The following is a 115,343-nucleotide window of genomic DNA, read 5'->3' on the forward strand; positions in this document are numbered from 1 at the left end:
CGAGCCAGTGCGTAATCGGCGAGCGGCTCGAGCTCGAAGCCGAGCTTGCCCATCCACTGCGCCATCTGTGACCGGTCGATCTCGATCTGATCGCGGGCATAGATCGCTTCCTGGCGGTAGAGCGGCAGGCCATCGGCGTATTTCGAGACCGCGATCTGCGCCAGCAGCGCTTCGGTCGGAATGCCGCTTTCGATGATGCGGGCGGGCGCGGCTGCCTGGATGACGCCGTCCCAACCCTTGTAGGCATATTTGGGGCGACGCGTAACGATCACCCGGAACTTCGCCGGGGTGACATCGAGCCGTTCGGAGACGTCCTCGCCGATCAGGATCTTTTCCAGCGCTTCGCAGCCAGCAGGCGTTTCGGGCTCGATGACCACCTCGACCCGTTCGAGATGGGCCGCAAAGCCTTTGCGAGGGCGCGGGGCGCGCTTCGCTTTCGAGCCGCCCGCAGACTTCTCCATCTGCGCTTGGATGGCCGCCACGCCGGTTTCGATCTCGTCGAAGACCAGAGCGTACTGCTCCTCGCTGAGCGCACCGGCCCGCAATCTTTCGGAGCGGCTGCCGAAGCGCGACCGCTCCAGCATCTTCACCACCGCCGTCAGTCGCGCGATCGTAAGCGCCAAGCTGACCCCATCTGGCGCGGCTTGGTGCGCCACAACGGCCCCTCGATCGAGATCGATGGCGAAGCGCAAAACGACGGTCTTGCCGCGCGAAGCCGTATAGAATGTTTCGCGGTCGGCGAGCGCATCCTCGCTCGACACCATTAGAGCCACTGAGCGACTTCGAAACGGCGTAAGACCGTATGTCCGCCTCTGCCCGTGAGATGGCTCGTCCTCCTGTGATGAGGATCGGCTCGGCCCGCCCAACCCCTAGGACGTAGGTAGGGCGAGCCACTTCACGGGCAGGGGCGGACATACAGTCTTACAAAACAGCGTGCTTGGCGGGGAGATCGGCAAAAGCGATCACTTCCGCTGGCGAGCGCGATTAGTCTAGTCCTCATTTGCCAGGCCGGCGCACGTGACGGGGCGCAGCCAAGGCCCTCCGGGACGCGGGACGGATCGGAGATCAGGTTAGCCTGGACGCCCCGCAGAGACTGTTCTGAAACGACAGGCGATGCTTTTCCCAAGACCCACAACCATGCCCACACGGTGCTTACTGACGCAGAGGCGCCGGCACCGTCATTATACACCGCGGAGAGCGCCGTATTGGCAGGCAAGACGACCAGATTTGATATCCGTCATTTTATCGCGCCCATTGATGCGGCATAATCCGCAATCCGAACCTTGTTGGAGAAAAAGAGATCATGCAAAGCATCTCCCGCCGTCTATTTGCAAGGTGGGTCACGTTAGCACCATGGAGTGTTAGTTGGGGTGCTGCAGTGTCGCAAGCTTCAGCCGCGACCCCGCTGTCTGGCGATCGGGAGCCCGCCCGGATCGCATCAACCGAGAATATGAACGCAATGCTTCAACAAGTGATGGATGCGGCCGATGCTGCAATTTCGGCCAGTGGTGTTGCAGATTTTGCCAGCAAAGCCGTGGCAGAAGCCACCAGTATTCCATTGGCAAAACAGTTTCTGCGGCTAGCAGGGTACGCGCGATCCGGCGATGGCGGCGGCGCGCTCTATAGAAAAGTGCATACTGAACCAAGACATCACGGCAAAATTCAAAGCGCCGATGGCGCATGGTGGGAATTAGCGGAGGAGGTCATCACTCCGAACATGGTGGGCGGCGACTTGGCTTCAGTCATCGCGATCGGCCCGAACGGTTTTGTCCCAGCAGGTACCGTTCTCGTCGACAAAACGATCGCATATCCTACGTTGACACCCTATGGCGGCGGGGCACTGCGTGGGCAGGGAATGGAGACGTCGAATGCTTTTTCGCCCAGAGCGGCGAGTTCCAAATCGACCATAGCATGGAACGGCACCAGCGGCGGCACCCTGATGGAATTGGATGGGCAACTCGGGCTGCTCTTCGAACAACTTTCTTTCGTGGGCAAGCCTTCACTGAGGGCTCCTAGTCGCGCCGGCATATGTCATCACTGGCTCCAGACGACCAAAGCGTTCGGGTCTGGCGAAAGTCTCTATGTCGAATGCTCGTTTCAGCACTTCGGCACCGCAATTAAGTTTGCCAATAGCCGGGGCGATGCCACTTGCGCCGGTATGCATTTCCTAAAGTGCGTCGTTCAGAACCTCGACACCTTCATTCATGTCATGAATGATCAGGGCCTCAACTACGTTCTGGATCACGTCTCTTGCAATTTTATTGATCGGGTCGCCCTTTTTGAACGCGGCGGGAATCTCGATATGAGAAACGGCAATCTCGCGGGCTGTGGAACTATCAACTGGTGCTTTGAACTAGCTGCAATCGGTAGCAATCTTTATGTCAACAGCTTCCGCAATGTCCGAATCGAACAAGGCACCAAGCGACTTCTCAAAATGACCGGATCGGGGAGCGTTGTTTTTGACGGCCTCACCGAAGCACAGCCAAATCAAAGCGTCACGATGTTTGAACAGATAGGGGGGATTCTCACGGTCCGCAATGCACATCTGACCACCAACGGTGCCGCCAATCCAACCTTCGTTGTCCGCAACCAGGACGGCGGTTCTCCCGGGATTCTCTTTTTAGAGAACGTTCACTTCGCGGAGAACACGTTTGTACTAACAGACTGGGTCAGCCGACCGAGCACGAGCGCAAGCTCTATCGTGGTGATGAAGAATTGCACCCATGGGACCAATTTCCAGCCAATCCCGAATTTCTCAACCCATCTCGCATATGGCAAACCCCGCACTTGTGCTCAGACCACGACCAATTCGAGCAAGCCGCTGACAATCGAGGGTGAAGCACGAGGGCTTCATACGGTTGTCCAACTACCTACCGATACTCTAACCACGATCAACATTGTGATTGAAGGCGTGGACAGCGCCCGTAAGATTGTCTTCTCCGGGGCGCGCAGGGCAGTGTGCCTAAATAGCAGCTTTGTCTGCACTCTGGTCAGTTTACAGATAATTGGAACTGACTATAATCCTTTTGCGATGGAAGCTCCTCCCCAGGTGTTGGTTTCGCAACACCTGAATGCCATCGAGGTTACTGTCACCGGCTTGCGAGAAACTTTGATCAATTGGACAGCTATCTTTGAAGGTCAGCCACGACCAATTTAGATGTGAGCGCACCTCCGCGAGGGCTTGCATCATTGGCTTGGGCAAGCCACATAGCCTGCCCATGACTGCGAAGGCAACTGGCACAGGAACCCTTTCTCCGAGAACTCCTTTGCAAGATCGGTGCCTGAAGACGTAAAGCACTGAACGGCCAAGGCTCTGCCAAACTTGAGACCGACTTTACCGTCGCACGGCGTGCCGCTCCCCACAGGACGGCAGGTCACGACACTTTGCTCGTAACTTTTTCGAGCAGCCGCGGTTATTAAGCCCACTGGCCCCAAGCGAGGCTCAGACGAAACGCCACATAAAACCACGTGGTAACCGCCCACTCTGATATCTCTTATGGAAATGATAGACAGTCTTCCAGTAAATGGAGCAGTCGGAACATCTGCTTTTGGGACACGGGCGATCCGCTTATTAATTTCAGAGATAGAAATTATTCCAAAAACCAAAGCGAAGAGGAGCGCGACAATGAATATTACGATCCAAGCTCTTGCTGTCAACGTGAACTCCTCCGAGCCGAATGCGGTTCAAGAGCTGAATGCTCCATTGTCCAACTGGGAGATATTTGGTTTGGGGGCGATCGCTATCATACTCTTTGCCAATGGCGGAATTCTGCCCACTCGATCGAACGGACAATATCCAATCCCACCTCTTCAAGTAGCATTCCCAGTGTCTTTATGGACCAAAACTTAATATGGCCGCCGTCCCAGAGAGCCCAGAAATGGTTGTCCATCTTCCCAGTAACCGCGAGCACCAAATTTTTTACGTATCCATGATAAGGGGTTGAGGTGTTCCACGACCTCGAGGCTAAGAACGGTGTCGAACGTACCATATTTAGCGGACAGGTCATCATACGCCGACCCAATCTCGATTTTGAGGTTGGGTACGCGCGATTGGCCATTGCGACGGCGGAGGAAGAGGCATCGATGCCAACAACGGAATATTTTTCGCTTAGTTCGCTCGCAACGCTGCCATTGCCGCAGCCCAGATCAAAAATTCGCTTCGAGTTCGTCTCGGCTAAGATGCGCTTAACCGCGGGCTCTAATATTAGGTGAGAGCTATTTTTCTCTGCGGTGTCATTATTCATATTCAATGTTTCATTCGTCAGCCATGGTCGTGCTACTCCGTCTTGATAATATAAGGTACCTTCGCCTTCAAACACCCGACCGCAAATCGATCCCCGTTCTATCCTTGATAGCCTCTTCAAGTGACATATTTGTCTTTTTGGCCAGATCTATAATTTCGTCTACCTTGGCATCAACCAACGTTCTGTAAAGAAAGCCCTGCAAAAGGTGAAAATATAAACCCTGCTTTCCATCCAAAAATCCAAGCAAGATCGCGTACCTATAAAGGAAATAAGCAGACGCCCTCAATGTTGTCGGCATTTTCAGATATATTTTCTCTTTCATAAAACGCTTGACTGCCGCTGGCGCACTTAGTTTCCTATCTTTGTCGACTTTTGTATTAAACTCTTTAATATTTTTACTAAGAATATCTGCGGCCTCACGCGAGGCGTAGGAATTGTGCTTCGACATCCACCAAGTCAGCGATTTCAAATTACAATCTGACAGACTTAAGCTGGATTTCTGGACACCGCGCTCAACAATTATGTGCTCATCCATCCAGCGCTGTTCGCACTTGCCGCGTCCATTACGCCAAAGCCGAAGCTGCCAACTTGGCTCGATGCCGCCAAACCGAATCCTACGCCCTAGAAAATAGATGCGTCGCTTGATAAGTATTCCGTCACAGTCAGCGGCCGCTTTTGAAACAGTGTCAGCCAGACTATTAAGTTGTCTTGTGTTAAGGACTTCGTCAGCATCGATGCGAAGCAGCCAACCCCCCTTGTCGGACAACAAATCAATGCCAAAGTTCATTTGCGTCGCATAATTCACCCATTGATTCTCGACTACTACCGCACCCAAGGACACTGCTATCTTGCGAGTGCTGTCGCTGGATCCGCTATCAATGACCGTAATACTTGTCACTCGACCAAGAAGACTCTCGATACACCGCCCAATGTGAATCTCTTCATCCTTCGTGAGAATGAGAGCATGGATGTGAGGAGACCTATTTATTTCCCGCCTCGGAACGGTCGAGGGTTCGGCTTCAGCTGGGGCTCTCATGCTCACCGTGACCCGACCTGTCGAGCCGGATTTCCAGCCACCACGACTCCAGGCTCCAAATCCTTAACAACAACAGCACGCGCGCCTACAATTGCACCTTTCCCGATTTTCACTCCCGGCCCGACGAATGCGCCGGCCGCGACCCATGCTCCATCCTCTATTGAGATATTGCCAACGACGAGAGGAAAATTGGGATCGCGATAGTCATGGGTCGCAGAACACAAATATGCGCCCTGACTGATGGTGACGTAATCGCCGATTGCAATTTCTGCGACCGAGTAGCAAGTCGCCTCTGGACCCAGGCAACTTGCTCTTCCCATACGCAGGTTCCACGGTGCCCAAACGCGCGCCGACGGATATGGATGAGCGCCAACTTCGATTTTCGCGCCAAAGCTCCGCAGCAAAAAGCACCTCCATCGATGAAACGGCGTTGGAGACCATCCGTAAGCCGTTCTCTCAACTAATCGCCAAAGGGCACGTCTTAGCTTGTCACTTCCGCTCGGCGCCGGCACCGCTGCTAATTTGAACGACCTTTTATGTAACATCGAACTTAGTCCATTATCACGCACTTCGGTCGGTCAGCTCGCCCATCGCACCACCGGTAAACGTTCTCCATCTCAGCGCCAATACCATCCCATGAATAATCCCTTTCCATCCAAGAGCGCCCCCGTGCGCCCATCGCTTCTCGAACCTTCCTGGGCATCGACATCGCGTCATTAAGTGCTCTTACCAAAGGCTCTATGCCGTGGTCGATCCACCACCCGCAGCCCTCAATATCCAATCCGGCCCAAGGAGCCCCTTTGGTTGAAATAACAGGCACCCCGTTTGACAGGGCTTCAGCTACCACCATCCCAAAGTTCTCATCGAGCGTCGGCAACACGAAGAGATCCGCCGACCGATAGGCCATGGCTTTTTTCTCACCGTAAAGAGCGTCATCAAATGATACTCGCTCCAAACCCAGCCTTGCTGACATTGCCTTCAGTTCGGCTGGATAGCTGCCTTCTAGTGGCCCAATTACCCTAAGGCGCCAATACGGGTTCTGGCGCTCGACTTGGGCCCAAGCAGCCAGAAGGCGGTCAATTCCCTTCTTGGCATGAATTCTGCCGAGATAAAGGACCGTGTCCATTTGCTCCTGGGATTTTGGTTGATCGGCCGTGACGCTCTGGTTCCGAGCCGGCACGTCGATTCCGTTGGGTACTACTGCAACTGGCGCCTTAAATCCGAGCCTTCGAATATCATCGTACTCTTGGACGCTAGTCGCGTGAAAGCAACTCACGACTTCGACCGCGGAGCGCTGTGCGATGCGCCAGACAATCATCTTCTTGCGACGAGAAAATTCGAGAGCCGGAGAGCCAAGCATGCCCCTGGGAGAAAGAAGTAACGGCCGGCTATGCCGTCGGGCACTCCAACTCGGATACACGTTCGGCATCAGCCATAGACCGTGCGTATGCAAGATCCCGCCAGCAGTTGCGAACCGATCAATAGCAGCCCGGAGGGCTCTGGACACGTACAAGTTGGAAAGGACAGGAACAGAACCAAAATCTTGTTTGAACACACGACAATCAACGCCACCCCGCAAAGCCATGGATGAGTTTCCAACGCTAAACAGTCCCGATTGCAGCCCTCTAGCAGCCAAAGCCGATGCAAGCCGTGTGACCGAATAACTTGGGCCTGCGGCTTCAGATTCGACAGAAGCCACAATTTGAAGAATGCTCAAGCTCAATCCTTCTTTAGCAGCGCGTGGATTCAATTCACCGTTCTCGCTCTACACCTGGGTTATTTTTTTACTTTGCCCAGTATGTTCACGCGTAGCGATTCAAGCGCAGTAGTACTATTGACGATGCGCTCATACGCGGAACCAAACAAAAAAAGCGGAAGAGACCGCCTCATGTAAGACGGCTCTGGCTCGATCATGCGGAGTTCAATCCCGGAGAAACCTGCAGCCAATGTTGCCTTTTCAAGAGATTTACGCCGGTTCATCCTGTAAAAGGTAGGCCAGGGCTCATGTGCATCCATATTCATTCCACGTGCCGCGTTGGCAACACGCAAGTGAACCCAGTGAGGGGTCATTGCGGAGATCAACGTTACATAGTGAAATAAATTCGGAGTGCGAAAGTAAAACGAGGATCCGGGCTTCAACACTCGGTGCACCTCTTTCAGAAACCTTGCGGGGTTCTCCACGTGCTCTAAAACGAAGTCTGCAAAAACCAGATCAAAGTAGCCGTCTTCCTCGGGGATTTGGCCATTTACTATTGTCCCTGCCCTGTCCAACTCTTCGTTCAGCAAAACGGCTGGATCAATATCAACCCCCACGATCTCCTTGACCTCGCCCCTCAATACCCTTCGAGGATCCCGTGTCGAGGGACCTGCACCTATGTTTAATGCCTTGAAATTCGGATTTAGCTCCGCACGGATCCAGTTGTAGAACGCAGTAGTTCCATTCAACGATTGATCTCGATATAGCCGCTTATACAGTCGTTCAACCATCGGCAGACTACTGTTGGACGTGTCATTGCCCGGCATTTACGCTCCTTAATTGGCTAAAATTGAACCTTTTGTCTTCTCACCGGCTACCCAGACTTCGGGACCGTCCCAACAATCCGCGCAGGCACGCCAGCCATAATCGCGCCCTCGGGAACGTCCCTTGTAACAACAGCTCCAGCGCCAATGACTGAATGGGCACCTATCTTCTGGCAACCAGCTAGAACGATCACGCGAGCCCCTATCCAAGCCCCCCTTCCAATGCTCTTGTTCATTGCAACAGGGTCTGATCTCGGGTCAAATCCGTGATTATGTGTATACAAAACCACTCCTTCAGAAATGAAAGCTCCGTCTTCGATTGACATTCCCCCCGTGTAATCGATCCTAACCGCGCCGTTTATTACTACATCGTCGCCAACGACAAGCTGACTGCCAAGCGACTCGCTTGAGGCACCCACGCCGCATGAGATCGTGCACCGCGAGCCAAGAGTGACAGACCCAGGTCGATCAATGCGGGCGAAGCGTGCTATCGTCGTTCCTCTGCCGCATTGCCTTAGCGCGCTTCTGTAGGTGATGGTCCAAACTGAATCAAGTATTCTTCTCCAAAAGTACGCCGCCAACCGGGGGGCAATCAATATAAACGGAATCTCACGCACAGGAATTTCTCCTCATCTCATTTTTAAAAAAAGATACACAAGGGAGAATGACAACCTGGCGAAGGCACTTCCCGCGAAACTGACCGCTACAGCCAGACCGATGTTAGGGGATCCAGCGTCAAAGAGGTATTCTGGCGCAAGAAGCACGACAAATACCAGAATGCCTACTATCGGACCAGTGGTATAAACTCTTGTCGCGCCGCGAGCGACGACCGACAATCCAAGAAAACCCGATGAGTGAACGAGGATCATTGCGACAGCCGTCAAATATAGTCCCGTTCGCATCTCCACGCTGGCATTCCCAAACACCAGGGTGAGCGCTCGATCGCTTATAAATACAGAGACCATGAAAAACGCCACCCCTATGGCCAGCCCGACGGAAATACCTTTGAATATATTTATAGAGTACGCAGCTTTATTCCCACTCCGGTGAACCCTTATCGCTTCTGGCAGAAACATGAAGCCGACCGCAGTCGCCAGCATTTGGAACGGGACGAACAATGTCTGGGCCGCACCGACAAAGCCCATTATTTGTGCGGAACTTGTGAGAAAAATGCCGAACCGAAAGCAGTTCGTATGCACGCTGTCCAACGCCGGAAACATCCCTACCCAAAGGTTATCCATGACAAGACGGCGTATTCTCTTAAAGCTTGTTCGCCCAATCATATGCCATGTAGGGCCAGGTTGCATCGACATGTAGACGTCCAACAGAACAGACGTTGCAATCACGCATGCCGACGAGAGAATGGCGGCTTCGATGAAACTTCCTCTGAGATAAATTACCCCGAGAAAGGGCACCATACCTGCCACGCCCCTGCCGGCAAAAGAGAGTGCGATGCGCTCCTGTTGATTGTCGCGTTGGTATATTCCTATTATAAGGTCGCTTAGTTGGTCCCCAACCCGTCCTGCTATCAACGCGAGCGCAATCCATTTTTCAAATGATGCCGTATCTTTCAAAGAGAAAATAACCAAGGCCGTCATCGTATACGAAAAAAGCACACCAGCGACGCGCAATATCAGTGCGTCGTACACCACCGAACCGTCGACGCTTTCGAGCGACATAACGACTCTTAGATTCAGGCCGAAAAGTAGGCACAGCGGCGCAAATATCGAAAGCCCCAGCGTGTATACCCCAATAGTCGAGGCCATGTTGTGGTGAGAGAGCACGAGAATGCAAATGGCTTGGGATGCAGCCCAAACTGCCTGCCCCATTAGATTGATGGTTGTTTTCTTCAATGACTCGTTCCGGTCGGCGACGACAGCGAGGCTGCGCGGCCACGGGTGGCGACCACCACGGCTAAATAAAGGGCAACACTTGCTTGGCTGCCTTGTACAGGAGCAATACAAGAATTGCTCCAATGACTGAAGAGATCAGGTTCACAATGCGAAGATTTGACATTTCAAAATTTAGGAACAAATTGCATACAATCACAATTCCGATTATCGAATCCGGGTTCTTCATGGAATAGGCATAGCCCTTAGCTAGCAGATAGCCGACGAACCAGCCTGAGATCAGTACGCCTGCCAGTCCGGCGTTCATGTATCCAGTGCCAAGTGTCTCCCCCGGCCACGAATTATGAACGATGTCAGCGGCTGGTGTACCCGGCTCCAAGAGATATCCCAAAGTTGCTGCTCTTATGTACAGCCCGTCGTCAACAGGTGGCTTAAATTCATATAGAGAACTCGGCAAAAAGGCGGTAGTAAGATCAATAAAAGTTCTTCCGAGATAGAAATTACCCCAGTTAAAGAAGTTTGTCGCGAACAGGTAAGTATCTATGTAGCTAAGTGAAATTATTAGCGAACTATACGAATCTAGCGTCATTGACGCCAAATTTTGAAAGTTTTCTGTCAAACCATCTAACGAGTTTGCGTCCCTATAGATAAGAACAGCAAAATAATACAATATTACTGACGCATATAACACCGACAGTACCAGTATATTCTTGATACTAAATCGCATAAACTTCGGATTCGACAGAGACGCAACCATGATTATCGTTAGCAGCAGCTGGAGCGTGTCCTTTCTTCCGCCAAAAATGCTTGACGTTGCAGCTCCCGTTACAAAGGCAGAAAAAAGGAGGAGACCACTGATCACGCCCCCCTTCGTGGCCACTCTCCGAGTGGCAGCAACGTTAGCCAACAAATAAGAACTTGAGATTATAAAATTCAGCGGGCCTAAACCTGATTGCAATTCTACGCGCCGGGAGACGTTGCTCAAAAGGAACTCGAGTCCGCCCGAAGCCCTGATCTTGGCATAGAAAGCTAAGGTGCCGACTGCTACAAAAAATATGATAGAGCCGATGCTCTCGAAGTTGGTAAGATGTACCCTCGAACGCCTAAGGTTTTCTAGTGAATTGAAGCTTCCCACGCTTGAATAATAAGCTGTGTAGATTGTCAAATTCAACAGTGAGTAGCAAAATATGGTCCAAGTTAAGCTTGCTTGAAAATCTGACGCCACGACCGAGAATACACTTGGCTGAATGTATTCCGGATAATTTGAAACGATTATCATGGCAGGCACCATAATAAGTACCTGAACACACGCGTACAGCTTAATCGGCTGGAATATCTGCTTGCTACGCTCAACGACGAAGGGAACTGCGTTGCACAGAGTAAATATAGCAATTGTAACATAGGTTGCTACCATCTAACTGAAGACACTCGTTGGATATACTTCTGGCAGTGGTTTCAATTCCGTCAATTCCCTCTCCTTATCGATACCAGCTGCTTCAGCTTGCGCGCAGGTTTTGCGACAAGTGCATAGTCAACCGGACCCGATCCGAGCCAACGCCGGCGTGCCCGCAGCGCTTCGAGATTGTGGCCTATGTGAGAGGCAAGACTTCGCGTGCTGGCTCCGCCAACCATCATGTCTACCAACACGTGGCCGGTCGCAGCGGTCTGGAATCCGTGAACCTCAACGGCTCTCAACATCCAGTCATAATCCGATGCCACTTTGAGGCTGAGATCGAATGCACCGACCACGTCCGCCACCTTCCGCTTGACATAGAACGTTGGATGGGCCGGCATCCATCCGGTCCGAAAACCCTTCACGGGTCGGGCCACGGCACGCCAACGGCGTACGATCCGCTTGCTCAAATGGTCTTCGACGAAATCAAGGTCGCCATGCACGATGTCGGCATGTTCGAGTCCTGCGGAGATCCGTCCCAGCGCCGCACGATCGTGAAAGCAATCGTCTGAATTCAGCACGCCTACCGCGTCTCCGGTATAGAGGCGCAGCCCCTTGTTGAGGGCATCATACATTCCGCAGTCTGGCTCGCTGACCAGCCGGATCTGGTCCTGTGGGTAAGACCGGACAATTTCCAGCGTTTCGTCCGACGAGTTGCCGTCGATGACCACCAGCTCCTTGTCGTTATGATCCTGGGCCAGGAAGCTGTCGATCGTATGCCTGATAGTCGCCGCAGAGTTCCAACAGACGGTCAAGACGGAGATTTTCATGTCGACCCCGCCCAACGCCGCTTACTGTGCCGCAACGCGAATGCGATCCTCGTCCAGGCGCCGATGTTCGGATTCCTGTCTGACCGTTTCGAGGTCGGACTGGACCATTTCCTGGACCATCGTGGCGAGCGATGTTGTCGCCTTCCACCCAAGAACGCGCTCCGCTTTCGAGGCGTCCCCGATCAGAAGCTCCACTTCGGTCGGCCTGAAATAACGCGGATCGACCTCGACCAGAACGGCGCCTGATTTTGCATCAACGCCTTTTTCCTTAATGCCGGAACCAGTCCACCGGATCTCGATCCCGACCTCCTTAAATGCAAGCTCGACAAAGCGGCGGACCGAATTCTTTATGCCGGTTGCAAGGACATAGTCGTCGGGAACTTCATGCTGAAGAATTCGCCACATGCCTTCGACGTAATCGCGGGCGTGCCCCCAATCCCGTTCAGCCGATAGATTGCCAAGGTAGAGCTTGTCCTGAAGGCCGAGGCTGATTGCAGCAGCCGCGCGCGTGATCTTGCGGGTGACGAATGTCTCGCCGCGCATTGGGCTCTCGTGATTGAACAGGATGCCATTAGAGGCATGGATATCGTAGGCCTCTCGATAATTCACGGTGATCCAGTAGGCATAAATCTTTGCCGCGGCATAAGGCGACCGCGGATAAAAAGGCGTGGTCTCGCGTTGCGGGATCTCCTGAACCTTGCCGTAGAGCTCGGACGTCGATGCCTGATAGAAACGCGTCTTTTTTGTCAGGCCAAGCAGCCGGATCGCTTCCAGGAGACGCAATGTGCCGATCGCATCGGCATTCGCCGTATATTCCGCGGTCTCGAAGCTCACCTGGACATGCGACTGTGCCGCGAGATTGTAAATCTCGTCGGGCTGCACTTCCTGCACGATGCGGATGAGGTTGGTGGCATCGGTCATGTCACCATAGTGCAGCGAGAGCCTTACGTTCTTTTCATGTGGATCCTGATAGAGATTATCGATACGACCCGTATTGAACGACGACGACCGCCGCTTGATGCCGTGGACATCATAGCCCTTTGCCAAGAGAAGTTCCGCCAGATAGGCGCCGTCCTGGCCGGTGATGCCGGTAATGAGCGCGGTCTTCCTAGTCATTGTGCTTCTCCGAGGTCGATACGACGGTATTTTTCAACGCTGATCAGCATAACCTTAGGCATTGCAAAAAATACCATTTCAAAAAAGCTGGTGGCTATCCCCATCCTGCGAAGCTCGTGAGCGGCCGATCTTTGCCGCCTTGTCAACGCGCGCCAAATCCCGTCAGCATGGTTCGGATGGTTCGAAACACGATCAGCGCGTCGAGCCAAGGGGAGAAATTCTTGATGTAGTAGAAGTCGTAGTGAAGTTTTTCGAGAACGTCGTCCACGGCTGCAACATGGCCCTGGTTGACTTGCGCCCATCCGGTAATGCCAGGCCGCACGATGTGACGGTAGCGATAGAATGGCAGCTCCGCCTCGTACCATTTCGACAATACAAGTGCTTCCGGCCGCGGTCCGATCCAGCTCATCTCGCCGCGCAGGATGTTGAAGGCCTGCGGCAACTCGTCGATTCTGGATTTTCTCAAGAATTGCCCGAAACGGGTGATGCGTGTATCGCCAGCCTTCGTGATGGCCGCTTCCTTCTCGTCAACAGCCGTGTCGCTGAGCTTCATCGTTCGAAACTTGTAGACCTCGTAGGGATGCCCTCTGTAGCCCATTCGCTTCTGTTTGAATAGCGCCGGTCCAGGCGAATCGATCTTTACGGAAATCGCCACGAACAACAGCAATGGCGAGAAAACAACCAGCACAAATAACGCAGCAGCCCAGTCTATCCCCTGCTTAATTTTCAGGTAAGCCTGGTTTGGATTCAAGGAGCCTAGAGTGTTTTCAGAAAGATGCTCGATCTCTACCCTGCCTGTGAGCGACTCGCTTATTTGTTTGACGTGATAGACCGGTGTTCCCGAAAGCGCGCGGTCGGCAATATACCGCTCCCACTCATCTGAGAGGTCAGCTCGAAGATCGGCTACCACGCCGGTCGCATGCTCGACGACCGTGTCAGCCGAAAGAATCCTGTGCCAGTTAACGCCCGGTATGCTCTCCAGCCTGTCGACGTCTCCGCCAGGAATTATCGCCAGCCGGTGTGCATCGAGCCGCCGCGTGGCCAAGCTTAAACCAAAATACCACAATGTCGATTGAATGAAGCTCGCCGCGGCCTGGAACCGACTATAGTCGAACCTGAAGAAGAAGATCGTCGCGAACACCAGGCCGTAAGTCAGGGCGAAGGTTGGCAGGATGTAACCAGCGGCGGCCACGCCTGGGAAATTGCCGATGCGTTTGTAAAAGAAGTAGCCGGTGGTGTGCGCAATGAGCGCCGCAATTATCGTAACCTGTAAGTTTGAGTACAGGATAACGTCTTGATCGACCGACATACGGATCAGCGCGGGCAGCAGAATCGCGAATGTCAATCCGCCAAGCAGCTGAAAGCGCATCCGGAGCAGGAGATGCCGTTTGTTGGGTAAATGGACGGTGGTGGCGATCAATTTGAATCCCGCGAATCGGGCCCCATGAAAACCTGGACTTTCACTGGACAGGATGCTGCTCTCGGCCGACGCTCGAATAGGCTATGCCTTCCCTAACGACGTCCTCGCCGCGGTAGACATTTCGCAGATCAACCATCACCGGCGTCGCCATGAGTGCACGGAGCCGCTTGAGATCCAACGACCGAAACGCATTCCACTCGGTGACGATAACGATCGCATGCGAGCCGTCGGCCACCGCGTAGGCGCTTTCCCCGAATTCAATGCCTTCGATCATCTTGCGCGCCTGCTCCATGCCGACCGGATCGTAGGCCTTGATCGAAGCGCCCGCGTCCTTGAGTGCCTGAATGATGGCCAATGAGGGCGCGTCGCGCATGTCGTCGGTGTTCGGCTTGAACGTAAGGCCAAGGATGCCGATGGCCTTGCCGCGCACAGATCCGCCGCAGGCCTCGACCACCTTGCGCGCCATCGCCCGTTTGCGCTGGTCGTTTATCGAGACCGTCGTTTCAATCAGCCGCACGGGGCTTGCCGCGTCCTGCGCGGTCTTGACCAGTGCCAGCGTATCTTTCGGGAAACAGGAACCGCCATAGCCCGGCCCGGCATGAAGAAACTTTGCGCCGATGCGGTTGTCCATGCCGATGCCGCGCGCGACGTCCTGCACATCGGCCCCCAACCGCTCGCAGAGATCGGCAATTTCGTTGATGAAGGTGATCTTCATGGCCAGAAACGCGTTGCCGGCGTATTTAGTGAGCTCCGCCGTACGCCGGCTCGTATAGAATATCGGTGCGGCATTCAGCGAGAGCGGCCGATAGATCTCGCCCATGACCGCCTTGGCCCGTTCGGCATCGGTGCCGACAATAATGCGGTCGGGCCGCTTGAAGTCCTCGATCGCCGATCCTTCGCGAAGAAATTCCGGATTGGAGACCACCGCAAAATCGGCGGCCGGATTTTGCTCGCGAATGATCCGTTCCACCTCATCGCCGGTACCGACGGGGACGGTCGATTTCGTCACCACGACCGTAAATCCCTTGAGCGCGCGGCCGACTTCAGCGGCCGCGTCGTAGACGAAGGACAGATCGGCGTGCCCGTCACCACGCCGTGACGGCGTGCCCACGGCTATGAAGACCACATCCGATTGAGAAACCGCATCGGCCAGATTGTCATCGAAACGCAAGCGGCCTTGCGCGGCGTTGGTGGTGACGAGGTCGTCGAGCCCTGGCTCATAGATCGGTATCTTACCAAGTTTGAGCATGGCAAGCTTTTCCGCATCCCGGTCGACGCAGCAGACCTGATGGCCAAAGTCGGCGAAACAGGCGCCCGAGACGAGCCCTACATAGCCGGCACCAATCATTGTTATTCGCATACCGCGTACCCTCAATCAGCGCCGATGAGACGATCTCGCAGACAGCGCCCATTTCCCACCGAACGACGGCTACCGCACTCCCGGGTGAAAACCCGAGAGCGCATCCTATAACAATTTACATCACGGTGCCGCCTTGATGTTTGCGGCTACGCGATTGCTACGAGATCCCTGGCATCCAAGTCGACAGGGATTTCGCCATTCATGATGGCCACCAGAACCCGGGCTCGTCCAGCTGGATCGAGCCGGTCAAGGCGACCGATTGTATCCGCGAGAGGGCCTGAAAGGATTCGGACCGAGGCACCGGCTGCGAGGCCTCCACTGAAATCAAGCAGCCCGTCCTCACCGGTCAATGCAATGAAACGCTCGACCAGACCCGAGGGGACCGGCAAAGGCCGGTCGCCTTGCGTAACGAGGGAACGCACACCGAATGTTCCATTGACCGAGCGCCAACGTTGCAGTCCGAGGTCAAGGGCGATGAACATATAGCCCGGGAAATAAGCTGCGGACCGTGTTTCGAGCCGCCGGGCATGACGCACGGTTTTCTCGCAGCGAGGCACAAAGGGCTCGAATCCCTGGATCCGGAGATGCCGCTCAGCGACATGCTCCTTTCCGGGAAAGACGCTGGCCGCATACCAGCGCGTTGCCGGCGCGGCGGTCGGCCCACGCGACAGGGCTGTTGCCTTGCTCGTTGTTTTTTCCGCGCTACTCACGTGTCTTCCTTCGGCGGTCGGCGACATGATCTCAGGTCAACGGTTACGACAGTGTGTGGATACCAGCAAGCAACCAAGCCACTAAAGTCAAGGCGGTTGGGTTAAGAATTTCCTACACATTGTCCAGAAATTTAGCTGTGCCTAAATAATCACCGAGCCGCTTTCTTTTTCAGCTGGCTGAGATGCTATGTCGAGCAATTTATTTCCATACGTAGGTGCTTGGTTACGCTGGTCGTGACGAATCGCCCGTTGGTTCTGGTACTTAGTCCGTCGACTTAAAGCTAATGTGACGAATGGCGTCGCGCTAGAAGCCAGCCGCCAGCGAGAAAGATCCTGCACGGCCACACCAACTACGGCGAAAACCATTCGACAGATTGTCGCGCAGAACAGGTTGCCATCGAGTCATGGGTTCAGGCAATAGGTTGGTGACAGCGGTGCAACATGCAGGTCCGTTTTTGGCTTAAGTTCCGCTCGACCGGCTTCACGAACGCTTCAACAGCGACCAGACAGCCGGCACCAGGCTCGCGGCAAGCGCAACCTTGATCAGATCACCGACGATAAAGGGCACCACCCCGAACTGCCAGGATTTTTCCGGGCCAATCAACAGCGCCAGCCAGGCAAAGCCCATTGCCATCATGACGATCTCGGCCACCAGCATGGCATTGAAGAGCTTGATAGGATGGCGATCCCAGCCACGGTCGGCAGCCCAGCCGACGATCGCCGCCATGACGACGAAGCCGGCAAGATAACCGCCGGTCGAACCGAGCATGTAGGCGATGCCGATGCCCTTTTCCGGCGTGCTCTGGAAGACCGGAAGCCCCAGCGCGCCCTCAGCCATGTAGAGAAGCAGCGTGGCGACGCCAAGGCGCATGCCGAAGGCGGCAGCGATCAGCAAGACGGCGAGCGTCTGCATCGAGATATCGACCGGTCCGAGCATGACCTTGGTCTTGGCAGACAAGATCAACAGCAGCGTTCCGGCGATCGCCAGCAAAAGCTGTCCTGCCAGCCGGGCCGCGCCCTTTTCAGGCAGAGCGAGAGAAATAAGCGGACGCATCGTCGTTGCAATTGCCATGGTCTTCCCCGTTCCGGATTGCCGCCGAACGCGGCCTTGCGTTTTCCTATATTGGCTTCCGTGCTATGCGGCAATCGGTTTTGCCCTCGCCCCAAAAAAGGTCGCGACGTTCGCATGGCGCTGAAATTCGACACACGCTTCGAACCGTCCTATGGCAAGGGCGTGATCGTTGCGCCTGGTATTCAACGCGTCACGGCCCCGAACCCAAGCCCGTTCACCTTTCACGGAACCAACAGTTATATCGTCGGTCGCGAGACGGTGGCGGTGATCGATCCCGGACCGGATGACGAGGCACATCTTAGAACACTGCTCGAAGCGATCGGGACCAGGCCGGTCAGCCATATCTTCGTCAGCCACACGCATCGCGACCATTCGCCGCTGGCGGCGCGGCTGAAGCAGCATACGGGTGCGGTGGTTCTGGCGGAGGGCCGGCATCGCCCGGCGCGGCCGTTGCGCACCGGCGAGGTCAATCCGCTCGATGCCAGCGCCGACATCGAGTTCGTTCCAGACGTCGCGCTGCCGGATGATATGGTGATCGACGGCGACGGCTGGGCGATCCGGACGGTGCTGACGCCCGGCCATACCGCCAATCACGCGGCCTTCGCGCTGGAGGGAACCGGCATCCTTTTCTCGGCCGATCACGTCATGGCGTGGGCAACCACGATCGTCGCACCGCCGGATGGCGCGATGGCCGAGTACATGACATCGCTCGATCGGCTGATCGAACGTGACGACCGGCTGCTGCTGCCCGGTCATGGTGGGCCGGTGACCGAGCCGCGCAGCTTCATGCGCGGATTGAAAACGCATCGCAAAATGCGCGAACGCGCAATTCTGGAGCGGATCAACAGCGGCGACCGGACAATCAAGGACATGGTGGAGGCGATCTATCGAGACACCGACCCGCGCCTCCATGGCGCGGCCGGCCTGTCGGTGCTTGCCCATCTGGAAGATCTGGTGGCGCGCGGCCTGGTCCACACCGACGGCGAGCCGGCTATCGACGGCATCTATTCGCCGGCACCCTAGCACACTTCGGATATCATTCCGCCGGCGCCACGCCCACCTGGCCGGCGACTTCCTGGTCGAGTTCGGAAAGGAAATCGGTGATGCGCGCTGCATTGTCGCCAACGTCGTAGCGGCCGTAACGCGAGGCCGAGCGCATATCGACGATGACCGCATCGCCGTCGTCGGTCACGCGGATGGCGACATCGGCGGGAAGACCAAGCAGCAAGCCCTTGGCCAGCGCATCGACCGTCACGTCGCTTTGCCCTGCTGCGTCTGGAAACGGCGCCGTGAGCTGCCAGCCGCGCCGATCGAGCACCGTTTTGACCGCCTCCAGAACGCGATCGAAAGGCAAGGTGTAGCTGCGTCCGGTAACAAGCGGATAAGCTTCGATTTGCAGGCGCTGCTCGCCGGGTGTCGGCGGCAAAAGCTCGTTCATATCCTTTGTCCGGGTGGAAATATCGAGCACCGGTGGGTCGTCCAGATCCGTCGAGATGTCGCGCAGCGGCGGATAGGTGGCCACCCAATAGGCCGCGACGCCGTAAGGGATGAGCACCAGAATCGCCAGCAAGGCGCCGGCGGTCAGGTCATGGCCGCCGCGATCACCGAAATTCCACAATCGCGCAAAGGCAAACCCGGCGAACAGAAGCGCAAACGCAGCCAGCAAGGCGACAATGCCAAGCACCCATAGGAAAGCTTGGGTCTCGACGAGATCATAGCGATGGCCGATGAGAGCGGTCAGCAGCAGGACTGCCGAAAACGCGCCGGTGCGCCGCGACCAGCTGGCAGCCCTCGACGTCTGTCGCTCGGGAATTCCCGTCATTGGTTTCCGCGCTGCCCCAACCCGAACACACGCATAGTGCCTTTCAGCGCCGGCTTGAAGGCGCAAAGACGCCGCATCTCCGGTCAATCCGTCGGCAGGTGATAATCCCGGAATTGCTGGCGCAAGGTAATCTTCTGGATCTTGCCGGCAGCCGTGTGTGGGATTTCGCCGACAAAAGCGACGTCGTCCGGCATCCACCACTTCGCCACCTTGCCGTCCATGAAAGCGAGAATCTCCGTCTTGGTCGGCTCCCTGCCCGGCTTGCGTACGATCACGAGCAAAGGCCGCTCGCCCCATTTGGAATGCGGAATGCCGATGGCGGCGGCCTCCGCCACGTCGGGATGGCCGACAGCGAGGTTCTCGAGCTCGATGGTCGAGATCCATTCGCCGCCCGACTTGATCACGTCCTTGGCGCGATCGGTGATCTGCATGTAGCCGCCGGGGTCGATATGCGCGATATCACCGGTATCGAACCAGCCGTCTTCATCAAACTGTTCGGATCCGATGCCGCCATAATAGGCGCGCGCGACGGCCGGCCCGCGGACTTTGAGTCGGCCGAAGGTCTTGCCGTCCCATGGCAGCTCGTTATCGTCGTCATCCGTTATCTTCATTTCGATGCCGAACGGCGTAAAGCCCTGCTTCTGCTGGACGGCGAGGCGAGCCTCGCCCTTCAGCCCGGCGTAATCCGGCTTCAAGGTGCACAGCGTGCCGAGCGGCGACATCTCGGTCATGCCCCAGGCGTGGACGACCTGGACATCGTAATTGTCCTGGAACTTCGTCGTGATCGCGCGTGGACAGGACGCGCCGCCGATGACGACTTTCTGCAGATAGGGCAGTTTCTTGCCAGTTTCTTCCAGATGCTGGAGGAGCATCATCCACACCGTCGGCACGGCGGCGCTGAAGGTCACCTTCTCGGTGTCGAGCAGCTCGTAGATCGAAGCGCCATCGATCTTGCAGCCGGGCATGACCAGCTTGGCGCCGATCATCGGCGCGCTCTGGGCAAGGCCCCAGGCGTTAGCGTGAAACATCGGCACGACCGGCAATACGGTATCGCGCGACGACAGGCCCATGGCGTCGGGCATCGCTTCGATCATGGCGTGCAGCACGTTCGAACGATGGCTGTAGAGGACGCCTTTCGGATCGCCCGTGGTGCCCGAGGTGTAGCACATACCGGCGGCGGTGTTTTCGTCGAAAGTCTTCCAAGCGAAGTTGCCGTCGGCTTCAGCAAGCCATTCTTCGTACGCAACCACATTGGGCAGCGCAGTCTCCGGCATATGCGCGTTGTCGGTCAGCACGATAACCTGCTCCAGCGACTTGACCGCGCCGGCGATCTTTTCGAGCAGCGGCAGGAAGGTCAGGTCAACGAAGATCGCCTTGTCCCCGGCATTGTTCATGATCCAGGTGATCTGCTCGGGAAAGAGCCGCGGGTTGAGCGTGTGATAGATGGCACCGACACCCATGATGCCGTACCAGGCCTCGATGTGGCGCGCGGTGTTCCAGGCCAGGGTCGCGATGCGGTCGCCAAGCCCGAACCCGTCACGCTCGAGCCGCTCGGCGACCTTCAGGGCACGATCATGGATTTCGGCATATGTGCTGCGCACGATCGGCCCCTCGATCGAACGCGACACGATCTCGCGGCTACCGTGCTGCCTCTCGGCATTGTCGATCAGCTTGTAACAAAGCAGCGGCCATTCCTGCATCAGCCCGAGCATCTTGTTCCTCCCGTTATTTTTTCGCCATTGTGGGACGAACCGGCGGATTGTCCAGCCAGGATCGGGCTGGAGCGGGGCATGGAGCCAATTGAGGCCGAATTCGCCACAATCCGGCCATGCTCGGCGTTAACGTTGATTAACGGCGGGGCGCGATTGGCGAATGAAAGAGGTTCGCATGGACGCGCAGCTCGACGACAAAGCCTTGGAAAATACGCTTGCCGAAAGCCTGGCCGATCTGGTGGCCGCCGATGTCGCGCAGGCCGATCTGGTGCCTGACGCCAAAACCGTTTCCGAAGATGAATTCGTCGAGGTCGTCGGCGGCGCCCTCGAAGCTGTCGGCGGCACGCTCTTGTTCAAGATGTGCGTCGTGAACGAGGGCGAAGCCCAGCACGTCGCCGCCGCATCGGTCGGCGATGGCGGCAATCGCCAGTTTCTGCTGCTCACCTTGCCGACCAACGGCGGTGCTTTGAAGGTCGAGACCACCTCGAAAAGCACCAATCCGGTGGCCGGGATTGCCGCCGCCTATGCCGGGCTGATGGACGCTTTCCAGGCCGCCGCCTGATTTTAGGCGCGATACCGGAGGAAAGCGCAAGACTGCCAGCCGGGGGCGATGCCCGCCGGTGGCTTGCAGGTCTTGCGCAACGCGCTTGCCAGACACATCTTGGGGTAGAGGCAAGGAGATCCGATATGGACCAGATCGCAAATCCGTCACCCGGCTTTCAGCGCAATCCGGACAAGGTGATCACCGTCGAGCCTTACAAGGGCACCGTGACGGTGCGCGCCGGCGATGTCGTTATCGCCTCGACCAGCAAGGTCAAGGTGCTGACCGAACCTCCCTATCCGCCCGTTTTCTACATTCCGTTCGGCGACATCGACTTCAAGCAGCTTGGCAAGACCGAACACTCGACCCATTGCCCCTATAAGGGCGATGCCAGCTATTGGAGCGTGCTGCCCGCCGGCGATGCAGGCAAGGATGCGATGTGGGCCTATGAGCGGCCGTTCGACGAGATGGCAGACATTCGCGATCACGGCGCGTTCTATCCGAACAAGGTGACCATCGAGGCCACGCCCGACTGATCAGTCGGTGGTGCCTTCATCGCCGATGCCGTCGGCGTCGTCGAGACGCACGAAGGTGAGGCCCTTGGCCTTCAGCGTCAGAAGTCCCTGCACCACGCCTTCGCCAGCCGCATGGGTCGGCTGGTTGATGTGAGCGATGATGACGTCGCCGTCCTTCGCCGCGGCAATGCGCCGGGCGGTCTCTTTTGCGCCGAGCAATGAGCCGCCATCGCCGTTGATCGAGAATCCGGCGATCTTGAAACCAAGCTTGCGGATCATCGCGATTGCCGATGGGCTGTATTCGGCGGTTGCGCCGCGAAACCATTTCGGCGCCGGTTCGCCGGTCACAGCAAGAGCGGCAGCACCCGATTCGACCTCGGCCAGCACGGCCTGCGGGCTGCCGGCACTGCGAATGCCGTAGATCTTTTGCGGCGTGTCGACAGCCGGGACATGGCGGCCGCCATGGTTTTCCAATTCAAACAGTTCGGGATGCGCCCGCATGATCTCGACGGCGGCGGCGTTGTGCTTCAGCCAGATGCCGGTGACGAAAATGGTGGCAGGAATCTTGTTTTCCACCAGCGCCGAGAGAATCCGTGTGTCGGTCCTTCCGCCGCACGCATCGAGCGTCAGCGCGACGCGGCCGCCGCCCGCCTCGGCCTTGATGTGCAGCGTCGGTGCGACGAGCAACTGGGCGTTGCCAGGAGAGACAGCCCACAGCGATATCGCAACGGCGCAAAAATACTTTTGGAACAGGCGCATCGATTTATTTCCAGGTCGGCCGGATCAAAGTTGAAGCGGCGACCCCAAGACCGGCATCAAGGCGGAAATCGGGACGGTGCCCCTGCAAAAGCGTCGGCAGCGGCAATTTGACCGCCGGCCTGACCTTTGGCAAGCGCGAGGTCACAACGCGTGCTCCACGTCCTTAACCTTACGTGAAAGGATCGCGAGCACCGCGTCGACCACCGCTTTGACCTCAAGTCGCCAGACGCAGCAAGCCTTGCTCGGATCGGGTCGGCGGCACAGGTCCCTGGCTATGCACTCGCAAGGCATGGAGGGCCGCGGCGTAACACTGGCCACGCCGACAGGCCCCCAGACGGCCGGGTCGGTCAGGCCGAACAGGCCGACAACCGGCGTTCCCGCGGCCGCCGCCATCTGCATCGGGCCACTCTCGTTTCCCAGAAACAGGCGTGCCTGGCCGAGGACCGCCAGCAGCGTTGCCAGTGACAGCGCCCCGACCACGTTGACGACCGGCGAAGCGGCCTTGGCGACGATGCGCTCGGCCGATGCCCGTTCATCGGGGCCGCCGACAAGCAGGAAGTCCAACCCGGTCTGCCGCGAGATCTCGTCGATGGCCAGCGCAAAACGTTCCGGCTGCCATTGCCGCCCCCGGAAGCTCGCTCCTGCATGAACGGCTATGAAGGCGTTACGCCGGAGATGATGCCGGTCGAGAAGCGCCAATGCCCTGGCGGTCTCCAGCGGCAGCGGCTCAATCGTTGGGACCGGCGCACGCAACTCCACGCCAAGCGCCTCAAGCGGCGAAAGATAGCGGTAGAGATAATGCTGGCCACCAAAGCCAAACGGCTTGGCCAGGACGTTGGCGGGCTGGCGTTCCAGCCAGCGCAACGGTTTTTCGGGAGGATCATATCCGACGCGGGTCTTGGCGTTGACGAGCCTGACGATGATGCGTGAGGTTTTGGAATCGGCCAGGTCGATAGTCAGGTCAAACCGGAACCGGCGCAGAGCGCGCACCGTCGCGTAAAGCTCGCGACCACGCTGCACAGGGGTGCCACGCATCCGTACGCGTCGGAACGCCACCACGTCCGAGGCGATGCCATGAGCCAACAGGAAACTGGCAAAGTTCGCCTCGCAAAGGAACACGATCCTGGCCTTTGGATATTGGAGGCGCAGGTTTCTGGCGAGCGCGGAAGCGAGGACAAGATCGCCGATGAATTTCGTCTGGAGGATGAGAATCGAGCGGACGTGCGTGGGCGGGTTCTGTAACATCTGTTTCTGGCACCGGGGCGGGTTCGGGGGCCGGAAACTGGGCAGAAACGATGTCGGGATTTGGAGCCGACAGACGCACGTTCGCGTGAATTCGGTTACAAATCGGTAAGGTCAGATGCCGGTGGACTCCAACTCCTATCCGCGGCCGTTCTTTGCAGCCTGCACCGCCGCTTGCGCGGCGGCCAGCCTGGCGATCGGCACCCGGTATGGCGAGCACGAGACGTAGTCGAGGCCGACCTTTTCGCAGAAATGGATCGAGGCCGGGTCGCCGCCATGCTCGCCGCAAATACCGAGCTTGATGTCGGGCCGCGTCGCCCTGCCCTTTTCGGCCGCCATCCGCACCAGTTCGCCGACGCCCTCTATGTCGAGCGACACGAACGGATCCTGCTCGATGATGCCTTTTTGCCGGTAGGTCTCGAGGAACGAGGCCGCGTCGTCGCGCGAGATACCGAAGGTGGTCTGGGTCAGATCGTTGGTGCCGAAGGAGAAGAATTCGGCCGCCTCGGCAATGACATGAGCGCGGATCGCGGCGCGCGGCAGTTCGATCATCGTGCCGGTCAGATAGTCGATCCCGACACCGGTCTCGTCCATCACGCTTTTGGCGACGGCGTCGATGCGTGCCTTGACGAAGTCGAGCTCCTTCACCAGCCCGACCAGCGGCACCATGATTTCGGGGACCACCAGCGCGCCGGCCTTCCTGCCGGCCTCCACGGCCGCCTCGAAAATGGCTCGTGCCTGCATCTCGGCGATTTCGGGATATGAGACGGCAAGCCGGCAGCCGCGATGGCCGAGCATCGGATTAAACTCGTGCAACGCTTCGGTGCGCCGCCGGAGCTTGTCCGGCGACACATTCATGGCGGCGGCGACCTCGGCCACCTCCTCCTCGGTCTTGGGCAGGAATTCGTGCAGCGGCGGATCGAGCAGGCGGATCGTGACCGGCAGCCCGGCCATGATCTCGAACAGTTCGAGGAAATCCGAGCGCTGCATCGGCAACAGCTTGGCCAGCGCCGTTCGACGGTCCTTTTCCGTATCGGCCAGGATCATCTCGCGCATGGCAATAATGCGATCGCCGTCGAAGAACATGTGTTCGGTGCGGCAAAGACCGATGCCTTCGGCGCCGAAGGACCGCGCCATGCGCGCATCCAGCGGCGTCTCGGCATTGGTGCGCACCTTCATGCGGCGCGCGCCGTCGGCCCATTCCATGATGGCGGCGAAATCGCCCGAGAGTTCGGGCTGCAGCATCGGTACCGCGCCTTTCAGCACCTGGCCGTTGCCGCCGTCGATGGTGATGATATCGCCCTTGCGGAACGTCGATCCCATCGCCATCAGCGTGCCGGCCTTGTAGTCGACGCGCAGCGAGCCTGCGCCCGAAACGCAAGGCTTACCCATGCCGCGCGCAACAACGGCGGCGTGGCTGGTCATGCCGCCGCGCGTCGTCAGGATGCCTTCCGCCGCATGCATGCCGTGAATGTCTTCGGGGCTGGTCTCGATGCGCACCAGGATCGCCTTGCGGCCTTGCGCCTTAGCCTCCTCGGCGTCGTTCGAGGAAAACACGATTTCGCCGGTGGCAGCACCCGGCGATGCCGGCAGGCCGACGCCGATGATATCGCGCGCCGCCTTCGGATCGATTGTGGGATGCAGCAACTGGTCGAGCGAGGCCGGATCAATGCGGGCGACGGCCTCCTCCTTCGAGATCAGCCCGTCCCTGGCCATGTCGACGGCAATCTTCAGCGCTGCCTTGGCGGTGCGTTTGCCTGACCTGGTCTGCAGCATCCACAATTTGCCGCGCTCGATGGTGAATTCGAGATCCTGCATGTCGCGGTAGTGCTTCTCTAGGCGGTCGGAGATGCTGACGAAGGCCTGGAAGGCGTCAGGCATCAGCTTCTGCAGCGACGGCTTGTCGGAGCCGGCGGCAATGCGCGCCGCCTCCGTGATATTCTGCGGCGTACGGATGCCGGCAACGACATCCTCGCCCTGGGCATTGACCAGGAACTCGCCATAAAGCTGCTTTTCGCCGGTCGACGGATTGCGGGTGAAGGCGACGCCGGTGGCCGAGGTGTCGCCCATATTGCCGAAGACCATGGCCTGGACGTTAACCGCCGTGCCCCAGCTTTCGGGAATGTCGTGCAGGCGCCGGTAGGTGATGGCGCGGTTGTTCATCCAACTGGAAAACACCGCGCCGATGGCGCCCCAGAGCTGCTCGCTCGGATCCTGCGGAAACGGCTTGCCGAGCTCCTCCTCGACCTTGGCCTTGTAGAGCGCGATCACGCCTTGCCATTCGATGGCCGTCAGTTCGGTGTCGAGATCATGGCCAAGGCCGCCCTTCTGGTCTTCGAGGATTTCCTCGAACACCTCATGGTCGAGGCCCATGACGACATCGGAATACATCTGGATGAAACGGCGGTAGCTGTCATAGGCGAACCGCGCATCGCCTGAATCGGCGGCAAGTGCCTCGACCGTCTCATCGTTGAGGCCGAGATTGAGCACGGTGTCCATCATGCCGGGCATGGAGGCGCGGGCACCGGAGCGAACCGACACCAAAAGCAGTTTCGACGGATCGCCGAAACGGCGCCCGGTCAGCCGGCCGATATGGTCGAGGGCGATCGCAACGTCCGCTTCCAGCGAGGCCGGATACGCGTGGCCGTTGGCGTAGTAGGCGTTGCAGACCTCGGTAGTGATGGTGAAGCCCGGCGGCACCGGCAGGCCCAGGCTGCACATTTCGGCAAGATTGGCGCCCTTGCCGCCGAGCAGATTGCGGTCGCCGGCACGGCCTTCCGCCGCTCCATCGCCAAAGGTGTAGACCCATTTGGTCATGCTTGCTCCCCGGTTGCAGGAGATTGGAAATATTGGCAAATCGAGCGATATGATGCTGCAGTGCGAAAGGCAAGGCATCGACCAGGCCGGCCGGCCTCTACAATCGATTAAGGAAAAGCTGCGCCGAAAAGACTTGGTTTTTGGAAAGCTTTGTTGTAGAACATAACGAGAACAAATGGCAGAGCGATGAGAATGACCGGAAAGCTCGATTATCTGGAAATGCCGGCGCCGGGCGGAACGCTGGACAGCGCGAAGGCTTTCTACAGCGCGGCCTTCTCATGGTCGTTCACCGATTACGGGCCGACCCATTCAGCTTTTGCCGAAGGGCTGGACGGCGGTTTTCAGGCGGATGGCCAAGATGCGCCGGCCAAGCCGCTGCCAGTGCTCTATTCGGAAAGACTGGAGGAAACGTTGAGCGCCGTCGAGAATGCCGGCGGCACCATCGCAAGCAGATCTTTTCATTCCCCCGGCGGCAGGCGGTTCCATTTCGTCGATCCGGCCGGCAATGAAATGGCGGTGTGGAGTGAATCGGGTCCGATCAAAGTGACGATTGCAAAAACGGTGGGTCCGTCGCGCATAGTCGATATGTCGGCATTGAGCTTTCTCCCGGCTCGTCCTATAAGGCCGCGCGCACAGCGGGCACGCTCCGGCTGTTGGGGCGTCGCCAAGTGGTAAGGCATCGGTTTTTGGTACCGACATTCCCAGGTTCGAATCCTGGCGCCCCAGCCATCGCTACAAGTGTCCAACCCGGAGACATGGGTAACAGATTGTACTTAAGACATGGGTGACAACCTCGTGCCGAAGGGTTGTCGATGGTCTGCAAGGTACTCTGTTCCAAGTCGATATGGCAAGGCAAGTTACACGGGATAGCGCCCGCCACAGTTGAATCCTCTGATCCGAAGGCGACTTTCGGAATCGCGAAGTTGGTGCTACCGAGGCAGCCAGGGAACCGCGTCCCACTCCAAACCACTCTGTGCGCCGGCATTTCCGCCGAATCCAACGTCAGCATTGCTGAAGCCGACATTGGGCGCAAGCAGCGTGCGGAGCGCAAAGCACATTGAATGTGGCGGCTCAATATGTACTTCAGTTGATTTTGGACAAATCGGATGCGATCGTGTCGGAGAAGCTTGAGCCTCGCCTCGCGACCTCGGAGCCGTGGTTTGCCTAGAGCGCTCGGCCTGCTAAACATGGTAGGAGCAGCATGAGATTACACCCGATCGCCGAAAAGCTAGGCTTTTTTGTCACTCTGCTTGCCGTTGTCGTGCTTGCACTTCTGCCAATTCTCCGTCTCAAGGAGTTCGGCTTGGATATAGGCTTCCATTTTGACAAGGTTAATCACGCTATCGCGTTCGCGGCGCTGATGGTTGTTGGAAGCCTCGGTTGGCCGGAACGCAAAATGAATGTGGTAATCCTCCTCGCTCTGGTTGGTGCTGCAATTGAAATCCTTCAGGGTACGCCCTTAATAGGGCGCGATCTCGATGGATTTGATTGGGCGGCTGACTGCGTCGGCATCGGGTGCGCCCTGGCAGCCATCGGCTGTGCCAATTCGCTTGTTAGACGGGCGGCTTGAGGAATGTCCTCTGAACGGAGCAAATAGAGGGGATATGATCGGGATCATAATTATTCTTATTGGCGCGGTGCCAGCTGTTCTTGTTCTCGTTCGCGCTGCCATTTCGGCGCGGCGCTTGGGGTCTACCCTGGCTATGTCGTTTGTAGCAGCGGGGTTCTTTGCAGCATGTCTGTTTGTTGCGTTCCTTGCTCATATTGAATTGTTCCCGGATCTAGGGCAATTGCCTTGACCCCGAAAAATCGACCCGAAAAAGGGGCTTGTACGCAGCCAGCCCTCCGTCGATTGCCGCCGTGGTATCACCGCTCAATGAGACGAGCTCGGCCGCCTGCGGCCCTGGTGACCAGAAATAGTTGACTTCGCCACATTGACTTTCCTGTCAAGCGAGCGCCGTAACTGATGGGGCTGGGGAAATGTTGTGGCTTTGCGCATCCGCGTGCCGGGCGGCACGCTAAAGATCAAATCCTATCGAGAGCTGCGGACTTGTGAACGGGACAAAAGTGTTCCCGTCATGAGGATCGGCACGTCTTATTTTGATCTGGTGGTCTAGCGAGCAAACAAGGCCCCGACCGACAAACAGATAGCTGCATCGGGCGGGGGTTCGCACATGAATATTAACGTCAAGCCACCGGTGGTCGGCGGCCAGGCCGATTGGCTTATCGTCTGGGTCTCGCTCCTGTGCGTCTGTTTCTGGGCATTTGTCGGAGGCGAGCTGTTCTGCCGGTATTATCTCGGCCTGGGAACCCCGCCGCTCTCCATCGCACATTCGACCATCGAATATATGTGGGCACCGAACCAGGACATCTATCGCTTCGGCAACCATATAGTGATCAATGAACTCGGAATGCGCAGCGCGCACTTCCCGATCACAAAACCAGCTGGCGAATTCAGGGCCTTGGTCATCGGAGATTCAGTTATCGACGGCGGTGCGCTGACCGATCAGGCGGACCTCGCGACCGACATCCTTTCAGTCGACGGGGCCCTCTATCTAAACGCCTCTGCCGGCAGCTGGGGACCGGAGAATGAGGAGGCCTACATAAATCGTTTCGGCACGTTCAATGCCGACATGCTTATTGTGGTTCTGTCGACACATGATGCCGGCGACGTGCCAACGTTTGCTGCACTCGACCCAGAAACTCACCCCACCGCGAAGCCATGGTTTGCGCTCTCAGAGGCCGCTTTTCGCTATCTCCCGCGCTATCTGCCTTGGAACGTCAAAGAACCGAAGGAGATTGACCTGCCACCAGCTAGGAGCGCAACCGCCGCCATAGCCCGCATGGTGCATCTCGATCTGCCGGTGTGTGTAATCACCCACGCGGACAGGCAGGAGCGTAGGTCGGGAGTTCGCGGCCAAGGCTACCGAGCAAACCTAGCCGCCGCGAGTGGGGTGTCGATCATTGACGATGCCCAGTTCATCAGCCCCGAAACCGGCTATCGAGATGTCATTCACCTGAACAAAGTCGGACAGATCGGGCTATCCAAAGCCATGGCGAAGTGCCGAGCCGTTGTGTTCCCACAGATCGAACCACAATCGACACCATCGAAGGGGAATTGACCCGGTGCAAGTTTGAAAAGGAGAGCCATGTCCCTGGGCTTTGCGGCTTTAGGAAAATGCCTTTTCGGTGCTCGATGATCACGCGCCGAGCTGCAAGCCAACCTGCCTATGGCTGCCAAAGGTGCCGCAGATCTTTGTCGCTGCGCAGGTGGCGTTCAGGTCCCTGGCGAGCTGACCTCTGTCGCTTGCCGTAGCCGCTCTCGCCGCCGACGCTTGCACGTATTTAAAATCCAAATTTAGTCTCCGGCGGTGATATTGATCGACAAGATGAAGCGGCCCTTCAGCGCCCGCAACCTGCTTGCGATCGCCGAACTGGTCGCTGCCGAACAGCACTGTCGAGCGGGTCGGACGCCAATCTAAGCCCCCTTCTCGGGAATTGACCCGAGCAGCTGTCACGTCGGTTAATGCCGAATTTGACTTTAAACCATTTGTAGTTGCATTGTCGCTCTGGGCTTGGGGAAGTTCAGAGTGAAAAAGTTCGGCGGGGTACTGTCGATCCTGCTTGTTGCCGGCTTCGCGGCAGGCTTGGCCGTCGCTTCATCCAAGAACAATGCGGCATACGCCTTTGTTCGAGGGCTGGTGAGTTCGCTCCGATCAACCGACATCTCCGAAAATGATCATTGGCGAACCAAGGTCGATGAGTTTCGGCAATTCGAGGGGCATGCCGATATCGTTATGGTCGGCGACTCGCTTGTTGAGAATGCCCAATGGCAAGAGCTATTTCCCGAGGTGTCGATCATCAATCGCGGCATATCTGGCGACGGTGTCGACGGCGTCCTGCTGAGGCTCGATCAAATCACTGCCGCCACTCCCCGAATGGTGTTCATCATGCTCGGGGTGAACGATATCCGAGCATCCACTGACGCTGAACAAGTGGCGGCATCGTATGGCAAGATCATCACTCGGCTCGCGGCCGTCAATGAGGTGATCGTCCAGTCGACCCTATTCACAACAAGCGAGACCAAAAACAATGCTGCGATCAGGCGTTTGAACAAAGGGCTTGTGTTCTTGTGCAGCAAGGCCCCGAACTGCCGGTTTCTTGACCTAAATGCGATCTTGGCCACAAACGACCAACTCCTCTCGGTTTTCACGCTTGATGGCCTTCACTTGAACGGGAACGGATATCGACTGTGGGCGCGAGAGGTCAGTCAACTGATATTGCCAGATGGCCTGGACTAGTCCCGCCACGATACCGATGACGTGCTCAGCCTCGGACTGGATCAGCCGCTCGTATTCGATCTCATAGGCGCCCCGCACGGAGTATTCGATGCGGTCGGCCCGATAGAAGCCGACCTTTTTTGCACGGATGGTCAGGTTCGGCAGGTCGGTCCAGGCGTCGGTACTGACCAGCCGGTGGCATCGCTTGAGCACGATCTCCATAGATAGCTCGTCGCCGTCTTCCTCCTTGATCTTCATCAGGCGAGAGGGAAACGACCACCATCGAAATCGACCAGGCGGTATCGCGGGCGGTAAAGCGGCTGACCGGTTTAGGCTCGGCCGGCTCGCCCTTGATGATCTCGCCGTCGCCCCGGTCCTGCAACGGCCGTTACAAATTGGTGCCGATGCGCTCCTCGAGCACCTTGGTTGGTATAGAGCGTCAGCGATGCGTCATCGGCATGGCCGTAGCGCGTCTCGATCTCGACCTCGTGGAATCTGGTGAGCAGCGTGTCGCCGAGCTTCTCTTCGGCAGTTTCCAGCGACCCATACGTGCAGCAAGACGGCCGACAGGCGCGGCTGTAAAGCCGCCACCTCGATGTACGCCATCGCGCCAAACGGTGGCGCAAACCGGTGGGTACCCATCCAGCAGCTATGGCGTAAGAGTTTTTCCTGTTTCTCCGGGCTGGGCAGCGGGAGCAAACCGTTGATCAGCAGGCCGGCGAGCGCGGTCAGGCCGACGGTCAGAGCTATCTTTGCGGCGGTGGGCGAGCTGTTCCAAGCCCAGCGGTGTGGCGCCAGGAGAGAAAAGAACCTGGCGACGGCGATCGCCGCGACAGAGACCGGTATCCGAAGGACGGACCTGACCGAGTTCCCGCCGGGAATTACGCGGATGACGTGGGCGCCGGCATGCGGCCGCGCCCGGCGCCACAGGGCGCGCGGCACCACCTGCATGCCGTCGCCCTTGACCAAGTGCGACGCGGGTTCGCTCTAGCACCGGTTTGTGGCGCCAGGTAGCGCCATCGCCATCCTTTCAGCGTGGCCACGCCGGTCAGTTCGGTGCGGGCGCGATCGGGCTGGAAGGCAATTGGGGCTGCGGTGACATGGACGCTCATGTGCCTCTCCAACGGTAGATCCCGGTCAGCTTGCCCGCCCGAGGCGAGCCGTCATCGAAGCGCTCGATCTTGGAGCAGTCCTGCTCGGCCATGTGCATCATCAGGCCGAGCCTGGGTAGCGTCTGCCATGGCCATCGAGGCGGCCGCGCCGGAACCACTGGATATCCAGCGCCTGCGCCGCATCGAGCTTCCGCCAAAGCGGCGATAGCGCTTCGCGCCCGACGATCGCCGCGATACTTCTAACGCCTGGCTACTTTTGGGTGGAGGTTTATGGCGACCTGCGACACCTGCCCATATTTGTCCACAACAAATTGGTGCCGCGGGCAGAGAATATGGTTTGGCTAGCATCCTAGCTTAGCGCCTGTTCTCTTGGTCTGATTTCGAACACAGTACTGGCTTGAAGTTATATGGCTTGGCCGTAGCGAAGAATACTATTTCATATTTTGAGCCTATTATAAGTATAAGGTTGTGATTGTCCTAACGCACATTCTCATGAATTCACCTACAGTTGCATGTTTTCTCCAACTGAAGATTTTGTTATCTTGCTATCGTTAAAAGTTCCACACATGTTAATTAAGCACGTAAATGCAATCATACGTTAATTTTCCGAACAATACAATTACAGTATCGTACTTCTTGGTAAAATGCCCGCAGATCAAATATTTAAATCTAACACGATTGAATATTATCCGTCCGGATCTCAGTATTTTTGACGTACATTTTGGGCAATAGTGCGGTATTCCTGCCCCGATCAACCATTCTATCAGGGCGTGCAGGTATGTGATTTGGCGCTAATATACACCTTCTAGTAGGCAGACATCCGCGGGGCGCTATCGAATCAAAATGAGGGATTATGGATGGCAACTCTGCACTATGCATCGGGTGGTTCTGCCACCGAAATCGCAACCGCCGGCTTCAATCTAGCTGACGTTCAGTATGTTTCGCTGGTCGACGCATTGCCGGATGGCATGAAAGGCCTGGTCTATCTCAATGAGCATGAGGGCGTAACCGCGTCCTTCATCGAGAAAATGACCCCCTTCCTCGGCAATCCGAATGTGTTTGGGTTCTATCTGGTTGACGAGCCCGATCCCACGGGCAGGTGGGGCACCTATGCAACCGCCGAGAACCTGAAGGCGGAATCCGACTGGATCCATGAGCATTTTCCAGGCGCCAAGACCTTCATCACCATGATGAACATGGGATCCCCGACCAATCCGGATTTTACCAACACCTACAATCCGGCCAACACGCATATCGACTATTTTGGAATAGACCCCTATCCGGTGCGCACGGGAACGGACACGGTCGACTACGACATGATCGACCGAGCCGTGGCTGCAGCGGTGAAGTCGGGCATCCCGATCAGCAACATCGTTCCGGTCTTCCAGGCCTTTGGCGGCGGCAATTGGGAGACTTCCGATGGCGGCAGACAGGTCATGCCCACCACCGAACAGATGCAAACCATGATCGATCATTGGGCCAAGCTGGTTCCGTCACCCGCCTTCGACTACACCTACAAATGGGGAACGCAGAACGGCGACACCGCATTAGAGAGCTCTCCGGAACTACAAGCCGTTTTCCGGGAGCACAACCTCGCAACGACTGGGACCGAACCGCCTCCAGTCGACACAAGCGACACCTTGTATGGCACCAGCGGCGACGATGTGTTCCACGGCGCCGGCGGCCACACGATGATCGGCTATGGTGGCAATGACACCTATTATGTCGAAGATGTCCGCGACAAGGAGATTGAGGCAGCAGGCGGCGGTACCGACAAAGTGCTCGCGTCAGTAAGTCATGCGCTTGCGGCCGGATCGGAGATCGAGCTTCTCGCCACCAACAGCCCGTCCGGCACCACGGCGATCAACCTGACCGGCAACGAGTTCAGCCAGACCATCCAGGGCAATGCCGGCGCCAATTACATTAGAGGCGGCGGCGGCGCCGACACCATGGCCGGCTATGGCGGTAACGACACGTACCACATCGACAACGCCGGCGACAAAGTAGTCGAAGCGGTGAGCGGTGGGGTTGACAGGATTTACGCTGCTGTCAGCCATGCCCTTTCGGCCGGCTCAGAGGTTGAGCTCCTCGCCACCAACAATCCAACGCTAACGACAGCAATAAACCTAACCGGCAATGCGTTCGGCCAAGCCATTTTTGGCAATGCTGGCGCAAACGTCATCAACGGCGGCGGTGGCGCCGACAAGATGGTCGGCTATGGCGGCAATGACACCTACTATGTCGACAACGCCGGCGACAAAGTCTACGAGGCAGTGGGCGGCGGCAGCGACAAAGTGCTCGCCTCGGTGAGCCATGCCCTTTTGGCCGGCTCGCAGATCGAGCTCCTCGCCACCACCAGCCCGTCTGGTACGTCTGCGATCAACCTGACCGGCAACGCCTTTGCCCAAACCATCCAAGGCAATGCCGGCGCGAACATCATCAATGGTGGCGGCGGTGCCGACATCTTGACCGGTAACGGAGGCAATGATGCCTTCGTGTTCAACAGCGCTCTTGGAGCCGGCAATATCGACAAGGTCACCGACTTCAACAAGCTCCAGGACAAGATCCAGCTCGACGACGCCGTTTTTGCCGGGCTTAAATTGGGTGGCCTTTCATCCGATGCTTTCTTTGCTGGCACGGCTGCGCATGACAGCTCCGACCATATAATCTACAACAGCTCAACCGGAGCGCTCTCTTTCGACAGCGACGGCATCGGCGGCGCAGCTCAAATACAGTTCGCCACTCTCTCTCCAGGTCTGTCGCTTACGGCAGGTTCGTTCCTTGTGATCTGAACGACCCGGAACGGCGGACCTTCAATTCGAGACGGTCCGCCGCTTTATCTTTGTTCAAGCACCGGACTTGTTCAAGCACCGGATTTTCCAAGCGAACTGACCAGTCTGGGTTGTGCTCTCCTCCTGGTGCTAGTCTAGTGTCTAGTGCGACATGCCCTCGATAAGGCTCACCCGAAAAATGGAATGGTACCGTATGGTGCGAGCATGGCCTGCCAAACGAGCTCGCTTCATTGGCTTATGCGACTCCTCCCCGACGAGCGGAACCCACACGTTCCGGCGCAGCATGTTCCGATTATCGCGGCAACTCCTGCTGCACGCCTTCTGGCGTCCTTGTCCTCCTGATCCTGTTTAAAAGAGGCCTGGATGGTCTCTTCAATGTCAATACTGAGATCTGGGGATAGCCCGCCGGCGTCAAAAGCGCTCAAATGTCTGCAATTTGTCGCTTCCTTGACCTTGAGCAGAGATGCGGAGCTCCATTCAACTCGCGACACTCAATTATGCCCTTGTGGTCGCCGAGGAGGGCAGCTTTCTGCGTGCGGCGCGGCGCGCTGGGATCGATCACACCGCGCTCAGCCGGCGCATACGCGATCTCGAATACGCGATCGGGACGAGGATATTTCATCGCCATGCCCGCGGTGTTGGCCCAACCCCGGCTGGCGAGCGTTTCCTGGATCGTCTGCGCTCGGTGCTGCTCGAACTGGACAATACTCTCATCCTGGCCAGGACCGGCATCAAGGATGAACAACAAAGGCTTTCCATCTGCTCCAACGGGATGGTCCTCGCAGGGCGAGTATTGGATGCGATTATCGATTTCGGGAAGTGTCATCCAAATGTGACCGTCAGCTTGATAGAGGGGTCTCAACCCGAGGCTAGGGTTGCTCTGGGCAGCACCGAGGTCGACGTCACCGTGACCTCCTCCTCGCGATCCAATGGCGGCGCATTCGAACTGAAGTTGTGGAAGGATGCTCTGGCCATCGTTGTTGCTTCAAGTCATTCTCTCGCATGCCGTCCCGTGATCGAGTGGTCGGAGCTGGGCCAAGAGACGCTGCTCGTGCGTAGGGGCGAAGCAGTTCTGCTCGCCGACGCTGTTGAAAATGGCGTGCAGCTTCCCGCAATCGTTGAACATCACGTCAGTGCAGGCATCCTTCTGCGCCTCGTCGGAAACGGTCTGGGAGTTGCTCTAATCCACGACAGAGATGCCAACAGTGTTCCTGAAGGTGCCGTCTGCCGCAAGCTGCGGATCGGGGGCAAGCCAATCCAGATCTGCAATTTTGCCCGTTGGCGCCAGGACAACGCCAATCCTGCCCTGCCGATCTTCATCGCGTTCCTGCGTGATCGGTATTCGTTCTGACGGCCGTCCGACATACGCCTAGAACACACATCCCGGCTTCAGGCTTCCTCGGGTGCTGGCAAAGGCTTTGTCGGTTCTCATGAACCGGGTCAAGCATCGGCGCTATCAGCTCTGCCGGATCGGCGACTAGCTGTCCGGCCTCGCGGCCGAGCAATTCAGCATAGGCGACGAGATCGCGATGAACGGCGCCGGGCAGTTCGACCGTGATCTTGACCGGACGGTCATGGCGGATAGTTTCAGCTTGGTCCATGACGGATCCTTCGGCGCCGCACCCGGTCAGCACCAAAGCCTTCCGCGATGCGCACCAGATCGCAGAGCGCTGAGCGGAGTTGCGGCCATGGAAACTCGGAGCATTCCTCCCAGGCTTCGCCCTCTCGCAACACGGCATCGAGCTTGCCCGCCACACCGGCAAGAGTCGTAGCGCGGGTGGTTGAAAAGGCTCCCAGAAGATCCTTCGCCTGATCGCAAGCCTCGCGTTCGGCCCTGAGCGCAGCGGTGTAACCTGTCTCCTCGGCCGCCGCATCCCAGCGTGCTTGATGCATTGCGAACTCAGTTTCGGCCTTCTCTCGGAGAGCGGCGGTATCCGGCCCGTTGCCGAGCACTTCATTGAGCATCTCGATCGAATGGACCGTCACCTGCTCACCCTCGGCCAGGCGGACGGTCACACAGGGAAAGCCGACGCTCTCGACAAGCCTTGTCTCCAGGCGCTGCTGCCTGCGGCAAAGCCGCTCGGTCTGTTTGTGGACTCTCTCCCATTCCCGCCAAAGCACCAGTGCAGGATCAGAACGCACGTTCGTGCTTCCTGCGCCGCTTGCGGACGCGTTGCCTTCGAGCGTCCACGCGGTGGTGGCCACGACTGTTCCGGCAAGCACTCGCCTGCGGGTGACGTAAGGCAGAGTCGTGTTATTGTCGGAATCAGCCATGATCCGAGCTCCAATCAGCTTGGGTTGCGGTCAGGCCGGGCGGGATGGTGCAAACATCCTGTTCGGCCGCGAACTTGCCGCACGTATAACCGGACCAATTTGACAAGCTACCGGTGAAAAGTCAACCCAAGAGATAAACGTTTGACTTATAGTAAAATTTCTGCCGCGCAGTGTCGGGGCGCTCGCGCGATGCTGGGGATAAGTCAGCGCGAGCTGGCGGACGCCGCCAAGGTATCACGGCCTACGGTGGTTGATTTCGAGCGGGGCGCCCGGGTTCCACATCCGAACAATATGGCAGCGATTCGCCAAGCGTTGGAGGTTGCCGGTATCGAATTCATCCCAGAAAACAGTGGCGGGCCCGGCGTACGACTGGTACGCCATCTCGAAAGTAAATGACCTAACGGCAGCGAGCAAACCGAAATGCGGAAGGATCCCGCGACTGTATCGTAGGCCGCCAGCCGCACTCGTCTTACAATCTCATTAAAAACAGGATCGACAAGACTCGTTGCGGCCGATCTTGCCAATGCGGCACGGCTTGCTGCCACGACTTCGGCAGCTCTGGCCGACATTGGCAGCACCGCGGGGGCGATACTCGACCTTTACCCCGCCGCTCTGCTCAGCGCGGTTGTTCAAGCCGATGAGGTTTTTTGCCGGGCCAGGCAATCGGGCTGCTCGTTGCGATAACGGGGTCCGATTTCCATAATGAGGGCGGTCCCCGGCAAGAAGGCCAGTTCGCTGAAGATGTCATCCTATTCGATATCGCCCCCGCCGAGAGGCATGTGCAGGTCGCCTATCCCTCGCGCTGCATCCTGCTGCGGGAGATAGGTTCTGTTGAAACCCTGGGGGCGCCTGAAGGAGTCATGGACATGCAGGTGCCCTGCCACTGGTGCCATGGCCCGCAGTTGCTCGCAGAAGTTCAGGCCGCGATGGGTGGATGCAATATAGGCGTGACTGAAATCGATAAGCGCCACGAAGTTCGGATGGCCGACCGCCTTCACCGTCTGCGCCATCTCGGCCGAGGTCTGCCGGCACTAACCCGGTTCCATGGCGAAGAGGCTCTCAAAGGCGATGATGATCACCGCCAGCTTGCGGGGCCATCGCGACACTGGCTCTGCGGTGGCAGGAGCGTTTGGCGGTCGCCTCACCCCAGCTCTTGACCTTGTCCCCGCCCTTGAAGCGGATCACCAGACCCGATACCGCCTCGCAGAGCAAACACCGCACATCCGAGTTGTCGGCTTTCGAGATCCGTCCCTGGACAATCGTGGAGCCGGATTGCCAGCGCCGCGACAGCGAGCGTGCCGAGGCATGGTTGCACCGCTTCGACGGCCTGCCGATTGGTGGTGGAGCCGAAGCCGATAAGCAACCAACTAAAGACCGAGTTCGAAAGCCGTCAGCGGTCGGTCCACCAACCGCTGGCGCGGGCGGCATCGAAGCACACTTTCCTAGGGTGGGGGCCTTTGAGCGCGGCTTTCAGAGCGGCAACGCCACGATTGTACTCTTTCGTTTTGTCATACTTCCTATCCTCAACAAGAAAGTCGCCAAAACGTCTGTCGTTATAGATCGATTGAGAGCAAAACAAATAAGCCGCCATCTGATATCCATAATCGAAGGCAACCGAGTTAGCGCGGGCGGCGGTTGGAGTGAACGAGTTTGCGCAAATCACCATTGCCGCGACCGGCATCATGCCTACGCACGATAATTTCATTGTTGCCCTATCCCAAGACGCAACGAACTTGCCGAAGTTTTTGCCTCGGTGCAAGACCGTCATGAAATCGTCCTCGAAGGAGCTCGTGCTCCACATCCTGCTGTGCAAGCAGTCGCAGATCTTAACCGGCCGTGGCCTCAATACCTGGTGAAACTGGCAAGATGCGCCGGATGAGGCAATCATTCGAACGCCGGAGACCCTGCCTCTGCAGAATTTCCGGGTTTAAGTTCATTGGTCGGCGTGCTCGCAAAGCCCAGAAGACCGGTGAAGTTCGCAACACGTCAAATTCTCGGCGACACTCTGACGTTACAGCCCGCCTGTATGCACCCACGCAATGGCGCAGATCTATCTGGGTTCGGTCCACTCGGGCCCGAGAGGTGAAGATTTCGGGATCGAGGCGCTTGGTCCACTGCGCGCCAGACGGAGCGATCCAATCCGTGTCATACTGTCAGAGGCATGACTCTAGCAATTTGGGGGCCGTAGCAAATGAAAGAAGAGAACGACGTTCAGAAGTTGGTGCGCACGCTGCGGGCTCGAGCACCTGATGACGCGGCTGAATTGCTGGCCCGAGAATCTCCCGAGTTCATCCGCGACACACTAAAGCTGTTGCCGGACGGGCACGCCCGTAAGGTGGCCGAGCATTTGCCACCGCATATGCGGCCCATCAGGTCTCATGGCGGTGGCAAGGATTTCGCGGTCCCCGACTCGCTCGTCGAGCTGATGGACCCGATTCCCGCCAGCGTTCCTGTCGCGACGACGGTTGCCGCCGCAGTGGAGGCGGTCAGACGCGCCAAGGTGCCGACCGAGCTCACTTATCTCTACGTCACGGACGAGGGCAATAAACTGGTTGGCCTGGTGGTCCTGCGCGATCTGATGCTGAGCGAAGCGGACGCGACGGTGGATCAGATCATGCTGCCCAGGCCGTTCGCCCTTAATGTCGGTCTGTCTTTGAGCGACGCCTGCAAGGCAGCAGTACGCCGTCAGTACCCTGTCTATCCGGTGGTGGACGCGGAGAACCGGCTGCTCGGGCAGGTTCGCGGCTGGCGCTTGTTCGAGCAGCAAATCATCGAGATTTCCGCTCAGTCTGGCCAGATGGTGGGTGTCCAGAAGGAGGAGCGTTCTTTTACGCCGCTGTTTTCAGCCTTCTTGAAGCGTCATCCGTGGCTGCAGCTGAACCTGCTGACGGCCTTCATGGCCGCTTTCGTGGTCAGTTCATTCACAGGCACGATCGAGAAGATCGTCGCCCTGGCGGCGTTCCTCCCGGTCTTGGCCGGGCAGAGCGGAAACACCGGCTGCCAGGCACTGGCTATGACGCTGCGTGGCCTTGCCCTGGGGGATGTGGACAAACGACCGAAGCTGCACCTGGTGATGAGGGAGGGCGCGCTCGGAATCGCCAACGGCGTGCTCGTCGGCCTTGTTGCGGCTGCGGCGATGTGGTTCTACGCCTCGCGGCAACCGGAGTCGGCGGCCCAGGCACCCATGCTGGCACTTGTGATCCTGCTTGCCATGTCCGGATCGTGCCTCATGTCCGGAATCTCCGGCGTGCTGATCCCGCTGGGCCTGCGCCGGGTCGGCGCCGATCCGGCGGTCGCTTCGGCGATCTTCCTCACCACCGTAACCGATATTGTAGGCATGGGCCTGATGCTGGGACTGGCCACCATGCTCGTGCTGTAGCAAGACCCGTCCGGTGACGCGTCCCTGGAAGTCGGGGGCGACAAGCTGACCTGGTCGCGGTCAACGAAATAGCAAGAGCCAGGCCGCATCGCGCACGCGTCGTGAGAAGCACCTTCCGGCAGCTCTCCGACCCCTTGCGCAACGCGACGGAACACCTTTGGAGGAGCCGTAGGCGACCTTGAAGCCTCATTCGGTGACCGGATACGCGCAGAATCGCGCAAACAATATTAATCTTGTCGGCTGCGCGATCCGCCACTGATGAGGATTTGAGTTAGTTGCCACTGGTGCCGAATACTTCATTATGTACAGCAACGCTGAGAAGATGTTTTGACAACCAGCGCAACCGAAATACGAATAAACCCGATAGTTTGTTGCGCCGCTGCAACAGCTGCTGAGACTCGCATGGTCTGATGACAGTTCAGTCGCCTTTTTCTTGGAGTCGTGCTAAATCCTTCGCACTAGTCGGGTTTGGGGTGGGTTCTCGGCATGCAATCTTCGTTTCGAACGATCTTCGGCTTCGCCGCAGCGCTGCTTTGTGCCGGCGTATTGCCGGCCAGCGCACAAGGTCTTTTTACGACATATGACGATGCGTTTTCGGCCCGCATCGCCAGTCCGGCCGACAATGGAACGCTCGCTCAATTCGTCACGGTTGCCGTCAACGCGGGACAATACGATCAGGCGATCTCCTCAATCGAGCAGTATCTGATCAAATATCCCCGCGATGCGCGCGCCCGACTGGCGGCCAGCCGATTGTACTATCATGTCGGCTCCTATGAATTGGCCCGGCGGCAGGTGCAGTACGGCATCGAAGTCGGCGGTCTGAGCGCAAGTGAGCAACAGGAAGCCGTTCGCCTGCTCGCCCGCATCGAGCGCGCGTTGCGTGGCGTCACCTGGGAACTCGCCCTGACCGGCGGCGTGTTCAGCGCATTTACCGATTTTGAGCCCGGCGGGGCGCAGGACGACGACAGCTTCGTCTCGCCCTATGGGCGGGCGGAAGGCTTTGTCCGGTGGGACCTCGGCACGCCAAGCGCCGACGCTCTCGTCCTTTCAGGCTCATTGACCGCGACACAGCGCTTTTTCACGGAAGACCTGTCGGTTCCGGGTAGCGAGGAGACCTTCATCCACGGCAACGCCGCAATCACCTGGGACAAGGGGCTGCCGAACAGTGGGATCGATTCGCTGCGCCTGCTGCTTTCGGCGTTCACAGTTACGGATCGTTTCGACAGCGATATCCACGAGACCGGCATCGGCGTCAGTGGGCGCTTTCTTGTGCGCCCGACGGTCGAAACGACGCTTTTCGCAGGCGGCGGCTACATCGATCTAAGCGCCTCGCAAGGCATTTTCGCCGATAGCAGGGTTTTCTATGAGGCGGGCGGCAGCTACCGCTTCCGCAATGGCCAGGCGCTCGGACTGCGGCTGGTCGGCTCGAATGACTTCGCCTCCGGATCTGGCGAAATCGGCCACAGCTACACGGGCGAGGTCCGCTATGGCGGCCTGTTGATGAACGTACCGGATCTTTTCGCATGGTCGCATCAGATCGCTTTTTCGGCCGGCCACAGCAACACTCCCGATCTGTCCGTCGGCATCGGCACAAATATCAAGAGCGACTTCTGGCGCATTGCCTCGGAAAGCGATTTTCAGCTGACGGAGGCGCAGAAGATCAGTGTCGATCTCGCCTATCGCGAAACCAACTTCGACATCGCCAACCGCGACCGAAAATCGTTCGAAATGCTCATGAGCTATACGTTGACGCTCAATTGAAAGAGGCCGCGATGAGGACCCCGTACCGTCAGATCGCCATTTTTATCGCCTGCCTTGCCTTTGCGGCACCATCCGCCGCTGAGACGGTCGGGTCGATGACGGCCTACCAGACCAACATCGTCCGCAACAACGGCGGGACAATGAACGTGGGGGCCGGCGTCGAACTCGGTGACCAGCTACGCAGCAATCCCACTGGTCTTGGAATGCTGGTGTTCCGGGACGAATCGAGCGCCAAGATTGGTCCGAACACCAGCCTGACGATCGACGAGTTCGTCTACAATCCGGGCTCCGGATCGGGAAAGATCGACATCGGGATGAACAGCGGCCTGGCCCGTTTCTATGGCGGCCAGGTTTCGAAAGGCGGCGTCATGCAGGTTGCGACGCCGCATATGGTGCTCGGGGCGAGAGGCGGCATCATCGAAGTGCTGGTGGCAGCCGGCCAGACCGTGGGCATTCTGCGCGCCGGCCGCATGACCTGCACGATCAATGGCAAACGGCTGGTCATCACAAACCCGGGCTACGCCTGCACCTCGGAAGATGGCAAGCTGCTGACCGGCTACGGCGGAATCGACACCTTCCCGATATTGGACAGCATCGACCGGATTGCCGGCACCGGCCTGCCAGGCGCACCGGGTCCGGGATTGGACGTAAGCGCACTTTGTGCGTCGGCACTCGGCGGCTCGCTCAAAATCTGCGACTCCACCGACGGCGCATTGCCAGGAGTGGTCATGGAGTTCCCCGACACCCCAACGCCACCCGTGGGCGGCGGCGTGAATAAGGGCGAGTGTGAGGGTGAGGGTTGCTGCTACTACTGTGAATAGGCCTGGCCGTACGACATGAGCCTCTTGGTCGGTTGGCGCTGGGCTGATTGGCGGCAAGCTGCCAGGAGTAAGATATCCGGCCTTTTGGTCGTGCTCCTGCTGCTCGCTTGCCATTTGGCTTTCGACGGGCCGCTGTCGCGCCTGCGTGAGCGGACGTACGACTTCTACCAGTTTCTCGCTCCGCGCCAGGCGACGAGCAATCCTGTCGTGATTGTCTCGATAGACGACGCCAGCCTCAAGGCACATGGGCGATGGCCCTGGAACCGGGGCCTCTTGGCCGATCTGGTCGATGGCATCACCAAGTCCGGCTCCGCGGTCATCGGGCTTGCGCTGGTGCTGCCCGAGGCCGACACCTCGCCTGAGGGCATCGCCGGAGACAAGCGCCTGGCAGCGGCGCTGGCCAAAAATCGAACGGCGCTTGCTGTCAGCCTGGGCAATGAGGCGACGGTTTCAGAAGCAGGGCCCAAAGCCGGCTGGTCGATCGTCGGACAGGTACCCGACACACTTCCCGGCTTCACCGGCCTGACCGGCTCGCTTGCCGAATTCTCCAACGCCGCCGCGGGCCTCGGCGTAATTCGCACCTTGCCCGATCCCGACGGCGTACTGCGCCATGTGCCGCTGCTGTGGCTTCGCAATACCGCTCAAGGCGTGCAGCTGTGGCCGTCCTTCGCGCTCGAGCTTCTGCGCCTTTACGCCGGGCAGGACGGCTACATAGCCCGGATGAATGCGGCCGGGTTCGACGCACTCAGGATGGCCGGCGCCATCGTGCCGCTCGAGCCGGAGGGGAGCATCCGCCTCTGGGAAACCGCCACGGATACGCCCCGTATATCTGCCAGCACTATCCTTTCGGGCGGCAGTGATCCGCGGCTGCGGGACGTCATCGCCATTGTCGATCTGTCGGCCGTGGGACTGACGCAGTACCTGCCCACCCCGACGCGTCCAGCGCGACCAGGTGCGGACATCCACGCCGATGCAATCGCCCAGTTGCTTGCCGGGCACTACCTTGCAGAGCCAACGCATGCGCGCACGGTGGAGCGGCTCTGGTTTGTCCTCAGTGCCGTCATCTTCATCGGACTTTCCGGAGTGCTCGCCGGGCGTGTCGTGCTTGGTGCCCTGGCTCTCGTGCTGCTTGCCGTCACGCCGTTCGTGTTCGGCGCTCTCGAATACAGCCTCCAGGGTGCACTCTATGACCCGCTGCAGCCGGCGCTTGCGACGATCCTGGTAGCCGGCTTCGAAGGCTATGTTCTCTACAGGCGCAGCGAGCAGCGCCGCTCCACTCTGGCACGGCAGTTCGCCCAGTATCTGTCGCCTTCCGTGGTGCAGCGCCTCGCAAGCTCAGACACCGAAGCGATCCTGTCCGGCGAGAAGCGCGAGATCACGATCCTGCTCAGCGACATACGCGGCTTCACGACGATGAGCGAACAACTCGACACCCAGGAAATCGCAAAGGTGGTCAACCACTTCCTCGGCATTGCGACCGATGAGATCCTCAAGCGCGACGGCACCATCGACAAGTTCATGGGCGACGCGGTGCTCGCTTTTTGGAACGCGCCGCTTGATCAGCCGGACCATCGCGAGCGCGCGCTCGACGCGGGCCTTGCCCTGATCGAACGGGTGAAGCGTGAAGACGCCGCCTTCAGCGCGGACGGCCACCCCTCCATCGCAATCGGCGTCGCCATCGAGACGGGCATTTGCTCGGTAGGCAATTTCGGCTCCGAACGGCGTTTCGATTACACCGCGATCGGCTCTCCGGTGAACCGCACGGCTCGGCTCGAGTCGACGACCAAGAAGCTGGGCATCCCCCTGGTGCTTGGTCCCGGCTTTGCGGCAGGAGCGCCGATGCCGGTCGTCCAGGCGGGCGCCTTTGAACTCCAGGGTTTCAAGGGCGAGGTGCCGGTTTTCACCGTTCCGGAGATGCAAGCTGCTCACCAAGGTATGAGCCGCGAAGTGGAGAGCCAACGTGGTGAGCAATCTGGCGCCCCTGCCGTGGTGGTTGGTTCGCCGCCATCCGTGCAAATGGCACCGCCTGATCTTGCACCCCGAACCCGAAGCACACGCTGACCGGATCCAGCGGATCGCGGGGTGCCGACCTGCTTTGTGAACTAATACTGCTGGGGAGGCCTAGGTGTCATCAAACGGCCCTTTAATTGCGGGTGGCTGTCAATCCGAATCGGCGCGACAGCCGATGAGACCGGGATAGACGGCGAAGGGATCCGTCGAGGTAACCCCGGCAATGATTGTCGAGGCCGCCGAATTTTCGAGCGAGAAGATAGGCCGTGTTATCCTGTTCACCACGAATGGCAGCACGGCTTCGTTGAGTTCGCCGGCGCCATCATGTGGAGGCAGCGCGTGGTTCAGATTGTTTATCCTCGCCGCCGGATCATGCGCTCGGGATGTTCCCAAGAGCATCCAGCCGTAGCACTCCCCGAGCTGCCCTAACGAGAGAGTTCGCTGGGCCGGGATTATGGCCGTTATGAACCTGATGCAGCTGGCGCTGGCCTCGTCGGGCGCGTGGGCGGTCTATCGACATCAATCGGTCGCCGCGGATGTTGGGATGCGCATGCGTCGGCGCACGCAGCGTCGATGCGCCTTGGGCATGTGGGCGTTGACAGTGACATGGCCGGAGCGACGTGTTTCAGACGCCGAGCAATTCCAAGGACTGAGCACCAGAACCGACCCTCCCGACGGATTTTCGCGAGCTGGATTCCTCCCTCCCCTCCTTATCAAAACCGCCGCTCGCGAATTCGCTGGCGAGTATATCTCCGATATGATATACATATATCACTCACAGGATATACAAATGCCGCTCTTCATTCGCGATCCCGACGTCGATGCCATGGCCGTCGAGCTGCAGCAGATTACCAAGGCGCGCAGCAAGACCGAGGCCGTCAGAACCGCCTTGCGCCACGAGATCGAGCGCAACCGCGGCAGCGTCCCGCTGCGCGAGAGACTTGCCAAAGTCAAGGAAATGGCGCGGCGGATCGGGCCAGCCAACCCTGATTTCGATATGAAGAAATTCACCGACCAAATGTGGAGCGACGACTGATGTTCGTCGATGCCTCGGTGATCGTTGCCATCCTGAACGAGGAACCTGGCGCGGAAGAACTGGAAAAGCGGCTCGCGGCCGCGACCAAGCCGCTGTATATCTCCCCGCTCGTCCGGTTCGAGGCAGTCCAGGGACTCGCGCGAGCGTCGGCCGAAGCCATCAAAAAGAACGCCAAGCCCACGGCCAACATGCTGGCGCAAGCCCGTGATACCGTCGACGCCTTTTTGATCGAGATCGCCGGCAAGGAAATCACGATATCCGGCGACATCGGCGACCGGGCGATCGAAGCCAGCATGAAATACGGCAAAGCAGTCGGGAACAAAGCCGATCTCAATTTCGGCGATTGTTTTGCCTACGCCTGCGCGAAGGCTCATCGGCTTGCCCTGCTTTACAAGGGCAATGACTTTTCACAAACTGATCTGGCGTAGGGCTTTCCGGGCCTTGCATCGCGGCGCGAGAGCCATGCAGACGCTCGGTGTCGTAAGCCGTCTATTCCCGCTGATTATGAGCGATGAAAGACGTCGACCATCCGGTCTCGCGAGGTCCGCATCGTTCCCGGTCCGATGCGGTATGTCTGCGATGATGACGCGAGCAAAATCCGCTGTCGTTAACGTCTTAAAATGCGCGGATATTCAGCTTGCATCGGAGCTGCCTGTCTCAGAAATCGGCCGAGTGGCCGGATGACATGATGCTGCGTGGGATGCGCGAGCATTACCGGAAATCGAGCTTACCGACATTGTCCAGGTAATTGAGCACGAACCGCTCAAACCAGACGGCTGACGTCGGCTGATCGAGCTGTCCAAAACTGCGGGTCGGTTCTCCAGCCGATTGCGACCTTCTCGGCTCAGGGTGAACAGTGGTAGCGGCGAGGAGGAACTCGTCGCGCCTGAGGTTCGCCGCCGATCCATAGGCGCTGTCGGCGGCCAGATACTCCGGCTTCAGGCCGAAGCGGTCCGCGGTCCTGTCAATCCTGGTGCGCGCGGTTCCCACCTCAGCCTGCCAGATCGCGCGGGTCGCCTCGACGTCCAGGGTGACGCGTTGAGCGGTCATTCCCTTCACTATCCAAAGCTGTGCTTCTTCGTCCGTATGCGGAACTGATTGGAGGGTATCTCGCTGGCCACAAACTGCGCGGCATCCGTCCGCAGCTGTGATAGGTTCGGGAATGGGCATGCAATGACCGAAGTACGCAAGCTCGCGGCAATCCTGGTGGCGGACATCGTCGGCTTCAGCCGTCTGACGGCGAGTGACGAGGATCGTACGCTCGCTCGCATCCGCACGCTGCGAAGCGACCTCGTCGACCCGACCATCGCAGTTCATCGGGGTCGGGTCGTGAAGAGCACCGGCGATGGCGTGCTGTCCGAGTTTCGGAGCGGCGTTGACGCGGTCCGCTGCGCTATGGAGCTGCAGGTAGGGATGCTCGAGCGCAATTCCGGATTGCCGGCAGAGCGTCGAATTGAACTGCGCATCGGTATTCATATCGGCGATGTTGTCGAGGAAGCGGATGGCGACTTGATGGGCGATGGCGTCAATATCGCTGCTCGTCTGGAGGGCATGGCGAAGCCAGGAACCATCTGCCTGTCTGAAGATGCCTACCGTCAGGTGCGGAGCCGGCACGACCTCGCGATTTGTGATCTCGGCGAGAGAGTCCTTAAGAACATTGCTGAGCCGATGCGCGTTTATGCGCTGGAGGTCGGTACGCCTGCCCGTCGCGAGCCAACTGTCTTAATCGGCGCCACTCCGGCTCCGCTCGCCGTTCTCGACAAGCCGTCCATCGCCGTGCTGCCCTTCATCAACATGAGCGGCGACGCCGAACAGGAGTTCTTTACCGACGGCCTGACAGAGGACATCATCACCGATCTCTCCAATGTACCGGGCTTCTTCGTAATCGCCCGTAACTCCACCTTCGCCTACAAGGGCAAGCCCAGTGATGTCCGTCAGATCGCTCGCGATCTAGGGGTCAAGTACATACTTGAGGGCAGCGCGAGGCGGTCCGTCAAGCGTTTGCGTGTAAATGTGCAGCTGATCAACGCGGCGGAAGGCGGCAATCATGTCTGGGCCGAGCGTTTCGACCGCGAAATCGCCGACATCTTCGACGTTCAGGACGAGGTCACGCGACGCGTTGTTGAAGCGATTTCTGGCAAGCTCAGTGAAAGGAACATTGTTAGCCGTTTTCGACCGTCAAATCTCGAAGCCTATGATCTCTGTGTTAGGTCGCGAGGCAAATGGAACATTTCCAGATCAGACAACAGCGAGGCGCGTTCAGCTTTGGAACGTGCCGTTGCACTCGATCCAAACTACTGTGAAGCGCACAGCAATCTTGCCATCTCACTGCTGTTTGGCTGGATTATTTGGAGAGAACCGCAGGTACCCGGCCGCGCAAAGGCTCTGATGCACGCACAACGGGCCGTGGAAATCGATCCCGGCGATTCCAACGTTCGCAGGATCCTGGGCTGCGTTCAGCTTTTTGAGCGCAATTGGGATGAAGCAAAATCTCAATTCGATGCTGCCATTCGGATAAATCCCAACAATGCAGATGCGGTTGCATGGATTGGTGAGCTTCAAATCTACTTGGGCAAGCCGCAAGCGGCGCTGATAGCTTGCGCGGAGGCGCTGCGTTTAAATCCTCGTCCACCCGGTTGGTATTTCTGGATCGTGGGAATGGCGCAGATTTCCACCGGTCAGTACGAAGAAGCGGTCGTGTCCTTGAGCCGGGAAGAAACCTACGGGACAGGTTCGAGGGAGCACCTGATTGCCGCGCTTGCCCTTGGCGGCCGCTTGCCTGAGGCACAGGAGGAAGCCCGCCTATTTCTTGCGGGCAATCCAGGTTGGACGATCGGCGAACTAGTAGCGAACTTGCCATTTAGGAGCATGAGTGCTGCCCAGCCCTTTGTCGATGGCTGGCGTCTGGCGGGCTTGCCGGACTAGACGTATTTCGGCGTTGGTGAAACCCCCGCACGCCACCAGGTGGCGGACGTAGCGGCACCGGCGCGAGTCTGCGAAAGCGCTATCGACCGCTCCATCCCTGCAAGTTGCCGTCTCGGTTCCGGCCGCGGCCGGTCGAAGGATACGCGACGACCTGAAGGTCGGCTGCTGGCGGATTTGTCGAAAACGTCTTCGGCCAAACCATTCAAGCGGCTTGCCTAGAACACTACGTCCTAGTGTTTTGCGTGCCCTCCCCGGTTGTCAGTCGCCGCGCATGGTCGCCTGGAACGTCGGCAGATGCTTCCTTTGTGCCTCGAGCATTTTCTCGCGATAGACGCCATAGATGACGTCGGTGTCGTGCAGTGTGACGCCGGCAATTGTCGGCGAGGCAAAAACCGGCAGTTCGATGCCGCGTTTCGAAAGCGCCTCGGCGGTGCGGGCGATCAGCTCATGCGCCAGGATCATGGCAAGCACGGTCGACGAACCGGAGACCGGCCGGCTCCAGCCCTCGACCGGCACGATGGCATCCTCGATCGGCGAGCAGGTGTCGATGACAAGGTCGGCGGCATCGGCAAGCCGTTTGCCGGAAGAGTGCGTCGCCGGCTTGTCGAGATTGTGCTTGCTGGTTATCGCAACGACGAAGATGCCGCGTTTTTTCGCATAAAGCGCAGTGTCGATGCCGGACGAATTGCGGCCGCTGTGGCCAAAGATGATGATCGAATCGCCTTTGTTCAGCGGCTGGTGATCGAGGAATTTCTCGGCGTATTTCTCGGTCCGCTCCAGCCACAGAAGTTCGCGCACGCCGCCGGCGCCGAGCACGTTATGCCACATGACACGCGGGTCGGTCAGCGGATTGAAGCCGATATAGCTGCCGTAGCGCGGAAACACTTCCTGGACCGGCAACACCGAGTGGCCCGAGCCGTAAAGATGAACCAACCCCCCGCTCTCGAGCGTGTCGGCAAAGCGGCTGGCCGCTTCGCCAAAGGCTTCGGCATTGGCTTTCGAGGCCTGTTCGATGAGGGCGGCAAGGCGAGGTATGTAGAGATCGGACACGTCGGTACTCCTGTTATGTGTCGGCTTCGGTGATGGCTCAGCTTCTTGCGGTTGGCGCGGCGCGACCGGCACGCAGCGTCGAGCGGATTTCGTAGCGGTCGCCCCGCATGACCGAGACGGTGAATTCGAATGGGCCACGCTCGTCGGTGGTGATGCGCTCGACCACGAAAGCGGGACTCCCCGCAGGCAGATCGAGCAACTCGGCATCCGCCGTCCCGACCGCGCCAACACGGTAGTTTTCGCGCGCCGCGACCGGCACGATGCCGTAATGGCGTTCCAAGGCTTCGTAGAGCGAGCCCTGCAACAGGCCGGCATCGAGAAAGCCGGGCACGCGCGCGGCCGAGAGTTGCGCAGTCTGAATACCGATCGGTTCGTTGTTGCCAAGCCTGAGCCGCCGGATGCGCACCAGCGGGTCGCCCTCCTCGATCTCCAGCGCTCCGGCCGCGGCGGCATTGGCGGTGGTCAGGCTGCAGTCGAGCAAGCGCGAGCCGGCGACCACGCCCATATTGCCCATTTCCTGGGTGAAGCTGGTGAGTTCGCGGGTGCCGGCGACCAGCGTGGTGGAGCGCACGAAGGTGCCACGGCCATGTTCGCGCCTGAGCAGCCCGTGCTCTTCCAGATTGCGCAGCGCGTGGCGCAGCGTGATGCGGCTCACCCCGAACAGGGCGCACAGTCTGTCTTCGGCCGGAATCTGGTCGCCGGTCGCCCAATCGCCACTCTTGACGATGGCGCGGATGGCCTCTTCCACCTGATACCAGAGCGGCTCGGGTCTTCGGCGGTCCGGTTGCTGAAAGCTCACTTGGCTCATCTAATCTGCCTCCACTGTGCTCCGGCGAGACCGGCCAGCGAGGCGCCGACGAGACCGGCGCGGGAGCCGAATTCGCCGGACCGCAGCACGACATCGCGCAGATGCGGCGGCAGCTGACGCCGCAATGCCGCAAGCAGCGGCGGCCCTACCACGTCCAGCGCATCGGCAAGCCCGCCGGAAATCAGGACCGCCTGGGTGTCAAGCAGCGCGACCGCACCCGCCAAGGCAGTGCCCAGCCGGCGCGCCGGCAGCTCCAATGCGTCAAGGGCGGCCGTCTTGCCACCCCGGGCCGCCTCGACCAGCCTGCCGCCATTGGCAAGCCCGATCTGGCGCGCCGCGGCGTCGAATGCCCGCCCGGAAGCGAAGCGCTCCAGCCAGCCGCTGCGGTCCTCGCCTTCATCCTCGATGTCGGCGCAGGCCCAGCCGAATGAGCAGGCGCCGCCACGTACGCCGGCGACGATGTGGTCATTGACCAGAACGGCGGAGCCGATACCGGTGCCGATCGCCAGCAGGATGGCATCGGACAGGCCTTTTGCGGCACCTTCGACCGCTTCGGCCAGCATGGCGACCTGCGCGTCATTGCCAACGGCAACGCGCAGACGAGGAAACAAGGCCGCGATGTCGATGCCGTCGAGATAGGGCAGGTTCGGAATCCAGCGGCAGACCGAGCCCTCGACAAGCCCCGGCACCGCTAAGCCAAGTGCCTCGACCGGGCCGGCCTCGGCGCGCAAGGCACCGATTCGGGCGACGAAGGCATCAAGGCTTGCTGGTGCGGGCTCGCGGCTGAGCATCTCCAGCCCGCGAACATCGCCGGTATGGATAGCGGCGCGCAAGTTGGTGCCGCCAAGATCGATGGCCAGAACGCGTCTCATCGAGAGCGACTCCGACTGGCTGCCGCCCGGTCCTCGGAGCGCCAGGTCGACGCCACGGCGTCGTCGGCTCTGGTCGGCAGTGCGGTACAGACTCCGGTGCACGCGGCGCCAAAGCCGATCGGGCTGAGCGCAGCGTGTCGATGAACCATGCTCCGTCTCCCATTCGACATCGGCATCCTTTGCAAGCGGCACCCGGCAGCCGAGAGGCTGCCTGTCTCCGCCGCGGCAACGAAAAGCGGCTCAGTGTCATTATAACGACATGACTTCGATCGCAAGAGGTTTTGGGGATAGCCAGCAGTGAGAAACAGCTCGAGCCATCGCACTTAAACTCTTGTTTATGATCTGTGATCTCCCTTCACAAAACCGGAGTAAGAAAACGCCGCAACGCCGGCAGGAGCTCTCCACGAAGATAGCGCTTGCATCGTTGCTTCGGGTTGTCATAACGTCATGGACATCGCTGTGTGGCTATGCGGAGGGTCGGATGTCTTTGGCTTGGATTTCGAAACTGGCACTTGCTGCAGGGTTGTTGGCCTCGCCCACCATTGGTTGGGCGCAATCGGTCAACATCTCCTATCTGACCCACTGGTCGCCCGAAACGGTCGCTTTGCTGGACGCCGCGGCCAAGGACTATGCCAAGAGCAATCCGGATGTGACCGTCACTGTGCACGCCGTCCCCTTCGGCGATCTCCTCACGACACTGCGTTCCCAGGGCGGCAGCTCGGACGGGCCGACGATCGGCGGCATCTATGATTTGTGGCTGCCCGAACTGGCGCGAGACAAGCTGGTCGCGCCGGCCCCCGATGCAGTTGCCGGCGAGGTCAAGAGTGCGTGGCCGGCCGGTGTCGTCAATGCGGCCTCTGTTGGCGCCACGCTTTACGGCATTCCAAACGAGATCGACGTCTACGCGCTGAACTACAACAAGGAGCTGTTCAAACGGGCAGGCATCACAGCCGCGCCGAAGACCTGGTCCGAATTGAAGGATGCGGCCCAGAAGCTGACCAGGAAAGATGCCGGCCAGCAAGGCTTCGGCGTGATCAATTCCTGGGCGGCGGGCGTCGTCCATCCCTTCGCCTCGCTGCTGGTCTCCAATGGCGGCGAGCTGGTCAAGGACGGCAAACCGATGCTCGACAGTCCTCAAGCCGGTGAGACTTTCCAGCTTTACGAGGACCTGATCAAGTCCGGCGCCAGCGATCCCGCGATGGCCACGGCCGACGCCAACACAACCGGCCCCTTCCTAGACAATTTCGTCTCCGGCAAGACCGGCATGATCATCATGGCCAACTGGTGGGAAAGCGCGTTGAAGGGCGGCATGGGCGAAAAATTCTCCAACATCGCCACCGCGCCCATTCCGGTTGGCCCGAGCGGCGACAAGCCGCATTCGATCTCCTATTCATGGATGACCGTCGTCAACGCCAATGCCGGTCAGCCCGAACAAAAAGCGGCATGGGATTTCCTGGTATGGCTGAACAGTCCGAAGTCCGGCAAGAACGGCGCATCGGCAATGTCGGATATTCTGATGTCGATGGGCATCCTGCCGACGCGGACCTCCGACATCGAAGCCCATAAGGACAAGCTCGGTTCCGAGTTCCTGTCCGGCTACGTCAGCGTGCTTGCCGACGCCAAGCCCTTCCCGGTCGTCCCGGGCGGCCAGGAGTTCAGCGAATCGCTGCAGCAGACGCTCGAGGCGTTGCAGTATGGGCAGCTCTCGGCCAAGGATGCGCAGGCGAACGCGCAGGCCGATGCCGTCTCGATCCTGGAGCGTGCCGCCAAATAGCGAAGGCGCTGTTTCGAGAGCCCGACGCTTTGGAAGCAGAGCGATGATCAAGACCTATCGTGCCTCGGCGGGCATCATGCTGGCGCCTGCCGTGACACTGATCGGCGTTTTCATCCTGCTGCCGATGCTGCTCACCATCTGGCTGTCATTCCAGGACTGGTCGACGCAGACGCCTTTTTCCAATGCGAGCTTCATCGGCTTCGACAATTTTCGCGAAATATTCGGGCCGACCTCGGTCGGGCGGGATTTCAAGCGAGCGCTGCTCAACACCGCCATCTACACGGCATTGTCGGTGATCCTCATCCTGCCCCTTTCGGTAGTGTTCGGCTTGATGGTCCACCAGCGCGATGTCGCAGGCGGCACGGCGCTGCGGACCGTGTTGTTTTCCACCTACATGGTGCCGATGATCGCCGTGACGCTGGTCTGGTCGAAGCTCTATTCGCCGAGCGAGGGGCCGCTCAACCAGGTGCTCGGTCTCGCCGGCATCGGCCCGCAACTCTGGTTGTCCTCGCCAAGATCGGCGTTGATCTCGATCGTCGTCCTCAATGTCTGGCAGCAGATCGGCTATTTCACGGTGCTGGCCGTTGCCGGGCTGACCCAGATCCCGGGCAGTCTTTACGAGGCGGCGACGCTTGACGGCGCCAACCGGCGCGAACAGTTCCGCTTCATCACCTTGCCGCTGTTGAGCCGCACGCTCTTGTTCAGCGCCGTCATTGCCATCATCAACGCCGTGCAGGTGTTCGAGCCGGTGGCGCTGATCACCCAAGGCGGGCCGGTCGGCTCGACCAACGTGCTGACCTACCATATCCGCCGCGTCGGCATCGAGCGGGCACAAGGCGGGCTGGGCTCGGCCATGGCAGTGATGCTGATGCTGGCGCTGGTCGTCATTGTGTGTGCGCTGTTTGCATTCGCCAACCGGAAGGATGACGAATGAGCGCGCCGGGCCGCTCAGCATCGAGCCGGTTGGCCCGCAAACGCCTGGCGGGCCGCAGAGCGCTGCTTGCCACGCTGATGCTGCTGGTTGCCGTGGCCTCCGCCTTCCCGCTGTTGTGGATGGTGCTCTCCAGCCTGAAAACGCCGGCCGAAACCATGCAGGTGCCGCCGGTGTGGATACCGCGCACGCCGACCCTCGAAGCGTACGAGAACGTGTCCGGCGTCATCAATGTCGGCCGCTCGATGTGGAATTCGCTGGTGATCGCCTCGATCACCACCGCCGGCATTCTGGTCACCAGCATGATGGCTGGCTACGCCTTCGCCAAGCATCACTTTCCCGGCCGCTCACTGCTGTTTTCGGTGCTGATCGCCACCATGTTCCTACCGCCGATCGTCACGCTGATCCCGCTTTACCGTCTCGTCGGATCAATCGGCCTGAACGCCAGCCTTGCCGGCATCATCGTGCCCAATCTCGCCAATGCGTTCGGCATTTTCCTGATGCGCCAGTTCATAGCCGGCGTGCCCGACGATCTGATCGACGCAGCACGGATGGATGGGGCGTCGGAACTCCTGATCCTGTTCAAGATCGTCGCGCCGAGCGTGGCGCCGGCAATCGCGGCGCTGGCGCTGTTTGCCTTCGTCTATCACTGGAATAGCTATCTCTGGCCGCTGACCGTTCTACAGGGCAATGCACACGAATATCCGATCGTCATCAGCCTTAGTCGCCTGCTCAGCTACAATCGAGGCGCTCTCAACACGGGACTGGTGATGGCTGGCGCCACACTTGCCGTGCTCCCGCCACTGGTTCTCTTCGTCTTCCTGCAGCGCTTCTTCGTGGATTCGATCGTCGGCTCGGCGGTCAAGGGATAGCGTCGGCGGCACTGGCTATCTGTTTATCGCGAATCTGATGCGAATGCCTCACAAAGTGAACGTCGGACGTAACGTTGTTGTCACTTACCGAACAAACTCAACCACCTATGTCCTGGTGCATGGTCAGCCAGCTCGCCTTTGCGCGTACATCGCCTGTCAATGCCCAAATGCCACGCACCATTGGCTCAGTTAGCCGGATTCGGCCGGGTTCGACACCAAAGAGGAAGTGCGAGTGGCCATGCTGCCGCGCTCCGCGGGCCGCCTGCTGATTGCTCTGTGTCTTCTTGCGCGCCGTTCCGCCGAGCGCCTTTCGTTCTGTGACATATCCCCTGGCTTGAGAGCGCGCGCGATCTCTAGGTAGCCGTCAATTTGTCAACCTCGACGACATAAGGCTCGAATATGGCTCCTATGTCATGGGAGTGAACGCCTTCCGGCGTCCGCCCCCAAAGCAGCTGCTTGCGGCGGTGACCGAGGCGCCGGTTACCGCATCGAGTCGTCGGTAATAAAGCGACGTTGCGCTCTCTGCTTTCACATCCGGGTATGCCGAAAAGTCCGTCGGTCAAAAGTCGACCAGCGGCGTGTCCACGATCTGGTGCTCGAATAGCAACCAGAACGGCGATCCCCGAGATTCGGAGTACCAATGCTCAAAAGTCGCAAGGGCCTCGCCGATATTGGTGGCGGGTTCGTCCTCGGGCAGCTTCGCAGCCTGGAACAACGCAAGCGCAACGGGGCCAAAATGCGTGATCGCTTCCGTGCGCGCCTCGCTGTCCGCATTCCAGCCGAGCCGCAAGCGCAGGACGGCCAAAGCGCTGGCCACGGCGATCTCCTCACTTTCGGCTGAGGCCACGGCGTCCGAGATCGCCTGCATGAGGTTGAGCCGCCTGAAGGCGAAGGCGCGCTCCTGTTCCAGAACCGCGATCTGATTGGCCGCTTGTCGCCTGAAGCTTGCCTCGGTTGTCCTGGCGGTCTCAGCCGTCGTTTTCAGGTCATTGAGAAAGGAAGCCGTCGGGTTCATCTTGGCTCACTAGGATGGCGGAAGAGAGTGGGAGTCGAACCCACCAGAGACCGACTCGCGGCCCCTCCCGGATTTGAAGTCCGGACGCCCCACCGGGGACGATGCTCCTCCAGAAATTTGCGCCATCGGCGGCTCACCCTCGCCTGTCAGGCGGAACAGGTCCAGCCTGCGCCTGTTCAGACGGCGCAAGTCTCCCCGCCGCAGTGTCACGCCGTGCCGATCGAGAAATTCGAGGATATGGATGGCGACCTTGCGTCCGCTGCCCACGCGATCGCGAAATTGAGCAGCAGTGAACTCGCCTGTGGGCATCGACGCGGCGAGGTCGCGCGCGATCTCGACGATCTGCGCCAACGCCTGGCGCTGGAAGAAGTGATCATGAGCGACCTCGTGGACCTTCCCCATGCGGCCGGCAAGCTTCAGAAGCCGCCGGATTTCCGTCTCCGGCGCGGCCAGCACCTCGGCAATATCCCACACTCTCGGCGGATGGAATCGTTCGGGTCCGCCGATGAGAGGCTGGATCTGCAGCCAGAGAGTTTCATCCTTTGCCGTCAGGTGCGCCTCATGACCGGGCAGCCGCACCCAGGCGCCGTCCAAGGCAACTTCTCCAGCGTGCGAAAGGCTCCGCAGAACTGCTATGAAAGAGGGGGCCGGCAGACGTGGATCAAGCCCAATACGCAGTCTCTCCATTCCTACGCCCGGCAAATCCGGATTGTCGGCATGGAAGGTCTCCAGGGTCGCGGCCAAGTCGCGCTTGAATCGCAACCAGCGCTCTGGCGACAGCACGAGAAGCATTTCTCCGACGGCAAAACGGACAAGCCCGAGTTGATCGATCAGGCCTTCCGTCTCGCAGTCACTGAGCGCCCTGTCGCGCGCGAAAGCCTTCAGGTCGAAATAGTGGGGCGGCGCATCAAGGAGTGCGGCGGCGGCCAGTTCGGGCGCCAATAGCGCATGGGCATCAAGTTGGACCAGCCGTTCCGGCGCGCGGCGTTTGCGGCTGGGCGCGCGCAGATCGAGAAAATGTCCGCCGCCGATGGTTCGCTGCGCGGAGGTGTCGCGCACCACGTAAACGTCGCCGGCAGCGGCCGCGATCGGACTGTCCAGCACCAATTGAACATTGGCCGTGCCGCCAGGCCCGATCGGTTCGTCTCCGAGGAGTACAATGCGTGCCCCCACCTCCGTCGCGGCATGGTGGAGCCGCACCGGAAACCATTGGCCGATCGGCTTGCGTTCACCCGGCAGAACGCGAAGGCTTGCATCGATCCGGTCCGACGGCGCGTGAAGCTTCGGATCGACAATTACGTCGCCGCGCCGGATCGCCTCCTTGAAAACCCTTTCGCCGGTCAGATTGAGCGCGCAGCGGTCTCCCGCCCGACCACGTTCAGCCGGCCGGTTCTGGGCGTGGATCGATCGGACCCGCGCAAGCAATCCCGACGGGCTTACGACCACGTTGTCCCCAGTACCGAGAGAACCCGAAAGCACGGTGCCCGTCACGACGGTGCCCACGCCGCGCAGCGTGAACGAGCGATCCACCGCTAGTCGAAAACGGCCCGAAACTGCACGCCGGGCAAGATGCGACGCCTCCTCGACCAAGAGATACCTGAGTTCATCGATACCTTCGCCTGTAACGACCGAGACGGGAATCAGGCGGGCTTCGGCAAGCATCGTCCCGGCAAGCACCGAGCGGATATCGTTCGCCACCGCAGTGCGGCGCTCTGGACCGGCCAGATCGCATTTGGTGAGCAGGACGGCGCCGCGCTTGACACCGAGCAGGTCGACGATGGCGAGATGCTCCCGGGTTTGCGGCATGACGCCGTCGTCGGCGGCCACCACGAGCAACACGAAGTCGATGCCGCTGGCGCCGGCGAGCATCGTGTGTACGAAACGCTCGTGCCCGGGAACATCGACGAAACCGATGCTATCCCCACCCGGCACCGGCAAATAGGCGAAGCCGAGATCGATCGTCATGCCGCGTGTCTTTTCCTCCTGCAAACGATCGGTGTCTATACCGGTCAGCGCATACACCAGAGCAGTTTTGCCATGGTCGACATGTCCCGCCGTGCCAACGATCATGATGATGCGGCCTCCGGCCACGGTGCGGCGGCGCGACGCTCGGCCTCGGCGGCGTCGCCCGCGCTCAATTCGGCCCGCACCGCAGCCAGATAGCGGCTGGCAAGGGCGCTGCCGCCTGCCTGGGCACGCAGGAGCCAAACCAGCGCCTCGACCGCGTCAGCCGGCACGCCCGTGCCAAGATGGCAGGCGGCACCGAGCATTGCCTGCCCTTCGGCGTCTCCTCGCACGGCAGCACGGCGCCACCAGCGGACAGCCTCGTCCGGATCGCGCGGCACGCCGAGCGCATTGTGATAAAGCATGCCGATCCGGGTCATCGCGGATGCGATGCCTTGATCGGCCGCGGCAAGCGCCCAACGTCGCGCCTCGCCGACATCGGGAGCCATCACTTCGCCCTCCAGCAGCATCCAGCTCAGCATATCCTGCGCCGGTCCGTCGCCAGTTTCCGCTGCGGCCCGATAGAGCTCGGCCGCCCGGCGAAAGTCCCGCTCGACGCCTTCGCCGCGGAAATAGAGCGACGCCAAGTTCCTTTGTCCGACAGGATCCCCTGCCGCGGCGGCGAGCGCCAGCCAGCGAAAGGCCATATCCGCATCACGCTCGACGCCGAGCCCTGCGGCGAAGCAGGCGCCGATATTGTTCTGAGCGCGGGCAACGCCCTGGTGAGCCAGCGGCTCCCATATGGAGAGAGCCAGGGCATGATCGCCTCGCCGCGCGGCTTCGAGGGCTTCGGTCATGCGTGCGGCCACAGGCGTCTCGGCTGGGCGGCGCGCAAGGCGGTCAAGCCAGCGCATCGGTTCCTCCCGGATTTAAGCCGGCCAGATTGGCGACGAAGTTCGCCTCGTCTTCCAGGCAGCGGAAATCGAGCACGAGCGCGTGGTTTTCGATGCGCCCGATCACGGGGACGCCCAGCCCACGCAGCGCAGCCGCAAGCGCGTCGAGCGACCGGCCGCTCCCTGAGCGCGGCTTAAGTGCAAGCCCGGCGCTTGGCATAGTTTCGAGCGGCAGCGCGCCGGATCCGACTTGGCTCCGGCACTCCACCGTGTCGACCGCAAAGGCTTCGCCCACGGCGTCAGCAACCAGGGGAGCAAGGCGCTTTGCCTGCGCTGCAATCTCGCTCACCGAGCGCGAGAGCAGCCTTAGCGTCGGCAGGCGCTCGGCCAGGCGGTCGGGGTCGCGGTAGAGCTTCAACGTCGCCTCGAGCGCGGCAAAACGAAGCTTGTCGACCCTGAGCGCCCGCTTCATCGGGTTGCGGCTGATCGCTGCGAGCAGGTCCCTGCGGCCGACGATGAACCCCGCCTGCGGACCGCCAAGCAGCTTGTCGCCGGAGAATGTGACGAGATCGGCGCCGTCGGCGACCGCCTCGCGCACGGTCGGCTCGCGCCCAAGGCCGTAGCGGGCTAGATCGACCAGCGTGCCCGAACCGAGATCATGGACCAGCGGTATCCCATGCGCCTTGGCGATTGAAGCGAGCTCGGGTGCCCGGATCTCGGCCGTGAATCCTTCGATCCGGTAGTTCGATGTGTGCACCTTGAGGATGAGCCCGGTCTCCGGGCCGATCGCCGCGACATAGTCTTTGCGATGCGTGCGGTTGGTGGTGCCGACCTCGACAAGCCTGGCGCCGGCGCGCGTCATGATCTCGGGCATCCGGAAAGAGCCGCCGATCTCGATCAACTCGCCTCGCGAAACGATCGCTTCGCGACCGAGCGCCAGCGTGTTGAGGACGAGAAGGACGGCAGCCGCGTTGTTGTTGACGACGGTTGCATCCTCGGCTCCGGTCAGCTCGCAAACGAGCGATCGAAGATGATCGTCCCGTTCGCCGCGCTCGCCTTTCTCGACATCGAATTCGAGAGCCACCGCTTCGCGCATCGCCAGCCGAACAGCCTCGACCGCCTCTTTCGCGAGGAGGGCTCGTCCGAGATTGGTATGCAGCACCGTTCCGGTCAGGTTGAAAACGGGGCGCAGGGAAGAGCGTTCGCCGTCCTTGAGCTGCACGAGCGCGTCGCCGGCAAGATCGTTTGCCTCCGGCACGATGGCTCCGGCATTGCGGGAGGCCACTCGTGCATCGGCGACGGCTCGGCGAATGGCCTCCGTCGCGGCCTGCCGTCCGAAGCGCTCGATTGCGGCCGCCGCCAGCGGGGTCCTCAGCACTTGGTCGACTGACGGAAGATTGCGCAAAGGGTTTGCGGATGAAGCGGTCATCGTATCAATAGCCAACAAGGAACGGATTGAACGATCCGCGGCGATGGCCACCCTCGCGGACGAGCAGGTCGAGGCCGAGCGTCGCCACGTCGTCGGCGACCGGATCGAGAGCCGGATCCTTGTGCTGGTACAGGATCTTTACATAGCAGCCGCATGCATCGCAGGTCTCGGCTTTGACCGTGCCAGGGCCTCCCTCGATTTCCTGATAGCCTATCCCCTTGGTCGAGCCGCACAGCGTACATTTGATACGGACGTGATTCCACAATGTTCCACACAGCGCGCAGACGCAGAACCGCGCCCCGTGTGCGCCGTGCCAACCGACGACGATCGAGGATACGGGCGGCCCACCGCAGGCCGGACAGGCGCCATCGGCAACCGGAACCAGCTTCGAGCTGTCGAGACATGCCGCGAGGCGGGCGAAGTGAACCTGCAGCGCGGCCGCGACATAGACATGCTCGGCAAGCGCGTTCATTGGGATCGCATCGGTGAGCACATTGCGCACCATGGATTCGACCCCGGACGCATCGATATTCGCCAGCCCGTCCAAGGCGGCTGCGGCCGCCTCGGGCTTTTCGATCGTGGCTGCCACTTCGAATAGGCGGCCGAGCGTCATTCCAAGGGCGGCATCGGAAGTGAATTGGCTGCGATCGAGCGGCGGCATACCGAAGGTTCGTGCGCGCTCGCGCGCCTCCGCGGTCGGCAATTTGACATCCGGCAAGCCATCCTGGATGCGGTGCTGCGCATCCGTCAGTGCAGAGAGGAAGCGGAGATAGGGGCCGAGCTGGTGGTCATCCGCCAACACATTCAATCGGTCGGAGCGGCGAATGAACAAGGTCCGCGGATCAGGCAGGCGGGCAAAGGGTGGGGCCGAGACCTCGCCGATTACAGTCGGGTCAGGGCGTGACGGATCTTGTTGCCTTGGCATTTCAACCTCACGAACCTCACGGGCCACGTGGTCGGCTTGATACTGCTCCAGAGCAATTCCACGAAACGTGTATAACGGTTTTCCGTCCGGAATTGCGTAAAAACAAATACCCGCTCATTCGGCGGGATTCGATCCCGAACGTCCGTCCGGTTTGCCTGCGATCAGTTCACGCAGCCATTTGCGATGATGCCGCCAAGCCCAGCCGCCGGTCACCCGTCCGCGCGTCATGGCGGGAATGGTGCCGCGTACCCAGATGGCCGAATAGAAATGGATAATCCAGACGCCGATGATCGCCACGGCAGCGATCGAATGAACAAGAAGCGCCATCCGCTGCTGGCCGATTGTGGTGTAAGCGGCGAAATATTGTTGCCAGATGACGATGCCGCTCGAAATCAGGATGATGATGAGGATCGACATTGACCAGAAGACGAGCTTCTGGCCGGCATTGTACTTGCCGACGTCGGGGACGTTGTCCTCGTGATTGGACAATACGTCACGGAAACGGGCGAGCCACGTTCCGTCCTCGGGCCTCCACAAATTGGCCTTCCAGAACCGAAGGAAAAGGCCAAGGAAGCTGAAGAAGAGCAAGACGCCGATCCATGGGTGAATGAAGCGCGTGAACTGGCCGCCGCCAAACAGCCCCGACAGGAAGAACAGGCTCGGGTGAAACATGGCAAGGCCGGACAAGGCGAGCAGGATCAGGCTGGCCGCCGTGATCCAATGGTTGATCCGCGCGCTCACCGTGTAGCGGTCCACGATGACTGGCTTGCCGGGATGTACCTGCTCGTTCGGCTTCACGTCATATGCGGCCATCGATGTCGCCTTCCGTCAGCTCTTCGGCATGCTCCTCATCCGCCTCGGAGACCCTGTTCGGTCCCATCACCAGATGGTGAAGCAGGCCGACGCCGGCCGCCACGCCGAGAATGGTGAGGCCGGCATATTTGGTTACCCCCTTCCACGCCTCCACGAGCGGACTGATCTTTGGCTCCTTCGGCAGACCAGAATAGAGTTCCGGCTGGTCGGCATGGTGCAGCACATACATCACATGCGTCCCTCCGACGCCGGGCGGATCGTAGAGGCCGGCATTCGAATAGCCGCGCGATTTCAGGTCCTTGATGCGGCCGTCGGCGTGCTGTTTCATCTCGTCTTTTGTGCCGAACACGATCGCCTGGGTCGGGCAGGCCTTGGCGCAGGCTGGTCCCTGGCCGACAGCCACGCGGTCGGAGCAGAGCGTGCATTTGTAGGCCGTGTGATCGACTTTGGAGATGCGCGGAATGTTGAACGGGCAACCCTTGATGCAATAGCCGCAGCCGATGCAGTTCTCATGGACGAAATCGACGATGCCGTTCGAATACTGCACTATGGCGCCTGGTGCCGGACAAGCCTTGAGGCAGCCCGGGTCAGCGCAGTGCATACAGCCATCCTTGCGGATCAGCCATTCGAGTTCGTTCGTCTCGGGATTGTCCCATTCGCTGTAGCGCATCAGCGTGAACATGTCCGGCGTCAGATCGGCAGGATTCTCATAGACGCCGGCATTGAAGCCGATCTCCGGATGCGTGTCATTCCACTCGATGCAGGCCGTCTGGCACGCCTTGCAGCCGATGCATTTCGAAACATCGATGAGCTTGGCGACTTCCGTCAATTGCTGCTCGGGCGCGGGAACCGTCGAGGCAGAGCGGCGGATGAGGTCCTTGTCGGAAAAACGGGGTGCGGTATCCGTCGTCGAAGGATTTGGAAGTGGAGGAAACATCGCTTACTCCTCCTACGCTACCGGCCCGGCGATGGGCTCGATATTGACAAGGAACGCCTTGTATTCCGGCGTCTCGATGTTGGCGTCACCGACAAAGGGGGTGAGCATGTTCGGGCCAAAGCCTTTCTTCGCCGCTCCCGTGAAGCCCCAATGCAATGGTATTCCGACGATGTGGACGGTCTTGCCATCGCAGGTGAGCGGCCTGATCCGCTTGGTCACCATGGCCTTCGCCACAATGGAACCGCGCTTCGACCAGACGCGCACCCAGCCGCCTTTGGTGATGCCCTTCTCGGCCGCAAGCTGTTCCGAAATTTCCACGAAAAACTCCGGCTGCATCGCCGCATTGGTGATGACGTGCTTGGTCCAGAAGTGGAAATGCTCGGTCAGCCGGTAGGAGGTCGCCGCGTAGGGGAACTCCTGCGAAGCCGATTCGGCGAACTGGGCCATATCGCCTTCGAACACCCGCGCTGCGGGGTTGCCGCGAACTTTGGGAGCTATCGGGTTCGCGATGGGCGACTCGAATGGCTCGTAATGCGCAGGGAATGGTCCGTCGCGCATCATGCCCCGGGTGAAGAGGCGCGAGACGCCTTCCGGATTCATGATGAACGGGCCTACTTGATCGGGCTTTGCCGTTGGCAAGATGTCGGGGACATCGTAGCCCGACCATTTCGTGCCGTCCCATTCAATCACCTTGCGGCTTGGATCCCAAGGCTTTCCGCTGAGGTCAGCCGACGCCCTGTTGTAGAGAATGCGGCGGTTGGCGGGCCATGAGAACGCCCATTTGGAGTAGGCGCCGGTTTCGTCAGGATCGGTGGTGTCCCGCCTGGCCATGTTGTTGCCGTTTTCGTTGAAGCAGCCGGAATAGATCCAGCAGCCGCAGGAGGTGGAGCCGTCGTCGCGCAGCGCGGCGAAGCCCGGCAAGAGCTTTCCGGCCTCGGCCAGCACCTTTGTCGGGTCGGCCGTGTCGGTTACCCTGGCGAGCGCCCTACCATTGATCTCCTGGGCAAGCTCCTCGGCCTTCGGATCGCCGGGATCGGCATAAGGCCAGTTGAGCTTGACGATCGGATCCGCGAAGGCGCCACCTTCCTTGGTGTAGAGCTCCTTCAGGCGCAGATAGAGCTGCGCCATGATCCAGGTATCGCGTTTGGCGTCGCCGGGGGGCGTGCCGCCGGCCCAATGCCACTGCAGCCAGCGCCCCGAATTGACCAGCGAGCCGTCGTCCTCGGCGAAGCAGGTGGAGGGAAGCTGGTAGACTTCCGTCTGAATCTGCGACGGATCGACATCGTTGTACGGCCCGTGGTTCTCCCAGAACCGGCCCGTCTCCGTGTCCAACGGATCCATGATGACGAGGTATTTGAGCTTCGAGAGGGACTCGATCACCTTCTTCTTGTTCGGGGCTGCCTGTAGCGGGTTGAAGCCCTGGCAGAAATAGCCGTTCATCTTGCCCTGGTGCATCAACTCGAAAGCCCGCAGCAGATCGTAGCCCGGCAGGTCGAGCTTCGGCAGGTAGTCGTAGGCGAAGCCGTTCTCCGGCGTTGCCGCGTTGCCCCACATTGACTTTTGGAAGCTTACGAAGAACTTCCTATAGTTCTGCCAGTAGCTCATCTGGTTCGGCCGGAGCGGCTTGAAGCCTCGGGTCGACATGTAGGCTGCCAGATCGACCTCCTTCTCAGTCGGCAGCGTCAGATAACCGGGCAGCAGGTTCGACATCAGCCCGAGGTCGGTCAGCCCCTGGATGTTGGAGTGACCGCGAAGCGCGTTCATGCCGCCGCCGCGTATACCGATATTGCCGAGAACAAGCTGCAGCATCGCCATGGCGCGGATGTTCTGCGAGCCCTTCGAGTGCTGGGTCCAGCCGAGCGCGTACATCGAGGTCATCGCCTTGGTCGGAGCCGATGTCTCGGCGACCATCGCGGCCACCTTCAGGAACCGGTCCTTCGGTGTGCCGCAGATGCGCTCGACCATCTCCGGCGTGTAGACCGCGACATGCTTCTTGAGCAGATTCCAGACGCAGCGGGGATTGGCCAATGTCGCGTCGACAACGGCAAAGCCGTCCGTGCCTATGTCATAGTCCCAACTGGACTTGTCATAGTCTCGCTTCGCCTCGTTATAGCCGGAGAAGAGGCCGTCCTGATAGGTGAAGCCCTCCTTGACGACATATGTCGCGTTGGTGAAGGCCTTCAGATAGTCCCATTGCACCTTATCGTTCTGGATGCAGTAGTTGATCAGCCCGAGCAGGAAGGCGATGTCCGTTCCCTGGCGGATCGGCGCGTAAAGATCCGACACCGAAGCCGAGCGCGTAAAGCGCGGGTCGATGACGATGAGCTTGGCGCCGCGGTTGGCCTTCGCCTCTGTGACCCATTTGAAGCCGCAAGGATGCGCTTCCGCGGCATTGCCGCCCATGATGACGACGAGATCCGTGTTCTTGATGTCGGTCCAGGAATTGGTCATTGCGCCGCGGCCGAATGTTGGGGCGAGACTCGCCACCGTCGGGCCGTGTCAGACACGTGCCTGGTTGTCGAACACCAGCATGCCCGCGCTGCGGACCACCTTGTAGGTCGCGAACGCGGTTTCATTGGTCGAAGCCGAGGCGGCGAGGAAGCCGGTGGTGATCCACCGGTTGACCGTCACGCCGTCATTGTTCGTCGCGACGAAGTTCTTGTCGCGATCGTCCTTCATCAGGCGGGCGATGCGGCCGAGCGCGTCTTCCCAGCTTATCGGCTCGAACTTGTCCGAGCCCGGTTTGCGGATCATCGGATGTTGCAGACGGGTCGGCGACTTGACAAATCCGAGCAGGGCCGACCCTTTGGGGCACAAGGTGCCGCGATTGGTCGGATGATCAGTGTCACCCTCGATATGGGTTATCTCGGCCGGCTCGCCCTTTCTGAGATCGCCCTTCGAATACAAGATTATGCCGCAAGCCACCGAGCAGTATGGACAGGTGTTGCGTGTTTCGGTGGTGTTCGCGAGCTTGAAGGGCCGTATAGCCGCCGCGTGTGCGGCCTCGCTATCGCCGAAGCCGAGGGCTCCAAGCGTAGTACCGGCGAGACCCGCGCCTGCTGTTTGCAGGAACGCGCGTCGAGAAAGATCGATGTTCATGGGTTCCTCCCGAAGCCGGTGCCCCACAAGGCAACTCGAACCAACGGTTTAATCCGAGTAACTAGTCTCGGACCAAATAAAATCAATGCCAAAGAACCAGGTGCGTACGGTGCAGCAAAAGTGCCCCTCCGAACCGCCTTCCTGCAACAGGTTTGTGCCCGCAAATCGGCATTGTGTATTATTGTTGAATATTCTCGTCATCTTTTCGTGACCGCGACTGCGATTGACGAAAACGAACGCATTACCGTACAGTAAAGCGTGGTGATGAAACAGCTCCCGCGGGTCGGGGCGCCTTTCGATCGATACCCAATGACGGCGATGCCTCGCACGCCGGATACGGTGCTTGCCTTTCCCAACTTAATGAAATCCGCTGAGAGCAAGCGTGCTCCAAACGCGCCGTGCGTTGGCGCGATCGTATTTTCCATTCTGGTTGACCTTGATCCCTACTAAAGCGTGCCAGCAGAGGAGGCTCGACGACTATGGCAATCGCCCTCTCGCCCGAAATAACCGATGCGCCCGTTGTTCGCCTGACCAGCCTCGCCCATGGCGGCGGTTGCGGCTGTAAGCTGGCACCGTCAGTGCTGCAGCAGCTTCTCGCTAATCCGGCGGCTGCCAGTCCCTATCATCAGCTTCTCGTCGGCACGGAGACCGGCGACGATGCCGCAGTCTGGCAACTCGACGGCGCGACTTGCGTCATTGCGACCACCGACTTCTTCATGCCTATGGTAGATGACCCCTACGATTTCGGCCGGATTGCCGCAACCAACGCCCTGTCCGATATCTATGCGATGGGTGGCCGGCCGATCATGGCGCTGGCGATCCTCGGGATGCCTCTCGACAAGATCCCGACGCTCATGGTCCGCGAAATCCTGAAAGGTGGCGAAGCTGTCTGCGCCGACGCCGGAATCCCGGTTGCAGGTGGCCACTCGATCGACTCGCCGGAGCCGATTTATGGCCTCGCAGTCATCGGCACATGCCGACCCGGAGATATCCGACGCAATTCTGACGCCAAGCCGGGTGACGCCTTGATCCTGACGAAGGGGCTCGGCGTCGGCATCTATTCCGCCGCCATCAAGAAGCAGGCGCTTTCCGAGAGCGGCTATCGCGAAATGATCGCCTCCACCACCCTTCTCAACCGGATCGGATCGGAGCTGGCGCAGGACGCGAGCGTCCACGCCGTCACCGACGTGACCGGATTTGGCTTGCTCGGACATGGCCTCGAGATGGCACGCGGTTCCGGGTGCACGCTGATAATTTGCAGCCACGACGTGCCGCTCTTTTCCGAAGCTGCCTCGCTCGCAGTGGACGGCCACGTCACCGGCGCATCGCGGCGCAACTGGGCGAGCTATGGCGACGCGGTAAGCTTACCTCCCGGCATGCCCGAGTGGCGACGCCATCTTCTCACGGATCCACAGACTTCGGGCGGGTTGCTGGTTGCTTGCCAGACCGACCACGCAGCGGCGCTCGTCGAGAGGATCGTCGCGGACGGCTATCCTTCGGCTCGCATCATCGGCCATGCCAGGCCCGGCGCGCCGACAATCGTAGTAGAGGCCTGAACGGCCGCTCCGCTTCCCGCCAGATGACGGGGTGCGCCCTCCAGTTCGCGGCACTCCACCTCCTGCCACCACTGGATCGGCAGGCAAAGACGCCGCCTGCCCTGTCCACGCTGGATTGGCGGCGAACGCTGCGGACTGTTTTGGTGACCGGCGTCTGGTTTCCGATAGAAGTGAGGTGGTGTGCGGCCGTCGCTATCCGCTGATGGTGACTTGCTTTCCATGTTTGATATCTTAGTCTAAGATTGTAGTCGGCCGGAGGCACAGTCCAGCAGGAGGGCAGGATGTCCAAGCGCGTTCCATTTACTCCGGGAGATTTAACGGACCATCAAAGGGGCACCGATGACGTCCTTGTGGGCGACAACAGTGTAAACGGCTTGTTTGGGGATGCTGGCGGCAGCATGTTCGACCATGCTCGGGGTGGAAATGATACCCTAACCGGGCCCAACAACGTCACCGGTGGCGACGTCCGCCATCTTCTCTCGGGTGACGCGCTGTTCCAATTCGATTTCGCTCGGGGCGGCAACGATACCCTGATTGGCGTCAGCAACAGCAGCAGCGATGCCGGCGTTTTCAATGAAGTCTGGGGCGAGGCAGCAAACATGTTCAACTCCGCTCGGGGCGGCAACGATACCCTGATCGGCGGCAACAACACTGGCGGTGGCGGTTCCCTAGTTGACAATTCTCTCGTGGGCGACGGGGCAAATATGCACGACTCTGCTCAGGGCGGCAACGACACCCTGATCGGCGGCAACAACACTGGCGGTGGCCAGGTTATCAACTCTCTCTTCGGCGATGCATTTGTTTTCTTTGACTCCGCCAAGGGCGCCAACGATACCCTGTACGCTGGGACCGCTGCCCCCGGCAGCTTGGTCAGTAACCTAATGTGGGGCGATGGGGAATTTGACAGCGCTCAGGCTCAAGGCGGGAGCGATCTGTTTGTATTCAAGGACGATGGTCCAATGACAGTCGGAATCAATAACAGAATCGAAGACTTCAGCCAGAGCCAAAAGGACAAAATTGAGTTTTGCGGCGTGGAGGATGTGCAATCTTTCAATGATCTCACAATCACCAGAATTGGAACTGGAACCATCATTACCGCAGGAGCGGATCAAGTCACACTCGATAACTTCACGAGCACGTTGACCGCACATGACTTTCTGTTCGTGTGAAAGCGGAATTCCCTTCGCCGCACGAACGCCCCATAACTGTTTAAGCATTTGCTATTGGGTGTCCCAGACGGCTAACGTGCTGCGCTTCTTGAAGCCGCTTCCCACCGAGCCGTGTGAAAACTCAGCGCATCAGGCAAAAGCGTGGAACGTTGTTTTCCGGACCGCCGTTGTCACCTACTCGAACAGCAATAACGCGGACCAGCTGCAAGCCCCACCCGTTGCGCTGCAGTTCCTATTAAGCCGTGACGAAAAGAGCATGTTTCAATGCGGCCTCGGCGCGTGGTGAACGTGAGAAAGGTACCTCTTCCAGCCTGCAAATCGGACCTCGCCCCTCCCTACGCTCTCATATGACGCTGGCGTACAAGTATATTTGCTATTTCGAGCATCAGCTTTGCAATATCAAGAATAATATTCATGGTTTCCACGTCATAATAGCGGCTCTTGGAAAGCATGCCTTGCCGGTCTTAGCCTTAAATCGCCGATGTCTGGCTACGAATTTCCGTTGCCGCGCTCGCCGTGGTTGACGGAAAGGTTCTCGCTTGGCTCTTTGAAAGCATGCTCACGCTGATGATGCATTAGCCGGGTGACGCGCGCGCTGATGTCCGCGCTTCATAAGATCGGAAGCTGCTTAAATGGGTAAACACACTACTTCGATTCAATAACCCCGTTCGAGGTCGATTTTGTTGGACAGAGGCTCTCCTCTTGCGACTTGACCGCAGAGATCGGCGACCTGGTCGATTCCAGAATCCACCCAGAAGCTCGCGACATGAGGTGTGATGGTCACCCTGGGATGAGTCCACAACGGCGACGAAGCCTCCAGCGGTTCACGCTCAAACACGTAAAGGGTGATGGCCGTGAATTGAGCCCGGAGCCAGCGAGCTTCCGCTTAGGGTCGGTCTTTCCGTTCCCTCAGAGTCGCAGGAGCGTGGGGTGAGCGGTACTACATCGACCCGGCCAGACGCCATTCCAACCGCTGATCCGTCTCGACCGCTTTCGGCCGCGTCGGCCGTTTCGCTAGGTCGCTTCGCCCGGCTTATGGAAGTTCGATCTCGCCGTCCACCACGTGGTTGAGGCCGGTGCCTTCCGCCGTCAGCGTCATGCGGACCTTCAGCTTCTTGCCGCCGATTTGGCCTTCGCGCACCGTCTCCTCGATCTTGCGCTGGGAGGTGACGCCGACTTCCTTCAGGAACTTGCGGATCGACATATTGACGGCGTCTTCGCTCATGGCGGAACTCCTCTGTGTCCGGAAGAGATTGTAAAGGAAGGCAAGGGATCAAGGAAGCAGGACGGTGACGCACGGTTTTATGGAAATAGACCTCGAGCCGGGAGGAGACGTCGGGTCCTTAACTTGATCGACCCCTGGCAGGAGGAGTGAACCGATCGACGTCTTGCGCGGAAGGAGCACTATGCGGGTCGGCACAACGTGAGCCAGGCCAAGCGCTGTCTCGCCGGAAATTTCTTAAGGTGTCGACGACCGGCGCGGCGATTTGCCGGTGCAGGTGGGCTTGCTTCCTGCATGACAGGTCAGCCTGCGGCGCGCGGCGCCGAAACAACCCCAAAGCCTGTGGCGCTTTATTAGGATGTTCCAAACAAGGTCGCCGCTGCGCCGGGTGCACCCATTTCCTGAAGCCGAATGCATCCGAGATTGTCGCGGGTGAAATCAGCCCCGATGGCTGGTGCCGCTTTTACAAAGCACGGCCTGCCTGATCGGCAGAAACCAGCGGAGACTTTCGTTGTCTGCTGCGCTGCGGGTGATGGTCTGCAGGCATCGCGTCGAGGATGTCGGGTCACATTAGGCATTCGATAAGTCCGGAGTCAGAGCCGAAGTGATCGACGACCTTTCCAACGTTTGCCTTCGCGATTGACCCCTCCGGGTCAAGCAACCCAAATATCACCGTTCCTCTGGCGGCTTGACGTTCTGGAACTGCATCAGCAGCAGCAGATCGTAAGCGATCTTCAGTGCACCGCAGATGATCAGGGGCCAAGCCCGGAACGAGGCAGCGAACAGAGCGCCCGCCAGGGCGGGACTGGCTGCGGCAGCCAAACTGCGCGGTACCGATGTGAAGCTCGCGGCGGCTGCCCGCTCCGCCTCGGTGACGACCGCCATGACGTAAGATGAGCGCGTCGGGACGTCCATCTGCGAAAGCGCGGCACGGATCAGCAGCAGGGCGAGGGCCAGAGGGAGCGTCGGCGCAAGCGCCGCCAGCATCAGGGCGATGCTGGACGGAATGTGTGTGAACACCATCGTGTTGATGAGTCCGATGTGCCGCGACAGCCAGGCGGCAACGGGGAATGAGAACGCCGAAAGCACCCCGGACCAGAAGAAGAAAAAGCCCGCTTCCGAAAGCGACAGGTCGAATTTTTCGAAAAGCCACAGGGCAAGCAGCGACTGGACGAGGAAGCCGCCGGCAAAGGCATCAAGGCTAAAAAGGGCCGCAAGCCTGAAAACGATATTCCGCGAGGGGCCAAGCGCGGACGTGCTGCCGGAGTCCGACGTTGGACGGCGCTGCGGGATCTGCGCGTAAAGGAGACCGCCGAGCAGGCCCAGCAACGCATAGAGCACGAACATCGCCTTGATGCCGGTGAGTTGGTCGAGGCCGGCTTGCGCCAGAAGATCAGGGGTTGCCGAAGCGAGCGCGCCAACCGCGGCTGCGAGCGCACCCACAAGGCTGTAGCGCGCGAACATCTTGGTCCGCGCGGCGTCAGTGACTTCGCGTGTGAGCACGGCATGCTCCAAGGGCACGAATACGCTGACGCTGCCGGCCGACGGGTTGATGGTGCCTGCGAAGGCGATCACCAAGAGCAGCGCGTAGTCGTGGACCACAGCAAAGGCCACACCCGTGGCCACCATCAGACTGGCGGCGGCAAGCAGGAGTTGGCGGTGATCGTGTCGGGCACCAAGGAGCCCGACGGCGATGGTCAAGAGCGCTGAACCGAGCAGCGATCCGGTTGCAATGATGCCGACCTGCAGAGGCGCGAAGCCTAATGCGAGGAGATAGACCGGCAACAGAACGGCCACGAAGCCGTCGCCCATGTCGCGCAGGGCTCGGGCCGCAAAAAGAAAAGTCGCCGGGCGGATCTGCTGCACTGGTCTAGCCTGCCCTCATCACCTGCGTTGGCGTCAACGGCTTTGGCAGCGTCGCTCGACAGGGCTGGGACATCATGACGGAGTCGCGTTAGACATTCCAGCGAGGCGAATATCGGTTTGAATCCTCGGGCTGCCGCCCAACAATGCTGAATCATATCGTGTCAAGGCTTGCAACGACCGAAGACGCAACTGGCGCATATTGCACTTGGCTGTCAAGGTCGGGAATAGGGTCAGAACCTGCCCGTGATCTTGCATTCAGGGAACGTCCGAGAAGGGTCGGATCGCGAAGTTCCCGCCGCATTGGCGAACGTCCCGAGATGGCGCATGGTGCCGTTTCGGAACCGGGTGGACGGGGGGCAGGATCGCCAATCAACCTGGGATCATGTTGCAACCAAGTTCGAACGTCGCGTTACTGGCAAGTAGAAACGTCGCATTGGGACGTTTCAGAGGTAGGCGCCAGGTCAGGATTGCGGGGTGACGTGCATCCTGGCGTCGCCGTGAGCGCCCGATCGGGGGCGATCCAATATGGCACTTCGGCTTTACCAGCTTTGAGAGCCACTTACGCGCGAGCTTCGTTGGCCGGTGTCGGTTGCGGGTGATCCGATATTCGTCCAGCATCGCGACGACATGTGCAATGCGAAGCTTGGCGAAGAGTTTGACAGCGCAGATCAGCGCAAGATGTCCGACAGGCTCTCGGGCTTCTTCTCGCCAAGCGACAGATCAAGGCCCGACAGAAGTTCGACGAGGTGACTTTGCATCAGGTCGGACGCGTTTTGTGCGTCGTGCTTTTCGATGGCATCGACGAGGGCGTGATGGGCGTGGCTTTCGCAGGTGGTGTCGCGGCGGCGCCAGTAGAGCGCGATGATCAGCGACGACCGCGACAGCAGGTCTTTGACGAAACCGGTCAGGATAGAATGGCCGGCGATTTGGGCGATGCCGACATGGAATTTTGCCGACAGCATGATGGCGTCGCTGTCGCGGCCGGCATGCAGGGCCTCGTGCTCTTTTTCGAGATGAAGCCGCAGTTGCGCGATCTCGGCCGGCTTTGCCACTTCGGCGGCAAGCGCGGCGACCTTGGGCTCGATCAGCGCCCGCGCTTCGAACACCTCGCGCGCTTCCTGCTTGGTCGGCTGGGCGACGAACGCGCCGCGGTTCGGCTCGAGCCGAGCCAAGCGGTCATGCGACAGCGCCTGCAGCGCCGCGCGTATCACCGCGCGGCTCACCGAATAGATCGAGGCGAGTTCGTCCTCGGGTAGTTTTGTGCCCGGTGCGAGGCGGTGGCTGACGATGGCGTCGCGCAGGCCGGCATAGACCGGAAACCAGCGCATCGTCGGCTTGTCGCCATCCCGTGGCTTTGGCCCAAGCAGGTCCATCGTCTCATTGTCCCGGCGGCCGGATCGCTTAGCGGCGCGAACACCGCGTTTCCGGCCGGACATCGAACATCCTGTGTGGGAATGTCAACAATTTTGCACGCATCAGGATACACGGCCGGAGGGCGAAAAGGACGCAAAGATTCCGGCGAAGGATTTTTCGAGTGGAACCTGGTAGCCGCCGCGCTTTGAGGTCGACAGGCCAAGGCCGACGAGGCTCTCACAGAGTTTTACTGCGCAGGCGACGCCGTCGAGCACGGGAAGCCTATGTTCGCGGCTGAGCGCGGCGGCGAGGTCGGCCATGCCGGCGCATCCCAGCACAATCGCTTCGGCCCGGTCGTCGCGGATGGCGCGCTCGATCTCCTCCGAAATTCGATGGCGGGCGTTGGAGCCGGGCACTTCGAGCTCCAGAACGGGAACGTCGCTGGCCCGCACCCTGGCGCAGCGGCTGGCGAGGCCGTACCGCACCAGATTGTGCTCGATCGCCGGCACCGAACGCGACAGTGTCGTCACCACGCTGAACTTGCCGGCAATCAAGCTCGCCATGTGAAACGCCGCTTCGCCGATACCGACCACCGGCATCTCGCCGACGCAGCGTACTGCGTCGAGGCCGGTGTCGTCGAAGCAGGCGATGACGCAGGCGCTCGCCGCCGGATGTTTTTGGATCTCGCCGATCATTCCCGGGATGGCGAAGACCTCGTCGAAATAGCCTTCGACGCTCGGCGGCCCGTCGTTCGGATTGACGGCGATGATCCTGGTGCCGGCCGAAGCCGCGCGGCGCGCCGCCTCGCCGATCTTTTCGGTCATCGACGCGGTGGTGTTGGGATTGACGACGAGTACGTCCATTTGCGCTTTCATATTTCGCCGCCGAGATAGAGTTTCTTGACCCGGTCGTCGCCAAGCAGCTCAGCCGAATGTCCGGCCAGCGCGATCTTTCCGGTCGTCAGTGCGTAGGCACGCTGCGAGATGCGCAGCGCCATGCGCGAATTCTGCTCGACCAGCAGCACGCTGACCTTTTCGTCGCGGTTGATCGCGACGATCGAGCGGGCGATGTCCTGAACGAGCTTCGGCGCGACGCCGAGCGAGGGTTCATCGAGCAGCAGAAGCTTCGGTTTGGCCATCAGCGCCCGCCCGATCACCAGCATCTGCTGTTCGCCGCCGCTCATCGTACCCGCCGTCTGGGAATAGCGTTCCTTCAGGCGCGGGAAGCGCCCGAGCACCATGTCCAGCGTCCTTGCGATTTCGGCCTTGTCGGTTCGGGTGAAGGCGCCCATCATCAGATTGTCGCGCACCGTCATGTAGGAAAAGACGCGCCGACCCTCAGGTACCATGGCGATGCCCATCCTGACCAGCTCGTCCGGGCGCGTTCCGTCGATGCGGTGGCCCTGGAAATGAATCTCGCCGCTGCGGACCTTCTTCAGGCCGGTGATGGCGCGCAGGATCGAAGATTTGCCCGCGCCGTTCGCGCCGATCAGCGCTACCGTCTCGCCCTCGTTGACGCTCAGCGACACACCCTTCAGTGCATAGACATGGTCGTAGTAGAGTTCGACGTCCGAGATTTTCAGCAGTTCGCTCATGGCTAAAATCCGATCGTCTCATCTTCGGCGCCGAGATAGGCCTCGATGACCTTTTCGTTCTCCTGGATTTCCTTCGGCGTTCCCTCGGCGATTTTCACACCGAAGTTCAGGACGACGATGCGGTCGGAAATGTTCATGACGGCGGGCATATCGTGCTCGACCAGCAGGACAGTCACGCCGCGCTTCCGCACGCCGCGCACCATCTCCACCGCGCGCACGGTTTCGTCATGGTTCATGCCGGCGAAGGGCTCGTCGAGCAGAAGCACGGTCGGGTTCGTGGCGAGCCCGATGGCAATCCCGAGCGCGCGCAGATGGCCGTGCGGCAGCGTGCTGGCGATCTCATGCCGTTGCGCGCCGAGACCCAGGAAGTCGATGATCTCGTCGGCCGAGCGGCCGAATTCATCCTCGTCGCGCCGTGCGGTATTCGTGCCGAGATAGAAGCCGGCAAGGCTGGCATTGGAACGCAGGTGATGCGCGATTATGACATTGTCGCGCACCGTCATGCCCTTGAAGATCGTCGTCTCCTGGAACGTGCGCACCACGCCCTTCCGGGCGACGATATGCGGCGCCAGGCCTGAAATCCGCTCTCCCCGGAACAGCACTTCGCCCGAGGTCGGATTGAGGAAAGAGGAAATCAGCTTGAACAGCGTCGACTTGCCGGCGCCGTTGGGGCCGATGACGGAAAGGATCTCGCGTTCGCGGACCGCGAAGGAAACATTGTTGACCGCGACCAGCCCGCCGAAGCGTTTGGTCACTGCCTTGATCTGGAGAAGCTCAGTCATGGTCGTAGCCCTGCTTCTTGCCGAACAGCCTGAGGCTGAGCAGGCCGTTGGGAAGGAACAGCATCAGCGCGATCAGCACCGAAGAGAAGATCAGCAACTGGAACTCGCCGGTCTCGAACAGGAAATCCCAGCCGAAATAGAGCACGAAGGTGCCGATCATCGGCCCGAAGACGTGGCCGAGCCCGCCGAGGAAGCAGTTCAGCATGAAGTTCACCGAGTCGGTGACGGTGAAGCTCGACGGATAGATCGATTGCGAGATGGCGACGAACATCGCACCGCCGAGACCGCCGAGGAATGAGGAGATGGCATAGGCGATGACGCGCAAATAGGCGATGTTGACGCCGATCGAGGAGGCCAGTTCCTCGTTCTGCTGCAACGACTGGCAGAGTTTGCCGATGCGCGAATGGACAAGGCGGTAAAGCCCGGCAAAGCACAGCACCATCAGCGCAACCGAGACGAGATAGAAGGCGGGACGCGGATTGGCGAGCGTCGCGAAATCCGGAAGGATGCTCAGCCCGAAGATCGAGATGCCGCCGGGGAGCGGAATGCTGACCATGCCCTTGGCTCCGTTGGTGATCGGCAGTGCCAGCGCGAGCAGCCGCGCCACTTCGGTCAAAACCAGCGTGACCATGGCGAAATAGACGCCGCGAAGCCTGAGGATGGGCAGCCCGATCAGCACGCTTGCAGCGGCGCAGAACAGCCCAGCCAGCGGCAGTGTCAGCCAGAACGACACACCATGCTGGACGACAAGGATGGCCGAAACATAGCCGCCCATAAGCGCGAAGGCGCCCTGGCCGATATTGATGCGGCCGATGTAGAAAGTCACCCATACCCCGGCGCTGGCGATGCTGAGCAGCGCGACCGAAGTCAGCGTGTAGTAGAGGTCGAGCCGACCGGTCGCCTCGATCAGCCAGGGCACGCCGATGAGTACGACCAGCAGGAAGACAGCGACGCCGAGGATGTTACGTGTACGCTTCATGTCGATCACCCCCACGGCTTGCCCATGAGCCCGTTCGGGCGGATGCTCAGGAACACCATCAGCGCGGCGAAGATGACGAGATAAGTGACGTCGCCATATTGGCGTAGCACCGTCAGGCCGACCGATTCCATCATGCCGAGGATGAAGCCGCCGGCGATCGCTCCGCTGACCACGCCGGCCCCGCCGATCATCACCATCAAGAACGCCTTGATCGAGATCGGGCCGCCGATGCCCGAATTGACGCCGGTGATGGCGACCAGCAGCCCGCCGACTATGCCGGCAAGCATGGCGCCGAGCGCAAAGCCGATCATCGAATAGCGGTCGACCTCGACGCCCATAAGCTGCGCCGCGACCCGGTCCTGCGCCAGCGCCCGCATGGCGCGTCCCGGCTTGCTGTACTGCATGAAAAGCACGAAGGAGGCGATGAACAGTATGGCGAGTGCGCCGACCAGCAGCCGGTCGTAAGGCATTATGAGGCTGTCGGAGACGAAGACGCCGTTGACGATCTTCGGCACGCCGCGCTGCTTTTCACCGAACAGGAGGAGGATCACGGCGTCGAGGAAGAATGCGACCGCCGCCGCGAGAAGCATCGTACTTTCCTCCCGCACGCTTCGCTTGATCACCGTTCTGAAAAGGAATTTCTCGACCAGCGCTCCAATAACCAGCAGCGTGATCCCGGACGCAACGAGCGCGACGACGAAAGGCATGCCGAGCTGGCCATAGACGGTGTAGGTGATGAAGCCGCCGAGAACGTACATCTGCCCATGGGCAAAGTTAAGCACGTTCATCAGCGCGAAGATCAGGGTCAGACCGAGCGCGATCAAGGCGTATTGCGCGCCAAGATAGAGCCCGTTGGCGATGACTTGTTCCATCAGGATGGTTCCCCGGCCATTCAGAGGCTCAAGACGAATGCACGAGCCTCTGCGGCAATCCGCTTCAGTGCAGTTGCGTCAATCGACTTGAGCGACGAAGAGCGTCTCGAACTTGCCGTCGCGGTATTCCGTGACCACCATCGGGACCGAAAGCTGGCGCTTCTGGCCAAACGACGTCATTCCGACATAGGTCAGCTTGGCATCGCCCTTCAGATAGGGATTGGGCGCCGAGAAAGTGTCGATCGTCTTCTTGAACTCCTCGACATTGTCGATCGCGGCCGGGTTCGCCTTCAGCGTCTCGATGATGTATTCGAGCGCGTAGACCTTGGTGTTGGACTCGTCATTGTATTCGCCGAACATTTTCTTATAGCGGTCGACGAACTCCTTCATCATGTCGGACGCGATTTCGGGCGTCGATGCGCCGCCGACTGAGATGAAGCCGTTGGCCAACTCACCCGCGCCCTCTTCCAGCACCTTGGCATCCTGCGCCGTTTCGGTGGAGATCAGACCTTCGTAGCCGAGCTCGCGCGCGGCGCGGATCAGCAGCGGCGCATTGCCGGGCGCGACACCCGAAAGCACCAGCAGGTCCGGTTTTTGCAGAACGATCGGCGTCAGTACCGGTGTGAAATCGCGGGTATCGTTTTGGTAGACGTCCGTGGCAGCCACAACCTCAAGTCCGAGCGCCTTTGCCGCGGCAACACCGCCATCCCGCTGGCTCAGCGGATCGGATTCGTTGGCGGCGACAAAGGCAACTTTTCTCACGCCCCTGTTTTCCATGAGATATTTGTAGATCGCCGGAGCTGACTGGTAGTTGGCGATCATGCCGAGCACAGCGTTGGACGCCGGTGGGGTGTAGAGTTCCTTCGGGAATGCGTAGGGAAAATAGATGATGCCCTTGGATTCTGCCACGGGACGCACCGCCGCCGCGCCATCGTCAACATTCGGACCGACGACGTAGTGGATGCCCTCCTGGGCCATCTTCTCCATGCCGGCGATCGCCCGCTTGGGGTCCTTCTGATCGTCGAAGGTGACGATTTTGATGTCATAGGTCTCGTCACCAATCTTCACACCGCCGGTTTCGTTGATCCAGGCGGCGCGCGTCTGCATCGAGCGGACGTTGGATGTGCCCCACGCAGCGGCCGCGCCACTCGTCACGCCGACAAAGCCGATCTTGAGTTCCTTGTTGGCGGCGTGCACCGTGATTGTGCCGCCGGCCATGATTGCCAGCGCAGAGACGGTGCCGAGCGCGGCGAATGTGACTATTGAACGTCTATTGATCATTGTTCTTTCCCCTTTGGAGGCCGCGCATTGTTGCGACAGAACTCGACCGATACGCGGAGTTTTGTGAGTGAGGGCTCAAATCTATTATCTGTCAACAAAACTTTTACAGATTGTTGACAATCTTGTGCGGTCGCAGATGAAGGACGCGGTCCGCAGCATCGCGGCTTCCCTTCCAGAATCACGTTCCGTTCGCTCTGGCTAATATAAGCTTTGTGCCTAGTATTGACTGGGTGCGTAAAATTGTAGTACCGGCGCCGGCCGTCCCGAGTTCATTCCGCCGATGATGCCCACCTGGTCGCCAACGAGAGAGCAGCTCTCGGGCTCGCGCGACGAACTTCGCGAATGGTGCAGACGGCGCGTGCCGAAAATGCTGGAGCATGAGCGGCTCAGCTCTCGGGTGGTTGACGCCCGCCCTGATCCTGCCGCATTGAACGCGGAAGGCCAGCTAATGGCTTTTGCCTAGCCCTCCCGCGGCAGTGGACTCTGTTCCGATGTGCCGCTACGTGCGGACGGCTATGTTCGAAGTACCGGCCTGTAACGTCGGAAAAGGAGTGACCCCATTTTTTTGCGTGCAAGATCTTTTCCCATCGCCGCAAGGACTGCTTTTCTGGTCACACTGGCCGGTGTCCTCGTGCTCGCACTCTCACCGGAGTGGCTTTTGCAGAATTTTGGCTTCGGCTTCACCTCTCATGATGACAAGCTCAATCACGCCGCAGCTTTCGTCGTGTTGACGGCTATCGGCAGTCTCGGTTGGCCAGAGCACAGGGCAAGACTGACCATTTTTCTTGCTCTTACCGGCGCAGCGATCGAGATCCTCCAGGGCATGCAAATGATAGGCCGCGACATGGATATGTTCGACTGGTTTGCCGATTGTGTCGGCGTCGCTTGCGGGCTCGCAATTGCAAGCTGGACAAAGAAATTAGTCAGCGGATTCTCCTAGGTCACAACCCGTCAAGCTGGGGCTAATCGGCCGCGTGAAGCATATGCGCGGCGAAGAGGATCTACGTCACGCTTCGCTGCAGGACTTCAGAGAGCATTAAGTAAGGCCGCAGCGATCACTGAGACTATCATCCGCAAGCCGATCTGCGCATAGCAGCCGAGGGGAGTTATGGCCTTCTCTTTTTCATCAGAGCGCGGACTTTAACAATCATCGCTGCATTAGACCCCAATTGAGAGGCATGTATTTTGCGCATGTATCTGTCGGCGATCACCTTGTAACGAAGGGACAATCGCACCACGCGGTCGTACGTTGCGTCTTCTCCTGCGCACAATTGCTGCGCTTTTGTTGCTAAGGTACTCGGGGCGCCAGGCTGGACCGCTAGTTTTGCGGCCCACCCCAAATTACATCTGATTAGCGCGCTCTGTTCGGCCTTGATCATTGGATCGACTGCGGACCTAGCCTGAGAACTAAGAACCGTAGATGCGACCAGAACCGCGATAAAAAGCCGCTTCACAGTTGCCCTCAAACGCTGCATAGGCAGCCCCAGTGATTAAAACATTGGCTCCAGGTTTATAGCGCGCCGCCCGTTATGCGCAGCCGCCCACTCCGTTATTTTCGCCCCTGTTTCTGCCGGAAATAGTGATGACTTTGGAGACCATCGCCATCACAACCAGAACTCCGAATAGAATAAGAATCGGAAAATCGGTAGATTGCCGACAAGGTTCGTCATCTGGCGCGCAGTACGACAGGGCGGCCGCGGAATTCATCGTGGTTATCAGCGCGGAAGTGGAAAGACCGAGTAACTTCATACGCAGGTTTTTGGGAATATCGGCCTGCACCGGTCGGGCCGAGCCCGCGGTGCCGCATTTACTCGCAGCTATGGCGTACCTGATCAGCCACCATGCCCGCGGGACCCAACATAGCCTCGTTGAGCCCGGTGTAGCCATCTGTTTTGTCAACCTCGTTTATAGTGGTGACGGCCGCGGGCTAATGGAGCCGATCGCTGACAATGCCACGGATTCGGGGCGCGCTCTCAACCGGCGCGTGGAAGTGAAAGCCGTGAAATAGGGCGAACGCGAGCAGATTCGGCCATGCGCTGCAGGTATTATAGCCCCGGCTGCCGTGCACTGAACGATAGCCATGGATGATGAGCTCCGGAGGAATATCCGCTTGTTCGGCAATAGCAGAAGTTGTGTCTATGGTTAATCGGTCCTTAGGCTCATCTACATCGCTGCCAGCGCACGTCACGGCGGTCAGCCGCTCCGATACGATCGATGGCTGGCGCGACCGGCGCGGTGACGGCGGCGTTCCGCGCCTCCGGCCTCAACCTCATCGTTAGCGCGATCGTGCATTGGAATACGGTCTATATCGAACGGGCCGTCACCCACTTGCGCAAAATGCACCGAGATCCCGGATCATCCGCTCAAGCACGTCTCGCCGCTGAGCTGGGAACACGTCAATCTGACCGGCATCTATACCTGGGATACAGAACATCAGATGCGTGAAAGCTTCCGGTCGCTCAGACTTCCGGCTCGGTTACGCCACGCCGCATGACGTTCATGCTCCGTTCAACCTCGTGTCGCTGGGAACTGTTCTTGCTCCGACCCCAGGCTGGGAGACATGGAAGGATTGGGACGGCCACACGTTCCAGACCAACCGCGCCGCACTCAGCAATGAACGGACAATGCCGCTCTTTCGAGCGGGTCGATGCTGATAGGAAAGGTGGCGCGTGGGCGCCACCATTCTTGCTTTTCTTACGTGAATTACCTATTATAGGTACTTTAAAAGGAAGTACGGCGATGAAGCAATTCACATTCTCCGACATGAATCGCGTGTCAGGCGAAATCCTCGAAACGGCATTGATCGAGCCGGTGGCCCTGACCAAGCGCGGCAAGGAAAAGCTCGTCATCCTGTCCGCTGCTCAGTACCACCAGCTCGTCGGCCAGCCGCATTCGGTCGCCTATACGATCGAGGACGCACCGGATGATGTCCACAATGAACTCATGACAGGACTGGATGCCATAATTTCCGGCGACACGCCCGATGCTTAAAGCTGGCGATCTGCTCCGATATTATTACCTATGGGCGCGGGAAGCAGACGCCGGCGAGGAATCCGGACGCAAGGCGAGGCCGGTTTGCATCGTTGTCCGGACGCTAGCAACGCCCGCAGCCTTGTTTCTCTTTCCGCTGACTTCGCAAAAACCCGACCGGTCGCGCCCGCATCTCGCCATCAGCGAAATCGAATGCCGCCGCGGCGGCCTCGACTATCCGTCATGGCTGATCCTGGACGAATTTAACCGGGTGCCGGTCGATGAAGCCTATGATCTGGTGACGACGACGCCGATCGGCGCGTTCAGCCCCGCATTTGTCCGGAAAATTGCTGGCGTGATCAAAGAGACGGCGGCGCAGCGTCGATTGCGCGGCATCGTTCGCAAATAGCCGGACTGATTTCTTGGCGGGCCTCCGGTCCTTACCCGCATCGAACGGGCCAGCACCGGAGCGCGGGGCGCCCCTACGCCCTCTCCTCGCGCCCCACCCTCCCCTTCTGACGGTGTTTTCTCAAGAGGTGGACATTGTTGTCGTTGGCCGCCTGCAATTCCTCGAAATGCTCCCGAGCAACCCGCCGACCCAACAAACGGGCGATCGACAGGACGGCTCGTTCAACCATATCTCGTGCCGACATGTCAGCCCTGTAATCGTGACTTGCGCTGTCGTTCCCAGGTTTGGCCTCGTCCACCATGGCATGCCCGCTCTTCTGTGTAGATCAAAGGCATTGAGCGGCGTGATGATCGGCAAGACAAGTTCAGTTGCCGCGCGGCCGTAGTGTGGCGTGCAAATACTTGCGCGCTGCGATTTGGGATCCCGAAGCCGGGCCAAATTACCAAAAGCTCGGTCCTCTTGCAATATCGCACGCGATATCCAATATGCCTGCATGAGACTGCTTCTCGATACGGCGACCATGGTGACGGCGATCCGAAGTGACGCCGGTGCCTCGCGCCAACTGTTGGTGGCGGCTTTGGAGCGCCGGCTGACGCTCATCGCTTCGGTGATGTTGATGATCGAGTACCAGGCGGTCATGACAAGGCCCGAGCACCTTGAGGCTTCCGGCCTGTCCGCTGAGGATGTGAACGCGTTGCTAGATGCCGTGGCGGCCGTCGCCGAGCCGGTTCGCCTTCTCTTCCTCTGGCGACCCGCCGTGCGCGACCCGGACGACGACATGGTGCTGGAAGCTGCGGTAAACGGACGGGCGGATGCTATAGTGACGTTCAACCTAAGCGACTTCGGCAAAGTGGCCGAGCGCTTCGGTATCTTGGTCCTGTGGCCGGGCGAGGCGCTGAGACGATTGGAGAGAAAGACATGAGGAGAAGCAATTTCGCACTGCGGCTTCAGCTCTCGCTTTTGGATGAGGCGCGCAAGGTGGCGGAGAGCGAAGGCGTGCCGCTCAACCAGTTCATTAACGTGGCAGTCGCTGAAAAGCTTTCGGCGCTGCGCACGGAAAGCTACTTTCAGGAACGCGCCGCCCGTGCCGACCTTCCCAAGGCGCTGCATATCCTGAAACGGGCCGGCAAAGGGAAGGCGCCGATCAAGGGCGACGAATTGCCGGAGTAATGTACCCCGAGGGGTAGAGCGGTACGGCTCGTACCGGAGTTTCGCCTGCGTCCAAAGCGGCCGCCGGGCCGAAGACTGCCAGTCAAGGCTGGCGCAGCACGCGCCATAGCGATGCGGCTCTGGCCTTGACGGGCTGACTTCGGTCCGGCGTTCTCTCGACAAGCAGGCAGTTCCCTCGTCGAACATGATTTCCCTATCGGGAAAAGCCTGGACGAACTCTCTCCGACGCTGCTCCCACTTCGGCAAAGATAGGCGAATACCCGAAACCAGAACCGGTACTCCCGTATCCGCCCGTAGCAATACGCCGACACCGCGTACCAAGCGATTGCGGTTGCGGCTGTCTTTCCCCACAGGGCAGTCGCTGCCTCTGCAGCTTCAGGCACGGTCCGTTTCTGCACGGCGGCATCGCGGTTGAAGGCATCCAACAGATTGGGATCGCTCACCGCCCGATGGTGAGATGCCGCAAGAGGGCTCTGCGCTGGCAATTCCATGGCGGTTGAAGGGTGACGTGAGGCAGACGCTTCACTGCAAGCTGAGGGGTTCTCGGCTGAAGCCGGAAGTTGGGTTGGACGGGATCTTAATATCGCGCCTCCATTTTTCAGCCGCGGAAACAGCAGCCAGCCCGCCGCCTCAGGATCTTAGGACGCTGCTCGCCGTGAAAAGAACTGTTCCGGCATGTTCTGCCGGGCGATGCGCACCAGATCGCTAAGCGCCGAGCGGATTTGCGGCCAGGGGAACTCGGAGCATTCCCCCCAGGCCTTACCCTCGGGCAACACGGCCTCAAGCTTGCCCGCCACGCCGGCGACAGTCGTGGCAGGCGTCGTTGAGAACGCTTCCAGCAGATCCTTCGCCCGGTCCCCAGCCTCGCACTCGGCCTTGAGCGCGGCGGTGTCCGCTCCAAGCGGCCGACATCCTTTGCCCGCAGCTCAAGCGCCGGCAAATCTCCGCCGCCAGCCTCGCGCCGAAAGACTGTGTGAGATATCCGGGCTAGATATGCGCCACATTGATGCGCGCCTGCCTTGGGTGACTCCGAAGGCTGTGACAATCCACTTTGGTCTGCTACGTCGGTCCAGCATAGCTGCAGAAACGACTTCATGTCCAAGTTCACGCAGCTTGCGCGCGAAAGGCGTGATCTCACAGCCTCCATGCCAGCCGCCCGCCACGATAACAACGTTCGCCATCCGTCAACTCCTCGTCAATGCCCTGCCGTGGGGCACGTCAAGCCCTGCCGCCGTGCAATTGCGAAGGCTTTTGCTGTGGATAGGTTCTGACGTTCGACCATTGCCAATACCTGCTCAGGTTCGCAGGCCGTGAAGGTTGAATCCACAAACAGTATTGCGTTACAGCCCGGAGATATTCGGCTTGCCCTGGACGACGAATGTTTCGAGCATCGCCCAGCAATTGTCGCGCAGGTAGGTTTCGGTCCCGGCGAGCCTGTCGCGCCATTTCGTTAGCAGCCCATCATGCATCTGGGAGACCAGGGCCTGCTCATAGCCCTGATGAAGGTCCCAGGCTGTTTTGCCACTGCGCCCTGGCGGATGCTGCTTCAGGAAGGCGGGAAAGGACAGGCTCGCGTAGGCCTGTTCCGCCGCCTCGACGAGGTCCTTCACCAGTTCGACCTGGGTCTCGACATCCGCGCGGTTTCCAGGACGACTGACGTGGCCGGCGACCAGCGTCTCGAAGTCGTAGGCAAGAACAGTGCGGTGTGCTTCGACGAAGCCGGGAATATCGACGGCGACGCCGAGATTCTTATAGGGCATCCAGCCGGGATAAACGACGTCGATGAACATCAGGGTCTTCTGGCGTGGCGCGAAGATGAAGATGTTGTCGATCGAATGGTTGATGCCCTTGTAGGCCAGTTCGAGGCGTTGGTTTCCCTGCTCAAGGGTATAGGTCGTTTCGAAGGTTACAGTTGGAGCCGGGCGCCGCTGGTCCTTCCGCGATGAGAGCAGTTCGGCTGTCCGGGCGTGGGCGACGATCGTAACGTCCTTTGCAAACAGGTGCGCGCCGGCGATATGGTCGACATGTTCGTGGCTGTAGACCAGATGCGTCACCGGCTTGTCCGTGACGTCCGCGATAGCCCTAAAGTAGTTTTCCCCAAGGCTGGGTGGCGCGTCGCAAGCGATCACCCCGGTCGAAGAGACAAGAAACATGGTGCTGTAGGCACCATCCGTAACCCAATAAAGCCCATCGCCAATCTGCTGGACAAGGTAGCCTTTGCCAGGGTCGACCACAGGTCCCGCACCAGGCGTCGTAGTCGTGCTGCTGGCCGCAAGGGCGGGATGAATGCCGCACCCGCACAACCCGGCCCGGGCGGCTGTCGCACCGGCCACATATTGCAGGAAGTGGCGGCGACCTCGGTCGGCGGCGCCTTTGTTCAGTGTGTTGCGATCCGGCAGATCCTCAGGGTTGGCTATTTCGGACACTCAGCTCCGCTCCTCATCCAGATTTCGGCATCCATCACGAATTGATCATAGGGGATCGGCGGGGTCGTTCGTGCTTGCCCGGTCCGATCGGTACCTGGTGACCAGGCCCATCTCACAAGCGTCGATCTGAGATGGTTGATGACCTGATCGCCAGTGCGGTTTCCGTTGTGCCGCGGGTCTTTCAAATGTTCGCAGAGCTCATTTGTCGAAAGGCCGTCCCAGCCCATGCTGAGTGGCGCGAGGCGCCAGTTCTCGTCGGCGCCGGGGACGCCGCTGGCCGCATTGTTCGATTTTCCATGACAGGATGAACATGGCAGGCCCGCCGCACCATGATCCGCGGGTCCACGCGCCACACGAAACAGATGTCGATGCCGGTCGTCGCCCTGGCGCGGGTAGTCAGTCAGTGTGTGGCAATTCTGGCAACGCGGGCTTATCATGACGCGGGCGACCGTCGCGAAGGCGTTGGCTGAGGCCGTACTGCCGCCGTTCGTCTGCGACCACAGCGGCTGCACGAACGCCGAGACGGCGGCAATCGTCACGCCGACGAGCGCTCCCAGCGCAAGCCGATGGCCAGTCATCACGCATCACCCGCAGCGCGATGCACCGCGGCGCGGATGCGGGCATAGGTGCCGCAGCGGCACAGATTGGTGATTGCCGCATCGATGTCTTCATCCGTCGGATGCGGCTTGTCGTTGATCAGCGCGGCGGCGGCCATGATCATGCCGGACTGGCAATAACCGCATTGTGGAACCTGCTCTGCGATCCAGGCCTGCTGCAAGGGATGCGAGCGGTTATCCGAAAGTCCCTCGATCGTCGTGACATGTTTGTCCTCAGCTTCACCGAGCGAAAAGGAACAGGAGCGCACGGGCTGGCCATCGACATGCACTGTACAGGCGCCGCAGGCAGCGATGCCGCAACCGAATTTAGTGCCCGTCAGGCCGAGGTGATCGCGCAATGCCCAAAGCAGCGGCATGTCCGGCTCGGCATCGACCGTGACCGCGCGACCATTGACGGAAAATCGTGTCATTGCGTTGCTCCCGTCAGATCCGCTGGTAGCCGCTGCGCGAAATCGGCAGGGCTCGGATGCGCTCGCCTGTCGCGGCGAACACGGCGTTGCAGAAAGCGGCGTGCGTCGGCACCGGACCAATCTCCCCGACGCCTGTCGGCTTGGCGCCGCTCTCGATGAACCGAGTCGTGATGACAGGCGTCTCGGACACGTGCAGCGGGTCAAACTGATCGAAATTCGTCTGCTCGATCTCGCCGTCTGCGAAGGTTACCTCGGTGCGCAGGCCGGAAAGTCCCCAGACCACGCCGCCCTCGATGTTGGATTTGGCAATGCCTGGGTCGAGGGTCTGGCCGATATCGACGGCGCTCCAGACATGGTGACACTTGATGGTCTTGTCCTTGACGGAGAGTTCGACGACTTGCGCGATATAGCCGCCGAATGCTTTGGCGAGCGCCAGACCGCGGAATCGCCCCGCCGGTAATGCAGCCGGCCAGCCGCACAGCGCGCCGACAGCGTTCAGCACCGCGACCGCGCGGGGATCGGAAGCGGCAAGTCTCAGCCGATACGAAAGCGGGTCGGCATTTGCGCGGTGCGCCAACTCGTCGATGACGCTTTCCAGGACGAAATTGTTCGGTCCGTGGCCAGTTGTGCGCCAGACGGAAACCGAGAGCGGCGTGTCGACGCGATGTTGTTCGACCGCATAGTTCGCAATGGCGTAAGGCGTCTCGGTCAGGCCCTCGACGGCCATGCCATCGTATGCCGCCGGCGGCATGATCGGCCGCGCCCAGTCGCCCTGTGCCTTGATGACACCGCGCGGGAAAATGTAGAGCATGTGGGACGGCGAGACGACACGATGCGTCATCGCCGCCGGCAACCCGTCATTGCCGAGAGACGCCTTCACCGCATGGACCATTGGCGGGCGGTAGGCGTCGTAGCGGAAATCCTCTTCCCGACTCCAGATGACCTTGACCGGGCGGCCGGCGGCCTTTGCAACCAGGATCGCGATCTTCGCGAAATCCGCGAGCAGCCGCCGCCCAAAGCCGCCGCCCAGCAACGTTCTGTGGATGATGATCTGGTCGTCTGCGAGACCCAGCATCTGCTTGGCGACAGCGTGGGTGATCTCGACGCCCTGTGTCGGGATCCACAACTCGCACCGATCGTCCGTCACATGGGCCGTGCAGTTCATCGGCTCCATCGTCGCGTGCGCCTGCACCGGGATTTCGAAGATAGCCTCCAGCGGGCTGTCGGCAGCCGCCAGAACGGCAGAAGCGTCGCCCGCTTTGACTTTCGTGTCGAACGACGTGGATTTCAGCAGCGCGCTATATTCGGCCCTTTGGCCACTGGTTGAATATCCGGCGAGTGGACCCTGCTTGAATGTAAGCTCTGCGCCATCGAGAGCGCGCTTCGCCGTCCAGTAGTCATTGGCAACGACGGCGAGGCCGGACGGAATTTCGACGACGGCAAGCACACCGCGCTCAGCCTTGATCGCCGTTGGGTCGAAGGCCGCCAGCGATCCCCCCTGCGAAGGAGCGCGGCGGATGGCGGCTACCGCCATGCCGGGCACTTTCACGTCGATGCCGAAAATCGCCGAGCCATCGACCTTCGAGGGTATGTCGACGCGTGGCTGCGGCTTGCCGATCAGTTCCAAGCTGCTTGTCGGCCTGAGATGAGGATCTTTTGGGATATCGAGCCTTGCCGCGTCAGCGGCAACCGAACCAAAACTCACCACCCGGTCAGTCGGATCATGATGGATGCGGCCCTGGTCGACGCGAAGGCTCGCAGCGGCAACCCCCAGACGCGTCGCGGCCGCGCCGACGAGCATCTCGCGTGCGGCGGCGCCAACGGTGCGCATGATCGGGAAGAAGGTCGAGATCGATTCGCTGTTGCCGGTGAACATCCATTGATATTGCGGGTGCCGGTATGCGGGATCGAAATCGGCCCATTCAAGCGCGACGCGCGACCAGTCGGCGCCGAGTTCGTCGGCGAGCACCAAGGGAAGGGTGGTTTGGATGCCCTGTCCCATTTCCGACTGGGAGAGCATGATCGTCACCATGTCGTCTGGATCGATGCGCAGCCAGGCATTGATGAATTTGTCGGGGAGTGAAGATGCGGCCCGCGCTTTGACGGTGACCTGCGCCGACAGGAGCAGAGCGCCGGTCGCGACCAGCAATTGCCTTCGATCCAGCGATCCGACCTTGGTCGGTGCGCCCAGTGGACTATCCATCAAGTTCAGCGATCCCTTCTTGCGACCGGTCACTGCCACGACCGAACCTCTCGCCTTCGATCATAGGATGAGTCATTATTCGTTCAACTGAAATCGCTGGATATGTGATATGAACAATTCGGATATCATGGCCGAACAGGATGGCTGGTGCAGCAAGTAGGAGATGCAGTTGACTAGCAAAGCCAACACCGATCAGCAGAAACTGCGCCGGCTCGACTTCACCATGCTGACGATCTTTCGGGATCTCGTTCGATTGCAAAAGACAACGCTTGTTGCGGCTACGCTGGGTGTCAGCCAGTCTGCCGTCAGCCATGCGCTGGCTCGGCTACGGGAACTCTTCGACGATCCCCTGTTCGTCAGGCGCCCGAACGGTCTGGAACCGACACAGCGTGCCTCACAGCTTCTCCCACAAGTCGAAGTCATTCTTCGACTTGCCCAGGATGCACTCAACGTTCCCACGCACTTCGACCCCGAAACATCCACGCGCTCGTTCCGGCTCGCCGGCAACGACCTTGTCGGCGCCGTGATTGCCCCGCCGCTGATAAGGACGTTGCGTGCCGAGGCACCTGGATGCCGGGTGGCGTTTCAATTCGCTGTCGGAACCGAAAGCCTGAACGCCCTGCGCACCAACGAAATGGAGATGGCGATCGGGCGCGTCTGGGATCTGCCCGACGAGTTCCGGGCCGTGCCAGTCTTCGAAGAAGACTTTGTCGTTGTTGTCAGGAAAGACCATCCGGTCGCTCACGACGCGGCGATGTCGCTCGAAGAATACCTATCGCTCGATCACATCCTCGTCTCATTCAGGGGTGGATTTCATGGGATGGTCGATCAGGCTCTGAAGAAGCGCCGGCTTCGGCGCCGGGTTGTCGCCAGCGTCCCGATGTTCATGACGGCCATGGGCGTTGTGGCGAGCGGCGATCTCTCTTCAACGGTCCCGGCCCGGCTCGCCGCCAAATACGCCGATCAGTTCGGGCTTGCGGTCCTGAAAACGCCACTCGCCATTGATCCGTTTACGTTCAGCCTCGTGCGGCATGCACGATCGACGTCGGACGTTGGCCTGGATTGGTTGTCGGCAAGGATAATCGAGAGCGCCTGCCCGCCCTGACCCAAAAAGGAATAAGAAGAAACCATGGCCTTGTTCGGGATTTGACGCACACCGGACTCTTGGTCACGCTGGACCGATGACAAGGGGCGTGCTGCTGGACCTCGCAGGCGTCAACCATGGTGGTAAGACCGCTATACCAGGCGAGGTCGACGCCGTCGCGCAGTTGCGGCAGTCCGGTTTGGCCGACGCATAGTAAGCAATGCCACGCGCTCTGTTGGTTTGTCTACGCTATTATAGCCGTGCAGTACGAAAACTACAACAACTTGAACATGTTAGTGGCAGCGCAATCGTACAAAGACCGGCATTGGGAAACAACAGTAAAGGTCGCCTGACAAACTCCTAATTTGTAGGTCACAGGTTCGATTCCTGTGGGATCACCACTCAGTCACAGCAAATATGGCCCAAGCTAAATTAGAGCAAGGCTAGGCGATTCCGTTACCGGCCATCCTGGTCGGTGACCCACGAGCTTTCAAAGCAGCCATCAGCATAGGCCCGACCGAAAACTCCCGGGCCCTCGCCTTCTCAGTCAGCACGCGCAGATACATCGCCGATCACATGGACTTCATGGAGCTGCAGAAAAATGGTTCACTTTTTGTTCTTTTCCGAAAACGCGTGGCGAGATATATAGTCTGGCGTGTCCTTTAACTGATTCCTCAGGGAGGCAGCGCGCAGATGACCGTCCAGCCCATCAATACCATGCTGCAGGGGGACAGGATTCTCAATGAACCGATAATCAGCTGCCCAAGCTGCAAGACGGAAATCAAGCTCAATGAGTCGCTCGCGGCCCCTTTGATTGCCGCCACGCGTGAAGAATACGAAATGCGCCTGGCGCAGAGCAAGGCATCGATGGCTGCAAGAGAAGAGGAGCTCAAGCGCCAGCAGGCCGAGATCGTCGCCGCCAAAGAGGACATCGCCAACCAGGTGGCTGGGCAAATCAAGCTTGAGCGTGCCGGAATCGCGGTCGAGGAAGCCCGCAAGGCAAAATTGCTGCTTTCGGTAGACCTGGAGGACAAGGATAAGAAGCTTGCCGAGCTGGAGGCGACGTTGAAGGCGCGCGACGAAAAGCTCACCGAGGCCCAGCAGCAACAGGCGGAATTCCTGAAAAAGCAGCGTGCGCTTGACGACGAAAGCCGGGAGATGGCGCTGACCATCGAAAGGAAGATCCAGGAGGGGCTGGACGCCGTTCGCGTCAAGGCGAGGTCGGAAGCCGAAGACGGCCTTAAGATGAAGGTTGCGGAAAAAGAAGAACAGATCGCCGGCATGCAGCGTCAAATTGAGGAGCTGAAGCGCCGTGCGGAACAGGGTTCCCAGCAGCTGCAGGGTGAAGTTCTGGAGCTTCAGCTGGAAGCCCTCATTGCCGGCCGGTTCCCGATGGACGTCATTGAACCGGTTGCCAAGGGTGAGTTCGGCGGAGATGTCCTGCACCGCGTGGTCGGACCGGCCGGCCAGCCATGCGGCGCCATTTTGTGGGAATCGAAACGCACCAAGAACTGGAGCCAGGGTTGGTTGGGGAAGCTTAGGGCTGATCAGCGGGCCGCAAAGGCGGACATTGCGCTTATGATCTCGGAAGCTCTGCCTGCCGGTGTGGAAACCTTCGATCTTCTGGACGGGGTCTATGTCGCCCATCCCAAATGCGCGATGCCGATCGCAATCATGCTGCGACAATCACTCATCGAGCTGGCGAACTCCCGCCTCGCCCAGGACGGCCAAGCCACCAAAATGGAGCAGGTCTATGGCTATCTGACCGGTCCGCGGTTCCGCCATCGCGTCGAGGCCATCGTCGAAAAGTTCTCTGATATGCAGGAGGACCTGGCCAAGGAACGCAAGGCCACAACACGCCTGTGGGCCAAGCGGGAGGCTCAAATACAAGGCGTAATCGAGTCGACCGCGGGGATGTACGGCGACTTGCAAGGCATCGCTGGAAAGGTGATGCAAGAAATTGACGGCTTGGAGGTCCTGGCCATTGAAACATCTCCGCCCGGTGCCGAATAGGCAATCGGTATGCAGCTCAACAGGAAAACGATTGGCAATCTGGAGCGGCTTCCCCAGACATACCCATCGGACTCCTCGGATAGGGTAAGCAAAAGAAGCCCGCCCACCCGAGGCAATCGTCGTGCCTAGCCGACGGCCTCTTATCTAAGGTCTTGACTCCTATATTGCCATATGGCTATATAGTCATATGGCAATATATGGACCCACCGGCGACCGTCTGAGCAAGGCATTCTCGGCCCTCTCCGATCCCACGCGCCGCGCGATCCTGGCCCGCCTTGCGACGGGCGAAGCCACGGTGTCGGAACTGCTGGCACCATTCGAACTCAGTCAACCCACGATCTCCAAGCATCTCAAGGTGCTGGAGGATGCGGGTTTCATCGAACGCGGACGTGATGCGCAGCGGCGACCGCGCAAGCTGGTGACAACGGCTCTCAAGGATATTGCCGACTGGGTAGAGCCGTTTCGCAGCCAATGGGAAGACAGGCTCGACAATCTGGATCGCCACCTCGAAAAAATGGGCAAAAAGGAGAAGTAGGATGCTGGCAGGGATCGCGAACACCGACCTGATACTCGACCGGGACACGCACACGATCATTCTGACGCGCGTGCTTGCTGCGCCCTGTGAACAGGTCTTCGAGGCATGGACGCAGCCGGAGCATGTGGCATGCTGGTGGGATCCATCAGGCGAACCGCTCGCACAATGCGAGATCGACCTGCGTCCGGGAGGGGCCTTCAGGTTCGTCAACCGGCATCCCCCTGGCGCCAACCAGTTCGCTGGCGTCTATCGCGAGATCGCACCGCCGCGTCATCTCGTCTTCGAAGCAATGGGGGCGATCGGGCGTGTCATTCTCGACGAGACTGGCGGCAAGACGTTTCTGACGGTGAGGATCGAGTGCGGCTCGGCGGAACGGTTGGAGCAATATCTGAAGATGGGCATCGACACCGGAACGGCCAAGACATTGGACAACCTTGCCGCACATATTGGCGCGATGGCACAACGGACATCCAGCTCTCCGTTAACTGCTCCGAGCAGCGGCGAGTAACATTAGATGCAACAATCAATCTGGACAGCGGCAGATGCGGCTCTGGTGGCGTATGCCATCACCTGCGTCGTTCTATGCCTTAATCTTCTGATGCTCTGGGCTTCCAGCGGGGCGATCCGCGCGAAGGGTGGCGTGGCAATCAATCCGGAGGATGGGGCTCGCTATGGTGTACCCGTGTCAGAAATTGACCCGCCAACTGTCGCGCGGCTCCTGCGCGCACACCGCAATGCCGAGGCCACGATCTATCCATTTCTGCTGCTGGGCCTGCTCTTTGTTTTCACGGGAGGAAAGGCAGCAATTGCAATTCCCATTTTCGCAATTTTTGTAGTCGCCAGGATCGTACATTCGATAGTCTATCTGAAGGCCATGCAGCCTTGGCGCACGATCGCTTTTGCAGTCTCCCTGCTCGCAATCGTTGTCCTGATGGGCGCCGTAGTCCACGATTTGCTCTTTGCCTGAGGTAGAACCGTATGTCAGTACCGAAAGCTCCAATCCTGTCGTTCACGGACGTCGTCGCCATCGAGGCCGGCGTGTCGACTAGCGAAAGACTGACGAGGACGTCTGTTTGGGGTCGAACTTGCCTATTGGGAGAGCGGACATTCGCGGACCGCCACACTGCTATAGTCAATGCTATGGATCGACTCCAGCACCTGGTGCACGCGCGGCGGCCGTGATGATTTTGTCGGGATCGTCGGTCCAGACGAAGGGCTATGACTGCAGCTTGTGGTCGATGACGAAGCGGTTGATAGCGGAATCCAACCTGCCCTCAACACAGGACTGGTGATAGCCGGCGCACCGCCTGTCGTGCTGCCGCCATCGGTGCTCTTCGTTTTCTGAAGCGCTTTTTCGTGGACTCAATCGTAAGAGCATCGTCAGGGCGACCTGCGGTTTTCCACTATTATGATCGGCTCGTGCCCGAATTTTCTATCAACGTCGCCGCGACTCGAGTATTAGGTTCCGCTTATGGAGCGTCGACACGCCATCCGAAGGATCAGGGACGGACTTTGGGAAGTCTATGACATAGACAATGAAAAGGTTGTCTTGGTGGACAGCGTAGCTCTGACCAATTTGCGGGACGAAGAGGCACTCGATGCGTTGGAGTTGCTAATGGGTGGATTTCTTGTTGCGAGCAGGTTTCCAAGGCTCGCTTGATGGTTTCTCCAGGGACATGTTCGCGCGCACGTCAGGCGAAAGCGCCTCAAGCCTCTCATTGTGGGTTCCATCAGAACCGCAGGGCACGAGTTTCCAGCGCCGGTTGCCCTGCGGCGGGAGGTTGGGGTGGCACCAAGCAGGCAGGAAGGACATCGCCATTACGCACCGATTTACGCGGCAAATCTTGGCTCGGGAACTCCCGTTACGCCGAGGCCGGTGATGGCAAAAAGGCTGCCTCGTAAAACTCCGTCGCCCGGAAAGCGCGGCAGCGGCGGCTTGGCCATCGAAGTGACGTACAGGGTGTCGAGCCTCGGCCCGCCGAACATGACGCTGGTGATCTTCTTGACGGGCATGTCGATGATGCGATCAACGCTGCCGTCGGGCGCGTAACGCACCAGCCTGCCATCATAGACCAGCGCGTTCCACAGGAATCCTTCCGCATCGACAGTTGAGCCGTCAGCCGCCCCGCCCCGGCTGGTATCGACACGCGTGAAAGTGCGCCGGTTGGTGGCGGCACCGGTTGCGATGTCGTAGTCGTAGGCCCAGATCTCGCCGGTCCAGGTGTCGGCGAAATAAAAGGTGCGGTCGTCCGGGCTCCAGCACGGACCGTTCGAGCAGATGATGCCGGAATCTATTCTGGTAACGGAGAAATCCGGATCGAGCCGGTAGAGTCCGCCGGAGGGTCCCTCTTCCATCGTGTCCATTGAGCCGGCGAAGAAGCGGCCGCGCCGGTCGACCTTGCCGTCATTGAGCCGGTTCATCGGCCTGTCCGGCTCCGGATCGTGAATCGGCGTCACCTCGCCGGTGGCGAAATCAAGCAGATGGAAACCGCGCTGCAGCGATACCACCGCGCCACCTCCGTCCTTGCGCAATGCCATCGAACCGATCTTCATCGGCACGTCCCAGCAACGGATCTCGCTCCCGTCGGCGGTTGCCCGAAACACACGCCCGTCGAAACTGTCGATCCAGTAGAGGCGCTCCTGTTCAACGTCCCACAGCGGTCCCTCGCCCAGCGTGGTCTTCACGTCCACCACGACTTCGATCTTCATGCCGTCCTCCTCTGTTCGAACCTTGCAGAAACCGGTCAGAACGCGACCTGGTCGCCGCCCTTCAATGACAGGATTTCGCGGGCCTCGTCGGGCGTTGCCACTTCCATGCCGAGGCCTTCGACGATCTTGCGGGCGAGCACCACCTGCTCGGCATTCGACTTGGCAAGCCTGCCCCTACCGGCCCAAAGACTGTCTTCGAGCCCAACGCGAATGTTGCCGCCAAGCGCTGCCGATTGTGCCGCGATGCGCAACTGGCTGGCGCCCGCACCCAGCACCGACCAGCGGAACTGGTCGCCGAACAGGCGATCGGCGGTGCGCTTCATATGGGCGACGTCTTCCGGGTGCATGCCGATGCCGCCGAGCAGGCCGAACACCGACTGCACGAAGAACGGCGGCTTCACCAGCCCGCGATCGGCGAAATGGGAGAGGTTATAGAGATGGGCGATGTCGTAGCACTCGAACTCGAAGCGCGTCCCATTGTCGTAGCAGGTTGCCAGTATGTATTCGATGTCCTTGAACGAGTTGCGGAAGATCAGATCACGCGTCGCTTCCAGATGCGGCTTTTCCCAATCGAACTTGAACGTCTCGTATTTGGCGGCGAGGTGATAGAGCCCGAAATTGATCGAGCCCATGTTGAGCGAGGCGACCTCCGGCTTGAATTGGGCGGCGGGGCGCACACGCTCCTCCACCTTCATGTAAGGACTGCCGCCGGTGGTGATGTTGATGGCGGCATTGGTGCCTTGCTTGACGCGCGGCAGGAAACGCGCGAACGCCTCTGGCGTCTGGTCGGGCTTGCCGGTTTCGGGGTCGCGGGCATGCAGATGCAGGATCGCCGCACCCGCCTCCGCCGCCGCGATCGCCTCGCGCGCGATCTGGTCCGGCGTGATCGGTAGATAAGGCGACATAGTCGGCGTGTGGATCGCCCCCGTCACCGCGCAGGTGATGATGACCTTGCCGCTGGGTTGCTGGGCGCCGGGCTTGCGGCTTGTTTGCGTCATTGTCCAAACTCCTGATCCGACTTTTTCTTGTGCGCCGCCAGCACCATCAGCCGGCGGTCGCGCCAGACCTGCCGTTCGCCGAGTTCTTCCCGCGGCAGGCGCTTGCGACGCTCGGCCTCGACCGTTTCCATGACCTCGCCGGCCCAGTCGACGCGGCGCAGCATCTGCGGGAAGATGTTGGAATAGATCGCCTGATAGCGCTCGACATAGTCGCGCACACCACCGGGTGCATTGAGGTCGATCGTCTCGAACGGACCCATGAACGACCAGCGCAGCGCCAGCCCGTCGCGCAGGCCAGTGTCGACGTCCTCGACGCTGGCATAGCCGTCCGCGACGAGCCGAAACGCCTCCTCCAACAGCGCGCCTTGCAAGCGGTTCATGATGAAGCCGTCGAGCTCGCGCTTCATCACCAGTGGCGCATGGCCCGCCTCGACAAGAAACGCGCGGGTCCTTTCCACCGTTTCGGCGGAGGTCCATGGCGCCGGCACCACCTCCGCTGCCGGGATGAGATAGGGCGGATTGATCGGGTGCACGACGAGGCAGCGATGGCGCCCCTCAAGATGATCGGTGAATCTCGACGGCAACAGCGCCGAGGTGGAACTGGCGATCACCGCCTGCGGACCGGAAAGTGCGTCGATGCGGGAGAACACGTCACGCTTCACCTCGAGGTTTTCCGGCGTGTTCTCCTGGACATGGACGGCATCGGCCAGGGCCTCGCCAAGCTCCTCCACAATGGTGATGCGGCCAAGCACGGTATCGACCGCCTGTCCCCGCAGCAGATCGTTGGCGGCAAGGTCGCCGAGCACCCCAGCGATATAGTCGCGCGCACCGCTGGCCGCGGCCGGCGCCTGGTCCCACATGCGCACATCATGGCCGGCACGAGCGAAGCTGATCGCCCACGCTCGCCCGATGAAGCCGCTTCCGACAATTGCTACCTTCGCCATGATCTCCCCCTCAGAGTGTCTCGACGTTGCCGTCGACGCCGAGCGACTGGCCGGAAATGTTGATGCCCGCATCGGAAAGCAGGAAGGCCACCATCGCCGCGACATCGTATGGGCTGGTCATGCGGCGCAGCGAGATGTTCTGCAGATAGCGTTGTGTCATCTCCTCGTTTGAAACGCCGAGCTGCTTTGCCCGGTCGGCAATGACCTTGTCGATGCGCGGCCCTTCGATGATGCCGGGCAAGATGGCATTGACCCTGATCCCATGCGGTCCGAGTTCCTTGGCAAGGCTCTGGGTCAGGCCGACAACGCCGAACTTGGCAGCCGAGTACGGCGTGCGGAACGCGTAGCCATGGCGGCCGGCGGCCGAAGACATCGAAACGATCGAGCCGCCGCCCGCCGCCTTGATCAGCGGCACGGCACGGCGCGCGCACAGGAACTGGCCGGTCAGGCAGATATCTATGCAGCGCCGCCAGTCTGCCGGATCGATCTCATCGACCCCGCCGGTCGGCCCGGCAATGCCGGCATTGTTGATCAGGGCGTCGAGCCCGCCGAGCTTCTCCTTTATGGTCTCGAACAGTCGGTCGACATCGTCGTCGCGTGAAACGTCCGCTTTGACTGCGCCGGCGAGTGTGAGCCTCTCTGGAGCGGCGGCCAGCGCCTCGTCGGAAATGTCGCAGATCACGACACGTGCGCCGAGCCGCGACAGTGTCTCTGCAATGGCAAAGCCGATGCCGCCGGCGCCCGCCGTGACCAGCACGCGTTGGCCTTTGATCCCGGTCAGGAATTCGTCCGCCGATGCCGGTGCGCTGGAGCTCATTATTCCATTCCTTTCATTGAATTCGCCTTTCGCGCAGCGCCATGACCGCAGCGAGCACCACCAGCCCGAACAGGATCGCCCGCGTCGCGTAAGGCAGCGTCGTGCCGGCGAGCAGCATCTGCAACGCCGTCAAAAGCAGCACGCCCCCCAGCATGCCGAGATAGTGGCCGCGCCCGCCGGTGATCAGCGCACCGCCGACGACGACTACGGCGATCGAGGGCAGCAGATAATCGTCGCCCATGCCGAGGCTGGCCTGGCCGGAAAAGCCGGTCAGCATGATACCGACGAGCCCCGCGCAGACTGCCGACAGCACATAGACGAGGATGAGCGTGCGCCCGACCGCGATGCCGGAGAGCTGGGCGGCGCGCAGGCTGTTGCCGATGCCATAAACCCGGCGGCCGAAAGCGGTGCGGCCGAGCAGCAGCACGGCAAAGACGACGAAGGCGATCATGAACAGCACCATCGGCGTCACAACGAATACCTTCCCGGTCATGAACCAGCGCAGCATCGGCGAGGAGAAGCCGGCCGGCGTACCCTGCGAGTAAAGCAGCGCGACGCCTTGCAGAATGCCGTTGGTGGCCAGCGTCATCACGATCGGCGAAATGCCGAGGAAGACGATGCCGATGCCGTTGGCAAGACCGATCAGGCAAGCTGTGAGCAGCACCGCCGGCAGCGCATAGGCAAGTGCACCATCCGAGCCGTTGACCATGCCGGCAAGCAGGATGCCCGAGAGACCGATCGTCCACGGCACCGACAGGTCGAGCCCGCCGGTGAGGATTACGCTGCCTTGCCCAAGCGCCAGAACGGCGAGGAAGCTCGACAGCACGAACAGCGAGTTCCAGTAGGTGACGTTGACGATGGCGCGTCCGAGCCAGATCTGGGTGACGATCACGACGACGGCCAGGCAGACATAGGCCGGCAGCGCATAACGCAGCGTCTCGGCATTGCGTATATGGAAGGCCGGCTGCGGCGCCTGCTGATCGTCGGTGCTGCCACGCGCGATCCTCAGCCGCCGGTCGGTGCGATCGATCTGCGAGGGCAGCATTCCGGCGCGCCATGCGGCCAACCGCGCCCGCAGCGCACGCAGTTGGCGGGCGAGCACGGAGCCATGCGACAGCGAGCCGGCAAGCACGGCAAGGATCAGGATCGTGCCCTCGGCGATCGTCGAATAATAGGCCGAGACGTTGAGTACGAGCAGGATGTTGACGACCATCATCAGGATGTAGGCGCCGAAGACGGTGCCAACCGGCCCGCCTTGACCGCCGCCCAGCCTTGTACCGCCGACGACGACCGCCGCGAACATCGACAGCAACAACGGGTTGCCGACGAGCGGATCGCCGCTGCCCGTCTGTGCGCTGATGAAGACGCCGGCGAGCCCGTAGCAGCCGCCGGCTATGACATAGACCAGGAAGCGCACGAGAACGACGCGCACGCCGACCGAAGCGGCCGCGTCCGGATCGCTGCCGACGGCATAAAGCGCCGTCCCGAAGCGTGTGCCTTTGAGCCAGAACCAGGCGAGCAGGACGACGCCGATGACCACCAGCGGCATCGGTATCCAACCGGCGATAGCATCACCGAGATAGAAGGCGCCAAGATCGGGCGAGACGAAGCCGCCCGGCTTGTCCATGACCAGCAGCGTTACTCCCTGCAGGATGAACATGGTCGACAGCGTGACGACGATTGGCTGCATGCGCAGGACGGCGATGAAGAAGCCGTTGAAGGCGCCGACCAGCATGCCGACCCCAATTCCGGCCAAGGTCCACAGCGCGACACTGGTGCCGGTCGCCATCGGATCCATACCTTTTGCCAGGACGACATTGACCAGCGAGATCACCGCGCCGGCGGACAGGTCGAAACCGCCGGACAGGATGACCACGGTCTGGCCGATCGCCGCCAGCGCCGAGGTGGCGCCGCCGCTGGAGAGAAACGAAATGTCGAAATAGGTGAGCCGCCCGGCACTGACCAGATCGACGATAAGCAGGAGCACCGCAAAGACGATCGCCGCGATGATCGCGCCGCTGTGTCGCGCGAGAAGCCGCGTCAATGTCGCGGCCGGTGCCGCGGCGGGCAAACTCGTCACGCTCATTCCGCCGCCTCCCGGACCAACTCGCCTTGCCCCAGCGCCGGTCGCATGATCTCGCCTTCCGTGATGTGGTTGCCGGCAAGCTCCGCCACCAGGCGACCGTCATAGAGGACGAGCACTCGGTCGCATTGATGGACCAGCTCGGGAATTTCGGTTGAATGCAGAAGGATCGAGCCGCCGGCCGCCACATAGTCGCGCATCATCACATAGAGCTCGTGCTTGGTGCCGACGTCGATGCCGCGGGTTGGGTCGAAGAGCAGCAGGATGCGGCTCTCGGCGACCAGCCATTTGGCGATGGCGATCTTCTGCTGGTTACCGCCCGAAAACGCCCCCGCCCTCGTCCACATGGCGCGGTGGTCGACCTCGACCGCCGAGAAGGCGGACTGGACGGCCTGCGCCTCCTCGTGCCTGCTGATCAGGCCAAATCGGGTAAAACGCGCGACGACCGGCAGCGATACGTTTTGCCGGCCCGAGAGCTTCAGGAACAGACCTTCGGTCTTGCGGTCCTCCGGCACCAGCCCGATCGCCATGTTGGGCTTGAGCGCATCGGCGGGCGAGCCGAGCCACACTTCGCGCCCGTCGACCAGGATATGGCCGCGCTCGATCTCGGCCATGCCGAAGCAGGCGAGGAACAGGTCGAGTTGGCCCATGCCCTGAAGCCCGGCAATGCCGAGAATCTCGCCCTTGCGCAGGTCGAAACCGACGCCGTCGAGCTTCATGCCGGCCTTGAGATCGCGTACGCCGAGCACCGGCGGACCGAAGACCGCCTCGCTTTCGGGTTTCGGCGGAAAGGTCTGGGCGATGCTGCGACCGATGATCTTTTCGATCACTTCTCCATCCGGGACGTCGGCCACCGGCGCCGTCACGATGTGACGGCCGTTTCTGAGAATGGTCAGCGTGTCGCAGAAGGCCCGCACCTCTCGCATGCGGTGGGTGATGAACACGACCGTCGTGCCGGCGGCCTTAAGTCGCGCGATGATGCCGCCCAGCCATTCGACATCGCCGCCCGACAGCGTCGAGGTCGGTTCGTCGAGCAGGAGGATGCGCGGCTTGCGATAGAGCGCGCGCGCGATTTCGATCTTCTGGCGGACGGCGAGATCGAGGGTCGCGACCTCGGCATCAAGATCGACCGAAAAGCCGAGATCTGAAATGTGCTGGCGCACCGCCCTGCGCGCGCTCGCCCGCCTGATCAGGCCGCTCGGGCCGACCGGCGCGTAGGGCAGCAGCATGTTGTCGAGAACGCTGAGATCGCGCACCAGCGTCATTTCCTGGAAGGCTGTCTGCACGCCTTTGGCGTGCGCGGCGCGCGGCGAACCGAGTGGCGCCGGTTCACCAAGAACGGTGATTTGCCCTTCGTCGGGCCGCACCAGTCCCGACAGCAGCTTGACGAGCGTCGACTTGCCGGCACCGTTTTCGCCTAGCAGCGCGTGCACGCTGCCCGAAACGATCTCAAAGGAGACGCCATCGAGGGCGACCGTCGCGCCAAACGCCTTGCGGACGCCCTCTATGCCGACAGCTGTCGATTGCGCTGACATCATGATTCCAGTCCCGGCCTGCACGGGGTGCGTGGGAGTGCCTCCAAAGCACCCCACGCCCCATTCGGAGAGCCTTACTCCTCGGGCTGGCCGACAAGGGCGGCCGCGAGACCGATTTCAGGTGTCTGGTCGGAGAAGATCGAGGCGAACCAGCCGGGGTTGGAGACTAGCGACGGTTTGAAGGCATTACAGCCAGCCTTCATCTCCGCCCAGGTGCCTTCGTCACAAAGCTTTATCGTGTCGTTGGTGACGACCGGCAGTGGCAGGATCGTTTTCTTGGCAACCTCCTTGCCGTCAAGCGCCTCGACTGCAAGCTTGAGGGCAAGCGCGCCGGAATAGGGCGGCGATGCATAGGAGATCCGGGGCGCGCCGAGCGGCGCATAGGGAGAGGCTGCGCCCTCGACCTCCGTGCCCTCCGGCAGCATCTGGATGCGCCCGCCATTGGAGCCCTCGCCGGCGCAAGGCAGCAGTTCGCTGCTCTTCTTGCCGGCCTCGAGCTGCATGGAATTGGCGGTGAAGCAGCCGACCTGCATCCACAGCCCATTTATGTCGTCCCAGCTGCGCGTCGCCAATATCTTGGAAAGTTCGGTACGGGCCACCGCCTGGCTCCACATACCGACAGCCTCGCCCACGATCTTGATGTCGGGATGCTTGGCAAACACCTCCTTTGCGGCCTTGGTGCGCAGATCGTCGACCGAGGTGCCAGGAACGCCGGTCACTGCGATGATGTTGCCCTTGCCATTGAGCTTCTTGACCAGCCACTCCGCCGTCACGCGGCCAGCCTCTTCCTGATCGATATGGACGTTGTAGGCGCAGGGCTCTGTGATCTCGGCATCATAGGCAAATACCTTTACCCCCTTGTCGCAGGCGTTCTTCACCACCTGGTTGAGCGCTGTCGGCGAGATCGGGAAGATCACGATGGCTTCGGCACCTGCCTGCACCATCGCGTTGATCTGCTGGATCTGGCGCTGTGCGTTCGGCCCGGCCACCTGAACCTGGAGGTCGACCTTGTCGGCCATGCTCTTGTGCGACGCCATCGCCTTGACCATGTTGGCGGCCTCGGCCTGCCAATCATTGCCGATGAAGCTCATGCTGAGAAATATTTTGTGCTTTCCGGCCGCCTCGGCCGCCGACATCCCAAAGGCGCAAACAGCCATGCCGGCAAGCAGCGCGAGCCGCCGGGCTTTCGATCCGATACCCATTCGAAACTCCTCCCAGTTCAGACGACCAAATGCCTCCCAAGGGCACGAAACGTGCTCCTTGTCATTCGATGCAGCTGACCGTATCATGATTTGATCAAAGATCAATGATGAAATGCTAGTGGGTAAAAGCCGGATACGCCGGCGCTTGACGCGGCAATCCGAACCTTGCATTCCGGGCACAGGCGCCGGGTAGGACAAGAGCGTCGCCGTATGGGGAAAGGTAGGCACAGATGGCTGGGGCGGCATTCAGGAAGCCGGGCGTCGAGATTACGCCGCTGTCCAGGGAAACCCTGCAGGACAGGGTTTACCGGCACGTCACCGAGTTGATCCTCGACGGCAGTATCGTTCCAGGTGAAATGGTGACGGTGCAGAGCCTTGCCGACGCTTTCGGCGTCAGCCCGATGCCGGTTCGCGAGGCACTGCGGCGTCTGAGCGCCGCCAACGCATTGATGGTGGTTTCGGGCCGTTCGATCGGTATCCCGGCATTAAGCCGCGCGCGGCTCATCGATCTCAGGAACGTCAGGTTTGAGATCGAGGCGATCGCCGCCGCATGGGCGGCCGAGCGAATGGACGATCCCAGCGTGGCGCTGCTGCGCCAGCATCTGGACGCACTCGAACAGGCCAATGCCGCCGGCGACGTAAAATCCTATCTCAGGGCCAACTACGCTTTTCACTTTTCCATCTATCGAGCCGCGGGTTCGGAAAACATGCTCAACATCATCGAGAACCTGTGGCTGCAGATCAGTCCCTATTTCAACATGCTGCACGATTCTGGAAACTATTCGACCGCCAACCAGCACCATCAGCAGATGTTCGCAGCGCTGCGAGACCGCAATGCGGAAGCTGTCCGGGCCGCGGTTCGCGCTGACATCGACGCGGCTTTCACAGTGCTGATCAAACTGCTGAAGTAACTTCAGGTCGCCATAAGCGACATGCCGCCTCCATTGCTGATCAGACTTCCAGTTCTTTTTCCGCCCACTCCGCGAACTTTTCCAGCTTGTCGAGCAAGCTCTCGGCTTCGGCTAGTGATTTTGCCCTGATTCCGTATTGAGCTTCGTCCTTCTCATCGAGGATGCTCCGCAACCGGCTGGCCTGCGCAGCAGGAAGGCGATTTCCAAGCGCATCACGCATGGTTTTCACCACGGCCGCATGATCCGCGCGGTTGATCGTTCCTGCAAATCGGGCAGTGAGCGCATCGGCGTATGCTATTGCCGCATTCACGATCTGCGACATAGCCGGATTGCCGATGTCACCCGTTTCAGACATTGCCACCTCCAAACGGGCAGCCTTCAAATATGAGCGGGCGATGCGCAATCGCCCCTCGCCAAAGGCTGTCTCAACTGCTTTCGTCGCACCTCTTCTGGTCATGCCAATGCCTTCTGGCGAGTTTTTGTTGCGAGTTCGTCCGGGCGTGGACCCAAGACGAGCAGGGCATTAGCTTCGACCCCGCCCCACCAAGGGTCTCCCGTGCTCGACAGCCTCGCCACATCCTGCGGAGTGAGTCCCACCACCGAGGGATTGAAGCCAAGCTCTTCACCGTGGGTCACCAGTGCCTCACGGATCTTTTGGAGCGCGCTTTCAAGCTTTTCGGATGGCGTAACCACTGCGATGTCGAGATCGCTGTCTGGACGGTCCTCGCCCCTCGCCACGCTGCCGTAAATCCAGGCCGCGAGTACGTTCGGCCGAACTGCGGAGACCGCCTCAGTGACTACAGCGCGAATGTTGGAATACCTAAGCGCCTCCTGCTCAAAGAGGGCTTCCAGTGATGTCGCCAGTGGATGGCGATCATTCAACCGATAAAGACGAGCCCTGCCCGTTCCCTCTGAAGATACGATGCCAATCCCCTCCAAGGTTGCGAGAGCAGACCACACGCTTGCCCTCGCAAGCCCGCTACGAGCCGCAAGCAATGGTGAAGAAAGCAAGCCGCCGTGCCGGGATAATTCCCGGAGCAATCTCACGCTTGCGTCGGTGCCGAGCATAATGGTGAGTGGATAACGCAAAGCGCTTTGAGCGGTCGAGCGTGCCATGGCGCAAGTTCCTTCTGCTCTGGAGCCATAGCACGTCGACTGCCGGATATCAAATCTGGTGTTTGGTTTTCTAAACAGAAGTCCTGTTATCTGAGCCTTGGCGGCTGCTGCGCCGCTATCACGAATGTATCCGAGAGATGTTTATCGCCACGTTCGTTCAGTCCATCGTAGGAGCAAGAGCAAGATGCCGCTCTATCTTATCGATTTCATTATCTTTTTTCTGCTTCAGTCCATCCAATGCCCGGTCGGAAAGACTGAGTATTTCGTCAGACGGCGCTTACTCAGACATAACCTATTTTACGATTGCGCCGCCGCGACCGAAAGCCATTTCGGCCACATCACATCTCTCAATGCACACACACTGCACACGAAAGCCAACGCAGGGCCAAATCATGAATCGTTAACCTGCAAGGACGGCTTGGCGGTAGGTCGGGTTCATGAGGGCTTTGAGGCGCTTACGCTTGAGCGAGTTTGAAGGCTCGCGACGGAGCATGTTGAGCACCGCGCGGCGGATCATGGCGAGGTTGCGCGCCGAATGGTCTTTACGGACGCGGCTCTCGTCTTTGCCGCGCGACAATCAAGGCAACACGCGCTCTCAACTTGATTGTCGCGCGGCACTGCGTCCCTTGCCCTGTTCGACGCAGATAAGCATGCGTGTCGAGTCGATGTCGTCGATCTTGAGTTGCGCGACTTCGGACACGCGCAGGCCCGCGCCATAGGCGACGCCAAGTGCCGCCTTGTACTTGATGCCTTGATGCTGGGTGCGGCTTCGAGCAGCCGCGCCGCTTCCTCCACGCTCAGCACGTCGGGCAGCTTGCGCTGACACCTCATGATCACCAGCGCACGCGCCAGATGCCGACGCTTCAGCGTCACGAGGGACAGGAACGGCAGTGCCGAGACCGCGCCATTGATCGTCGCAGAGCCGACGCCGCTCTCATGCTGATGCAGCTGGAATCGACGGATGTCCTCAGCCGTCGCAGTGTCGGGCGAGCGGCCAAGGAACACAGCGAAGCGCCGGACGTGACGAACGTAGTCCTGCTGGGTATGGGAGCCCAGGCCACGCAAGAGCATGTCGTGCTGCATGCGCTGGCGAAGCGGAGAGATTGGTGCATCGGTCGACAGGGTAGCCATGGCGAGTTCGTCTCGTGAAGGGAACTCCATGGTCAGATCGACGCCTCTACCGGCTCAAGTCAAAATGGCAGTCGCGCCATCTCAGGCCGAGGCGCCCCTCCCGCGAGGCGGGTTTGTGCATGAGGCGCATACCGGTTAAAACTTACAGGGCTAAATCTGTCCCCAAATTGGAAAATTTTCGACTAGGCTACCTGCCTCCGATAGCGGAAGAACGCCTCTTCGATAGTGGGTCTCGCGATGTAGCGCTCTCCCGCTACCACCTTTCCCCACACTCCTTTGACGCCGTTGGGAAAGGCATCCTCGCCCAGGAGCGCGGTGAGACGCCCGGCGATTTCGACTTCAATGCCGCCGATCCTTGATGGATCTCGAAACACAGTAACAGTTTCGATCAAGTCCCGCATCGCCTCTACAGTTTCGGAATCGCCGGCCACAACGCCTTCGGCAAGCCCTGTTTGAAGCTGGTTTAGTTGTTCCTCATAGCGCGCCAGCACCGCAGGATGCAGTGCGATGACATCAGTCGGCGCGGGCACGTTGTCCAGCTCGGCTACAATGCACTTACGTTCTTCATTGAGCGCTGTTGATTGCGGCCCCAACACGGCTGGGTCGCCATGACCCTTGGCGATGGCATTGACCAGCCGATCGATCTCCCGAGATAGCTCTCCAAGCCGTCGTTCCAAACGAGTGCGCTTCGCATCGGTTTCGGCTGCCAGGCGCCTTCGTTCCTCGTGATACGTCTGGACGTACTGGGTGACGTTGCCCCCAGTTTCTATCCAGTTTTGAGTTCGTTTCCGGCGTGGGTTGTGCCCTGCTGGGCGGGTGAAGCGACGGGCGCTGGCGCGGAGCCTTTGGCATCGCGCAGCGCGAGCGACCGTCGCAGATTGAAGGTGGTGGCGAACTCGGCCGGTGTCTGCCAGGCGATTTGGGAATGCGGCCGGGCGGTGTTGTAGTCGGCGCGCCACAGGGCGATGGCGACGCGTGCCTGAGCCAGCGAAGTAAACAGCGTCTCGTTGAGCAGTTCATCGCGTAGTCGGCCGTTGAAGCTCTCGATGAAGCCATTATCCGGCATGATGTTCTTGGTGCCATCGTTTGTTCGGTACGTTAGGTTCGTTAAGCTTGGCCCATCCGGGCCACGGGGCACCGGGAGCACGCAAGTGCGGGCAGGCCGTCGTATGCAGATGAACTGCGAGTTCGAGCACATTATCTGGCCGCCCCTACGACTCGCCCGGATGCGCCGCGAGCGCGGCTCCGTATTTGTCGTGTTGCCCGCTCGCTCCCTGTTCGTGACCAACGATGGAAGGAACCGTGCGTATTATCAGCATGGACATACACCGCGTAGCCGCCGAGGTCGTGTCGTTGCTTGATGGCAAGATCGTCAAGCTCGGCCGCGTTGGGAGGAATGGCACCAGGTTCTAACGCAGGTTCGAGAGTGGCCGGTTGCGACGTTTCAGGAGCCGATTGGCACGCGGCTATGGCAGTGCCGCGAAGCCAGCATTGCGTTGCACATTCGGTGTGCCATCTTCTGGTGCCCCGGCCATCTTTGAATCTAGCGCAGGCCGACCTTATCGCGCGTTTTCACAAACTGTGTCTACGCAAGGTAAGTCATAAGACAGCGGGTCGTCGAAGAACCCGCAGCGGTCGTGAGTGAATGCCTTCCATTCGTCGCCCAAGTAGCGGCCTGGAGCGCCATTCGCCCGGCATCCGCTGGTTCATTAGGAGTTGAGCGGGAGGATCAGCAGTTGACCTTCCAGATCACATAGTGAGGCCGTTGCGACTGTATTCCTGAACCTTCGACAAACGAGTACACGCCGGTCGAACGGTTTCACCAAGCTGCTGAATGAACGCTCTAGATGCATTCGACAGGCGTTTGACCGACGAAAGCTTAAGCCCCCAAGATGCCGCGGCCTATTTCAAGTGCTGCGAGACGAGTATGATCGTATGATCGCGCGTTGGTGCCAGGCTTCTGAATGATAATCACGACGATGGCAGTCATTCTCGACAATACAAGAGTTGCTGCCACTTATTCGGACAGGAGCTACCCGTTCGATTGAACCGGTAGCGGTGAACGGAAGCGGCACAAACACCCTTCGGCCGCGATTTCGCCAATAGCAATACCTAGAAACGTGCCACTTTGGCGGAGGATCTGCGCCCTCCGAAGGCAGAAGTTACAGGTTCAAATCCTGTCGGGTGCAGCATTGCACAGTTCGCTAGCCGACAACTATTCCTGCTGGAATTGACAGGGCCAATCTTCAGGCCTCGTCAAGCCAGAAGGCAACTCGGTCCGGGCGTCTCCGCAAGCCATGTTGAGCTGCCACTGGGACAGACCCGCCGAATTGGAAAGATCGACGCCCTCGATACGGGTCAGAAAGAAAAAGGCGCGGTCAAAGTCTATCGGCGCGGTGAACGTCGCTCCTCGGAAGTCCGCCCGTGCGAGATTGGCAAACGAGAAGCGGCTACCGCTGATATCGGCGTCATGGAACTGCGCACGCCCCAATTCTGCCTTTGTGAAATCAACATTGGTCAGATTGGCGCCCTGGAAATTCGAGCGCTGTATTTTCGCGCTCGCAAACACAGCGCCCTGCGCGTCCATACGGCTGAAGTCGGTCCTGTAGGCCTCGATTCTGTCGAACCGGGCGCCTTTGGCGGTCGAGTCGGCCAGGGAAGCACGCACAAGCGTTGCCTTCTCAAGATTTGCCGCAACGAGATTGCTGTTCCTGAGGTCGGTCGAAGTGAAATCAACACCGAACAGGTTCGCCCCGCTCAGGTCCTGTCCTTCTAGGATGAGAAGCTTCTTGTCACACTCTTGCCAATTGACGCCAGGCGTCGGGGCTGCGTCGCAATTGTGAGCAGCAGTGGCGTTCTGCCAAGCAAACACAGTGCAAACCGCTAGAACCAAGCCGGACGCGCCGTGAGCTCTGGTTCGTCTCAAAGTCATTGTTGCTGGACCTCTGCCACTCGCCGACACTCAACCTTACCACATCTGCTGACACACGAGCCACGGTGACCACCGCCGTCACAGTTAGCGCATTTCTCATATTCAAGCTTTGATGTTGATCAACCGATCAACCCGCGCGTAGGGCGCGATTTGCGAGCGCCTCCCCATATCATCGGCGGTCCAGCAGAGATTCATTTGTCACCGGCCAGTCGCATCATTCCGTAGGTATGCTTGACTAAGCCGAGGAGAGCGGTCGTTCAGGCTGGCGAAGTCCCTCCGCTCTGGACGTTTGTCTCGCTAGTTGGGAGCCTGCTCGGATGCTGACCGCCACCGCCGCCGTCCGCTGCCGACAAGCGTGAATCCGCTTGGTTCCGCACCGATCGGTACTTCCAGACGGCGAGGTTGACCCGGCACGGGGTGCTCGTCGCATATCCTGATTCCGCTGTCGCATGAACCCCACGAGTTCGCTTAGCGAAGCCGAAGTTGATCTCTGCCATCTCCCAGGTCGAAGCATCAACCCCGCATATTTGTGAAGCTGACGTGCCGCGAATACGCCTTTTTCGGTTGGCGGGCTTTATGGCGGACGCGCAACCTATTCTTGTATTTTTCTCAACGTAAACAATGTCGTATGGCGGAGAGGGAGGGATTCGAGCTCCGCGCTTGGAAAAGCGTCCCTCTCGTCTTCACCGTGCAGGCCGCTTACTCTGGGCGGCAGAGTGCCTTCCGCGCTTCGCCAAACCTGCCGTGGGAAATGCCTTGCCGTTTTTCCCGGCGGGGCTTTGATCAGATCGTGACTATTAGTGATTTATGCTGGAACTGGTTGCGGAGGTTAGAGTCGGGCCTATTTGCGCCGATCAAGAAGTCCCGTCAGCAAACGGCCGCGTCGCACGGTGCAGAAGGCCATGCATCGTAGATTATGCGCAAACTGCAATCGCGCGCCTAGTCGGAACTCGCGCATCGAACAGTACATCACGTCTTCCGTCCCCAGCGCACCGGCGGCCTCCCCCGCTCGCAATCCAAATAGACGTCTTTCAGCTGTTTGATTGGCATGTCAGCGTGAGCGAACGCGAGGTCCTCAGCACGGTGCCGAGCGTCACAGGCGCGAGGGACTTAACAACTGGCATGATCATTTTGGGATCCTCCCCAGCTCCCGTCGGTCAACATTCAGTCCTTGGGGTCGCAGGTGTAGTGCCGTTCGAAGGTCCCGTCCGCGCGCCGCTGCTTGTCGAAGCCGATGTAAGGCTCGATCGCGCGCTCGTGGACCAGCCAAAGGGGATCTCGGCCGAGGCGTAGCCACTGCCGGCGGCCAACCGTTTCGGGATCGAGGCCGAAGCGATCCTGGTGCGCTCGATCGTCGTGCCGGCCGCGCCTGCCTCCGCATGACGGATGGCGCGGCTTCGCAAATCGCACATGATTTCGTCACGTGAGATGCCGATGTCGCCAAGGACGTCATCGGGTAAACGGCTCAACTGGTCCGTTGCCGACAAGAGAGCTTTTCGCTCGGCGCGGAGGCGTAACCACCTGCGAAATGGACCAATGGCGGCAGCATGAATTATAACCATGATCAGATCGTCCCTTCATTGATCTGAATTGACCGGTACGGAACGGCGCGAACGGCACTCCGGGCGAGAGCGTCAGCCGTCCGCGAGGCAAATTAGGCGTAGTGGTCGATGGATTGGTTTTGCCGCGGCGTACCCATACGGCGGGCGGTGGCTGGCCCCGGGCCACGCATGTAATAAAGCTCCGGGCGGTAGCGCGGCGCGACGAATTTGCGAAACCCCGCAGCAAGTTTTGTGACGGGAGCCAAGAATTTCATGACTGTTCCCTTTCCCTTCGCCGGCTTTCACACGAGCCGGCGGGCCTGACGTTGCAAAAAGGATATGACAGTCGAACCAGGCTCGGCTGTGGGAATTCCCACACTGGGGAAAACATTGGCGAAATCCGCTCCCAGTTTGCATCCCGGAAAGCGGGGCCTGCGGCCATCAAATTTCCTTGGATAGGGGGTAAGGTGAAGTACACTTGATTGAACAAGAGACCGTTGTGACAGGCTCTCTGGCCTTCATCTCAAGACTTTGCGATGCCGACCTCGCCGCGCTGACCAAACGGTGGCACGAGCGCAGCTATCGACACAACGAGCTAATCATTTCCCACGGCGACACTGGTCGCGATGTCTTCTTCCTGCTGGAAGGACGGGCTCGCGTGACACTGGTTTCAGCGGACGGCAGGGAGATAGCGTATCGCGATGTCGAACCGGGTGACATTTTCGGGGAGCTCGGAGGCATTGACGGGATTGCACGCTCTGCCAGCGTAGTCGCGCTGGAGGCAACCCGCGCTGCACGGCTGTCCGGCACAGCATTCCGGGATATCGTGATGACCCACCCGACTTTTGCCTGGATGCTGCTTGAGCATCTGTCTGCCCAGCTCCGGCGCATGACCGAGCGGGTATTCGAATACAGCACTCTGGTCGTGCGAAAACGGCTGATCGTCGAGCTCCTGCATCGGGCGGAGAAAGCCGCACTCGTGGACGGCGAGGTGTCCATAAGCCCGGCACCGACGCATTCCGAGCTGGCGGCAACGATGAGCACGCACAGGGAAGCGGTCTCGCGCCAAATGAGCGACCTCGCCAAGAGAGGCCTGATCGAAAAGCGCGGCAGCAGGTTATTGCTGCATGACGTCTCGGCACTACGGGCGCTGGTCGACAAGAAGGAATAGCGAAGGCTGTCGCTGCGGCGGGGGGCACCGCACGTTTCATTTCCTCGGCCGCAAGTAATTCTTCCTTCCGGCAAACGGGGCAACCTGGCGTGCCAGCGCGCGGGGCTCCGGCCGCTACTTCGAGAACTTCTCGCCGGTGAACGGTCAGCTACTTTGCGAGGTGGCCGCTCGGATGCCCAGGACATCGAGGTGGCCCTGGACGCGGCACATGCCGCCAAGGACGCCTGGGGGCGCACCAGCGTTGCTGAGCGGTCACTCATCCTCAACCGCATCGCCGACCGCATGGAGGAGAACCTCGATCTTCTCGCATGCGCTGAAACATGGGACAACGGCAAGCCGATCCGTGAAATAACCGCCGCCGACCTGCCCTTGGCCATCGACCATTTCCGCTATTTCGCCGGCGCCTTGCGCGGCCAGGAAGGGAGCCTTTCGCAGATCGACGACGACACCGTCGCCTATCATTACCATGAGCCGCTGGGGGTGGTTGGCCAGATCATCCCCTGGACTTTTCCGCTGCTGATGGCATGCTGCAAGCTTGCTCCCGCGCTTGCGGCCGGCAACTGCGTCGTGCTGAAGCCTGCCGAGCAGACTCCGGCTGCCATCCTGCTGTGGGCCGACCTTGTTGGCGATCTGCTGCCGCCGGGCGTGCTCAACATCGTCAACGGCTTTGGTCTCGAGGCGGACAAGCCACTCGCGTCGTCGCCGCGCATTGCCAAGATCGCCCTTACCGGTGAGACCACGACGGGCCGGCTGATCATGCAATATGCCAGCCAGAACCTTATCCCGTAACACTGGAATTGGGCGGCAAATCGCCAAACATCTTCTTCAAGGATGTTGTCGCCGAGGACGACGATTTCTTCGATAAGGCGATCGAAGGCTTCGTCATGTTTGCGCTAACCAGGGCGAGGTCTGTACCTGCCCGAGCCGCGCGCTCATCCATGAATCGATGTACGATACGTTCATGGAACGCGCCCTCAAGCGCGTCGAGGCGATTGTGCAGGGCGAGCCGCTCGATCCGGCAACGATGATTGGCGCCCAGGCCTCGTCCGAGCAGTTGAAGAAGATCCTGTCCTATATCGACATCGGCCGCCAGGAAGGCGCGGAGGTGCTGACCGGTGGCGCCCGCAATGTCCTGCCTGGTGATCTGGCGGGCGGCTATTACGTCAAGCCGACCGTGTTCAAGGACACAACAAAATGCGCATCTTCCAGGAGGAGATCTTCGGGCCGGTGGTTTCTGTCACGACCTTCAAGGACGATGACGAAGCGCTCAGCATTGCCAACGACACGCTTTATTGCCTCGGGGCCGGGGTCTGGACCCCGCGATGGCAACCGTGCCTATCGCTTCGGCCGTGCGATCCAAGCCGGCCGCGTCTGGGCCAACTGCTACCACGCCTATCCCCCGCATGCGGCCTTCGGCGGCTACAAGCAGTCTGGCATCGGCCGCGAGACACACACGATGATGCTCGACCACTATCAGCAGAAGCCGAGGGGGATAACAGTGTCGCGCGGCTTCCTACTCCAGAACGAGCACGCCCTCCTCCTTGGCGGCCTCCTCAAAGGCCTTACCGACGTCGTCGGGTGACACTCGGTCCTGAAAGGCGTCGATGCAGGACTGTACCGCCAGCGTCCACTTAGGCCCCCTCTTGGTCCACTTCATGAGTTCCTCGGCGGCACAGGCCTGCCGACCAACGCAGGTTATAGGGAACGATGTAGGCCCTCGCGGGTTTAGAACTCGCAGCGGTCGGTTCTTCTCTTGGATGTGCAGCCGCTGTTGGGCGTGCGTCGTTTTCTCATGGGCGACGGGCCTCCTGGTTGCCATTGGGGGGAGTGACGTCCCCTCTTCTTTTGCAGCAGCCAGGAACGCCTTAGCAGCCATTTGAGGTGACACCTTATCGGCCAGTGCGGCCGTGCAGATTCGTACCGCAAGGCCCCACCGAGGACCCCGGTTAGTCCACTTCATGAGTTCCTCGGCCGCACCTTCGACGTGGCTGATCCCGACGCGGACACTTGGTTGGTCGGACCTGGCGTACACAGGAGGGGAGAACGAATGGCGAGACATAGAGGAAACTTAAAGCGGAACCAGCCTGCCGATCAACCCAGGTTGTAAGGGAACGATGTAGGCCCCTCGCGGGTTTAGGGGCGGCAGCGGGATTCTTCGTGATGTGCAGCCGCTGTAGGGGGGTCCGTCGCCTCTCCCTCAGCGGCGGCGGGCTCCTTTCGCCAAGGCGGTGCTGGTCAGAGAACCTTTACCGCATCCAAGTTAGCTAGTTGGGGGGAGTAATGTCCCCTCCTCTTTTGCAGCAGCCAGGAATGCCTTGCGAGCCTCCTCAGGTTCCATCTCATCGAAAATCACGGCCATGCAAACACGCACCGCGAGGTCCCAGCAAGGGCCACGTTTGGTCCACTTCATCAGCTCCTCCCCGGCTGCCTCGGCGTTGTTGACGTTGCGGATGATCCCGGGACGCTCGGTCTTGACCGGGACCGGAGGGTTGAACCAGTGGCGGGCCATGCGGTCACTCTTTGTCGACCTTATCAAGTTCCTCCAGCAAATACCTTTGCTCAGCCGGCAGTTCCCGTTGTACAGGCAGATTCAGCAGGTTGCGAAGGTAATTGCGGATTACCTCTGACTATTGGAATTGGCGCAGGGCGGCGCGCCTCTGTCGCCATGCCACATGACTGAAGTTGGCTGACAGCTACTCGCGACCGTCGAAAGCCACGTAGAGGCCCATGGCCGTTGCTGCCTCGACTATCGCCTCGGTTAATTCTTCGTCGGAGGCCACCAAATAAGGCGCAGCCTCCCGAGCTTCGCGCAGCGCCACTTTGATCGAGACCGTGTCGCCAAGGTCCGCCCTGTTGAGGAGTACGTTGATTGCTTGCTCTAGAAGTGGACCTACCCTTTGCGCGACGCTCATCCAGCCCTCCCCAGGCACACGCCGAAGTGGACTCTACTCCCTGCCTGAGCGACATCAAGGCCATGTACGAGTCGTACAAATTGGCACGGTGCTAGGCCGCAACAGTCAGGAATGTTTGG

Annotated in this window: 101 protein-coding genes, 2 tRNA genes and 11 pseudogenes; 39 read left to right on the forward strand and 75 right to left on the reverse strand. The window is 59.9% G+C overall.

The features are described from left to right. Nucleotides 1–611: pseudogene (locus NKH99_RS14685) on the reverse strand (IS66 family transposase); the annotation flags it as partial. Between the two features lie 839 nt (nt 612–1,450). Here NKH99_RS14685 and NKH99_RS14690 point away from each other — a divergent pair. Next, nucleotides 1,451–3,157: a hypothetical protein gene (locus tag NKH99_RS14690; RefSeq protein WP_353014449.1), complete on the forward strand. Its 1,707-nt coding sequence runs from the start codon at nt 1,451–1,453 to the stop codon at nt 3,155–3,157. 527 nt (nt 3,158–3,684) lie between these two features. Here the strand turns inward: NKH99_RS14690 and NKH99_RS14695 are convergent. From NKH99_RS14695 to NKH99_RS14760, 14 genes and pseudogenes are all read right to left on the reverse strand, one after another. Continuing rightward, nucleotides 3,685–4,244: pseudogene (locus NKH99_RS14695) on the reverse strand (class I SAM-dependent methyltransferase). A gap of 67 nt (nt 4,245–4,311) precedes the next feature. Next, entirely contained in the window at nt 4,312–5,280 is a 969-nt protein-coding gene (locus NKH99_RS14700; protein WP_353014660.1) for a glycosyltransferase family 2 protein, read from the reverse strand. A 2-nt stretch (nt 5,281–5,282) separates the two neighbouring features. After that, nucleotides 5,283–5,825 carry an LbetaH domain-containing protein gene (locus tag NKH99_RS14705; RefSeq protein ID WP_353014450.1) on the reverse strand — a complete coding sequence of 181 codons (543 nt, stop codon included), beginning with the start codon at nt 5,823–5,825 and terminating at the stop codon, nt 5,283–5,285. A 5-nt stretch (nt 5,826–5,830) separates the two neighbouring features. Continuing rightward, entirely contained in the window at nt 5,831–6,997 is a 1,167-nt protein-coding gene (locus NKH99_RS14710; protein WP_353014451.1) for a glycosyltransferase, read from the reverse strand. A 59-nt stretch (nt 6,998–7,056) separates the two neighbouring features. Beyond that, nucleotides 7,057–7,803, reverse strand: coding sequence for a class I SAM-dependent methyltransferase (locus NKH99_RS14715; protein ID WP_353014452.1), 747 nt, complete (start codon nt 7,801–7,803; stop codon nt 7,057–7,059). A 626-nt stretch (nt 7,804–8,429) separates the two neighbouring features. Then, entirely contained in the window at nt 8,430–9,653 is a 1,224-nt protein-coding gene (locus NKH99_RS14720; protein ID WP_353014453.1) for an MATE family efflux transporter, read from the reverse strand. 61 nt (nt 9,654–9,714) lie between these two features. Further along, a complete protein-coding gene (locus NKH99_RS14725; RefSeq protein WP_353014454.1) occupies nt 9,715–11,064 on the reverse strand; it encodes a hypothetical protein in 1,350 nt (449 codons plus the stop codon). Between the two features lie 50 nt (nt 11,065–11,114). Continuing rightward, nucleotides 11,115–11,873 carry a glycosyltransferase family 2 protein gene (locus tag NKH99_RS14730; RefSeq protein ID WP_353014456.1) on the reverse strand — a complete coding sequence of 253 codons (759 nt, stop codon included), beginning with the start codon at nt 11,871–11,873 and terminating at the stop codon, nt 11,115–11,117. A gap of 21 nt (nt 11,874–11,894) precedes the next feature. After that, nucleotides 11,895–12,989: a GDP-mannose 4,6-dehydratase gene (gmd, locus tag NKH99_RS14735; RefSeq protein ID WP_502900048.1), complete on the reverse strand. Its 1,095-nt coding sequence runs from the start codon at nt 12,987–12,989 to the stop codon at nt 11,895–11,897. Nucleotides 12,990–13,131: 142 nt separating this feature from the next. Continuing rightward, nucleotides 13,132–14,409 (reverse strand): sugar transferase, encoded by a 1,278-nt coding sequence (locus NKH99_RS14740; protein ID WP_353014458.1) that lies wholly within the window; start codon nt 14,407–14,409, stop codon nt 13,132–13,134. A gap of 40 nt (nt 14,410–14,449) precedes the next feature. Beyond that, nucleotides 14,450–15,769 carry a UDP-glucose dehydrogenase family protein gene (locus NKH99_RS14745; protein WP_353014459.1) on the reverse strand — a complete coding sequence of 440 codons (1,320 nt, stop codon included), beginning with the start codon at nt 15,767–15,769 and terminating at the stop codon, nt 14,450–14,452. Between the two features lie 146 nt (nt 15,770–15,915). Then, nucleotides 15,916–16,506 (reverse strand): transcription termination/antitermination protein NusG, encoded by a 591-nt coding sequence (nusG, locus tag NKH99_RS14750; protein WP_353014460.1) that lies wholly within the window; start codon nt 16,504–16,506, stop codon nt 15,916–15,918. A gap of 114 nt (nt 16,507–16,620) precedes the next feature. After that, nucleotides 16,621–16,845, reverse strand: coding sequence for a hypothetical protein (locus NKH99_RS14755; RefSeq protein WP_353014461.1), 225 nt, complete (start codon nt 16,843–16,845; stop codon nt 16,621–16,623). A 115-nt stretch (nt 16,846–16,960) separates the two neighbouring features. Next, nucleotides 16,961–17,551, reverse strand: coding sequence for a biotin transporter BioY (locus NKH99_RS14760; protein WP_352503745.1), 591 nt, complete (start codon nt 17,549–17,551; stop codon nt 16,961–16,963). Between the two features lie 114 nt (nt 17,552–17,665). Here NKH99_RS14760 and NKH99_RS14765 point away from each other — a divergent pair, with 114 nt between their 5' ends. After that, the gene (locus NKH99_RS14765) at nt 17,666–18,574 is read left to right on the forward strand and encodes an MBL fold metallo-hydrolase (RefSeq protein WP_353014462.1); all 909 of its coding nucleotides are present in this window, start codon (nt 17,666–17,668) and stop codon (nt 18,572–18,574) included. Nucleotides 18,575–18,587: 13 nt separating this feature from the next. Here NKH99_RS14765 and NKH99_RS14770 read toward each other — a convergent pair whose 3' ends face one another. After that, nucleotides 18,588–19,373, reverse strand: coding sequence for a DUF1499 domain-containing protein (locus NKH99_RS14770; RefSeq protein WP_353014463.1), 786 nt, complete (start codon nt 19,371–19,373; stop codon nt 18,588–18,590). 83 nt (nt 19,374–19,456) lie between these two features. After that, entirely contained in the window at nt 19,457–21,085 is a 1,629-nt protein-coding gene (locus NKH99_RS14775) for a fatty-acid--CoA ligase (RefSeq protein WP_353014464.1), read from the reverse strand. A gap of 175 nt (nt 21,086–21,260) precedes the next feature. On the opposite strand from NKH99_RS14775, the gene NKH99_RS14780 reads away from it, so the two are divergent. Both NKH99_RS14780 and NKH99_RS14785 read left to right on the forward strand, forming a co-directional pair. Continuing rightward, nucleotides 21,261–21,647 (forward strand): hypothetical protein, encoded by a 387-nt coding sequence (locus NKH99_RS14780; protein ID WP_353014465.1) that lies wholly within the window; start codon nt 21,261–21,263, stop codon nt 21,645–21,647. Nucleotides 21,648–21,772: 125 nt separating this feature from the next. Continuing rightward, entirely contained in the window at nt 21,773–22,162 is a 390-nt protein-coding gene (locus NKH99_RS14785) for a DUF427 domain-containing protein (RefSeq protein ID WP_353014466.1), read from the forward strand. On the opposite strand, the gene NKH99_RS14790 is transcribed toward NKH99_RS14785, so the two are convergent. From NKH99_RS14790 to ppdK, 3 genes are all read right to left on the reverse strand, one after another. Continuing rightward, nucleotides 22,163–22,900 carry a polysaccharide deacetylase family protein gene (locus tag NKH99_RS14790; protein WP_353014467.1) on the reverse strand — a complete coding sequence of 246 codons (738 nt, stop codon included), beginning with the start codon at nt 22,898–22,900 and terminating at the stop codon, nt 22,163–22,165. It abuts the gene before it with no gap. Between the two features lie 141 nt (nt 22,901–23,041). Then, complete coding sequence (locus tag NKH99_RS14795; RefSeq protein WP_353014468.1) at nt 23,042–24,145, reverse strand: glycosyltransferase family 9 protein; 1,104 nt, start codon at nt 24,143–24,145, stop codon at nt 23,042–23,044. Nucleotides 24,146–24,280: 135 nt separating this feature from the next. Continuing rightward, the gene (ppdK, locus tag NKH99_RS14800; protein ID WP_353014469.1) at nt 24,281–26,959 is read right to left on the reverse strand and encodes a pyruvate, phosphate dikinase; all 2,679 of its coding nucleotides are present in this window, start codon (nt 26,957–26,959) and stop codon (nt 24,281–24,283) included. A 186-nt stretch (nt 26,960–27,145) separates the two neighbouring features. Here ppdK and NKH99_RS14805 point away from each other — a divergent pair. From NKH99_RS14805 to NKH99_RS14820, 4 genes and pseudogenes are all read left to right on the forward strand, one after another. After that, nucleotides 27,146–27,487, forward strand: a pseudogene (locus tag NKH99_RS14805) (VOC family protein); the annotation flags it as partial. A 126-nt stretch (nt 27,488–27,613) separates the two neighbouring features. Then, nucleotides 27,614–27,688: transfer RNA gene (locus NKH99_RS14810), tRNA-Gln, on the forward strand. 472 nt (nt 27,689–28,160) lie between these two features. Continuing rightward, nucleotides 28,161–28,529, forward strand: a complete 369-nt coding sequence (locus NKH99_RS14815; RefSeq protein ID WP_353014471.1) for a VanZ family protein — start codon at nt 28,161–28,163, stop codon at nt 28,527–28,529. A 604-nt stretch (nt 28,530–29,133) separates the two neighbouring features. Then, the gene (locus NKH99_RS14820) at nt 29,134–30,081 is read left to right on the forward strand and encodes a hypothetical protein (RefSeq protein ID WP_353014472.1); all 948 of its coding nucleotides are present in this window, start codon (nt 29,134–29,136) and stop codon (nt 30,079–30,081) included. A 78-nt stretch (nt 30,082–30,159) separates the two neighbouring features. Here NKH99_RS14820 and NKH99_RS14825 read toward each other — a convergent pair whose 3' ends face one another. Then, on the reverse strand, nt 30,160–30,414 hold the full coding sequence (locus NKH99_RS14825) for a hypothetical protein (RefSeq protein ID WP_353014473.1): 255 nt from the start codon (nt 30,412–30,414) through the stop codon (nt 30,160–30,162). Nucleotides 30,415–30,549: 135 nt separating this feature from the next. Between NKH99_RS14825 and NKH99_RS14830 the strand changes: the two genes are divergently transcribed. The 3 genes from NKH99_RS14830 (at nt 30,550) to NKH99_RS14840 (ending at nt 36,494) form a co-directional block, all read left to right on the forward strand. Further along, nucleotides 30,550–31,260, forward strand: a complete 711-nt coding sequence (locus tag NKH99_RS14830) for a GDSL-type esterase/lipase family protein (protein WP_353014474.1) — start codon at nt 30,550–30,552, stop codon at nt 31,258–31,260. A 1,948-nt stretch (nt 31,261–33,208) separates the two neighbouring features. Continuing rightward, nucleotides 33,209–35,143, forward strand: a complete 1,935-nt coding sequence (locus tag NKH99_RS14835; RefSeq protein ID WP_353014475.1) for a calcium-binding protein — start codon at nt 33,209–33,211, stop codon at nt 35,141–35,143. Nucleotides 35,144–35,606: 463 nt separating this feature from the next. Beyond that, complete coding sequence (locus tag NKH99_RS14840; RefSeq protein ID WP_353014476.1) at nt 35,607–36,494, forward strand: LysR family transcriptional regulator; 888 nt, start codon at nt 35,607–35,609, stop codon at nt 36,492–36,494. On the opposite strand, the gene NKH99_RS14845 is transcribed toward NKH99_RS14840, so the two are convergent. Both NKH99_RS14845 and NKH99_RS14850 read right to left on the reverse strand, forming a co-directional pair. Beyond that, nucleotides 36,460–36,744 (reverse strand): DUF2274 domain-containing protein, encoded by a 285-nt coding sequence (locus NKH99_RS14845; protein WP_502900051.1) that lies wholly within the window; start codon nt 36,742–36,744, stop codon nt 36,460–36,462. The genes NKH99_RS14840 and NKH99_RS14845 overlap by 35 nt on opposite strands. Next, a complete protein-coding gene (locus tag NKH99_RS14850; RefSeq protein ID WP_353014477.1) occupies nt 36,731–37,417 on the reverse strand; it encodes a hypothetical protein in 687 nt (228 codons plus the stop codon). Before NKH99_RS14850 ends, NKH99_RS14845 begins: the two co-directional genes overlap by 14 nt. Nucleotides 37,418–37,558: 141 nt before the next feature. On the opposite strand from NKH99_RS14850, the gene NKH99_RS14855 reads away from it, so the two are divergent. Beyond that, a complete protein-coding gene (locus NKH99_RS14855) occupies nt 37,559–37,813 on the forward strand; it encodes a helix-turn-helix domain-containing protein (protein WP_352456073.1) in 255 nt (84 codons plus the stop codon). 233 nt (nt 37,814–38,046) lie between these two features. Here the strand turns inward: NKH99_RS14855 and NKH99_RS14860 are convergent. The 3 genes and pseudogenes from NKH99_RS14860 to NKH99_RS14870 all read right to left on the reverse strand — a co-directional run. Further along, a pseudogene (locus NKH99_RS14860) lies at nt 38,047–38,487 on the reverse strand (sugar phosphate isomerase/epimerase family protein); the annotation flags it as partial. Beyond that, nucleotides 38,473–38,704: pseudogene (locus NKH99_RS14865) on the reverse strand (IS110 family transposase); the annotation flags it as partial. The pseudogenes NKH99_RS14865 and NKH99_RS14860, both read right to left, overlap by 15 nt. Nucleotides 38,705–38,807: 103 nt before the next feature. After that, nucleotides 38,808–39,185 carry a hypothetical protein gene (locus NKH99_RS14870; RefSeq protein WP_353014479.1) on the reverse strand — a complete coding sequence of 126 codons (378 nt, stop codon included), beginning with the start codon at nt 39,183–39,185 and terminating at the stop codon, nt 38,808–38,810. Between the two features lie 423 nt (nt 39,186–39,608). Here NKH99_RS14870 and NKH99_RS14875 point away from each other — a divergent pair, with 423 nt between their 5' ends. The 4 genes from NKH99_RS14875 to NKH99_RS14890 all read left to right on the forward strand — a co-directional run bounded on the left by NKH99_RS14875 (nt 39,609) and on the right by NKH99_RS14890 (nt 45,439). Further along, nucleotides 39,609–40,796, forward strand: a complete 1,188-nt coding sequence (locus tag NKH99_RS14875) for a magnesium transporter (RefSeq protein ID WP_352686937.1) — start codon at nt 39,609–39,611, stop codon at nt 40,794–40,796. 486 nt (nt 40,797–41,282) lie between these two features. After that, nucleotides 41,283–42,557 carry a tetratricopeptide repeat protein gene (locus NKH99_RS14880; RefSeq protein WP_353014480.1) on the forward strand — a complete coding sequence of 425 codons (1,275 nt, stop codon included), beginning with the start codon at nt 41,283–41,285 and terminating at the stop codon, nt 42,555–42,557. Further along, the gene (locus NKH99_RS14885) at nt 42,554–43,378 is read left to right on the forward strand and encodes a FecR family protein (protein WP_353014481.1); all 825 of its coding nucleotides are present in this window, start codon (nt 42,554–42,556) and stop codon (nt 43,376–43,378) included. Before NKH99_RS14880 ends, NKH99_RS14885 begins: the two co-directional genes overlap by 4 nt. A gap of 90 nt (nt 43,379–43,468) precedes the next feature. Continuing rightward, complete coding sequence (locus NKH99_RS14890) at nt 43,469–45,439, forward strand: CHASE2 domain-containing protein (protein WP_353014661.1); 1,971 nt, start codon at nt 43,469–43,471, stop codon at nt 45,437–45,439. A 99-nt stretch (nt 45,440–45,538) separates the two neighbouring features. On the opposite strand, the gene NKH99_RS14895 is transcribed toward NKH99_RS14890, so the two are convergent. Next, the gene (locus tag NKH99_RS14895) at nt 45,539–45,787 is read right to left on the reverse strand and encodes a hypothetical protein (protein ID WP_353014483.1); all 249 of its coding nucleotides are present in this window, start codon (nt 45,785–45,787) and stop codon (nt 45,539–45,541) included. A 55-nt stretch (nt 45,788–45,842) separates the two neighbouring features. Between NKH99_RS14895 and NKH99_RS14900 the strand changes: the two genes are divergently transcribed. Together NKH99_RS14900 and NKH99_RS14905 are read left to right on the forward strand one after the other, a co-directional pair. Beyond that, a complete protein-coding gene (locus tag NKH99_RS14900) occupies nt 45,843–46,424 on the forward strand; it encodes a type II toxin-antitoxin system VapB family antitoxin (protein ID WP_353014484.1) in 582 nt (193 codons plus the stop codon). Then, nucleotides 46,424–46,852: a type II toxin-antitoxin system VapC family toxin gene (locus NKH99_RS14905; protein WP_352871685.1), complete on the forward strand. Its 429-nt coding sequence runs from the start codon at nt 46,424–46,426 to the stop codon at nt 46,850–46,852. Before NKH99_RS14900 ends, NKH99_RS14905 begins: the two co-directional genes overlap by 1 nt. Nucleotides 46,853–47,312: 460 nt before the next feature. On the opposite strand, the pseudogene NKH99_RS14910 reads toward NKH99_RS14905, so the two are convergent. Then, nucleotides 47,313–47,459: pseudogene (locus NKH99_RS14910) on the reverse strand (IS5/IS1182 family transposase); the annotation flags it as partial. Nucleotides 47,460–47,597: 138 nt separating this feature from the next. Here NKH99_RS14910 and NKH99_RS14915 point away from each other — a divergent pair. Then, on the forward strand, nt 47,598–49,349 hold the full coding sequence (locus tag NKH99_RS14915; protein ID WP_353014486.1) for an adenylate/guanylate cyclase domain-containing protein: 1,752 nt from the start codon (nt 47,598–47,600) through the stop codon (nt 49,347–49,349). 258 nt (nt 49,350–49,607) lie between these two features. Here NKH99_RS14915 and NKH99_RS14920 read toward each other — a convergent pair whose 3' ends face one another. The 3 genes from NKH99_RS14920 to NKH99_RS14930 are packed head-to-tail and all read right to left on the reverse strand — an operon-like array spanning nt 49,608 to nt 52,079. Next, nucleotides 49,608–50,399: a sugar isomerase domain-containing protein gene (locus tag NKH99_RS14920; RefSeq protein WP_353014487.1), complete on the reverse strand. Its 792-nt coding sequence runs from the start codon at nt 50,397–50,399 to the stop codon at nt 49,608–49,610. A 37-nt stretch (nt 50,400–50,436) separates the two neighbouring features. Beyond that, nucleotides 50,437–51,207 (reverse strand): GntR family transcriptional regulator, encoded by a 771-nt coding sequence (locus NKH99_RS14925; protein WP_353014488.1) that lies wholly within the window; start codon nt 51,205–51,207, stop codon nt 50,437–50,439. After that, nucleotides 51,204–52,079, reverse strand: coding sequence for an ROK family protein (locus tag NKH99_RS14930; protein WP_353014489.1), 876 nt, complete (start codon nt 52,077–52,079; stop codon nt 51,204–51,206). Before NKH99_RS14930 ends, NKH99_RS14925 begins: the two co-directional genes overlap by 4 nt. 481 nt (nt 52,080–52,560) lie before the next feature. Between NKH99_RS14930 and NKH99_RS14935 the strand changes: the two genes are divergently transcribed. Genes NKH99_RS14935 through NKH99_RS14945 form a run of 3 tightly spaced genes read left to right on the forward strand, consistent with a single transcriptional unit; the run spans nt 52,561 to nt 55,656 of the window. Continuing rightward, on the forward strand, nt 52,561–53,853 hold the full coding sequence (locus NKH99_RS14935; RefSeq protein ID WP_353014490.1) for an ABC transporter substrate-binding protein: 1,293 nt from the start codon (nt 52,561–52,563) through the stop codon (nt 53,851–53,853). A gap of 43 nt (nt 53,854–53,896) precedes the next feature. Continuing rightward, complete coding sequence (locus NKH99_RS14940; RefSeq protein WP_353014492.1) at nt 53,897–54,787, forward strand: carbohydrate ABC transporter permease; 891 nt, start codon at nt 53,897–53,899, stop codon at nt 54,785–54,787. Then, nucleotides 54,784–55,656 carry a carbohydrate ABC transporter permease gene (locus NKH99_RS14945; RefSeq protein ID WP_353014493.1) on the forward strand — a complete coding sequence of 291 codons (873 nt, stop codon included), beginning with the start codon at nt 54,784–54,786 and terminating at the stop codon, nt 55,654–55,656. Before NKH99_RS14940 ends, NKH99_RS14945 begins: the two co-directional genes overlap by 4 nt. A gap of 559 nt (nt 55,657–56,215) precedes the next feature. Here NKH99_RS14945 and NKH99_RS14950 read toward each other — a convergent pair. The 9 genes and pseudogenes from NKH99_RS14950 to fdnG form a co-directional block, all read right to left on the reverse strand. Continuing rightward, entirely contained in the window at nt 56,216–56,524 is a 309-nt protein-coding gene (locus tag NKH99_RS14950) for a hypothetical protein (RefSeq protein WP_353014494.1), read from the reverse strand. A 162-nt stretch (nt 56,525–56,686) separates the two neighbouring features. After that, nucleotides 56,687–56,782 (reverse strand) — tRNA-Sec (locus NKH99_RS14955). 123 nt (nt 56,783–56,905) lie between these two features. Continuing rightward, nucleotides 56,906–58,741 (reverse strand): annotated as a pseudogene (selB, locus tag NKH99_RS14960) (selenocysteine-specific translation elongation factor); the annotation flags it as partial. Beyond that, nucleotides 58,738–59,529 carry a tetratricopeptide repeat protein gene (locus NKH99_RS14965; RefSeq protein ID WP_353014495.1) on the reverse strand — a complete coding sequence of 264 codons (792 nt, stop codon included), beginning with the start codon at nt 59,527–59,529 and terminating at the stop codon, nt 58,738–58,740. The pseudogene selB and the gene NKH99_RS14965, both read right to left, overlap by 4 nt. After that, complete coding sequence (gene selA, locus NKH99_RS14970; RefSeq protein WP_353014497.1) at nt 59,516–60,937, reverse strand: L-seryl-tRNA(Sec) selenium transferase; 1,422 nt, start codon at nt 60,935–60,937, stop codon at nt 59,516–59,518. The genes NKH99_RS14965 and selA overlap by 14 nt, the downstream gene beginning before the upstream one ends. 4 nt (nt 60,938–60,941) lie before the next feature. Next, complete coding sequence (fdhE, locus tag NKH99_RS14975; protein ID WP_353014498.1) at nt 60,942–61,862, reverse strand: formate dehydrogenase accessory protein FdhE; 921 nt, start codon at nt 61,860–61,862, stop codon at nt 60,942–60,944. A gap of 114 nt (nt 61,863–61,976) precedes the next feature. Then, a complete protein-coding gene (locus tag NKH99_RS14980) occupies nt 61,977–62,675 on the reverse strand; it encodes a formate dehydrogenase subunit gamma (RefSeq protein ID WP_353014499.1) in 699 nt (232 codons plus the stop codon). Continuing rightward, nucleotides 62,662–63,612 (reverse strand): formate dehydrogenase subunit beta, encoded by a 951-nt coding sequence (gene fdxH, locus NKH99_RS14985; protein WP_353014501.1) that lies wholly within the window; start codon nt 63,610–63,612, stop codon nt 62,662–62,664. The genes NKH99_RS14980 and fdxH overlap by 14 nt, the downstream gene beginning before the upstream one ends. A gap of 12 nt (nt 63,613–63,624) precedes the next feature. Then, nucleotides 63,625–66,711: a formate dehydrogenase-N subunit alpha gene (gene fdnG, locus NKH99_RS14990; protein WP_353014502.1), complete on the reverse strand. Its 3,087-nt coding sequence runs from the start codon at nt 66,709–66,711 to the stop codon at nt 63,625–63,627. Between the two features lie 479 nt (nt 66,712–67,190). Here fdnG and selD point away from each other — a divergent pair, with 479 nt between their 5' ends. Together selD and NKH99_RS15000 are read left to right on the forward strand one after the other, a co-directional pair. Next, nucleotides 67,191–68,267 (forward strand): selenide, water dikinase SelD, encoded by a 1,077-nt coding sequence (selD, locus tag NKH99_RS14995; RefSeq protein ID WP_353014503.1) that lies wholly within the window; start codon nt 67,191–67,193, stop codon nt 68,265–68,267. A gap of 281 nt (nt 68,268–68,548) precedes the next feature. After that, nucleotides 68,549–69,436: a hypothetical protein gene (locus NKH99_RS15000; protein WP_353014504.1), complete on the forward strand. Its 888-nt coding sequence runs from the start codon at nt 68,549–68,551 to the stop codon at nt 69,434–69,436. A 655-nt stretch (nt 69,437–70,091) separates the two neighbouring features. Here the strand turns inward: NKH99_RS15000 and NKH99_RS15005 are convergent. From NKH99_RS15005 to NKH99_RS15050, 10 genes are all read right to left on the reverse strand, one after another. Beyond that, complete coding sequence (locus NKH99_RS15005) at nt 70,092–70,286, reverse strand: NAD(P)-dependent oxidoreductase (RefSeq protein ID WP_353014662.1); 195 nt, start codon at nt 70,284–70,286, stop codon at nt 70,092–70,094. A 183-nt stretch (nt 70,287–70,469) separates the two neighbouring features. Beyond that, the gene (locus NKH99_RS15010) at nt 70,470–70,661 is read right to left on the reverse strand and encodes a DUF6494 family protein (protein ID WP_023679340.1); all 192 of its coding nucleotides are present in this window, start codon (nt 70,659–70,661) and stop codon (nt 70,470–70,472) included. Nucleotides 70,662–71,327: 666 nt separating this feature from the next. Continuing rightward, nucleotides 71,328–72,470, reverse strand: coding sequence for an MFS transporter (locus tag NKH99_RS15015; RefSeq protein WP_353014663.1), 1,143 nt, complete (start codon nt 72,468–72,470; stop codon nt 71,328–71,330). Nucleotides 72,471–73,192: 722 nt separating this feature from the next. Further along, nucleotides 73,193–73,897 (reverse strand): GntR family transcriptional regulator, encoded by a 705-nt coding sequence (locus tag NKH99_RS15020; protein ID WP_352474573.1) that lies wholly within the window; start codon nt 73,895–73,897, stop codon nt 73,193–73,195. A gap of 102 nt (nt 73,898–73,999) precedes the next feature. Further along, nucleotides 74,000–74,740, reverse strand: coding sequence for an aspartate/glutamate racemase family protein (locus NKH99_RS15025; protein ID WP_352822519.1), 741 nt, complete (start codon nt 74,738–74,740; stop codon nt 74,000–74,002). A gap of 8 nt (nt 74,741–74,748) precedes the next feature. Beyond that, nucleotides 74,749–75,471, reverse strand: coding sequence for an ABC transporter ATP-binding protein (locus NKH99_RS15030; protein WP_353014505.1), 723 nt, complete (start codon nt 75,469–75,471; stop codon nt 74,749–74,751). Nucleotides 75,472–75,473: 2 nt separating this feature from the next. Further along, the gene (locus tag NKH99_RS15035; RefSeq protein ID WP_352474568.1) at nt 75,474–76,253 is read right to left on the reverse strand and encodes an ABC transporter ATP-binding protein; all 780 of its coding nucleotides are present in this window, start codon (nt 76,251–76,253) and stop codon (nt 75,474–75,476) included. Beyond that, nucleotides 76,246–77,232 carry a branched-chain amino acid ABC transporter permease gene (locus NKH99_RS15040; protein ID WP_353014506.1) on the reverse strand — a complete coding sequence of 329 codons (987 nt, stop codon included), beginning with the start codon at nt 77,230–77,232 and terminating at the stop codon, nt 76,246–76,248. The genes NKH99_RS15035 and NKH99_RS15040 overlap by 8 nt, the downstream gene beginning before the upstream one ends. A gap of 5 nt (nt 77,233–77,237) precedes the next feature. Then, nucleotides 77,238–78,104 (reverse strand): branched-chain amino acid ABC transporter permease, encoded by an 867-nt coding sequence (locus NKH99_RS15045; RefSeq protein WP_352452194.1) that lies wholly within the window; start codon nt 78,102–78,104, stop codon nt 77,238–77,240. Nucleotides 78,105–78,182: 78 nt separating this feature from the next. Further along, nucleotides 78,183–79,385, reverse strand: a complete 1,203-nt coding sequence (locus tag NKH99_RS15050; protein WP_353014507.1) for an ABC transporter substrate-binding protein — start codon at nt 79,383–79,385, stop codon at nt 78,183–78,185. A gap of 565 nt (nt 79,386–79,950) precedes the next feature. On the opposite strand from NKH99_RS15050, the gene NKH99_RS15055 reads away from it, so the two are divergent. From NKH99_RS15055 to NKH99_RS15085, 7 genes and pseudogenes are all read left to right on the forward strand, one after another. After that, nucleotides 79,951–80,325, forward strand: coding sequence for a VanZ family protein (locus tag NKH99_RS15055; RefSeq protein ID WP_352935745.1), 375 nt, complete (start codon nt 79,951–79,953; stop codon nt 80,323–80,325). A gap of 642 nt (nt 80,326–80,967) precedes the next feature. Then, the gene (locus NKH99_RS15060) at nt 80,968–81,393 is read left to right on the forward strand and encodes an OmpA family protein (protein ID WP_353014508.1); all 426 of its coding nucleotides are present in this window, start codon (nt 80,968–80,970) and stop codon (nt 81,391–81,393) included. Nucleotides 81,394–81,629: 236 nt separating this feature from the next. Further along, nucleotides 81,630–81,879: pseudogene (locus tag NKH99_RS15065) on the forward strand (Tn3 family transposase); the annotation flags it as partial. A 245-nt stretch (nt 81,880–82,124) separates the two neighbouring features. Further along, nucleotides 82,125–82,376: a type II toxin-antitoxin system Phd/YefM family antitoxin gene (locus tag NKH99_RS15070; RefSeq protein WP_352474563.1), complete on the forward strand. Its 252-nt coding sequence runs from the start codon at nt 82,125–82,127 to the stop codon at nt 82,374–82,376. Continuing rightward, nucleotides 82,369–82,764, forward strand: a complete 396-nt coding sequence (locus NKH99_RS15075; protein WP_352618550.1) for a hypothetical protein — start codon at nt 82,369–82,371, stop codon at nt 82,762–82,764. The genes NKH99_RS15070 and NKH99_RS15075 overlap by 8 nt, the downstream gene beginning before the upstream one ends. Nucleotides 82,765–83,257: 493 nt before the next feature. After that, nucleotides 83,258–83,686 (forward strand): putative toxin-antitoxin system toxin component, PIN family, encoded by a 429-nt coding sequence (locus tag NKH99_RS15080; protein WP_353014509.1) that lies wholly within the window; start codon nt 83,258–83,260, stop codon nt 83,684–83,686. After that, nucleotides 83,683–83,934: a hypothetical protein gene (locus tag NKH99_RS15085; RefSeq protein ID WP_023722511.1), complete on the forward strand. Its 252-nt coding sequence runs from the start codon at nt 83,683–83,685 to the stop codon at nt 83,932–83,934. Before NKH99_RS15080 ends, NKH99_RS15085 begins: the two co-directional genes overlap by 4 nt. Here the strand turns inward: NKH99_RS15085 and NKH99_RS32745 are convergent. The 5 genes from NKH99_RS32745 to NKH99_RS15105 form a co-directional block, all read right to left on the reverse strand. After that, nucleotides 83,832–84,425: a Y4oE-related protein gene (locus NKH99_RS32745; RefSeq protein ID WP_502900053.1), complete on the reverse strand. Its 594-nt coding sequence runs from the start codon at nt 84,423–84,425 to the stop codon at nt 83,832–83,834. The two genes, NKH99_RS15085 and NKH99_RS32745, sit on opposite strands and share 103 nt — an antisense overlap. An 849-nt stretch (nt 84,426–85,274) precedes the next feature. Beyond that, nucleotides 85,275–86,360 (reverse strand): MBL fold metallo-hydrolase, encoded by a 1,086-nt coding sequence (locus tag NKH99_RS15090; protein WP_353014511.1) that lies wholly within the window; start codon nt 86,358–86,360, stop codon nt 85,275–85,277. Beyond that, nucleotides 86,348–86,899: a hypothetical protein gene (locus NKH99_RS15095; protein ID WP_353014512.1), complete on the reverse strand. Its 552-nt coding sequence runs from the start codon at nt 86,897–86,899 to the stop codon at nt 86,348–86,350. The genes NKH99_RS15090 and NKH99_RS15095 overlap by 13 nt, the downstream gene beginning before the upstream one ends. Nucleotides 86,900–86,937: 38 nt before the next feature. Next, nucleotides 86,938–87,387, reverse strand: coding sequence for a (2Fe-2S)-binding protein (locus NKH99_RS15100; protein ID WP_352542524.1), 450 nt, complete (start codon nt 87,385–87,387; stop codon nt 86,938–86,940). 13 nt (nt 87,388–87,400) lie between these two features. Further along, the gene (locus NKH99_RS15105) at nt 87,401–89,629 is read right to left on the reverse strand and encodes a xanthine dehydrogenase family protein molybdopterin-binding subunit (protein ID WP_353014513.1); all 2,229 of its coding nucleotides are present in this window, start codon (nt 89,627–89,629) and stop codon (nt 87,401–87,403) included. 130 nt (nt 89,630–89,759) lie between these two features. On the opposite strand from NKH99_RS15105, the gene NKH99_RS15110 reads away from it, so the two are divergent. The 5 genes from NKH99_RS15110 to NKH99_RS15130 all read left to right on the forward strand — a co-directional run bounded on the left by NKH99_RS15110 (nt 89,760) and on the right by NKH99_RS15130 (nt 94,189). After that, nucleotides 89,760–90,695, forward strand: a complete 936-nt coding sequence (locus NKH99_RS15110; protein WP_353014515.1) for a LysR family transcriptional regulator — start codon at nt 89,760–89,762, stop codon at nt 90,693–90,695. A 672-nt stretch (nt 90,696–91,367) separates the two neighbouring features. After that, on the forward strand, nt 91,368–92,687 hold the full coding sequence (locus NKH99_RS15115; RefSeq protein WP_352473193.1) for a DUF2130 domain-containing protein: 1,320 nt from the start codon (nt 91,368–91,370) through the stop codon (nt 92,685–92,687). Between the two features lie 187 nt (nt 92,688–92,874). Further along, on the forward strand, nt 92,875–93,222 hold the full coding sequence (locus NKH99_RS15120) for an ArsR/SmtB family transcription factor (protein WP_352473191.1): 348 nt from the start codon (nt 92,875–92,877) through the stop codon (nt 93,220–93,222). Between the two features lies 1 nt (nt 93,223). Then, entirely contained in the window at nt 93,224–93,730 is a 507-nt protein-coding gene (locus NKH99_RS15125) for an SRPBCC family protein (RefSeq protein ID WP_353014517.1), read from the forward strand. Between the two features lie 6 nt (nt 93,731–93,736). Beyond that, the gene (locus NKH99_RS15130) at nt 93,737–94,189 is read left to right on the forward strand and encodes an MAPEG family protein (protein ID WP_352473188.1); all 453 of its coding nucleotides are present in this window, start codon (nt 93,737–93,739) and stop codon (nt 94,187–94,189) included. An 863-nt stretch (nt 94,190–95,052) separates the two neighbouring features. Here NKH99_RS15130 and NKH99_RS15135 read toward each other — a convergent pair. From NKH99_RS15135 to NKH99_RS15165, 7 genes are all read right to left on the reverse strand, one after another. Further along, complete coding sequence (locus NKH99_RS15135) at nt 95,053–95,931, reverse strand: SMP-30/gluconolactonase/LRE family protein (RefSeq protein ID WP_352542530.1); 879 nt, start codon at nt 95,929–95,931, stop codon at nt 95,053–95,055. Nucleotides 95,932–95,966: 35 nt separating this feature from the next. Then, complete coding sequence (kce, locus tag NKH99_RS15140; RefSeq protein WP_353014519.1) at nt 95,967–96,929, reverse strand: 3,5-dioxohexanoate:acetyl-CoA acetone transferase; 963 nt, start codon at nt 96,927–96,929, stop codon at nt 95,967–95,969. Beyond that, nucleotides 96,926–97,873, reverse strand: a complete 948-nt coding sequence (locus NKH99_RS15145; protein WP_353014521.1) for a 3-hydroxyacyl-CoA dehydrogenase — start codon at nt 97,871–97,873, stop codon at nt 96,926–96,928. Before NKH99_RS15145 ends, kce begins: the two co-directional genes overlap by 4 nt. Before the next feature lie 10 nt (nt 97,874–97,883). Beyond that, complete coding sequence (locus tag NKH99_RS15150) at nt 97,884–98,690, reverse strand: SDR family oxidoreductase (RefSeq protein ID WP_353014523.1); 807 nt, start codon at nt 98,688–98,690, stop codon at nt 97,884–97,886. 13 nt (nt 98,691–98,703) lie between these two features. Next, entirely contained in the window at nt 98,704–100,776 is a 2,073-nt protein-coding gene (locus NKH99_RS15155; protein WP_353014525.1) for an ABC transporter permease, read from the reverse strand. Further along, the gene (locus NKH99_RS15160; protein ID WP_352473180.1) at nt 100,773–102,311 is read right to left on the reverse strand and encodes a sugar ABC transporter ATP-binding protein; all 1,539 of its coding nucleotides are present in this window, start codon (nt 102,309–102,311) and stop codon (nt 100,773–100,775) included. Before NKH99_RS15160 ends, NKH99_RS15155 begins: the two co-directional genes overlap by 4 nt. 71 nt (nt 102,312–102,382) lie before the next feature. Then, nucleotides 102,383–103,510, reverse strand: a complete 1,128-nt coding sequence (locus NKH99_RS15165) for a sugar ABC transporter substrate-binding protein (protein ID WP_352473178.1) — start codon at nt 103,508–103,510, stop codon at nt 102,383–102,385. 230 nt (nt 103,511–103,740) lie between these two features. Here NKH99_RS15165 and NKH99_RS15170 point away from each other — a divergent pair, with 230 nt between their 5' ends. Continuing rightward, the gene (locus NKH99_RS15170) at nt 103,741–104,421 is read left to right on the forward strand and encodes a GntR family transcriptional regulator (RefSeq protein WP_352473177.1); all 681 of its coding nucleotides are present in this window, start codon (nt 103,741–103,743) and stop codon (nt 104,419–104,421) included. A 40-nt stretch (nt 104,422–104,461) separates the two neighbouring features. Here the strand turns inward: NKH99_RS15170 and NKH99_RS15175 are convergent, their stop codons facing one another. The 10 genes and pseudogenes from NKH99_RS15175 to NKH99_RS15220 all read right to left on the reverse strand — a co-directional run bounded on the left by NKH99_RS15175 (nt 104,462) and on the right by NKH99_RS15220 (nt 111,416). After that, nucleotides 104,462–104,878, reverse strand: coding sequence for a hypothetical protein (locus tag NKH99_RS15175; RefSeq protein ID WP_353014528.1), 417 nt, complete (start codon nt 104,876–104,878; stop codon nt 104,462–104,464). Then, nucleotides 104,875–105,537, reverse strand: coding sequence for a nucleotidyltransferase domain-containing protein (locus tag NKH99_RS15180; protein ID WP_353014530.1), 663 nt, complete (start codon nt 105,535–105,537; stop codon nt 104,875–104,877). Before NKH99_RS15180 ends, NKH99_RS15175 begins: the two co-directional genes overlap by 4 nt. 400 nt (nt 105,538–105,937) lie before the next feature. Further along, the gene (locus NKH99_RS15185; protein WP_353014532.1) at nt 105,938–106,114 is read right to left on the reverse strand and encodes a hypothetical protein; all 177 of its coding nucleotides are present in this window, start codon (nt 106,112–106,114) and stop codon (nt 105,938–105,940) included. 18 nt (nt 106,115–106,132) lie between these two features. Beyond that, the gene (locus NKH99_RS15190) at nt 106,133–106,363 is read right to left on the reverse strand and encodes a tyrosine-type recombinase/integrase (protein WP_352686480.1); all 231 of its coding nucleotides are present in this window, start codon (nt 106,361–106,363) and stop codon (nt 106,133–106,135) included. 98 nt (nt 106,364–106,461) lie between these two features. After that, nucleotides 106,462–106,698 (reverse strand): annotated as a pseudogene (locus NKH99_RS15195) (phage integrase N-terminal SAM-like domain-containing protein); the annotation flags it as partial. 152 nt (nt 106,699–106,850) lie between these two features. Next, nucleotides 106,851–107,345 carry a hypothetical protein gene (locus NKH99_RS15200; protein ID WP_353014535.1) on the reverse strand — a complete coding sequence of 165 codons (495 nt, stop codon included), beginning with the start codon at nt 107,343–107,345 and terminating at the stop codon, nt 106,851–106,853. Nucleotides 107,346–107,434: 89 nt separating this feature from the next. Next, nucleotides 107,435–107,725: pseudogene (locus NKH99_RS15205) on the reverse strand (integrase core domain-containing protein); the annotation flags it as partial. Between the two features lie 1,158 nt (nt 107,726–108,883). Next, on the reverse strand, nt 108,884–109,600 hold the full coding sequence (locus tag NKH99_RS15210) for a pentapeptide repeat-containing protein (RefSeq protein ID WP_353014537.1): 717 nt from the start codon (nt 109,598–109,600) through the stop codon (nt 108,884–108,886). A gap of 1,164 nt (nt 109,601–110,764) precedes the next feature. After that, complete coding sequence (locus NKH99_RS15215; protein WP_352747811.1) at nt 110,765–111,010, reverse strand: hypothetical protein; 246 nt, start codon at nt 111,008–111,010, stop codon at nt 110,765–110,767. Between the two features lie 244 nt (nt 111,011–111,254). Further along, complete coding sequence (locus NKH99_RS15220) at nt 111,255–111,416, reverse strand: hypothetical protein (RefSeq protein ID WP_167522729.1); 162 nt, start codon at nt 111,414–111,416, stop codon at nt 111,255–111,257. A 224-nt stretch (nt 111,417–111,640) separates the two neighbouring features. On the opposite strand from NKH99_RS15220, the gene NKH99_RS15225 reads away from it, so the two are divergent. Together NKH99_RS15225 and adh are read left to right on the forward strand one after the other, a co-directional pair. Continuing rightward, nucleotides 111,641–112,312, forward strand: coding sequence for a Crp/Fnr family transcriptional regulator (locus NKH99_RS15225; protein WP_353014539.1), 672 nt, complete (start codon nt 111,641–111,643; stop codon nt 112,310–112,312). A 106-nt stretch (nt 112,313–112,418) separates the two neighbouring features. Next, nucleotides 112,419–113,894: pseudogene (adh, locus tag NKH99_RS15230) on the forward strand (aldehyde dehydrogenase); the annotation flags it as partial. Here the strand turns inward: adh and NKH99_RS15235 are convergent. The 3 genes from NKH99_RS15235 to NKH99_RS15245 form a co-directional block, all read right to left on the reverse strand. Beyond that, complete coding sequence (locus tag NKH99_RS15235; protein WP_353014541.1) at nt 113,826–114,371, reverse strand: DUF982 domain-containing protein; 546 nt, start codon at nt 114,369–114,371, stop codon at nt 113,826–113,828. The pseudogene adh and the gene NKH99_RS15235 overlap by 69 nt on opposite strands. Nucleotides 114,372–114,572: 201 nt before the next feature. Next, the gene (locus tag NKH99_RS15240; protein WP_353014543.1) at nt 114,573–114,821 is read right to left on the reverse strand and encodes a DUF982 domain-containing protein; all 249 of its coding nucleotides are present in this window, start codon (nt 114,819–114,821) and stop codon (nt 114,573–114,575) included. A 184-nt stretch (nt 114,822–115,005) separates the two neighbouring features. Then, nucleotides 115,006–115,224, reverse strand: coding sequence for a hypothetical protein (locus tag NKH99_RS15245; protein ID WP_352473112.1), 219 nt, complete (start codon nt 115,222–115,224; stop codon nt 115,006–115,008). Between the last annotated feature and the right edge of the window lie 119 nt (nt 115,225–115,343).

This window comes from Mesorhizobium sp. M0854, assembly GCF_040319815.1.
Lineage (GTDB): Bacteria > Pseudomonadota > Alphaproteobacteria > Rhizobiales > Rhizobiaceae > Mesorhizobium.

Excerpts from the sequence above, each read along its gene's own strand:
- NKH99_RS15145 (WP_353014521.1), bottom strand. The coding sequence starts at position 97,873 with ATGGCGAAGGTAGCAATTGTCGGAAGCGGCTTCATCGGGCGAGCGTGG.
- NKH99_RS15075 (WP_352618550.1), top strand. The coding sequence starts at position 82,369 with ATGCTTAAAGCTGGCGATCTGCTCCGATATTATTACCTATGGGCGCGG.
- NKH99_RS15235 (WP_353014541.1), bottom strand. The coding sequence starts at position 114,371 with ATGTCTCGCCATTCGTTCTCCCCTCCTGTGTACGCCAGGTCCGACCAA.
- NKH99_RS15130 (WP_352473188.1), top strand. The coding sequence starts at position 93,737 with ATGCAACAATCAATCTGGACAGCGGCAGATGCGGCTCTGGTGGCGTAT.
- NKH99_RS15000 (WP_353014504.1), top strand. The coding sequence starts at position 68,549 with ATGTCCAAGCGCGTTCCATTTACTCCGGGAGATTTAACGGACCATCAA.
- fdhE (WP_353014498.1), bottom strand. The coding sequence starts at position 61,862 with ATGCCAAGGCAACAAGATCCGTCACGCCCTGACCCGACTGTAATCGGC.
- NKH99_RS15035 (WP_352474568.1), bottom strand. The coding sequence starts at position 76,253 with ATGACTGAGCTTCTCCAGATCAAGGCAGTGACCAAACGCTTCGGCGGG.
- NKH99_RS14905 (WP_352871685.1), top strand. The coding sequence starts at position 46,424 with ATGTTCGTCGATGCCTCGGTGATCGTTGCCATCCTGAACGAGGAACCT.
- NKH99_RS14730 (WP_353014456.1), bottom strand. The coding sequence starts at position 11,873 with ATGAAAATCTCCGTCTTGACCGTCTGTTGGAACTCTGCGGCGACTATC.
- NKH99_RS14870 (WP_353014479.1), bottom strand. The coding sequence starts at position 39,185 with ATGACGGTCTTGCACCGAGGCAAAAACTTCGGCAAGTTCGTTGCGTCT.
- NKH99_RS14835 (WP_353014475.1), top strand. The coding sequence starts at position 33,209 with ATGGCAACTCTGCACTATGCATCGGGTGGTTCTGCCACCGAAATCGCA.
- NKH99_RS14940 (WP_353014492.1), top strand. The coding sequence starts at position 53,897 with ATGATCAAGACCTATCGTGCCTCGGCGGGCATCATGCTGGCGCCTGCC.
- NKH99_RS15125 (WP_353014517.1), top strand. The coding sequence starts at position 93,224 with ATGCTGGCAGGGATCGCGAACACCGACCTGATACTCGACCGGGACACG.
- NKH99_RS14725 (WP_353014454.1), bottom strand. The coding sequence starts at position 11,064 with ATGGTAGCAACCTATGTTACAATTGCTATATTTACTCTGTGCAACGCA.
- NKH99_RS15155 (WP_353014525.1), bottom strand. The coding sequence starts at position 100,776 with ATGAGCGTGACGAGTTTGCCCGCCGCGGCACCGGCCGCGACATTGACG.
- kce (WP_353014519.1), bottom strand. The coding sequence starts at position 96,929 with ATGACGCAAACAAGCCGCAAGCCCGGCGCCCAGCAACCCAGCGGCAAG.
- NKH99_RS14850 (WP_353014477.1), bottom strand. The coding sequence starts at position 37,417 with ATGGCTGATTCCGACAATAACACGACTCTGCCTTACGTCACCCGCAGG.
- NKH99_RS14925 (WP_353014488.1), bottom strand. The coding sequence starts at position 51,207 with ATGAGCCAAGTGAGCTTTCAGCAACCGGACCGCCGAAGACCCGAGCCG.
- NKH99_RS14765 (WP_353014462.1), top strand. The coding sequence starts at position 17,666 with ATGGCGCTGAAATTCGACACACGCTTCGAACCGTCCTATGGCAAGGGC.
- NKH99_RS14815 (WP_353014471.1), top strand. The coding sequence starts at position 28,161 with ATGAGATTACACCCGATCGCCGAAAAGCTAGGCTTTTTTGTCACTCTG.
- NKH99_RS15045 (WP_352452194.1), bottom strand. The coding sequence starts at position 78,104 with ATGGAACAAGTCATCGCCAACGGGCTCTATCTTGGCGCGCAATACGCC.
- NKH99_RS15160 (WP_352473180.1), bottom strand. The coding sequence starts at position 102,311 with ATGATGTCAGCGCAATCGACAGCTGTCGGCATAGAGGGCGTCCGCAAG.
- NKH99_RS14690 (WP_353014449.1), top strand. The coding sequence starts at position 1,451 with ATGAACGCAATGCTTCAACAAGTGATGGATGCGGCCGATGCTGCAATT.
- NKH99_RS15080 (WP_353014509.1), top strand. The coding sequence starts at position 83,258 with ATGAGACTGCTTCTCGATACGGCGACCATGGTGACGGCGATCCGAAGT.
- NKH99_RS14795 (WP_353014468.1), bottom strand. The coding sequence starts at position 24,145 with ATGTTACAGAACCCGCCCACGCACGTCCGCTCGATTCTCATCCTCCAG.
- NKH99_RS15165 (WP_352473178.1), bottom strand. The coding sequence starts at position 103,510 with ATGGGTATCGGATCGAAAGCCCGGCGGCTCGCGCTGCTTGCCGGCATG.
- NKH99_RS15040 (WP_353014506.1), bottom strand. The coding sequence starts at position 77,232 with ATGAAGCGTACACGTAACATCCTCGGCGTCGCTGTCTTCCTGCTGGTC.
- NKH99_RS14840 (WP_353014476.1), top strand. The coding sequence starts at position 35,607 with ATGCGGAGCTCCATTCAACTCGCGACACTCAATTATGCCCTTGTGGTC.
- NKH99_RS32745 (WP_502900053.1), bottom strand. The coding sequence starts at position 84,425 with ATGGAATTGCCAGCGCAGAGCCCTCTTGCGGCATCTCACCATCGGGCG.
- NKH99_RS14705 (WP_353014450.1), bottom strand. The coding sequence starts at position 5,825 with ATGTTACATAAAAGGTCGTTCAAATTAGCAGCGGTGCCGGCGCCGAGC.
- NKH99_RS15010 (WP_023679340.1), bottom strand. The coding sequence starts at position 70,661 with ATGAGCGAAGACGCCGTCAATATGTCGATCCGCAAGTTCCTGAAGGAA.
- NKH99_RS15170 (WP_352473177.1), top strand. The coding sequence starts at position 103,741 with ATGGCTGGGGCGGCATTCAGGAAGCCGGGCGTCGAGATTACGCCGCTG.
- gmd (WP_502900048.1), bottom strand. The coding sequence starts at position 12,989 with ATGACTAGGAAGACCGCGCTCATTACCGGCATCACCGGCCAGGACGGC.
- NKH99_RS15025 (WP_352822519.1), bottom strand. The coding sequence starts at position 74,740 with ATGGACGTACTCGTCGTCAATCCCAACACCACCGCGTCGATGACCGAA.
- NKH99_RS15030 (WP_353014505.1), bottom strand. The coding sequence starts at position 75,471 with ATGAGCGAACTGCTGAAAATCTCGGACGTCGAACTCTACTACGACCAT.
- fdxH (WP_353014501.1), bottom strand. The coding sequence starts at position 63,612 with ATGTTTCCTCCACTTCCAAATCCTTCGACGACGGATACCGCACCCCGT.
- NKH99_RS14770 (WP_353014463.1), bottom strand. The coding sequence starts at position 19,373 with ATGACGGGAATTCCCGAGCGACAGACGTCGAGGGCTGCCAGCTGGTCG.
- NKH99_RS14950 (WP_353014494.1), bottom strand. The coding sequence starts at position 56,524 with ATGCAGGCGATCTCGGACGCCGTGGCCTCAGCCGAAAGTGAGGAGATC.
- NKH99_RS14715 (WP_353014452.1), bottom strand. The coding sequence starts at position 7,803 with ATGCCGGGCAATGACACGTCCAACAGTAGTCTGCCGATGGTTGAACGA.
- NKH99_RS14915 (WP_353014486.1), top strand. The coding sequence starts at position 47,598 with ATGACCGAAGTACGCAAGCTCGCGGCAATCCTGGTGGCGGACATCGTC.
- nusG (WP_353014460.1), bottom strand. The coding sequence starts at position 16,506 with ATGTCGCCGACCGCCGAAGGAAGACACGTGAGTAGCGCGGAAAAAACA.
- NKH99_RS15245 (WP_352473112.1), bottom strand. The coding sequence starts at position 115,224 with ATGAGCGTCGCGCAAAGGGTAGGTCCACTTCTAGAGCAAGCAATCAAC.
- NKH99_RS15120 (WP_352473191.1), top strand. The coding sequence starts at position 92,875 with ATGGCAATATATGGACCCACCGGCGACCGTCTGAGCAAGGCATTCTCG.
- NKH99_RS15115 (WP_352473193.1), top strand. The coding sequence starts at position 91,368 with ATGACCGTCCAGCCCATCAATACCATGCTGCAGGGGGACAGGATTCTC.
- NKH99_RS15060 (WP_353014508.1), top strand. The coding sequence starts at position 80,968 with ATGACTTTGGAGACCATCGCCATCACAACCAGAACTCCGAATAGAATA.
- NKH99_RS14755 (WP_353014461.1), bottom strand. The coding sequence starts at position 16,845 with ATGGTTTTCGCCGTAGTTGGTGTGGCCGTGCAGGATCTTTCTCGCTGG.
- NKH99_RS14845 (WP_502900051.1), bottom strand. The coding sequence starts at position 36,744 with ATGGACCAAGCTGAAACTATCCGCCATGACCGTCCGGTCAAGATCACG.
- NKH99_RS14775 (WP_353014464.1), bottom strand. The coding sequence starts at position 21,085 with ATGCTCGGGCTGATGCAGGAATGGCCGCTGCTTTGTTACAAGCTGATC.
- NKH99_RS14790 (WP_353014467.1), bottom strand. The coding sequence starts at position 22,900 with ATGCGCCTGTTCCAAAAGTATTTTTGCGCCGTTGCGATATCGCTGTGG.
- NKH99_RS15220 (WP_167522729.1), bottom strand. The coding sequence starts at position 111,416 with ATGAAATTCTTGGCTCCCGTCACAAAACTTGCTGCGGGGTTTCGCAAA.
- selD (WP_353014503.1), top strand. The coding sequence starts at position 67,191 with ATGGCAATCGCCCTCTCGCCCGAAATAACCGATGCGCCCGTTGTTCGC.
- NKH99_RS14745 (WP_353014459.1), bottom strand. The coding sequence starts at position 15,769 with ATGCGAATAACAATGATTGGTGCCGGCTATGTAGGGCTCGTCTCGGGC.
- selA (WP_353014497.1), bottom strand. The coding sequence starts at position 60,937 with ATGACCGCTTCATCCGCAAACCCTTTGCGCAATCTTCCGTCAGTCGAC.
- NKH99_RS15085 (WP_023722511.1), top strand. The coding sequence starts at position 83,683 with ATGAGGAGAAGCAATTTCGCACTGCGGCTTCAGCTCTCGCTTTTGGAT.
- NKH99_RS15100 (WP_352542524.1), bottom strand. The coding sequence starts at position 87,387 with ATGACACGATTTTCCGTCAATGGTCGCGCGGTCACGGTCGATGCCGAG.
- NKH99_RS14785 (WP_353014466.1), top strand. The coding sequence starts at position 21,773 with ATGGACCAGATCGCAAATCCGTCACCCGGCTTTCAGCGCAATCCGGAC.
- NKH99_RS15210 (WP_353014537.1), bottom strand. The coding sequence starts at position 109,600 with ATGACTTTGAGACGAACCAGAGCTCACGGCGCGTCCGGCTTGGTTCTA.
- NKH99_RS14945 (WP_353014493.1), top strand. The coding sequence starts at position 54,784 with ATGAGCGCGCCGGGCCGCTCAGCATCGAGCCGGTTGGCCCGCAAACGC.
- NKH99_RS15180 (WP_353014530.1), bottom strand. The coding sequence starts at position 105,537 with ATGGCACGCTCGACCGCTCAAAGCGCTTTGCGTTATCCACTCACCATT.
- NKH99_RS14880 (WP_353014480.1), top strand. The coding sequence starts at position 41,283 with ATGCAATCTTCGTTTCGAACGATCTTCGGCTTCGCCGCAGCGCTGCTT.
- NKH99_RS14895 (WP_353014483.1), bottom strand. The coding sequence starts at position 45,787 with ATGCTCTTGGGAACATCCCGAGCGCATGATCCGGCGGCGAGGATAAAC.
- NKH99_RS15175 (WP_353014528.1), bottom strand. The coding sequence starts at position 104,878 with ATGACCAGAAGAGGTGCGACGAAAGCAGTTGAGACAGCCTTTGGCGAG.
- NKH99_RS14930 (WP_353014489.1), bottom strand. The coding sequence starts at position 52,079 with ATGAGACGCGTTCTGGCCATCGATCTTGGCGGCACCAACTTGCGCGCC.
- NKH99_RS14820 (WP_353014472.1), top strand. The coding sequence starts at position 29,134 with ATGAATATTAACGTCAAGCCACCGGTGGTCGGCGGCCAGGCCGATTGG.
- NKH99_RS14760 (WP_352503745.1), bottom strand. The coding sequence starts at position 17,551 with ATGGCAATTGCAACGACGATGCGTCCGCTTATTTCTCTCGCTCTGCCT.
- NKH99_RS14875 (WP_352686937.1), top strand. The coding sequence starts at position 39,609 with ATGAAAGAAGAGAACGACGTTCAGAAGTTGGTGCGCACGCTGCGGGCT.
- NKH99_RS15150 (WP_353014523.1), bottom strand. The coding sequence starts at position 98,690 with ATGAGCTCCAGCGCACCGGCATCGGCGGACGAATTCCTGACCGGGATC.
- NKH99_RS14935 (WP_353014490.1), top strand. The coding sequence starts at position 52,561 with ATGTCTTTGGCTTGGATTTCGAAACTGGCACTTGCTGCAGGGTTGTTG.
- NKH99_RS14700 (WP_353014660.1), bottom strand. The coding sequence starts at position 5,280 with ATGAGAGCCCCAGCTGAAGCCGAACCCTCGACCGTTCCGAGGCGGGAA.
- ppdK (WP_353014469.1), bottom strand. The coding sequence starts at position 26,959 with ATGACCAAATGGGTCTACACCTTTGGCGATGGAGCGGCGGAAGGCCGT.
- NKH99_RS14900 (WP_353014484.1), top strand. The coding sequence starts at position 45,843 with ATGGCCGTTATGAACCTGATGCAGCTGGCGCTGGCCTCGTCGGGCGCG.
- NKH99_RS15015 (WP_353014663.1), bottom strand. The coding sequence starts at position 72,470 with ATGGGCGACGGCTTCGTGGCCGTTCTGTTGCCGGTCTATCTCCTCGCA.
- NKH99_RS15020 (WP_352474573.1), bottom strand. The coding sequence starts at position 73,897 with ATGGACCTGCTTGGGCCAAAGCCACGGGATGGCGACAAGCCGACGATG.
- NKH99_RS14980 (WP_353014499.1), bottom strand. The coding sequence starts at position 62,675 with ATGGCCGCATATGACGTGAAGCCGAACGAGCAGGTACATCCCGGCAAG.
- NKH99_RS14965 (WP_353014495.1), bottom strand. The coding sequence starts at position 59,529 with ATGCGCTGGCTTGACCGCCTTGCGCGCCGCCCAGCCGAGACGCCTGTG.
- NKH99_RS15240 (WP_353014543.1), bottom strand. The coding sequence starts at position 114,821 with ATGGCCCGCCACTGGTTCAACCCTCCGGTCCCGGTCAAGACCGAGCGT.
- NKH99_RS15135 (WP_352542530.1), bottom strand. The coding sequence starts at position 95,931 with ATGAAGATCGAAGTCGTGGTGGACGTGAAGACCACGCTGGGCGAGGGA.
- NKH99_RS14780 (WP_353014465.1), top strand. The coding sequence starts at position 21,261 with ATGGACGCGCAGCTCGACGACAAAGCCTTGGAAAATACGCTTGCCGAA.
- NKH99_RS15070 (WP_352474563.1), top strand. The coding sequence starts at position 82,125 with ATGAAGCAATTCACATTCTCCGACATGAATCGCGTGTCAGGCGAAATC.
- NKH99_RS15050 (WP_353014507.1), bottom strand. The coding sequence starts at position 79,385 with ATGATCAATAGACGTTCAATAGTCACATTCGCCGCGCTCGGCACCGTC.